Genomic DNA, 115,343 nt, shown 5'->3' with positions numbered 1-115,343 from the left:
GGTGTGTAGCAGGTGTGCCGCCTCAGTCAGGCTTCCGGCGGTCATTACCGCATGAAAAATTTCAATATGACGTAAGTTAACGGCGGCCATTAGCGCTCTCTCGCAATCCGGTAATCCATATCATTTTTGCATAGACTCGACATAAATCGATATTTTTTATTCTTTTTATGATGTGGCGTAATCATAAAAAAGCACTTATCTGGAGTTTGTTATGCCACATTCACTGTTCAGCACCGATACCGACCTCACCGCCGAAAATCTGCTGCGTTTGCCCGCAGAATTTGGCTGCCCGGTGTGGGTCTACGATGCGCAAATTATTCGTCGGCAGATTGCAGCGCTGAAACAGTTTGATGTGGTGCGCTTTGCACAGAAAGCCTGTTCCAATATTCATATTTTGCGCTTAATGCGTGAGCAGGGCGTAAAAGTGGATTCCGTCTCGTTAGGCGAAATAGAGCGTGCACTGGTGGCGGGTTACAATCCGCAAACGCACCCCGATGATATTGTTTTTACGGCAGATGTTATCGATCAGGCGACGCTTGAACGCGTCAGTGAATTGCAAATTCCGGTGAATGCGGGTTCTGTTGATATGCTCGACCAACTGGGTCAGGTTTCGCCAGAGCATCGGGTATGGCTGCGTGTTAATCCGGGGTTTGGTCACGGGCATAGCCAAAAAACCAATACCGGTGGCGAAAACAGCAAGCACGGTATCTGGTACACCGATCTGCCCGCCGCACTGGACGTGATACAACGTCATCATCTACAGCTGGTCGGCATTCACATGCACATTGGTTCTGGCGTTGATTATGCCCATCTGGAACAGGTATGTGGTGCTATGGTGCGTCAGGTCCTCGAATTCGGTCAGGATTTACAGGCTATTTCTGCGGGCGGTGGGCTTTCTATTCCTTATCAACAGGGTGAAGAGGCGGTTGATACCGAACATTATTATGGTCTGTGGAATGCCGCGCGTGAGCAAATCGCCCGCCATTTGGGCCATCCTGTGAAACTGGAAATTGAACCGGGTCGCTTTCTGGTAGCGCAGGCTGGCGTATTAATTACTCAAGTGCGGAGCGTCAAACAAATGGGTAGCCGCCACTTTGTGCTGGTTGATGCCGGGTTCAACGATCTGATGCGCCCGGCAATGTACGGTAGTTACCACCATATCAGTGCCCTGGCATCTGATGGTCGTTCTCTGGAACACGCACCAACGGTGGAAACCGTCGTCGCCGGACCGTTATGTGAATCGGGCGATGTCTTTACCCAGCAGGAAGGGGGAAATGTCGAAACCCGCGCCTTGCCGGAAGTGAAGGCAGGTGATTATCTGGTACTGCATGATACAGGGGCATATGGCGCATCAATGTCATCCAACTACAATAGCCGTCCGCTGTTACCAGAAGTTCTGTTTGATAATGGTCAGGCGCGGTTGATTCGCCGACGCCAGACCATTGAAGAATTACTGGCGCTGGAATTGCTTTAACTGCGGTTAGTCGCTGGTTGCATGATGACTTGCCTCCAGCGATGGCGTTGACACTGAATGGCGACGTACCAGCGTCGGACTAAAGACATTAGTGATTTCCGGGAGAGGGCGATTATCAGCCAGCGCCAAAGCCAGTTCGGCAGCCTGGGTCGCCATCGTCACGATTGGGTAACGCACGGTGGTCAGACGCGGGCGCACATAGCGTGACACCAGCACATCATCAAAGCCAATTAACGAAATCTCACCCGGTACTTCAATACCATTATCATTGAGAACGCCCATCGCACCCGCCGCCATTGAATCGTTATAACAGGCTACCGCAGTGAAATTCCTTCCGCGTCCCAAAAGCTCGGTCATTGCCTGTTCGCCGCCGCTTTCGTCCGGTTCGCCAAACGTCACCAGCCGATCATTGGCCGGAATACCACTTTCAGCGAGGGCATCGTAATAACCCTGCAGACGATCTTCGGCGTCAGAAATAGAGTGGTTAGAGCACAAATAACCAATGCGGGTATGACCTTGTTGAATTAGATGACGCGTTGCCAGCCAGGCACCGTAACGGTCGTCCAGAGCAATACAACGGTTTTCAAAGCCAGGCAGGATGCGATTGATCAGCACCATACCGGGCATTTGTTTCATTAATGAGGCTAAGTCGGCATCCGGGATCATTTTGGCATGGACGACCAGCGCAGCGCAGCGATGGCGGATCAGTTGCTCAATGGCCTGACGCTCTTTTTGCTCGTTGTGGTAACCGTTGCCAATCAATAAAAAATTACCAGTGTGATAAGCCACCTGTTCGACCGCTTTCACCATTGCACCGAAAAACGGATCGGAAACATCACCAACGACCAGACCGACCGTTTCAGTGGTCTGTTGCGCCAGCGCACGGGCGTTGGCGTTCGGGTGATAATTAAGAGACTCCATTGCACTATGCACAGCTAGCCGGGAGGCTTCGCTGGCTTTGGGTGAATTATTAATGACGCGGGAAACGGTGGCGACTGAAACGCCTGCCAGTCGGGCTACATCCTTTATGGTCGCCATGAAAATACCTTAGTGGGTAAACGCTTACATTCTGTCAGTGTTACGGAAAATACCTGTTGGTTCAAGTGGCGACGTGTTTTCATCGTGGGAATGTGAGCCAAACGCAAATAAGTAAGACAAAAAAAGAGATTGCAAACCTTTGGTTACACTTTGCGAAACGCTGTTGCGATTGACCGCTGGTTGCGTTTGGCTTCAGGTTGCTAAAGTAGTGGTCCCAGAGGTATTGATAGGTGAAGTCAACTTCGGGTTGAGCACATGAATTACACCAGCCTGCGCAGATGCGCAGGTTTTTTTTTGCCGGTCATCAATCTGTAACAGTAACCGACAATTTACACACCTCGTTGCATTTCCCTTCATTCCTTTGCGTTTTCTCGCTGGCGAAGAGTCGTCGTGCAGACCACAATCAAGATCCCAGAGGTATTGATTGGTGAGATTATTCGGTACGCTCTTCGTACCCTGTCTCTTGCACCAACCTGCGCGGATGCGCAGGTTTTTTTTCGCACCTAATTTACTGTCGCTCGCGTTCTTTATCTCGTGTAATCTCCCTCCATTCGCTTTTACTGAATCAGAGCAAAGGGAGTTGGAATGCTTTTTAGCTTTTTTCGAAATTTGTGCCGTGTTTTGTATCGCGTTCGCGTTACGGGTAACACCAAGGCACTGAAGGGCGAGCGCGTTCTAATTACGCCTAATCACGTCTCTTTTATTGATGGCATACTGCTGGCATTGTTTTTACCCGTACGTCCGGTATTTGCCGTTTACACCTCAATAAGCCAACAGTGGTATATGCGTTGGCTGAAATCATTTATCGACTTTGTTCCTCTCGACCCGACGCAACCTATGGCGATTAAACATCTGGTACGTCTGGTGGAACAGGGCCGACCAGTGGTGATTTTCCCTGAAGGACGCATCACCACCACTGGCTCGCTGATGAAAATCTACGATGGCGCGGGTTTTGTCGCGGCGAAGTCTGGTGCAACGGTTGTTCCTGTGCGTATTGAAGGGGCGGAACTTACGCACTTCAGCCGCCTGAAAGGTCTGGTTAAACGTCGCTTGTTTCCGCAAATTACTCTGCATATTTTGCCACCAACGCAGGTGGAGATGCCGGATGCGCCGCGTGCCCGTGACCGTCGCAAAATCGCTGGCGAAATGCTGCATCAAATAATGATGGAAGCGCGTATGGCGGTGCGCCCGCGTGAAACGCTGTACGAATCTTTACTGAGCGCAATGTACCGCTTCGGAGCCGGGAAGAAATGTGTCGAAGACGTCAACTTTACCCCAGACTCCTATCGCAAATTGCTTACTAAAACGCTGTTTGTTGGACGCATCCTTGAAAAATACAGTGTTGAAGGCGAACGCATCGGCTTAATGCTGCCCAATGCAGGCATCAGTGCGGCAGTGATTTTTGGGGCCATCGCCCGTCGTCGCATTCCTGCAATGATGAACTACACCGCTGGGGTAAAAGGGCTGACCAGCGCCATTACGGCAGCTGAAATCAAAACCATCTTCACTTCCCGTCAGTTTCTCGATAAAGGCAAACTCTGGCATCTGCCAGAGCAACTTACTCAGGTGCGCTGGGTCTATCTGGAAGATTTAAAAGCGGACGTCACCACTGCTGACAAAATATGGATCTTTGCCCATCTGTTGATGCCGCGTCTGGCCCAGGTAAAACAACAGCCAGAAGAAGAGGCGCTTATCCTCTTTACCTCCGGCTCTGAAGGCCATCCAAAAGGCGTGGTCCATAGCCATAAAAGCATTCTGGCGAACGTCGAGCAGATTAAAACGATTGCCGACTTTACTACCAACGATCGCTTTATGTCGGCGTTACCGCTGTTTCACTCCTTTGGTTTGACAGTAGGCCTGTTTACGCCACTGCTCACAGGCGCAGAAGTGTTTCTTTATCCAAGCCCGCTGCATTACCGCATTGTGCCGGAGCTGGTGTATGACCGCAGTTGCACCGTGTTGTTCGGCACCTCGACTTTCCTCGGTCATTACGCGCGTTTCGCCAACCCATATGACTTCTATCGTCTACGCTATGTGGTGGCAGGCGCAGAGAAATTGCAAGAAAGTACCAAACAGCTTTGGCAGGATAAATTTGGCCTGCGCATCCTTGAAGGCTACGGTGTGACCGAATGCGCGCCTGTCGTTTCTATCAACGTACCGATGGCGGCGAAACCCGGTACGGTAGGGCGTATTCTACCAGGAATGGATGCGCGCCTGTTGTTGGTTCCTGGTATCGAAGAGGGCGGACGCCTGCAACTGAAAGGGCCGAACATAATGAACGGCTATCTGCGGGTGGAGAAGCCAGGTGTACTTGAAGTGCCCACCGCCGAGAATGTTCGCGGCGAAATGGAGCGCGGTTGGTATGACACTGGTGATATTGTGCGTTTTGACGAGCAGGGTTTTGTGCAGATTCAGGGCCGCGCAAAACGCTTTGCCAAAATTGCAGGCGAAATGGTGTCGCTGGAAATGGTGGAACAACTGGCACTTGGTGTTTCGCCAGATAAAGTCCATGCCACTGCGATTAAGAGCGATGCCAGCAAAGGCGAGGCACTGGTGCTTTTCACCACAGATAACGAACTGACGCGCGATAAGTTACAACAGTATGCCCGCGAGCACGGCGTGCCGGAGCTTGCTGTACCGCGCGATATTCGCTATCTGAAACAGATGCCATTATTGGGTAGCGGCAAACCTGACTTTGTCACGTTGAAAAGCTGGGTAGACGAAGCGGAACAACACGATGAGTGAGTCAGTGCACACTAACACTTCGTTGTGGTCGAAGGGGATGAAAGCGGTTATCGTGGCGCAGTTTCTCTCTGCGTTTGGCGATAACGCGCTGCTGTTTGCCACTTTGGCGTTACTGAAAGCGCAGTTCTATCCGGAGTGGAGCCAGCCCATTCTGCAAATGGTGTTTGTAGGTGCTTACATTCTTTTTGCGCCGTTTGTCGGGCAGGTGGCGGATAGCTTCGCCAAAGGCCGGGTGATGATGTTTGCCAACGGCCTGAAGCTGCTGGGCGCAGCCAGTATCTGCTTTGGTATCAATCCGTTTCTCGGCTATACGCTGGTGGGTGTTGGTGCTGCAGCCTATTCACCGGCGAAATACGGTATTCTCGGCGAATTAACCACGGGTAGTAAGTTAGTGAAAGCTAACGGTTTAATGGAAGCGTCTACCATAGCGGCGATTTTGCTCGGTTCCGTAGCCGGTGGTGTACTGGCTGACTGGCATGTCCTGGTCGCCCTGGCCGCATGCGCACTGGCCTACGGTGGGGCGGTCGTTGCCAATATCTACATTCCAAAACTGGCGGCGGCGCGTCCGGGGCAGTCCTGGAATCTCATTAACATGACCCGCAGTTTCCTGAATGCCTGCACCTCGCTATGGCGCAATGGTGAAACGCGTTTTTCGCTGGTGGGTACCAGTTTATTCTGGGGAGCGGGCGTTACGCTGCGTTTCCTGTTGGTGCTGTGGGTACCGGTGGCGCTGGGTATTACCGATAACGCTACGCCGACCTATCTCAACGCGATGGTAGCGATTGGTATCGTGGTTGGCGCAGGTGCGGCAGCGAAGTTAGTTACGCTGGAAACCGTGTCACGCTGTATGCCAGCCGGGATTTTGATTGGCGTGGTGGTACTGATTTTCTCCCTGCAACACGAGCTGCTGCCAGCCTATGCCTTGTTGATGCTGATTGGCGTGCTGGGGGGCTTTTTTGTCGTTCCGCTCAATGCGTTGCTACAGGAACGGGGTAAAAAAAGCGTCGGGGCTGGGAATGCAATTGCAGTACAAAACCTTGGCGAAAACAGCGCCATGTTGTTGATGCTGGGCATTTACTCGCTGGCGGTAATGGTAGGCATCCCGGTCGTGCCCATTGGCATTGGCTTCGGTGCGCTATTTGCGCTGGCAATAACGGCGCTGTGGATCTGGCAGCGCCGTCATTAATATTTAACGCCGGTTTTAACCGGCGTTAATCTTATGGTGCCGGATAAGTATAAACCTGATGCACCGCTTCAATTTCAGCTAATACGTCTTCGCTTAACTCCAGATGCAAACTTTCGACGTTAGTTTTCAGCTGCTCCATCGTGGTTGCGCCCAGCAGAGTGCTGGCAACAAACGGTTGACGGCGTACAAAAGCGAGCGCCATCTGAGCAGGATCCAGGCCATGACGTCTGGCGATATCGACATACGCCGCGACGGCTTTTTGCGTTTGCTCACCGCTATAGCGAGTGAAGCGGCTAAAGAGCGTATTACGTGCGCCAGCAGGTTTTGCACCGTTGAGGTATTTCCCGGTCAGCGTGCCGAAACCCAGACACGAATAGGCCAGCAGCTCGACCCCTTCATACTGGCTGACTTCTGCCAGACCCACTTCAAAACTGCGGTTTAACAGACTGTAGGGGTTCTGAATGGTGACAATACGCGGCAGATCGTGTTTGTCCGCCAGATGCAGGTAACGCATTACGCCAAATGCAGTTTCATTCGATACGCCAATATAACGAATTTTCCCCGCGCGTTGGTACTCTGCCAGTGCGTCCAGCGTATCCAGCAGCGAAACCGCAGGGGCAGAATCTGTCCAGCTATAACCGAGTTTGCCGAAGCAGTTGGTTGGGCGCTGCGGCCAGTGCACCTGATAAAGATCGAGGTAATCAGTCTGCAGGCGCTTGAGGCTGTCATGCAGCGCTTCGCGGATATTCTTCCGATCCAGCGCCTGATCCGGGCGGATGCCCTTGTCATTATTGCGCGACGGTCCGCTCACTTTGGAAGCGATAATTAACTTTTCGCGGCTGCCATGTTTTGCCAGCCAGTTACCGACGTAGGTTTCGGTTAACCCTTGCGTTTCGGGGCGCGGCGGCACTGGGTACATTTCGGCAACGTCGATAAGGTTAATGCCCTGAGCGACGGCATAGTCGAGTTGTGCGTGGGCGTCGGCTTCGCTGTTCTGTTCACCAAACGTCATCGTGCCAAGCCCCAGCGTGCTGACTTCCAGCGAACTGTGGGGTATACGGTGATATTGCATAGCCGTTTCCTTTTTATAATCACGACATAAGGAATATAAAAATGGCAGAGGGAAGGGAAAAGGGAAAGAGAAAAATCTTAAGGCCAGCCGGATGCTGACCTTATTTGTTAACGTTCAATAATTTGCGAAACATCATCACGGTTAATTTGCATCGCGTTACCTTGCTGATCGTGATAACTCACCAGCCCGGTATCATCATCAATTTCAGGTTTTCCATCGGTCAAAATCATACGGCCATCTTTGGTCGCCATGACGTAATCACTGGAACACCCGGATACAGCAAACGCCAGTCCGACTGCAGAAATTATTACTGCCCATTTTTTCATCCGGTTATCCTCATTTGGCCCACTTATGATAATAGTCTTTTTATAAACCGACGTTATATATCTTGAAAGCAGGAAAATCTTAAACTGTGAGGGTAACAGGAGTGAGTACGCCCTCCCGCAGGAGAGCGTACGGAGTATCAGAGCGGATTCTTTTTGTTGCGAATCAGGTTGAGACTTTCAACCGCAATAGAGAAGAACATCGCGAAGTAGATGTAACCTTTCGGTACGTGGATGTCGAAACTTTCCAGAATCAGGGTAAAGCCCACCAGAATCAGGAAAGAGAGTGCCAGCATTTTTACCGAAGGGTGGCGTTCGACAAAATCACCAATCGAGCGCGCAGCGAACATCATCACGCCTACGGCAATCACCACGGCTGCCATCATAATAAACAGGTGATCTGACAGACCCACAGCGGTAATCACCGAGTCGAGGCTGAAGATGATATCCAGCAGCATAATCTGCACGATAGCGCCGAGGAATGATGAAACGCGTGTTTTCAGCCCTTCTTCTTCACCTTCGATGGATTCGTGGATTTCCTTGCTGGCTTTCCAGATAAGGAACAAGCCACCCAGAAGCAGAATCAAATCACGGGCGGAAATTTCCTGGCTGAATATTGTAAAAAGCGGATTTGTCAGGCGCGTAACCCAGGCGATTGATGCCAGCAGCGCCAGACGCATAACCATGGCTCCCGCCAACCCCAGACGCCGCGCATGAGCACGTTGTGCTGTGGGGAGCTTTGCCACCACCAGAGAAAGAAAAATAATATTGTCGATCCCAAGAACGATCTCCAGCAGCGTCAGCGTACCGAGCGCAAGCCAGGCGTTAGGATCGGTTATCCATGCAAATAACATCTAAAAAGCCCTGCCAAAAAAATGAAGCGGTAATTATATGCCCGGAAAGCGGCAGGTCAAAGCGATGGCTACTGGATCAGAAAATGACGGGCCAGCAGCGCACTGGTGAAATTCTTCTTCAAATAAAAGCCACGCGGCAGCGTCAAAATCCGTTCGCCCCGGGCACCAATGGCTTCGGTAAGCGCTTTCGCATTCGCTGCTTTCGGGCGTATCTGTAAATACTCCCCGTGACGAGCGGTGATCCGCTCAACCTGACCGAGAACAATCATATCCATTAATTCTTCCCAGTCTTCGCGCAGTTGCCGGTCTTCCTCTTCATTCGGGCTCCATAGCAATGGTGATCCTACGCGACGCTGCGCCAGCGGGATGCTACGTTCGCCTTCAACCGGTATCCACAGCACGCGTTTGAGCTTGTGGCGCACGTGGCTGGTTTCCCAGGTCACTCCACTATTGCCCGTTAATGGGGCAACACAAACGAATGTTGTTTCCAGCGGACGCCCAAGACTATCCACAGGAATAGTTTTAAGTTCCACACCCAGAGCAGCAAAATCTTGTTCTGGTTTACTCCCTGCACTGGCACCTAGCCAGATCTCCAGCAACACGCCGATCCAGCCCTTATCGCGTTTTAAATTCTCCGGCGTCACCAGCCCAGCAAGTGCCGCCAGTTCACCCAGTGTATAACCGGAAAGTTGCTGTGCTTGCGCTAACAACTGTGCTTCTGTTTCGGGAGGAGAAAGCAGTGGGCGAGGTTGGGACATGTCATGATACCTTGGTTAAAAAACAAACAGCTGTTCTTTGCCGAATATTCGCAGTGTAACTTTTTCCACATGCGTTATTCAATTCTATGATTTATATTGCTTTTTAGATTGTCGGTAATCGAGTTGCGCAACACTGCAACGGGTTTTCCAAATCTGGTCACTGAAAATAAACAGGATCTTACACCATGTTATCCACAGAAAGCTGGGATAACTGTGAAAAACCTCCACTACTGTTTCCATTTACAGCCTTGACGTGCGACGAAACTCCAGTTTTTAGTGGTTCAGTGCTTAACTTAGTGGCACATTCTGTGGATAAATACGGCGTTGGTTGATCTTTCGCCAACCTGTAAATGAGAGGTGTGACCTGGGTCACGAATTACTCCTTTTTATTACTTAAATTACATGTAATGCATTGACTAGTAATGATTATTTTAAAGTGTCGATATCAGGCTTATTCAGAATGCTCCGGGTTTTCCCGTAGTAATTCCGTAGTTCTTCACAACTCTATCCACAGAAAAGGTGAATAAAAACGGCTATCCACCCCTTCCTCTGTTTATAACTCTGCACATAACTGTGAGTTATTCAATTGTTATTAGTGTGTAATGCCCTGCAGAGAGTGGTTTACCGTCTTCATGGAGTATGAAACAATCATTCGTATATAAAGCTTTATTTTGAGGTAGTCCGGTGATTGATGACGATGGCTACCGCCCAAACGTAGGTATCGTGATTTGTAATCGCCAGGGGCAGGTAATGTGGGCCCGGCGATTTGGTCAGCACTCCTGGCAATTTCCGCAAGGCGGAATTAACCCAGGAGAATCCGCAGAACAGGCGATGTACCGTGAATTGTTTGAAGAAGTAGGATTAAGCCGCAAAGACGTTCGAATCCTTGCTTCAACGCGTAACTGGTTGCGCTACAAATTACCGAAACGTTTGGTGCGTTGGGACACGAAGCCGGTTTGTATCGGCCAAAAACAAAAATGGTTTCTCTTGCAGCTGGTGAGCGGCGATGCAGAAATCAATATGCAAACCAGCAGTACACCAGAGTTTGATGGCTGGAGATGGGTAAGTTACTGGTATCCGGTCAGACAGGTGGTGTCATTTAAACGTGATGTCTACCGTAGGGTAATGAAAGAGTTCGCGAGTGTGGTGATGGCGCTGCAGGATAATACGCCAAAACCACAAAACGCATCTGCTTATCGACGTAAAAGAGGTTAAGTCACGCCAATTATGCTCACTCGCCTGCGCGAAATAGTCGAAAAGGTAGCCAGCGCACCACGCCTGAATGAGGCGTTAAATATTCTGGTTACCGACATCTGTCTTGCGATGGATACCGAGGTCTGTTCGGTCTACCTGGCCGATCATGACCGACGTTGTTACTACCTGATGGCGACCCGGGGGCTGAAAAAACCACGCGGTCGCACTGTAACGCTTGCGTTTGATGAAGGGATCGTCGGCCTGGTTGGCAGGCTGGCGGAACCGATAAACCTTGCAGATGCGCAAAAGCACCCCAGCTTCAAATACATCCCCTCCGTAAAAGAAGAACGTTTCCGCGCGTTTTTAGGCGTACCAATTATTCAACGTCGCCAGTTGCTTGGTGTACTGGTGGTACAGCAACGAGAGTTGCGCCAGTATGACGAAAGTGAAGAATCCTTCCTGGTGACGCTTGCCACCCAGATGGCAGCGATTCTTTCTCAGTCGCAGTTGACTGCCTTGTTTGGGCAATATCGCCAGACGCGAATCCGTGCATTACCGGCAGCGCCTGGTGTGGCGATTGCCGAAGGCTGGCAGGATGCCACGTTACCTTTAATGGAACAGGTGTATCAGGCATCAACGCTGGATCCGGCTCTGGAACGCGAACGACTGACCGGGGCGCTGGAAGAAGCGGCTAACGAGTTTCGCCGCTACAGCAAACGCTTTGCCGCCGGTGCACAAAAAGAAACGGCGGCTATTTTCGATCTTTACTCGCACCTGCTTTCGGACACCCGGCTGCGTCGCGAATTGTTTGCCGAGGTTGATAAAGGCTCGGTGGCAGAGTGGGCGGTAAAAACGGTCATTGAAAAATTTGCCGAACAGTTTGCCGCGCTAAGCGATAACTATCTCAAAGAGCGGGCTGGCGATTTACGTGCGCTGGGTCAGCGATTGCTGTTTCATCTTGATGACGCTAATCAAGGGCCGAACGCCTGGCCGGAACGTTTCATTCTGGTGGCAGATGAACTGTCAGCGACAACGCTTGCTGAGCTGCCCCAGGATCGCTTAGTCGGTGTTGTCGTGCGAGATGGCGCAGCCAACTCCCATGCTGCGATCATGGTTCGTGCGCTGGGGATCCCTACCGTAATGGGCGCGGATATTCAGCCTTCGGTGCTGCATCGTCGGACGTTGATCGTCGATGGTTATCGCGGTGAATTGCTGGTCGATCCGGAGCCGGTACTGCTGCAAGAATATCAGCGGCTAATTAGTGAAGAGATTGAGCTTAGCCGTCTGGCGGAAGATGACGTCAATTTACCCGCCCAGTTAAAAAGCGGCGAGCGCATTAAAGTCATGCTCAATGCCGGTTTAAGCCCGGAACATGAACAAAAACTGGGCAGCCGTATTGATGGCATAGGACTTTATCGCACTGAAATCCCATTCATGTTGCAAAGTGGTTTTCCGTCGGAAGAAGAACAGGTGGCGCAGTATCAGGGGATGCTGCAAATGTTCAATGATAAACCCGTCACCTTGCGTACGCTGGATGTCGGAGCAGATAAGCAGCTGCCTTACATGCCGATCAGCGAAGAGAATCCATGCCTGGGTTGGCGTGGGATTCGCATTACGCTCGATCAGCCGGAGATCTTCTTGATTCAGGTGCGTGCGATGCTGCGTGCTAATGCCGCTACGGGCAACCTGAATATTCTGTTGCCGATGGTCACCAGCCTCGATGAAGTTGACGAAGCACGCCGCCTGATTGAACGTGCCGGACGTGAAGTCGAGGAGATGATCGGTTACGAAATTCCCAAACCACGTATCGGCATCATGCTTGAAGTGCCGTCAATGGTATTTATGCTGCCGCATCTGGCAAAGCGGGTCGATTTTATCTCTGTTGGCACCAACGATCTGACTCAATACATCCTGGCCGTTGATCGCAACAATACCCGGGTGGCGAACATTTATGACAGTCTTCATCCTGCAATGTTACGAGCTCTGGCGATGATCGCTCGGGAAGCGGAAATACATGGTATCGATCTCCGTTTGTGCGGTGAAATGGCGGGCGATCCCATGTGCGTGGCAATCCTCATTGGGCTTGGGTATCGCCATCTGTCTATGAATGGACGTTCTGTAGCGCGCGTAAAATACCTGCTGCGGCGCATTGATTATGCCGAAGCAGAAAATCTTGCGCAGCGTAGTCTGGAAGCGCAACTGGCGACCGAAGTTCGCCATCAGGTTGCAGCCTTTATGGAGCGTCGCGGCATGGGCGGGTTGATTCGCGGAGGGTTATAGCGCGGATCATATACATATCTTTTAACGGTATCCGGCAACCAGCCAGGTCCCCTTGTGCTATTATTCGCACCTTTGGAGCGCCTGAAACCTGCGGCGCGCATTTCAATCGCTGTTCTCTTTCAGCGAAATAACAAGAACTTGTGGTGACAGATGACCAGTAGCTATCTGCATTTTCCGGAGTTTGATCCGGTCATTTTCTCAATAGGACCCGTAGCGCTTCACTGGTACGGCCTGATGTATCTGGTGGGTTTCATTTTTGCAATGTGGCTGGCAACACGTCGGGCGAATCGTCCGGGCAGCGGCTGGACCAAAAATGAAGTTGAAAACTTACTCTATGCGGGCTTCCTCGGCGTCTTCCTCGGTGGACGTATTGGTTATGTTCTGTTCTACAACTTCCCGCAGTTTATGGCCGATCCGCTGTATCTTTTCCGTGTCTGGGACGGCGGCATGTCCTTCCACGGCGGCCTGATTGGCGTTATCGTGGTGATGATTATCTTCGCCCGCCGTACTAAACGTTCTTTCTTCCAGGTTTCTGATTTTATCGCACCACTCATTCCGTTTGGTCTTGGTGCCGGGCGTCTGGGCAACTTTATTAACGGTGAATTGTGGGGCCGCGTTGACCCGAACTTCCCGTTTGCCATGCTGTTCCCCGGCTCCCGTACAGAAGATATTTTGCTGCTGCAAACCAACCCGCAGTGGCAATCCATTTTCGACACTTACGGTGTGCTGCCGCGCCACCCATCACAGCTTTACGAGCTGCTGCTGGAAGGTGTGGTGCTGTTTATTATCCTCAACCTGTATATTCGTAAACCGCGCCCAATGGGAGCTGTCTCAGGTTTGTTCCTGATTGGCTACGGCGCGTTTCGCATCATTGTTGAGTTTTTCCGCCAGCCCGACGCGCAGTTTACCGGTGCCTGGGTGCAGTACATCAGCATGGGACAAATTCTTTCCATCCCGATGATTGTCGCGGGTGTGATCATGATGGTCTGGGCATATCGTCGCAGCCCACAGCAACACGTTTCCTGAGGAACCATGAAACAGTATTTAGAACTGATGCAAAAAGTGCTCGACGAAGGCACACAGAAAAACGACCGTACCGGAACCGGAACGCTTTCCATTTTTGGTCATCAGATGCGTTTTAACCTGCAGGATGGATTCCCGCTGGTGACAACCAAACGTTGCCACCTGCGTTCCATCATCCACGAACTGCTGTGGTTCCTGCAGGGCGATACTAACATTGCTTATCTACACGAAAACAATGTCACCATCTGGGACGAATGGGCCGATGAAAATGGCGACCTCGGTCCGGTGTATGGTAAACAGTGGCGTGCCTGGCCAACGCCAGATGGTCGTCATATTGACCAGATCACTACGGTACTGAACCAGCTGAAAAACGACCCGGATTCCCGCCGCATTATTGTTTCAGCGTGGAACGTTGGTGAACTGGATAAAATGGCGCTGGCACCGTGCCATGCATTCTTCCAGTTCTATGTGGCAGACGGCAAACTCTCTTGCCAGCTTTATCAGCGCTCCTGTGACGTCTTCCTCGGCCTGCCATTTAACATTGCCAGCTATGCGTTACTGGTACATATGATGGCGCAGCAGTGCGATCTGGAAGTGGGTGATTTTGTCTGGACCGGTGGCGACACGCACCTGTACAGCAATCATATGGATCAAACCCATTTGCAATTAAGCCGTGAACCGCGCCCGCTGCCGAAGCTGATTATCAAACGTAAACCTGAATCCATCTTCGACTACCGTTTCGAAGACTTTGAGATTGAAGGCTACGATCCGCATCCGGGCATTAAAGCGCCGGTGGCTATCTAATTACGAAACATCCTGCCAGAGCCGACGCCAGTGTGCGTCGGTTTTTTTTACCCTCCGTTAAATTCTTCGAGACGCCTTCCCGAAATTTTGCAACCTCCTGCAACGGCGTAAATAGTCCGGAAGATGCGCCGAAGAAATAGAAACTGGCCCTCGTCTTTTTTTCTCCTCGCTCCATACTGCCGGCATGAAAACACAACGTGGTTATACGCTGATTGAAACGCTGGTCGCGATGCTGATTCTGGTCATGCTAAGCGCAAGTGGACTCTATGGCTGGCAATACTGGCAGCAGTCGCAACGGCTATGGCAAACCGCCAGCCAGGCGCGGGACTATTTGCTCTATTTACGTGAAGATGCCAACTGGCATAACCGCGACCACAGTATCAGCGTTATCAGGGAGGGGGCGTTATGGTGCCTTGTGAGTTCCGCGGCTGGGGCCAATACCTGTCATGGCAGTTCACCATTGGTCTTTGTGCCACGCTGGCCCGAAGTCGAAATGAGCGACCTGACACCTTCGCTTGCTTTCTTTGGCCTGCGCAATACCGCATGGGCCGGGCATATTCGCTTTAAAAACTCAACGGGCGAGTGGTGGCTGGTGGTTTCGCCGTGGGGAAGACTCCGGCTTTGTCAGCAAGGAGAAACAGAAGGATGCCTGTAAAAGAGCTAGGTTTTTCTCTGCTGGAAGTGTTGATTGCTATGGCGATCAGTAGCGTATTGTTGCTGGGGGCTGCACGCTTTCTGCCCGCGTTACAGCATGAAAGTTTAACGAGCACCCGTAAGCTGGCGCTGGAAGATGAAATCTGGCTGCGGGTCTTTACTGTCGCGAAGCATCTCCAGAGGGCGGGTTATTGTCATGGCAACTGTACTGGCGAAGGGCTGGAAATTGTCGGACAGGGTGACTGTATCATTGTGCAGTGGGATGCGAACAGTAACGGTATCTGGGATCGCGATCCGGTAAAAGAGTCTGACCAGATTGCATTTCGTGTGAAGGAGCATGTGCTGGAAACGCTACGCGGTGCGACATCCTGTGAAGGTAAGGGCTGGGATAAAGTCACTAATCCGGATGCCATCATTATCGACACTTTTCAGGTTACCCGACAGGATGTCAGCGGTTTCTCGCCGGTGTTGACGGTTAATATGCATGCTGCCAGTAAGTCTGAACCGCAAACCGTGGTGGATGCCAGCTATAGCGTGACAGGATTCAACCTGTGAACCGCGAAAAGGGTGTTTCGTCACTGGCTCTGGTCCTTATGCTGCTGGTTTTGGGTAGCTTGCTATTGCAAGGAATGAGTCAGCAGGATCGCAGTTTTGCCTCTCGCGTGAGCATGGAAAGTCAGTCATTGCGCCGCCAGGCCATCGTTCAGTCGACGCTGGAGTGGGGAAAAATGCACGCCTGGCAGACGCAGCCCGCAGTTCAGTGCTTACTGTACGCAGCCACCGGTGCCCGGGTTTGTCTGCGTTTATTGGCAGATAATGAAGCCTTATTGATTGCCGGTTATGAAGGCGTTTCGTTGTGGCGAACAGGCGAAGTCATCGATGGAAACATTGTTTTTTCGCCACGCGGCTGGAGCGATTTTTGTCCGCTGAAAGAGAGGGCGTTATGTCAGCTTCCCTGAAGAATCAACAAGGCTTTAGCCTGCCAGAGGTAATGTTGGCGATGGTGTTGATGGTGATAATTGTCACTGCGTTATCGGGTTTCCAGCGAACATTAATGAACAGTCTTGCCAGTAGAAACCAGTACCAACAGCTCTGGCGGCATGGCTGGCAGCAAACGCAACTGCGCGCGAATTCGCCACCTGCCCACTGGCAGGTCAACCGAATGCAGACATCGCAGGCGGGATGTGTCAGCATCAGCGTTACGCTAGTTTCACCCGGGGGCAGAGAAGGCGAGATGACCCGCCTGCATTGCCCGAATCGTCAGTAGTCAGGAGTCGCTATGTTAAGGGTCTACCATTCCAATCGTCTGGACGTGCTGGAAGCGTTGATGGAGTTTATTGTCGAACGCGAACGGCTGGACGATCCTTTCGAACCAGAGATGATTCTGGTGCAAAGTACCGGTATGGCGCAGTGGCTGCAAATGACCCTGTCGCAAAAGTTTGGTATTGCGGCAAACATTGATTTTCCGCTGCCAGCGAGCTTTATCTGGGATATGTTCGTCCGGGTGTTACCGGAGATCCCCAAAGAGAGCGCCTTTAACAAACAGAGCATGAGCTGGAAACTGATGACTCTGCTGCCGCAATTGTTGGAGCGCGAAGACTTTACCCTGTTGCGGCATTATCTGACTGACGATAGCGACAAGCGAAAACTGTTCCAGCTTTCTTCAAAAGCGGCGGACCTGTTTGACCAGTATCTGGTCTATCGTCCGGACTGGCTGGCACAGTGGGAAATAGGACATTTGGTTGAAGGGCTGGGAGAAGCACAGGCCTGGCAAGCGCCGTTGTGGAAGGCGTTGGTGGAATATACCCATCAACTCGGGCAACCGCGCTGGCACCGCGCCAATCTCTATCAGCGCTTTATCGAAACGCTGGAGTCCGCGACGACCTGCCCGCCGGGGCTACCTTCGCGCGTCTTTATATGCGGTATTTCCGCGTTACCGCCTGTTTATCTCCAGGCGCTACAGGCGCTGGGTAAACATATTGAAATCCATCTCCTGTTTACCAACCCTTGCCGTTATTACTGGGGCGACATTAAAGATCCTGCTTATCTGGCGAAACTACTGACTCGTCAGCGCCGACACAGTTTTGAAGATCGCGAATTACCGCTATTTCGCGACAGCGAAAATGCCGGACAGCTCTTTAACAGCGATGGTGAACAGGATGTCGGCAACCCGCTGTTGGCCTCATGGGGCAAGTTGGGGCGCGACTACATTTATCTCCTTTCTGACCTGGAGGGCAGCCAGGAGCTGGACGCCTTTGTCGATGTGACGCCAGATAACCTGCTGCATAACATTCAGTCTGACATTCTGGAACTTGAAAACTGCGCTGTTGCGGGTGTGAATATCGAAGAGTTTTCCCGTAGCGATAACAAACGCCTGCTTGATCCACTGGATAACAGTATCACCTTCCACGTTTGCCATAGCCCGCAGCGCGAAGTTGAAGTTTTACACGATCGCCTGCTGGCAATGCTGGAGGAAGACCCGACACTGACTCCGCGCGACATCATCGTGATGGTGGCCGACATCGACAGCTACAGTCCGTTTATTCAGGCAGTGTTTGGTAGCGCACCTGCGGATCGTTACCTGCCATACGCCATTTCCGATCGTCGGGCGCGGCAGTCGCATCCGGTACTTGAAGCGTTTATCAGCCTGTTATCGTTGCCAGACAGCCGATTTGTGTCGGAAGACGTGCTGGCATTACTGGATGTGCCGGTGCTGGCGGCGCGGTTTGACATCACCGAAGAAGGGCTGCGTTATTTACGTCAGTGGGTCAACGAGTCCGGAATTCGTTGGGGGATAGATGACGATAACGTTCGCGAGCTGGAACTCCCCGCCACCGGTCAACACACCTGGCGGTTTGGCCTGACGCGCATGTTGCTGGGCTACGCGATGGAGAGCGCGCAGGGCGAGTGGCAATCGGTTCTGCCTTATGATGAATCGAGTGGCTTAATTGCAGAACTGGTGGGGCATCTGGCTTCACTGCTAATGCAGCTAAACATCTGGCGTCGCGGGCTGGCGCAGGAGCGTCCGCTGGAAGAGTGGTTGCCGGTTTGTCGCGATATGCTCAACGCCTTCTTCCTGCCGGATGCGGAAACCGAAGCGGCGATGACGCTGATCGAACAACAATGGCAGGCGATTATCGCCGAAGGTTTAGGTGCGCAGTATGGCGACGCGGTGCCGTTGTCACTATTGCGTGATGAACTGGCACAACGTCTGGATCAGGAACGTATCAGCCAACGTTTTCTCGCCGGGCCGGTTAACATTTGTACTCTGATGCCAATGCGTTCCATCCCATTCAGAGTGGTGTGCCTGCTGGGAATGAACGACGGCGTTTACCCACGCCAGCTTGCGCCATTGGGCTTTGACCTGATGAGTCAGAAACCGAAGCGTGGCGACCGTAGCCGTCGCGATGACGACCGCTATCTGTTCCTGGAAGCGTTAATTTCCGCGCAGCAAAAACTCTATATCAGCTATATCGGGCGTTCCATTCAGGATAACAGTGAACGTTTCCCGTCGGTACTGGTGCAGGAACTGATCGACTACATCGGGCAAAGCCATTATCTACCGGGCGATGAAGCGCTCAACTGTGATGAAAGCGAGGCAAGGGTAAAAGCGCATCTTACTTGCCTCCATACCCGAATGCCGTTTGATCCGCAAAACTACCAGCCAGGCGAACGACAAAGTTATGCTCGTGAATGGCTACCTGCGGCCAGCCAGGCTGGTAAAGCACATTCTGAATTTGTTCAGCCGCTGCCGTTTACCTTACCGGAAACCGTGCCGCTGGAAACGCTACAACGATTCTGGGCACATCCGGTGCGGGCATTTTTCCAGATGCGTTTGCAGGTGAACTTCCGTACCGAAGACAGCGAAATCCCCGACACCGAGCCATTTATTCTGGAAGGGCTTAGCCGTTATCAAATCAATCAGCAGTTATTGAATGCACTGGTTGAGCAGGATGATGCCGAACGCTTGTTCCGTCGCTTCCGGGCGGCAGGGGATTTACCGTATGGCGCTTTTGGTGAAATTTTCTGGGAAACACAGTGCCAGGAGATGCAGCAGCTTGCCGACAGAGTCATTGCCTGTCGCCAACCGGGGCAAAGTATGGAAATTGATCTCGCCTGCAACGGTGTGCAAATAACGGGTTGGTTGCCGCAGGTGCAGCCGGATGGCCTGTTACGCTGGCGTCCCTCTTTATTAAGTGTGGCGCAGGGAATGCAACTTTGGCTGGAACACCTTGTCTACTGTGCCAGCGGTGGTAATGGTGAAAGTCGCCTTTTTCTACGCAAAGACGGCGAGTGGCGTTTTCCGCCGCTTGCAGCCGAACAGGCTTTACATTACCTCTCAGAACTGATTGAGGGGTATCGTGAAGGGATGTCCACGCCGCTGCTGGTGTTACCTGAAAGTGGCGGCGCGTGGCTAAAAACCTGTTATGACGCGCAAAACGATGCCATGCTGGATGACGATTCCACGTTGCAGAAAGCCCGTACGAAATTCCTTCAGGCTTACGAAGGCAACATGATGGTGCGTGGAGAAGGTGATGATATCTGGTATCAACGGCTCTGGCGGCAATTAACACCAGAGACAATGGAAGCCATCGTTGAACAGTCGCAACGTTTCCTGTTACCGCTGTTTCGCTTTAATCAGTCATGAGTGCTGTATAAAAATTGCGCAATTCATCTGCTTACTTTATGATGCGCACCAGTCACGGACTGATGGTTATATAGACATAGGCTGACTCGTGCAGCACAAGATTAAATTCTGCCGGATAATTTTCGTTAACGTATTGAATCTGGTTAGAAAATAAAGTTGATAATGAGGTCCGTGAATGCCCCGCAGCACCTGGTTCAAAGCATTATTGTTGTTTGTTGCCCTTTGGGCACCCTTAAGTCAGGCAGAAACGGGATGGCAGCCGATTCAGGAAACCATCCGTAAAAGTGATAAAGATAACCGCCAGTATCAGGCTATACGTCTGGATAACGGTATGGTGGTTTTGCTGGTTTCTGACCCGCAGGCGGTTAAATCGCTCTCGGCGCTGGTGGTGCCCGTTGGGTCGCTGGAAGATCCCGAGGCGTACCAGGGGCTGGCACATTACCTTGAACATATGAGTCTGATGGGTTCGAAAAAGTACCCGCAGGCTGACAGTCTGGCTGAATACCTCAAAATGCACGGCGGCAGCCACAATGCCAGCACGGCACCGTATCGCACGGCTTTCTATCTGGAAGTTGAGAACGACGCCTTACCCGGTGCGGTAGACCGCCTGGCCGATGCTATTGCTGAACCCTTGCTCGACAAGAAATACGCCGAACGTGAGCGTAATGCGGTGAACGCTGAATTAACCATGGCGCGTACGCGTGATGGGATGCGCATGGCACAGGTCAGCGCAGAAACCATTAACCCGGCACACCCAGGTTCAAAGTTTTCTGGTGGTAACCTCGAAACTTTAAGCGATAAACCCGGCAATCCGGTACAGCAGGCGCTGAAAGATTTCCACGAGAAATATTACTCTGCCAATCTGATGAAGGCGGTTATTTACAGCAATAAACCGTTGTCGGAGTTGGCAAAAATGGCGGCGGACACTTTTGGTCGCGTGCCGAACAAAGAGAGCAAAAAACCGGAAATCACCGTGCCGGTAGTCACCGACGCGCAAAAGGGCATTATCATTCATTACGTCCCGGCGCTGCCGCGTAAAGTTCTGCGCGTTGAGTTTCGCATCGATAACAATTCAGCGAAGTTCCGTAGTAAAACGGATGAATTGATTACCTATCTGATTGGTAATCGCAGCCCAGGTACACTTTCTGACTGGCTGCAAAAGCAGGGATTAGTTGAGGGCATTAGCGCCAATTCCGATCCTATCGTCAACGGCAACAGCGGCGTATTAGCGATCTCTGCGTCTTTAACCGATAAAGGTCTGGCGAATCGCGATCAGGTTGTGGCGGCCATTTTTAGCTACCTCAATCTGTTACGCGAAAAAGGGATTGATAAACAATACTTCGATGAACTGGCGAATGTGCTGGATATCGACTTTCGTTATCCGTCAATCACCCGTGATATGGATTACGTTGAATGGCTGGCAGATACCATGATTCGCGTTCCTGTTGAGCATACGCTGGATGCAGTCAATATTGCCGATCGGTACGATGCTAAAGCAGTAAAAGAACGCCTGGCGATGATGACGCCGCAGAATGCGCGTATCTGGTATATCAGCCCGAAAGAGCCGCATAACAAAACGGCTTATTTTGTCGATGCTCCGTATCAGGTCGATAAAATCAGCCCACAAACTTTCGCTGACTGGCAGAAAAAAGCCGCCAATATTGCGCTCTCCTTACCGGAGCTTAACCCTTATATTCCTGACGATTTCTCGCTGATGAAGTCAGAGAAGAAATACGACCATCCAGAGTTGATTGTGGATGAGGCGAATCTGCGTGTGGTGTATACGCCGAGCCGTTATTTTGCCAGCGAGCCTAAAGCCGATGTCAGCCTGATTTTGCGTAACCCGAAAGCCATGGACAGCGCCCGCAATCAGGTGATGTTTGCGCTCAATGATTATCTTGCCGGACTGGCGCTTGATCAGTTAAGCAACCAGGCGTCGGTTGGTGGCATAAGTTTTTCCACCAATGCTAACAACGGCCTTATGGTTAATGCCAATGGTTACACCCAGCGCCTGCCGCAGCTGTTCCAGGCTCTGCTGGAGGGCTACTTTAGCTATACCGCTACGGAAGATCAGCTTGAGCAGGCGAAGTCCTGGTATAACCAGATGATGGATTCCGCAGAAAAGGGCAAAGCGTTCGAGCAGGCGATTATGCCCGCGCAGATGCTCTCGCAAGTGCCGTACTTCTCGCGAGATGAACGGCGCAAAATTTTGCCTTCAATCACTTTGAAAGAGGTGCTGGCCTATCGCGACGCCTTAAAATCAGGGGCTCGACCAGAGTTTATGGTTATTGGCAACATGACCGAAGCCCAGGCAACAACGCTGGCACGCGATGTGCAAAAACAGTTGGGCGCTGATGGTTCGGAGTGGTGTCGTAACAAAGATGTCGTGGTCGATAAAAAACAATCCGTCATCTTTGAAAAAGCCGGTAACAGCACCGACTCCGCACTGGCAGCGGTATTTGTACCGACTGGCTACGATGAATACACCAGCTCAGCCTATAGCTCTCTGCTGGGGCAGATCGTACAGCCGTGGTTCTACAATCAGTTGCGTACCGAAGAACAGTTGGGCTATGCCGTGTTTGCGTTTCCAATGAGCGTGGGACGTCAGTGGGGCATGGGCTTCCTGTTGCAAAGCAATGATAAACAGCCTTCATTCTTGTGGGAGCGTTACAAGGCGTTTTTCCCAACCGCAGAGGCAAAATTGCGGACGATGAAGCCAGAAGAGTTTGCGCAAATCCAGCAGGCGGTAATAACCCAGATGCTGCAGGCACCGCAAACGCTCGGCGAAGAAGCATCGAAGTTAAGTAAAGATTTCGATCGCGGCAATATGCGCTTCGATTCGCGTGATAAAATCGTGGCCCAGATAAAACTGCTGACGCCGCAAAAACTTGCTGATTTCTTCCATCAGGCGGTGGTCGAGCCGCAAGGCATGGCTATTCTGTCGCAGATTTCCGGCAGCCAGAACGGGAAAGCCGAATATGTGCATCCTGAAGGTTGGAAAGTGTGGGAGAACGTCAGCGCGTTGCAGCAAACAATGCCCCTGATGAGTGAAAAGAATGAGTGATGTCGCCGAGACACTAGATCCTTTGCGCTTGCCCTTACAGGGCGAGCGCCTGATTGAAGCCTCTGCCGGCACAGGCAAAACCTTTACGATTGCGGCGCTCTATTTGCGCCTGTTACTTGGACTAGGCGGTTCTGCCGCCTTTCCCCGCCCGCTGACCGTTGAAGAACTGCTGGTGGTGACCTTTACCGAGGCTGCCACGGCAGAATTGCGCGGTCGTATCCGTAGCAATATTCACGAGTTGCGTATCGCCTGTCTGCGTGAAACCACCGACAATCCACTGTACGAACGCCTGCTGGAAGAGATCGACGATAAAGCGCAAGCCGCGCAGTGGTTGTTGTTAGCCGAACGGCAGATGGATGAAGCGGCAGTCTTTACTATTCACGGTTTTTGCCAGCGCATGCTCAACTTGAATGCCTTTGAATCCGGCATGCTGTTTGAGCAGCAGCTGATTGAAGATGAGTCTCTGCTACGCTACCAGGCCTGCGCCGATTTCTGGCGTCGCCACTGCTACCCGCTGCCGCGTGAAATTGCCCAGGTGGTCTTTGAAACCTGGAAAGGGCCGCAGGCGTTGCTGCGCGATATTAATCGTTATCTGCAAGGCGAAGCACCGGTTATCAAAGCACCGCCGCCCGATGATGAAACGCTGGCTTCCCGCCACGCGCAAATTGTGGCGCGTATTGATACGGTAAAACAGCAGTGGCGCGACGCAGTGGGTGAACTGGATGCGCTGATCGAATCTTCTGGTATTGATCGACGCAAGTTTAACCGTAGCAATCAGGCTAAATGGATCGAGAAGATCAGTGCCTGGGCAGAAGAAGAGACCAACAGTTATCAGTTACCGGAGTCGCTGGAAAAATTCTCTCAGCGTTTCTTAGAAGATCGCACGAAAGCCGGGGGGGAAACCCCGCGACATCCACTGTTTGAGGCGATCGATCAACTGCTTGCAGAACCATTGTCGATCCGTGATCTGGTGATCACCCGCGCATTGGCTGAGATCCGCGAAACAGTAGCGCGTGAAAAACGCCGCCGTGGCGAATTGGGTTTTGATGACATGTTAAGTCGGCTCGATTCCGCGCTGCGTAGCGAAAGCGGCGAGGTGTTGGCAGCGGCGATCCGTACGCGATTCCCGGTGGCAATGATTGATGAATTTCAGGATACCGACCCCCAGCAGTACCGAATATTTCGCCGTATCTGGCACCATCAACCGGAAACTGCATTGTTGCTGATTGGCGACCCGAAACAGGCTATATATGCATTCCGTGGAGCGGATATCTTCACTTATATGAAGGCGCGTAATGAAGTTCACGCGCACTACACCTTAGACACCAACTGGCGCTCAGCACCTGGAATGGTGAACAGCGTGAATAAGCTTTTCAGCCAGACTGATGACGCGTTCATGTTTCGCGAAATACCATTTATTCCAGTGAAATCAGCCGGCAAAAATCAGGCGTTACGTTTTGTATTTAAAGGTGAAACGCAGCCTGCGATGAAAATGTGGCTGATGGAAGGCGAAAGCTGCGGCGTTGGCGATTATCAAAGTACCATGGCGCAGGTATGTGCTGCGCAAATCCGCGACTGGCTACAAGCCGGACAGCGGGGCGAAGCGTTGCTGATGAACGGCGACGACGCGCGTCCGGTGCGTGCTTCGGACATCAGTGTGCTGGTGCGCAGCCGCCAGGAGGCCGCTCAGGTGCGCGATGCCTTAACGCTGCTGGAAATCCCTTCCGTTTACCTTTCGAACCGCGACAGTGTTTTTGAAACTCTGGAAGCGCAGGAGATGCTTTGGCTGTTGCAGGCGGTGATGACACCAGAACGTGAGAACACCCTGCGCAGTGCGCTGGCAACGTCAATGATGGGGCTGAATGCGCTGGATATTGAAACGCTGAATAATGACGAACATGCGTGGGATGCGGTAGTCGAAGAGTTCGATGGTTATCGGCAAATCTGGCGCAAACGTGGCGTTATGCCGATGCTGCGGGCGCTGATGTCGGCGCGTAACATTGCAGAAAACTTGCTGGCAACAGCAGGCGGTGAGCGGCGTCTTACCGATATCTTGCATATCAGCGAATTGCTACAAGAAGCCGGAACGCAGCTGGAAAGTGAACATGCGCTGGTACGCTGGTTATCGCAACATATCCTCGAGCCAGACAGTAATGCCTCCAGCCAACAAATGCGTCTCGAAAGTGATAAACATCTGGTGCAGATTGTCACGATCCACAAATCGAAAGGGCTGGAATATCCATTGGTCTGGCTGCCGTTTATCACCAATTTCCGCGTCCAGGATCAGGCGTTTTATCACGATCGCCACTCGTTTGAGGCTGTTCTGGATCTTAATGCTGCGCCAGAAAGCGTCGACCTCGCGGAGGCCGAACGTCTGGCGGAAGATCTGCGTTTGCTTTACGTGGCGCTGACGCGTTCGGTTTGGCATTGCAGTCTCGGCGTTGCACCGCTGGTGCGCCGTCGTGGCGATAAAAAAGGTGACACCGACGTCCACCAAAGTGCGCTCGGGCGTTTGCTGCAAAAAGGGGAACCGCAAGATGCGGCAGGGCTTCGCACCTGTATTGAAGCGTTATGCGATGATGATATTGCCTGGCAAACGGCACAAACGGGTGATAACCAGCCCTGGCAGGTTAATGATGCTTTAACTGCAGAACTGAATGCGAGGACGCTACAACGATTGCCTGGCGATAACTGGCGCGTCACCAGCTATTCAGGTTTGCAGCAGCGTGGTCACGGTATCGCCCAGGATTTGATGCCACGATTGGATGTTGATGCCGCAGGCGTGGTCAGCACCGTAGAAGAACCGACGTTAACACCGCATCAGTTCCCGCGTGGTGCGTCACCAGGGACATTCTTGCACAGTTTGTTTGAAGACCTCGATTTTACCCAGCCGGTTGACCCGAACTGGGTACAGGAAAAACTGGAACTCGGCGGCTTTGAATCGCAGTGGGAACCAGTGTTGACCGAGTGGATCACGGCTGTCCTCCAGGCACCTCTCAATGAAACGGGTGTTAGCCTGAATCAGCTTTCCGACCGCGATAAACAGGTGGAGATGGAGTTTTACCTGCCGATTAGTGAACCGCTCATCGCCAGCCAGCTTGATGCACTAATTCGCCAGTTTGATCCGCTATCCGCTGGCTGCCCGCCGCTGGAGTTCATGCAGGTACGCGGCATGTTAAAAGGCTTTATCGACCTGGTGTTTCGCCACGAAGGGCGTTATTACCTGCTCGACTATAAATCTAACTGGTTGGGTGAAGACATTTCGGCATACACCCAGCAGGCGATGGCAGCGGCGATGCAGGCACATCGCTATGATCTGCAATATCAGCTTTATACCCTGGCGCTGCATCGTTATCTGCGCCATCGCATTGCTGATTACGACTATGAACGCCACTTTGGCGGCGTTATCTATCTGTTCCTGCGTGGCGTTGATAAAGAACATCCGCAACAAGGGATTTACACAACCCGACCCAACGCCGGGTTGATTGACCTGATGGATGAGATGTTTGCCGGTATGACCCTGGAGGAGGCGTAATGAAATTGCAAAAGCAATTACTGGAAGCTGTGGAGCACAAACAGCTACGCCCGCTGGATGTGCAATTTGCCCTGACCGTGGCGGGAGATGAACATCCTGCCGTCACCCTCGCGGCAGCCCTGTTAAGCCACGACGCCGGGGAAGGGCATGTCTGTTTACCGCTCTCACGACTGGAAAATAACGAGGAGTCACATCCGCTGTTAGCAACCTGCGTCAGCGAAATCGGTGAGTTACAAAATTGGGAAGAATGCTTGCTGGCTTCACAAGCGGTCAGCCGGGGAGATGAACCAACGCCGATGATCCTCTGTGGTGATCGTCTTTATTTGAATCGCATGTGGTGTAACGAGCGCACAGTGGCACGCTTTTTCAACGAAGTGAATCATGCCATTGAGGTTGATGAAGCTCTACTGGCGCAAACCCTGGACAAACTTTTTCCAGTAAGCGATGAAATTAACTGGCAAAAAGTGGCGGCGGCAGTGGCGCTGACGCGGCGGATCTCGGTGATTTCCGGCGGCCCTGGCACCGGTAAAACGACCACCGTAGCGAAGTTGCTGGCAGCGTTAATTCAAATGGCAGACGGCGAACGCTGCCGTATCCGTCTGGCTGCACCAACGGGTAAAGCTGCCGCGCGCTTAACCGAATCTCTCGGCAAGGCTTTGCGCCAGTTACCGCTGACCGATGAACAAAAGAAACGCATTCCGGAAGATGCCAGCACTTTGCACCGATTGCTGGGTGCGCAGCCGGGTAGCCAGCGTTTACGTCATCATGCCGGTAACCCGCTGCATCTTGATGTGCTGGTGGTAGATGAAGCGTCAATGATCGATCTCCCCATGATGTCGCGCCTGATCGATGCGTTGCCCGATCATGCCAGAGTGATCTTCCTCGGTGATCGCGATCAACTGGCCTCAGTTGAGGCTGGAGCTGTGCTGGGCGATATCTGCGCTTATGCCAATGCCGGCTTTACCGCCGAGCGTGCCGGGCAGCTAAGCCGCCTGACGGGAACTCACGTTCCGTCAGGAACTGGCACAGAAGCGGCATCTTTGCGCGACAGTCTCTGCCTGCTGCAAAAAAGCTATCGTTTCGGCAGCGATTCTGGCATTGGTCAGTTAGCTGCGGCGATCAACCGTGGTGATAAAACGGCAGTGAAAACCGTTTTTCAGCAGGATTTTACTGATATCGAAAAACGGCTTTTACAGAGCGGCGAAGACTATATTGCGATGCTTGAGGAGGCTCTTGCGGGTTACGGGCGTTATCTGGATCTGCTGCAAGCGCGTGCCGAGCCGGATTTAATCATTCAGGCGTTCAATGAATACCAGCTTTTGTGCGCCCTGCGGGAAGGGCCGTTTGGCGTGGCTGGATTGAATGAGCGAATTGAGCAGTTTATGCAACAGAAGCGCAAAATTCATCGTCATCCGCACTCACGCTGGTACGAAGGCCGGCCGGTAATGATTGCCCGCAATGACAGCGCGCTTGGGTTGTTTAATGGTGATATCGGCATTGCGCTGGATCGTGGGCAGGGGACGCGCGTCTGGTTTGCGATGCCGGATGGCAATATTAAGTCTGTGCAACCGAGCCGCCTGCCAGAACACGAAACCACGTGGGCGATGACGGTACATAAATCGCAGGGATCGGAGTTTGACCATGCGGCGTTGATTTTACCGAGCCAACGCACGCCAGTTGTAACGCGAGAGCTGGTTTACACTGCGGTGACCCGCGCGCGTCGCCGTCTGTCGTTGTATGCCGATGAGCGCATATTAAGTGCGGCAATCGCCACTCGTACTGAGCGGCGCAGTGGTCTGGCGGCGTTGTTTAGTTCGCGGGAATAAACGTGATTGCCTGATGCGACGCATGCGCGTCCTGTCATGCCTCCGGGCATTGCGCATATGCGCATCTGGCGATTTCCGTCGCTTACCCTAAATCCGCCATCAACACCTTTGATTTGATGTAGGTCGGATAAGGCGTTCACGCCGCATCCGACGATGAGCGTCAATACCTGATGCGATGCTAGCGTGTTTATCATGCCTCCAGGCATTGCGCATGTCGCATCTGGCGATTTCCACCACTTACCCCAAATCCGCCATCAACACTTTGGATTTACGCTGGTAGTTGTACAACTGCTTTTTGCTCTCGGGCAGTAAATCAATATCCACCGGGGTAAATCCACGTTCCTGGAACCAGTGAATACTGCGCGTGGTCAGTACAAACAATTTGCTTAATCCGCTTTGCTTCGCCTGAGCGGCAATGCGCTCCAGCAAAACCTCGCCCCTTGATGAGCTGCGGTAATCCGGGTGAACGGCCACACAGGCCATTTCCCCAATCTTCTCTTCCGGGAACGGATAGAGTGCTGCGCAGGCAATAGTCGTGTTATCGCGCTGAATAATAGTGAATTTGTCGATTTCCATCTCCAGTTGCTCGCGAGAACGGCGTACCAGAATACCTTGCTGCTCCAGTGGGCGAATCAACTCCAGAATGCCGCCAATATCGTTGATGGTTGCGCGACGAATTTGCTCGGCGCTTTCCATCACAATCTGCGTACCGATACCGTCACGTGAGAACAACTCTTGCAACAGCGCGCCATCTTCCTGGTAACTAATTAAATGACAGCGACGTACGCCGCTGCGGCAGGCTTTCACCGCACCACGCAAAAAGCGCACCGTACCGGAGTTGTAATCGCCTTTCTCTTCCTGAGCTTCTACCCGCGCTTGTGCTTCGTTAGGGAAAAGCTCGGAGACAATATCGCCGTCGTCATTAGTGACGCCCTGTGAAGAGCAAAAACCAATCATCTTTTCAGCTTTCAGTTTGATGGCCAGTTGAGTGGCGATCTCTTCCGAGGTCAGATTAAAGCTCTCGCCAGTGACTGAAACCGCGACCGGCCCCAGCAGCACTATCGCACCGCTGTCCAGTTGACGATGAATCGCATCTTCGTCAATCCGCCGGATACGCCCGCTATGGCAGTAATCCACACCGTCATCCACGCCCAGCGGCTGGGCAATAATAAAATTGCCACTGACGACGTTGATATGCGCGCCCTGCAGCGGCGTGTTATTGAGACTCATCGACAGGCGAGCAGTAATGTCCAGTTGCAATGTTCCCGCAGCCTGCTTCACCAGTTCTAGTGTTTTGGCGTCGGTCACGCGTATATTTTTGTGATATAGCGGTTCGTGGTGATGCGCTGCCAGATTCGCATCGATCTGCGGGCGCGCTCCATAGACCACGACCAGACGGATGCCGAGGCTGTGCAGCAACCCGATATCATTAACGATACTGGAGAAATTCTCATGCTCAATGGCTTCACCGCCGAGCATGATGACAAACGTTTTTCCCCGGTGGGTATTGATATAAGGAACCGAATGGCGGAATCCCTCGACCAACTCGGTTTTACGTTCCTTCACCACGGTACACCTCTTTGCATGATTATTCGTAATTATTGTATTTTTATTCTGTTTTTTCACTGGGTGCAAGTGCGAATTTTACGCATGAGCAACTTTTTTATCAGTAATGCCGTGAATATAAAAAGAATGTTTACCGTTTATTAGATGACAGATTATGCGTCTTTCGCTAAAGTTTCCGGTCAAATTAGTCGTTTATTTGTTACACAGCTTAGATTTTTTTGCTCGGGAGATGCATGTCGGGATCCAACACAGCAATCAGCCGTCGTCGTTTACTGCAAGGCGCGGGTGCCATGTGGCTATTGAGCGTAAGTCAGGTCAGTCTGGCTGCGGTCAGCCAGGTCGTGGCGGTGCGCGTCTGGCCTGCGTCCAGCTACACCCGTGTGACGGTAGAATCTAATCGTCAGCTGAAATATAAGCAGTTCGCGTTGAGTAACCCTGAACGCGTGGTGGTGGATATCGAAGATGTAAACCTGAACTCAGTGCTCAAGGGGATGGCGGCACAAATTCGTGCTGATGACCCGTTCATCAAGTCGGCGCGCGTCGGGCAGTTTGACCCGCAAACCGTGCGGATGGTTTTTGAGTTAAAGCAAAACGTAAAACCGCAGCTGTTTGCCCTTGCTCCGGTCGCCGGGTTTAAAGAGCGTCTGGTGATGGATCTCTATCCTGCCAATGCTCAGGACATGCAGGACCCGCTGCTGGCGCTGCTGGAGGATTACAATAAAGGCGATCTCGAAAAGCAGGTGCCGCCTGCGCAGAGTGGCCCGCAGCCAGGCAAAGCAGGGCGCGATCGTCCGATTGTCATTATGCTTGACCCTGGCCATGGCGGCGAAGACTCCGGTGCGGTGGGGAAATACAAAACGCGTGAAAAAGACGTGGTATTGCAAATTGCCCGCCGTTTGCGCTCTCTGATTGAGAAAGAGGGCAATATGAAAGTTTACATGACCCGTAATGAAGACATCTTCATTCCGTTGCAAGTGCGCGTAGCAAAAGCACAGAAACAGCGTGCTGACTTGTTTGTCTCTATTCATGCCGATGCCTTTACCAGTCGCCAGCCGAGCGGTTCCTCTGTGTTTGCGCTCTCTACCAAAGGTGCAACCAGTACCGCGGCAAAATATCTGGCGCAAACTCAGAACGCCTCGGACTTGATTGGTGGCGTGAGTAAGAGCGGCGACCGTTATGTCGACCACACTATGTTCGATATGGTGCAGTCGCTGACCATTGCCGACAGTCTGAAGTTTGGTAAAGCTGTGTTGAATAAGCTCGGTAAAATCAACAAGCTGCATAAAAATCAGGTTGAACAAGCCGGGTTTGCCGTGCTGAAAGCGCCTGATATACCCTCCATTTTGGTCGAAACGGCGTTTATCAGTAACGTTGAGGAAGAACGTAAACTGAAAACGGCAACCTTCCAGCAGGAAGTTGCGGAATCAATCCTCGCAGGGATAAAAGCGTATTTTGCCGATGGGGCGACGCTGGCGAGAAGGGGATAATGTTTTTATTTATTCAATGAATTTATATTTCGTTGAATAGATAATATTTACCTGAATATTAGACGTTGGTTTTGTGACTGATGTCGAATATTTGAATGTCGGCTTGAAAAATAAGCCGACCATCTCTTTAATTAAGCACAATTCCGTGTAATGTATATGCATTAGTTAATCATCTTGTAACTGTTAAATCAGGCAAGGCAATGTTTGAAGTAATTATTACTTCTGACGTGCCTTGCCTTTTTTTTTGGAGCTATGGAATGATCATCGAAAAAGTCATGAACAATAATTGTGTACAGGCATCGATGAATGGACAGGAGGTTATCATTTCTGGGCCTGGCGTCGGTTACAACAAAAAATATGGAATGTCGGTCCCTGAGCATCCGGCTAACCGGATTTTTTATGTCAGAAATGAACAAAAAAATAAACTCTACAAATTGATTGAACATGTGGATATTGAGTATGTTTTTGTTGCCGAAAAAATAGTGCAATATGCGGAGAACAATCTCGAAAAAAATCTCAATCCATCGCTACTATTGATTCTTGCTGATCATATTTCGAATGCAATATCCCGAGTCGCTTCAGGCATACAAATTAATAATGTTTTCCTTGATGAAATCAAAGCGTTGTACAAAGCAGAGTATGCGATAAGTCGCGATGCATTAACTATCATTAATGAGCAATTCAGCGTTCAACTTCCTGATGATGAGATTGGTTTTATAGCATTGCATATCTTAAATAATTATGAAAATTCAGTTGATTATGAATCAGTACGGATTATTGAGTTGTCGCAAATAATCACGGGGCTTATTGAAGTTGTTTATAACAGAAAGGTGGACAGAAGTTCATTTAATTATTCCAGGTTCATGATACACCTTAAATATTTTTCAAGTCGCGTATTATGCAATGAAAAAATAAAACAGAAAGATATTGGTGATCTCTATGAACAGTTTCTTGAGAAAGACATTCTGTTACAGCGCGCAATTCATGAAATTGAAAGGTATTTGTACGCCACTTTTAAATATGAATTGATTTTGGAAGAAAAACTATATCTCTCTATTCGCACCAAAGTATTAATGGACTAATTATATATAACATTTATATGAGATAACCCGCATGAAACAAAAGAAAGCCTGGAGTTTTTTTCAGAGCCTGGGAAAGGCATTTATGTATCCCATCGCTCTGCTAAGTGTATGTGGCATGATGTTAGGGCTAGGAAGTGGTTTAGCCAGCGATGATATGGCAAAATTAATTCCACTACTGGCTATTCCCGTAATTAAAACCATTCTTGATTTTATTGTTAGCCTTGGTTTGTTTGCCTTTGTCAATTTACCTGTATTGTTTGCGATAGCTATACCTCTGGGGTTATTAAAAGAGAAAGAGGATAAAGCCTATGGCGCTTTTTCTGGCTTAATTGGTTTCATGGCGATGCATCTGGGAACGAACTTTTATCTTAAACAACATGACTTATTGGTCGCTGCTGATCAAATGTCGACACATGGGCAAACCATTATTCTGGGAATCCAGTCCTACAATACCAGTGTGTTGGGTGGGATTATAGCAGGATTATTAGTCGCCAGTATGTATAAAAAGATCGTTAACTTACGTATTCCTGAATCATTAGGATTTTATAGTGGCCCACGCCTGGTGCCTATTATTACACTGATTGTGATGAGCGGATTTGGTCTGATCATCCCTTTTATCTGGCCGCCATTTTTCAATCTTTTCATGCTCATTGGCCACTGGATTTCAACTTCCGGTCCTGTTGGCTATTTTTTCTATGCAGTCGCCGAACGCGTGACGATACCTTTTGGTTTAAATCACCTGGTGACGTCAGTTTTCCGCTTTACCCCCATCGGCGGATCGGCAGTGATCGGCGGCGAAGAGTATTATGGCACCCTGAACATGTTTATGGCGTACGTCAAAGAGAATGCGGTCATTCCGCTGGATTTGGCGGGGAAAATGGAACAGGGCAAACTGATGATTCAGTATGGTCTGGCTGGTGCCGCGCTGGCGATGTATCGCACTGCTCATGCTCAAAACAGAAAAGCTATCAAAGCATTGCTTATTTCCGGGGTGCTTACAGTCATTATTGGCGGCGTCAGCGAACCGATTGAGTTTCTGTTCTTATTTGTCAGTCCACTGCTGTTTGTCTTCCATGCCTTTATGAATGGATTCGCCAACATGGTCTTGCCATATATGGGCGTGAAGATGGGATTTACTGGCGATCTGATTCAATTTATTAGCTTTGGCGTATTGCGTGGCACAAGAACAGGTTGGCCAATAGCGGTGTGTGTCGAAGTGGCCTATTTCTTTATTTATTACTTTGTGTTCCGTTGGACTATTCTCAAATTTAACCTGATGACGGTAGGCCGTGAAGAGTCCAGTCCTGTCACGCTGAACGCTCATGAGGATACGGCTATAGCGGATATCCCAACGCTTGATAAATCAGAGCTGCAAGCAGCGGAGCAGATGGTTAAGGCACTTGGTGGTAAAGAGAATATTAAATCCCTGGATAATTGCGTAACTCGTTTACGTTTAACAATCGCAGATATGGGATTGATTGACGAGGCAGCAATAAAAAGAGCTGGCGGAATTGCGGTTGTTAAACTTGATCAAAATACCCTACAAGTCATTATCGGTACTAAAGTCATCGCCTTGCGTCGGGATATGGATAACTACATGGGGATATGCTGATGGATGTTTTTAATACTCCTATTTCCCGCAAAGGAACATATTGTACCCAATGGGACTTTTGCGAGGACAGATTTGGTGTAAAAGATGTATTACCATTCTCTATTTCAGATATGGATCTTCCGATACCGGAAGCTATCATCAGGGCATTAAGAAAACGTCTGGAACACCCGATTTTAGGGTACAGCCGTTGGCAGCATGATGACTATCTGAATACGATAGTCAATTGGTATCATCAACAATATAAAACTGAAATCAAACCAGAATGGATCACCTATAGCCCAAGCGTGATGTACTCCATTGCTAAAGCAATAGAGTTATTGACATCGCATGGTGATAATATTCTCGTTTTTACACCTGTCTATAATGCATTTTTTGATATAATTAAACATAGCGAGAGAAATATTCTGACAGCCTCTTTGATTATAAAAAATGAGGGGGGCTACGCTATCAACTGGCAAGATTTTGATCTTAAGATTCAAAGCGCAAAGATGGTGTTATTATGTAATCCTCATAACCCGACAGGAACCGTCTGGTCGGAAGAAGATCTGCATAAAATCGCTGCAAGCTGTGCAAGACATAATGTCTGGTTATGTTCAGATGAAATTCACAGTGATTTTGTTTTTAATCGTAGCTTTACATCTGCGCTTAAAATAAAAAATGAAAAAGTAGTGGTGTTTAATTCGATATCGAAGACATTTAATGTTCCTGCGCTAACAGGATCGTATATGATTTCAACTGACGATAATTTTAATCATAAGTTCAGAACGATATCAAGATATCGCGATTTTGTAAACTCCCCATCCGTACTGAATATAATTGCAACTATTATTGCCTATAACGAATGTGAGGGATGGTTAACGTCATTAAAGGCACATATTGCCTCTAACATTCAATTCACCCAGCAGTATCTGAACGAAAATACTCCAGAATTGATCGTAAGGCCTGCTGATGGTTGCTATTTTTCGTGGATAGATTGCTCTGCTATTGGTTATCCCTTTGATGAATTCTACAGTCGATTAATTCATGAAGGCAAAGTGGGCATTATGGCGGGGAATGTCTATGGAACGGAGGGGGAGGGCTACCTTCGTCTGAACCTGGCCTGCGGTCGAGAAAAATTATATATGGGGCTTACGCGTCTTGCGAGTGTAATTAAAAATATTAATCAAGGAAAATAAAAATGAACAGCACGGATCTTATCCATCTCATTAAACATTTTATGCGTAACGAACATAAAGCAGTTGAAGAAGTTATTGATTCCCCCCTTTCGGAGGTCGCAAATTTAATTAAAGTATTACAGTCTTGTCAGGGGAAAGTTGTTTTTATTGGTGTCGGTAAGTCCGGTATTATTGCCCGAAAACTCGCCGCAACATTTGCCAGCACTGGAACTCCCTCGTTTTTTGTTCACGGTACTGAAGCCGTACACGGCGATCTTGGGATGGTGGCGAAAGATGATGTTGTTATTCTTATTTCAAACAGTGGTGAGACGACAGAAATCCTGGCAACACTACCTAGTCTGAAAAAAATGGGTAATTATTTGATCTCCTTTACCCGCAGTCATCGCTCATCGCTTGCGATAAGTTGTGATTTATCCGTTGAAATTCCCGTAAAAAGTGAGGCGGATAATTTAGGTTTAGCGCCGTCATGCTCATCAACAGTCGTTCTGGTTGTTGGTGATGCGGTGGCGCTTGCGCTCTCCGAATTGAAAAAGTTTACTCGTGCTGATTTCGGCTTATATCATCCAGGAGGTGCGCTCGGTATTAAAGCAAATTCATAATTTTAGAATATAAAACAGTAACCGGTCACGCCATCTTTTGGGGTGGCGTTCATTGATGTGAGTGTCAGCTATGAAAAACGTTCTGGTCACCGTTCCCAGCTTTTCAGCGCGTTGTGTTTCTGCCAGCAAGCTGCTAAGAGAAAATCATTTTAACCTTATTATCAAGAATAATGTGGAGCATCTGGTTAAATCAGAATCCACAGTATTACGAGAATCTATTTGCGCAGTCATTGCCGGAAAAGATTGTTATCAAGCGGATACGTTATCGCGACTACCAAGAGTGAAAATAATATCGAGATTCGGGACAGGGATTGATAATATTGATCTTTATACGGCTCGACAATCAGGTATTGTGGTCAATAATGCTGTTGGGATTAATTCAAATGCAGTCGCGGAATTTATCATTGGTCTTATTTTTGCGAGCATGAGAAATATCCCCGGTAGCTATCATGCGATGCAAAATGGTTATTGGGGCGAGTCGCATGGCTGCGAGTTACAAGGTAAACGTATTGGCCTGCTTGGCTACGGCAATATTGGCAAAACACTGGCGAAAAGGTTATCTGGTTTTGATGTTGAGCTTTTAGCTTTTGACAAACAACCCGATTTCCAGGCCGCAGGCAAAGATGGAGTTCAGTTCGTATCAATTGAAGATATCTTTATGCAGTCTCATGTCATCATCGTTCTTTTGCCATTTTCTCCGGAGCTGGAGAACTTCATTAGTCATAAATATTTGTCGATGATGCGCAATGGTGCTCTTATCATCAACGCCGCAAGGGGAAAGTTGCTGGATGAGGGTGCTTTACTTCAGGTAATTGAAGAACGAAATGTTTTTGCAGCGCTGGATGTGTTTAGCTCTGAACCGCTAGCGCAATTTAGCCCATTGCTACATGCCAGGAATATCATTACAACGCCGCATATTGCGGCCGCCACCGTTGAGTCATACCAGCAAACCGGGATATACGTTGCCAGGTCGATAATAGATTTCTTTGCAGGAAGGGAGATAAAAAACGTGCTGTGAGTTCAGCTAAGGAAGATTTCAGGTACAAAAAAACCGCAATTTGTGAAACACATTGCGGTTTATCAGCATCATAAGTATTGGTTGCGGGGGCCGGATTTGAACCGACGACCTTCGGGTTATGAGCCCGACGAGCTACCAGGCTGCTCCACCCCGCGTCCGTGGATGCGCACTATACTCCGCTCGCGTTTTCATGCAACCTTTTTTTTACCCAGATCACGGATTTGGTATGATTTTGAGCAAAAACAAATCACTAAAGCCTGTTTTTTGTGCAAAATTTGCGTCAGGGAGAGGCTGCTCATTTCATTAAACGCGGCGGTTTGTTATCTTCATTGCGCCTTATTTTTTAAACTGAAGAAGAGAACAATGAAAGGACGTTGGGTAAAGTACCTTCTTATGGGCACGGTTGTGGCAATGCTTGCCGCCTGCTCTTCCAAACCAACCGATCGCGGACAGCAATATAAAGACGGGAAATTTACCCAGCCTTTCTCTCTGGTAAACCAGCCAGATGCCGTTGGCGCGCCAATTAACGCCGGTGATTTTGCCGAGCAAATTAACCATATCCGTACTTCGTCACCGCGTCTGTATGGCAACCAGAGTAATGTTTATAATGCGGTGCAGGAGTGGCTACGCGCAGGCGGTGATACCCGCAATATGCGTCAGTTCGGCATTGACGCCTGGCAGATGGAAGGTGCCGACAACTATGGCAACGTGCAGTTTACGGGCTATTACACGCCTGTCATTCAGGCGCGCCATACCCGTCAGGGCGAGTTCCAGTATCCTATTTACCGTATGCCGCCAAAACGTGGTCGTCTGCCGTCTCGTGCGGAGATCTACGCGGGAGCATTGAGCGATAAATACATCCTCGCTTACAGCAACTCTCTGATGGATAACTTCATTATGGATGTGCAGGGTAGCGGGTATATCGATTTTGGTGATGGCAGTCCGCTTAACTTCTTCAGCTATGCCGGAAAGAATGGTCATGCCTATCGCAGTATTGGTAAGGTGCTGATTGACCGTGGCGAAGTGAAAAAAGAAGATATGTCGATGCAGGCGATTCGTCACTGGGGTGAAACACACAGTGAAGCCGAGGTTCGCGAGCTGCTGGAACAGAACCCGTCTTTCGTCTTCTTTAAACCGCAATCTTTTGCTCCGGTGAAAGGGGCAAGTGCGGTGCCGCTGGTTGGTCGCGCTTCAGTTGCGTCCGATCGTTCCATTATCCCACCTGGTACAACCTTACTGGCAGAAGTGCCGCTGCTGGATAATAACGGCAAATTTAACGGTCAGTACGAACTACGGCTGATGGTGGCGCTGGATGTCGGTGGTGCAATCAAAGGCCAACACTTCGATATTTATCAAGGTATCGGGCCGGAAGCCGGACACCGCGCAGGTTGGTACAACCACTATGGACGTGTTTGGGTGCTGAAAACCGCCCCGGGCGCAGGTAACGTCTTTAGCGGCTGATGTGTTATTCTGTATACCGTTTTGACGGATACGACAGGGTGAGGGATAACCTCGCCCTTTTTAATTCTGAGGTGCTATGTCTGTGGTAATTAGTGATGCATGGCGTCAGCGTTTTGGTGGCACTGCGCGTCTGTATGGTGAAAAAGCGTTGCAACTGTTTGCTGATGCGCATATTTGTGTGGTCGGTATCGGTGGCGTTGGTTCCTGGGCGGCGGAAGCGTTGGCGCGTACGGGGATTGGCGCAATCACGCTTATCGATATGGATGATGTGTGCGTCACTAATACCAATCGGCAAATTCACGCGCTGCGAGATAACGTCGGGCTGGCCAAAGCGGAAGTCATGGCCGAACGTATTCGCCAGATTAACCCGGAGTGCCGTGTAACGGTGGTGGATGACTTCGTGACGCCGGATAACGTAGCGCAATATATGAGTGCCGGTTATTCGTACGTGATTGATGCCATTGATAGTGTGCGACCCAAAGCGGCGCTGATTGCTTATTGTCGGCGCAACAAAATCCCTCTGGTCACGACTGGTGGTGCTGGTGGGCAGATTGATCCGACGCAGATTCAGGTTACCGATCTGGCGAAAACGATTCAGGACCCGCTGGCGGCGAAGTTGCGCGAGCGCCTGAAAAGCGATTTTGGCGTAGTGAAAAACAGCAAAGGTAAGCTCGGCGTGGATTGCGTGTTCTCTACCGAAGCGCTGGTGTACCCGCAGTCAGACGGTACGGTGTGCGCGATGAAAGCCACGGCAGAAGGGCCGAAGCGGATGGATTGTGCATCTGGATTTGGTGCGGCGACGATGGTGACCGCCACCTTTGGTTTTGTTGCGGTTTCTCATGCGTTGAGGAAGATGATGGCGAAAGCGGCGCGTCAGGGGTAAACAATCAGGTCGGATGCGACGTGAACGTCTTATCCGACCTGGTTTTGTGTTTAACCCTGCTTCGCCGCCGCGATAATCGCCTCACTTAACGCATTCAACCCCTGGCTGCGTGAGGCGCTAAGCTGCCCACGCAATCCCAGCTCATCAAACAATGCCAGCGGCGACTGTGCCTGCAATTCGGCGGCGGTTTTCCCCTCAACGGCAGTCAACAACACCGCCAGCAGGCCGCGCACAATGCGTCCTTCGCTGTCGCCAAAGAAATGCATCGTGCCGTTTTCAGCGACGGTATATCCCAGCCAGACGCGGTTTTCGCATCCGGCGATCTCTTTAGCCTGCGCTTTTAACTCGTCTGGCAAAGCTGGAAGCTGTTTCCCCAACATAATTAGCTGACGATATTTGTCTTCCCATTGAGTCAACGGCGCGAAAGTTTCGTGTAACGTCTTTACGGTAACGGTTGTGCCGAACGGATGTCCGGCGTATTGCGGGTTCGTCATTAATCCACCAATAATTCCAGCGCACGGTCAACGGCATTCACCAGCGCATCTACATCACTCTTTGTATTATATGGCGCAAAAGAGGCGCGCAGTGTGCCGGTTACGCCTAATTCTGCCAGTAGCGGCTGAGCGCAATGCTGCCCGGCCCGCAGGGCAATGCCGTACTCCGCCAGCAGCGTCACCATATCGCTGTGATGAACGCCAGCAAAATCAAAGGCTAGCAGGCTGGAATCCTGGCTGCGGAATGAACGAAAGCCTGGACGTTTTGCCAGCGCCTCTTCTGCAATCGTCGCCAGGCTGCGACTCCAGCTTTCGGCCTGGTTGATATCGTAATCTGCCAGCCATTCCAGCGCCGCGCTTAATCCTATGACACCAGCGACATTTGGCGTTCCAGCTTCCAGTTTCCACGGCGCAGATTGAGTCGTGAAGCCGTCAAAACTCACTTCGTGAACCATTTTGCCGCCGCCCAGCCAGGGCGACATCGCTTCCAGCAGTTCTGATTTGCCATACAGCACGCCGATACCTGTCGGGCCATACAGTTTGTGACCTGAAAAAGCATAGAAATCAATATCCAGTTGCTGAACATCCGCGGGGAAATGCACCGCCCCCTGAGCACCATCAACCATCACCACCATCCCGGCTGAATGAGCAAAGGTAATCGCTCGCGCCAGATCCGGGCAACCGCCAGTAACGTTCGACATCTGACCCAACGCCAGAATCCGACTGCGAGGTGTGATCAGTTCTGGCAACAAATCGACATCCGGCAGTCGCTGTGCATTCAGCGGCAATTTCACCACTTTGGCTCCAGTTTGTTGGGCGACCATCAGCCAGGGGACGAGGTTGGCGTGGTGCTCTGCCACACTGACAATAATTTCATCGCCCGGTTGCAGACGCGGACGCGCATAGCATTGTGCCACCATGTTGATGGATTCAGTGGTGCCGCGCGTCCAGACGATATTTTTGTCATCTGATGCATTCAGTAATTGCGCCACTTTCTCCCGCGCAGCTTCATAACGCGCGGTCAGGCGTTGGGCTTCGGCAAACTGGCTGCGATGGACGTTTCCGGCGCTCAGGCTGTAAAACTGTCGGGTGGCTTCAACCACGGCTTCAGGTTTAAGCGCGGTCGCGGCGCTGTCGAGATAGACGCCCGCATCCTGTAGCGCGGGAAACTGGGCGCGAAATTGCGCGGGATTAAAAACGTTCATGGTACTCCTCGGCTTGATGCACCGATCGTGACGCAAAATTCACTTTGATACAAGGAGAGTGCTAACCATCAGAATTATCTGGATATCCTGGCGAAGCCGCGTAAGTAACATATGCTAAATAGTGTTAGGCGTTAATTTTAGCCTGTTAATCAATACTATTAAGATTTATTAATCGCTTTAAGGAGAAGATGATGAAAAAGACTGCCGCAATTATTTCTGCCTGTATGCTGACTTTTGCCCTGAGCGCCTGTTCCGGTTCGAACTATGTGATGCACACCAATGACGGACGTACCATCGTCTCTGACGGCAAACCACAGACTGATAACGATACCGGTATGATTTCGTATAAAGACGCTAATGGCAACAAACAGCAGATCAACCGTACCGACGTGAAAGAGATGGTCGAACTGGATCAGTAATTCGCGATCGCAAGGTAAAAAAAAGCACCGCAATTAGGCGGTGCTACATTAATCACTATGGACAGACAGGGTAAATGTACAGGAAGTGAAAAAAGGTAGCTTTGCTACCATGGTCTGAATCGCAGACCAATTGCAAACACAACAACACAACATCACAACCGTAAGCCAAAAGTTCACCAGAACACGCATTCCGATAAAACTTTTCGTTCCGGCTCAGGAAGTGCCGCCACTATAGGTATTTGCTGGTAGAAGCTCAACGGACAATTTATAATGGCTCAGATTAAAAAAACTAATAGGTTACACAGTGTGATCTAATTGTTAAATTCATTTAACATCAAAGTTTAAAAGCCATGTCTAAACGATTACCACCGCTAAATGCCTTACGAGTTTTTGATGCCGCAGCACGCCATTTAAGTTTCACTCGCGCAGCAGAAGAGCTTTTTGTGACTCAGGCCGCAGTAAGTCATCAAATCAAGTCTCTTGAGGATTTTCTGGGGCTAAAACTGTTCCGCCGCCGTAATCGTTCACTCCTGCTGACCGAGGAAGGGCAAAGCTATTTCCTCGATATCAAAGAGATATTTTCGCAATTAACCGAAGCGACACGTAAACTTCAGGCCCGTAGCGCCAAGGGGGCGTTGACGGTCAGTTTACTCCCCAGTTTCGCCATTCATTGGTTGGTTCCACGACTTTCCAGCTTTAATTCAGCTTATCCGGGAATTGACGTTCGCATCCAGGCGGTTGATCGTCAGGAAGATAAGTTGGCGGATGATGTTGACGTGGCGATATTCTATGGTCGGGGCAACTGGCCGGGGCTACGGGTGGAAAAACTTTACGCCGAATATTTATTGCCGGTGTGTTCGCCGCTACTGCTGACAGGCGATAAACCCTTGAAGACCCCGGAAGACTTGGCTAAACATACGTTATTACATGATGCGTCTCGCCGTGACTGGCAGACATATACTCGCCAATTGGGGTTAAATCATATCAACGTTCAGCAAGGACCAATATTTAGTCATAGCGCCATGGTGCTGCAAGCGGCTATCCACGGGCAGGGAGTGGCGCTGGCGAATAACGTGATGGCGCAATCTGAAATTGAAGCCGGACGTCTTGTTTGCCCGTTTAATGATGTTCTGGTCAGTAAAAACGCTTTTTATCTGGTTTGTCATGACAGCCAGGCAGAACTGGGTAAAATAGCCGCCTTTCGCCAATGGATCCTGGCGAAAGCCGCTGCTGAACAAGAAAAATTCCGCTTTCGTTATGAACAATAATTTACGTAGGGTACGACCATGACCAGCCGTTTTATGCTGATTTTCGCCGCCATTAGCGGCTTCATTTTTGTGGCGCTGGGCGCTTTTGGCGCGCATGTGTTAAGTAAAACCATGGGAGCCGTTGAGATGGGCTGGATCCAGACTGGCCTAGAATACCAGGCGTTCCATACGCTGGCGATCTTAGGTCTGGCGGTGGCAATGCAGCGTCGCATCAGTATCTGGTTTTACTGGAGTAGCGTTTTCCTTGCGTTAGGCACGGTGCTGTTCAGCGGCAGCCTTTATTGCCTGGCGCTGTCCCATCTGCGTTTGTGGGCATTTGTCACACCGGTTGGCGGCGTGAGCTTCCTCGCGGGCTGGGCGTTAATGTTAGTTGGTGCTATCCGTTTAAAGCGCAAGGGCGTAAGTCATGAATAAGGTTGTATTGCTGTGCCGTCCGGGCTTTGAAAAAGAGTGCGCCGCAGAAATTACCGATAAAGCCGGCCAGCGGGAAATTTTCGGTTTTGCCCGCGTGAAAGAGAATGCGGGTTATGTCATTTATGAATGTTATCAACCTGATGATGGCGATAAGTTAATCCGTGAGCTGCCGTTCAGTTCATTAATTTTTGCCCGCCAGTGGTTTGTGGTGGGGGAACTCCTGCAGCATTTGCCGCCAGAAGATCGTATTACCCCCATTGTCGGCATGTTACAGGGCGTAGTAGAGAAGGGCGGTGAACTGCGTGTTGAAGTTGCCGATACCAACGAAAGCAAAGAGTTGCTGAAATTCTGCCGTAAATTTACCGTGCCGCTACGCGCTGCCTTGCGCGATGCCGGGGTGCTGGCGAACTATGAAACGCCGAAGCGTCCGGTTGTGCATGTATTCTTTATTGCACCAGGTTGCTGCTATACCGGTTACTCATACAGCAACAATAATTCGCCGTTCTATATGGGCATTCCGCGCCTGAAATTTCCGGCAGATGCGCCGAGTCGTTCCACGCTCAAACTGGAAGAGGCATTTCATGTGTTTATTCCTGCGGATGAGTGGGATGAACGCCTGGCGAACGGGATGTGGGCGGTGGATTTAGGTGCTTGCCCAGGCGGCTGGACCTACCAACTGGTGAAGCGCAACATGTGGGTATATTCCGTTGATAACGGCCCGATGGCACAAAGCCTGATGGATACCGGGCAGGTGACGTGGCTGCGGGAAGACGGTTTCAAATTCCGTCCGACACGCAGCAATATCTCCTGGATGGTATGCGATATGGTTGAAAAACCGGCGAAAGTTGCGGCATTGATGGCGCAGTGGCTGGTTAATGGCTGGTGCCGTGAAACCATTTTCAACCTCAAACTGCCGATGAAAAAACGCTACGAAGAAGTGTCACATAATCTGGCGTATATTCAGGCACAGCTTGATGAACATGGCATAAATGCTCAGATTCAGGCGCGACAGTTGTATCACGATCGTGAAGAAGTGACGGTGCATGTCCGCCGTATCTGGGCTGCGGTGGGAGGCCGTCGCGACGAGCGATAACTAACAAGGCCGGGGCGTCGTCTCCGGCCTGCTCCCATTTCTGTCAGGCTGTCACCAAAGAAGCCGCAACCTGGCGCTCATCAGAAATAATGTGCGTGACCTCATCCAGATGCCCGATGCGGGCTTCCCCTGAACGATTAAATTTACTTTTATCAATCAATAACAACGATTGCGCGGCACGTTTTAATAGCATCGATTTGTAATCAGCGTTGATGGCATTGGAGTCCCACAGTGCACCGCTGCTATCGATCCCTTCACAAGAAAAAATAAACAGATCGATTTCCAGCGATTTAAGTTGGGAAATCAGCGAGGGATTGACGTAACAGCCATATTTGCGCTCAAGTGTGCCGCCGGAACTGATCAGTTGAATGCGTTCACGTTTACCGAGTTCATGGCAAATCGGATGGCTATTGGTGAAGACCTGGATGTTGATGTCAGGCAACTGGCGTGCCAGATACCAGCAGGTTGAACTGGCGTCTAAGGCTATCACCATCCCTTCTTCAATCCACGCGAGCGCCTCGCGCGCGATATCTGCTTTATGCGCATAATGGCTTTTCAGCCGGATGTGAAAGGGATCGCCACTGTCTTGATTTTGACGGTGGATATATTTAGCGCGCCCATGATTGCGCAGAATTTTACCCTGCGTCTGTAATTCATTGAGATCGCGACGAATGGTTTCTTTACTGACCTTTAGCTGTTCAGAGAGAGCTTCCGTGGTCAGGCTGGTATGGTTCAGCAGCAGGTCGACTATCGCTTGCTGGCGTGCCGCTTTCATATTTTTCACCCCATCATTCGATAACCGCCCGCGTCATGCGGGCGTACCGGTATGAGATTACGGTGTTACCCCTTTTTTTAAAAGAATATTCCCGTACTTCGCTCGTTCGCCTGTGATAACGATCGCAAAGGCTTTTTGCGCCCGCTCATAAAACGCAAAACGATTGATGCGGATGATGTCAGGACAGGGGGCTTGTAGTGAAAGCGCATTTCGATAACGTCGTTCTACTTCAGGATCGAGAGTGTCACCCTCTACCGCTGCCATCATCACCAGCGGCGGTGCATAACTGTCCAGTTCAAATAACGGGATTATCGCCTGGAGCAAGTCGCTCACCAACAGGCCATCAGCGCGGATCACCTGCGGTCCCATCGAATGGGCGGGAAAGTGAGCATCGGAAAAAATAATTTCATCTCCATGTCCCATCTCTGCCAGCACTTTCAATAGTTCGGGAGAAATTAACGGCGAAATTGTTTTCAGCATTTCACACTTCCTCTATAAATTCAGGTTCAGTTTGCGGGTAGAAATAACGGTACTGATAATGAATCTGCGCGCGAGCTTCTTCCGGGCTGTTAAATTCCCCTACGCCATACCAACCGAACAGCGCAGCTCCTGCGACGGTCGTTTCGGCGTCGTCGAGAACTTTTACCGGAATATCAAGCATATTGGCTTTAATCTGATTCCACAATGTGTTGCGACTTCCTCCACCTACTAACAATAATTCAGAGGCTTTAAAGTGCCCGATTTTTTCCAGCATCTGTAGATTGCGCTGTAATTGCGCGGTTAACCCTTCCAGCGCCGCGCGATAGAAATGTCCGCGCGTGGTATTGAGCGTCACTCCTTGCCAGCCAGCGTTCTGACACGACAATAAATCACACTGCATTTTCACACCATCCGTACCCGGGGGGATCAGACGAGCTTCATCAATCAACATTTGCCAGGGCGTTTCAGTAGTCCAGAACAGTTTTCTCACCCATTCCAGCACGCCGGATGCCAGCCATTGCATACCGGGGTTATACAATCCTGCCTGGCTATCCAGTTCGCAGGTCGAACCGCCGTACTGACTTAGCAGTGAAGTATCAACCTGCGTACTGCGGACCATTAAAATTTCCCATGTACCGGAAGAGAGCACGGGTTCATTTTGTTCGGCACCAGCGCCAAAAAGGGCGAACTGGGTATCGTGACCTGCAGAAATCACCGGTATGCCAACGGGTAAGCCGAGCATTGCTGCGGCGCTGTTCTGTAACGTACCAATCTGTTCACCCGCTTCCACCAGACGAGGGAAGAGTCGGCGTGGAATACCGGTGGCGTGTAAAATTTGCGGACTGAAATCGCGTTGCTGGATATCCAGCATCTGGCTGGTTCCGGCCATCGTGATATCAGTAGTGAATTCGCCGGTTAAACGGTGGTTAATCAGCGACGAAATAAAGAGCCAGGCGTGCGCGCGTTCCAGCAGTTGTGGATGATTTTCTTTCAACCACACCAATTTATATAACGTATTGAAACTAAAGGCTCCGACGCCAGAAATAGCCTGCAACTGCTGTGCGGAGATCAACCGTTCAATATTGTCCATTACCGCTGCTGTTCGCGGACATTTCCAGCTAATGATCGGATAGAGCAGATTGCCTTGCTTATCTACCAGAGCGCCATCCACACCAAAGGTGGTGACGGCGATACCGCGGATGTGGCATTCAGTCAGTTCACTATTGATTTGCCGACAGCAATCAGCAAAGCGTTGCAAAATGGCGTCTAAAGACCACTGGTGCCAGGTGTTGTTTTCCATCGCGATATCGCTGGCATTAGGCGTTGAGGCGCGGGCAACAATTTTTCCCTGCCGATTAACCGCGATGGCCCTGACATTGGTTGCGCCACAGTCGAGTACCAGGATAACTTCTTGTTTCATAATCGCTCCTGCAATATAGCCGGATAACATTGTTTATCCGGCTAACCACTCTTGCTTGTTCAGGCCCGGTAGCCGGAGCGACCGGGCATCACATCAGGGAGTAATGTATTAACGCTTGTACAACGGACCGTAGTTCTGGCAAGCGCGGTAATCCTGGCCTTCAATATCCATGCCGTGCGCAGCCCAGGCAGAAGGACGATACACTTTGGTCTCTTCAACGTTGTGCATACATACCGGGATACGCAGCATGGAGGCGAGAGTGATAAAGTCTGCGCCAACGTGGCCGATGGTCAGAACCCCATGGTTAGCGCCCCAGTTCGCCATTACCGAGTACACATCCGTAAACGGCCCTTTACCGGTGAGGCGCGGTGCAAACCAGGTGGTTGGCCAGGTTGAGTTGGTGCGTTTGTTGAGGATGTCATGCACATCCTTCGGTAACTCAACGCTCCAGCCTTCCGCGATTTGCAGTACCGGTCCCAGGCCTTTGATGATGTTGACACGGGTCATGGTGAACGGGACACCGCCTTCAGTAAGGAAGCGGGAAGAGTAACCACCGCCACGGAAATATTCGTGGATAGCCGGGCACCATTCGGTCGCGGCGAGGCAAGCGTCAGCCTCTTGCTGAGAGATTTCCCAGTGCGGCTTCATCGTCGGTTTACCTTCGCTGTCGCGTTGTTTACAGGAACCGTCCAGCGCAGCAGAACCGGAGTTGATCAAGTGGATAATGCCGTGTTCTGCCAGTCCGTCCAGTTTATGCCCCGTTACACGCTCAATTGCTTCTGGTGACCAGTAGGTACGCACATCGGCAAATACCTGAGCGGTGCCGGTGAGCTGGTGACCCATTAGCATTGCCACGCCGTTAAGACTGTCGTTTTCGGTCGCCACGACAAAGGGTTCGCGTACGCCATTCCAGTCAAATGAACTGTTGAGGATCGCTTCGGCGGTGTCGCCATTGGGATATTGATCGGTCCAGTGACGTTGCCCCTGGAAGCCCGCAGCGATGGCGTTGTAACCAAGAGATTCTTCCACGCGACCAATATCGGCCAGTTTGCTGTTGCCTTGCATCATGTCGCGGATACACATCGCCATCAGTAAACTTTCGCGTAGAACTGCGCGGCTTTGCTCGGCATTGCGTTGATACTGTTTGTTATTTTCATCTTCGCCATAGCGGAAGTTTTTATCAGCCCAGGCCAGCGCCATTTCCAGTTCTGCTTCGTCGTAAATCTTCTGATCAATACGGCGACGCAGTTCGGTCATATCCACCGCCTGGACTTTCATTCCCAGCCAGGATTCAAAGAAGTTGTGGTCAACGATGGAACCGGCGATCCCCATCGAAACGCCGCCCAGCGACAGATAGCTTTTACCTTTCATACTGGCGACTGCCAAACCGGCGCGGGCAAAGCGCAGCAGTTTTTCTTCAACGTCGGCAGGAATCGATGTGTCATCGGCATCCTGAACGTCATGACCGTAAATGGAGAATGCCGGGATTCCTTTCTGACTGTGAGCTGCCAGAGCTGCGGCGAGGTAAACAGCGCCTGGGCGTTCAGTGCCGTTAAAGCCCCAAATGGCTTTCGGGCGGGTTGGATCCATGTCGATGGTTTCACTGCCATAGCACCAGCAAGGCGTTACCGTAATGGTGAGGCCTACATTCTGACTGCTGAATTTTTCTTCGCAAGCAGCGGCTTCAGCCATACCCGCGATACAGGTATCGGAAATGACACACTCGACGGCAGCTCCGCAGGCATGGCGCAGTTTCTCGGTCAGCAGTGCGGCCGTAGCTTTCGCCATATTCATTGTTTGTTCTTCAAGCGACTCACGAACACCCATGCGACGACCGTCAATAACCGGGCGGATACCAATTTTCGGTAACGTATTAATTTTCATCAGGATTCCTCATCTCGCTTTATTGGCGCTCTGCTAAGGCGGAGAAAGGAAACCACCGAAGCAGTAGTATTGGTCATTATTTGCTAACTCGAGTTAGCTTAGGTTTGTAGGCTTTTTATGCACAACTTTTTTGTTGTTGAAATGTGAGGGGCTTCACGAGAAGTGGTTAAAATACGATCTCTGTCAAATTATTATCTAGCGGGATAAAAATAAATTTTACGTATAATCAAATGGTTATTAGATTTTAATGGTTATGCATCACAGTTTTAACTCAAATGATTTGGCTAATTTGTATACCTAAAATAGCTTTAAAAGGCGATCGCTAACTCGAGTTAGCAAAATGCGAAGAATAGATTGATACGATGAATATTTATTCAAAGGTTATTCGTATCACAGTGGAGATGGCTTTAGTAGCGACGTTTATGCCGTACTTCACATTTTCAGTTTCTGATTATTGAGGAAAGCTGCAATGTCCGAAACATTTTTGCAAATGAAGCATATCACCAAACGCTTTCCTGGAGTGTTGGCGCTTAATGACGTGCAATTTACCCTACGCCGGGGCGAGGTTCATGCATTATTAGGTGAAAATGGTGCAGGAAAATCTACATTAATGAAAATTTTGTCGGGGGTTTATCAACCTGATGAAGGCGAAATAATTTTTGAAGATAAATTAGTCTCATTTTCTGATCCGTTAAGTGCGCAAAACGTAGGTATTACTATTATTCACCAGGAATTTAATTTATTTCCCGAGCTTACAGTAGAAGAAAATATTTTTATCGGCAGGGAGTTTTGTAAAAAAAATCGCTGGCGTCTGGATGAGAAACAGCAACGCAAGGCGACGATTGAAATTTTGCAAAAATTAAATTTGGCGATCAAACCAGATACTCTGGTTGCCGACCTTACGGTAGCTCAACAACAGATGGTAGAAATTGCCAAGGCCATTTCGGTTAACGCCAGGATTCTCATTATGGATGAACCTACTGCGGCGTTAACAGAAACTGAAATTGAAAGCTTATTTCGCGTCACCCGGTTATTGAAAGAACAGGGGACCGGCATTGTGTATATATCCCACCGTCTGGAAGAGTTGGCGCTAATTGCCGACCGCGCGACTGTAATGCGTGATGGTCAGTACATCAGCACAGTAGATTATGAGTGCGTAAAAATCAGCGATCTGATTGCCATGATGGTTGGTCGCGATTTAGGGAATATCTATCCCCGCCGCGAGGCCATACAGCAGCGGATGCCGGTTCTGGAGGTCAACGGACTGACGCGCAAAGGCGTACTGAACGATATTAATTTTACGCTTTATCGTGGCGAGATCCTCGGCTTTGCCGGACTGATGGGGGCAGGTCGTACTGAACTTGCGCGTGCGATTTTTGGTGCGGACTCCATTGACAGCGGAACGCTAAAGTTAAATGGTAAGGAAACCGTTATTAAAGATATTTCGGATGCTATTCAGCAGGGAATTAGTTACCTGACGGAAGACCGAAAAAAAGAAGGGTTGGCACTGAATTTATCTGTTGAACGAAATATTATGTTAGGAAATTACCCTGAGTATTCCGATCGTTTTGGGAATGTCGATTCGCGTCGTTGCCAACAAACCAGTGAGGAACAGGTAAAAGCGTTAAGGATTAAAACGCCAAATCTTGAACAGGCTGCATTAAATCTAAGTGGAGGAAATCAGCAGAAAATTATAATTGCACGTTGGGTGTGTAAAGATACTGATATTTTAATCTTCGATGAACCCACTCGCGGCATTGATGTTGGCGCCAAACTGGAAATCTATGAGTTAATGAATCGCCTGGTGGCAAAAGGGAAATCAATCATCATGATCTCCTCTGAATTGCCGGAGGTGTTAGGAATGTGCGACCGTATTTTAGTGATGCGCAGTGGTCGAATTACTGGCGAACTTAGCGCAAATGAAGCGACACAAGAAAAAATCATGCAATACGCGACGTTAGAGGATTAAATTATGACTATCTCTGTAACCTCTCCAGACAGCAATAATAAGAAAATAAAGATAAATAAAGAACTTTTGATGCGCCTTGCGCCTCTTTTTAGCTTAATTATATTAGTGCTGTTTTTTAGTTTCAGCTCTCCCTTTTTCTTTAATACCGAAAATATCATGACGATTGCTCTGCAAACGTCGGTTATCGGCATTATGGCCATTGGGGTAACTTTCGTCATTATTACCGCGGGCATCGATCTTTCATTGGGTTCCGTGGTGGCTTTTTCTGGTGTCGCCGTGGGGATTTGCGCCACACTGGGCCTGCCGCTGCCAGTGTGTATTATTGCCGGTGTTTTAGCCGGTGGAATGTGCGGCTATGTGAATGGTTTGTTGGTCACTAAAATGACTATTCCACCGTTTATCGCTACCTTGGGCCTGATGATGTCCGTCAGAGGTATCAATATGGTGATGACCGACGGGCGCGCCATCTATTTTGCCGATTACCCGATGTTCAAAACGCTCGCTCAGGGACGCTTGTTTGATGTGCTGCCTTATCCTGTTTTCTACCTGGTCATTGTGGCGCTTGTCGGCGCTTACATCCTGAAGAAAACGGTTATTGGTCGCTATGTCTATGCCGTAGGCAGTAATGAAGTTGCTGCTCATCTTTCTGGTATTAAAGTTCAGCGCGTGAAAATTTTCGTCTATGCCTTCTGTGGTTTATTAACCGGGATTGCGGGTGTCATTCTCGCTTCTCGTCTCAACTCCGGACAACCGACGGTGGGTGTGGGTTATGAGCTGGAAGCTATTGCTGCGGTAGTGATCGGCGGAACCAGCTTAATGGGCGGTATTGGCACTATTGGCGGCACAATCATTGGCGCTTTCATTATGAGTGTACTGAAAAATGGCCTCAATTTAATGGGGGTCTCTCAGTTCTGGCAAATGGTCGCGATGGGCGTAGTTGTGGTCGCTGCCGTTTACCTCGATACATTACGCAAAAAGATTCGTTGACTTAGGCTCCCTGTTTTATCGGGAAACAACTGCCCTGACGTTAAGGGTGATTCACTCAGAACGGAGTACAACAATGAAAACCAGGCATTTTATCTATGCGTTATCTCTGCTGGCTTGCGTAAGTTCCAGCGCACTGGCGAAGGATTTAAATCTTCCGGTTGTTAGTAAAGGTTTCCAACATGAATTCTGGCAAACCGTAAAAATGGGGACTGAAGCTGCGGCTAAAGAGTTGGGGGATAAAACCAGCTATGTTGGCCCGGCTGATGAAACGCAAATAGCCGAGCAAATTCAGTTAGTCGAAAATGCGATGGCGCAGAAACCGAATGGCTTGCTTCTGGCAGCCCTCGACGCGAATGCGCTCGCCCCACTGGTAGAAACGGCAAATTCACGCGGTATCAAAGTGGTGACCTTTGATTCAGGCATCAATTCAGACATTCCGGTGAGTTTTGTCGCCACCAATAACCGTAAAGCAGGTGCTCAGGCAGCTGATGCCTTAGCTGCGCAGGTAAATAATAAAGGGAAAGTTGGGATTATCGCGCACGTTGCAGGAACATCTTCCGCTATTGAACGCTCGGAAGGCTTCATGGAGCGTATGAAAGAAAAATATCCTGACATTAAAGTCTTACCCGTTCAGTACAGCGATGGTGACCCGCAAAAAGCGATGGATAAAACTATCGATATGATTCAGGCCAATCCCGATCTTGCTGGGATCTATGGCACCAATGAAGGTTCAACGCTCGGGGTGGCGAATGCCATTGATAGCCAGAATCTGAAAGGTAAGGTGAAGGTCATTGGTTTTGATAGTACGGAAGCGATTATTAACTTCCTGAAGAACGGGGTCATTCAGGGCTTTGTTGTTCAGGATGCATACCAGATTGGCTATCAAGGGATCAAAACGTTGAACGCGGCCCTTTCGGGGCAAGCCGTTGAAAAAGAGATCGATATTCCCGTGAAATTTGTTAATGCCGAGAATATTAACACGCCAGAAATCGACAAACTCCTGCACCCATTCGGTAAGAAATAAAAAAATTGGGGATGAATTCTCATCCCCGTTATCTCCAGCGTCAGGGAGGCTTTATGCACAACGGTTATTTTCTCGGTGTCGATGTCGGATCGGCCAGTGTCAGGGCAGGCGTTTACAGTGCCAGTGGCCACAGGCTGGCATTCGCTACTGCGCCCGTCTCCCAGTTTCGCCCTAGCGGCGAGCGTGTCGAACAGTCTTCGGCAGAGATCTGGCAACAAGTTTGTAAAACGGTGAAAGAGGCGACAGTTTTGGCAGGCATCCCCATTTCCGCAATTCGCTCACTGGGTTTTGACGCTACCTGCTCGCTGGTTGTTCTTGATGAACAAGGCCAGGGTTTAGCGGTTTCGTCCGGTGGATCTGCGAATCACGACATTATTATGTGGATGGATCATCGTGCAACTGTCGAGACGGCGCAGATTAACGCAACGAAGGATCCCGCATTGCGCTACGTTGGCGGCGAAGTGAGCGTCGAGATGGAGTTACCAAAGTTACGTTGGTTGAAGACGCATCTACCGCAAACCTGGCAGGCCGCTCATCGCTTTTTCGATCTGGCGGATTTTCTGGTCTGGAAAGCAACAGGGCGAGACGTCGCGGGATTGTGCACGCTAACGTGTAAATGGAATTATCTGGCTCATGAACAACGCTTTAGCCATAGCTTACTGGAATCGGTAGACCTGACCGACATGCTCGAAAGAATTCCCGCCGAAATTCTTCCGCCTGGTGCTGCCGTGGGAACTTTAACTGCCACAGCTGCTGAAGAATTAGGATTAACGACCAATGTTATCGTGGCCAGTGGTTTGATTGATGCCCATGCCGGTGGCATGGCGCTGGCTGGCGCGCAGCCATCAGGAACGCTGGCATTGATAAGCGGAACGTCGAATTGCCACATGTTGTGCAGTGAAAAAGAAATATTCACCCCTGGCGTCTGGGGGCCATACTGGTCGGCCATGTTGCCAAATTACTGGCTAACTGAAGGCGGGCAAAGCGCCGCAGGGGCGCTGGTGGAGTGGACGCTTCAGGAGTCCGGGGCAAGCGCAAATCTTTTTAACAAGGCGCAGCAACGCGGGTGTCATCCGATTCAACTGATTAATGAATGGGTAGCCGCCCTGGAAGCTAACGAGTCAGAACCCACACGAAATTTACATGTGCTTGCCGATCATCACGGCAACCGTTCGCCACGAGCGCGGCCCGATGCCAGAGGCAGTGTTTATGGCTTAACACTGGAGCGTGGTGAAAATCAGCTCGCGCGGCTTTATCTTGCGACTTTACAGGCAATAGCCTTTGGCACCAGACATATTATTGAAACTCTGCGGGAAAATGGGCATACCATTACCCGATTAACATTATGTGGTGGTGCAACGCACAACCCTTTATGGCTACGCGAATATGCAGACGTGACAGGTTGCGATATCCACCTGATGCAAGAAGAAGATGCCGTTACGTTGGGCGCAGCAATTAGCGGCGCTGTTGCCAGCGGAGCATGGGGGGATTTTACATCTGCGTGTAAAGCAATGGTTGAAGCCGGAGAGGTTATTCAGGTAAATCCACAACGCCGTGAATTTTTAGAGCGTAAATACCGGGTTTACCTGACGCTTTGGGAGCAACAACAGGCGGTTAACCAACTGATGCAATAAGACAAAAGTTGAAAATACTTTTATGATTGTGATTTGACGTCTGGATGTTAACTGGGAAATACCTATGGCTAAAACAGTAGAGCAGATAGCCAGCGACCTGAATTTATCGGTTACGACCGTGCGACTGGTGCTAAATGGAAAAGCGGAACAATATCGAATCAGCGTCAAAACCCAAACGCGTATCAATGAATATGTTGAACGCTATGGTTATATCATTAATCATTCCGCTCGCAGCCTTAAGCTTAACAAAACTGATACATTAGGGTTGATTGTTCCCAACATATCCAACGTCTTTTTTGCTACGCTGGCAGAAAAACTCGAACAACGCTGTCGACGTTCCGGATATCAACTTACAATCAGTTGCACTTATGATGATGTTGACTATGAAAATAAATTGACGAAAGCATTTATCGCACGAAATGTAGATGGTCTTTTTATTGTTCCTTCGACGTTGGAAAATCAGCAGCATCATTTACGCAAAATTCGTAAGCCAATGGTTTTACTCGATCGTGATTTTAAATATACCGATAACGCATTGGTAGAGAGTAATAATATTTCTGGCGGAGAAAAGCTGACGCAAAATATTCTTGAGGCCGGGCAGGCTCCAGTATGGTTTTTGCTGGGAGATGCCGGTTTGCCGAGTATCAGCGATCGTCTGACAGGTTATTTGAATGCGTTGGCAAAAAAAGGGATTACCCATCGCGATTGGGTGCGGGAAGGTCCGGTAAATACTCCGGAAGGCGGCTATGTCATTATGGAAAAACTCATTGAAGAGCAGGGATGTCCGCAGGCATTTATCGCCTCGTCTTTACCTGTGCTTGAAGGCGCTGTCCGCGCGATTCGCGACCGTCTTGGCGCTGTACCGCCAGAAATCAATATTGGCACTTTCGATGAACATCCTATGCTGGGATTTCTCGCCAACAATGTCTGGTCAATGCAGCAGGATGAAAATGCCTGGGCAGAAAAAGCGTTCGAAATGATGTTAAGCGCGATCGAAGAAAGACCAGTCAAAAAAACAGTTAAAGTAGAAATGAAATTAATTAAGCGCATAAGAAAAAAATAATAATCGCCAAAAGATATCAGGCTACTGAACAATGATATTCAGTGGCCTCCCCTTACTAAAAATAACCCCGTCTTCATTTGCGGTGCTGTTTTACGCAACAAGGCGAGCTGAAACTGTATCTGGAGAATAGAAATGGAAAGAACACGTTTATCCCGTGAAATAATTGAAACCTGTCTGGAAATGACGCGCCTTGGGTTAAATCAGGGGACAGCGGGGAATGTCAGCACACGTTTTGAAAACGGCATGTTGATTACTCCCAGCGGTATTCCTTATGAAAGAATGACGGAGAATATGATTGTCTATGTTGATGGCAACGGTAAACATGAGGAAGGAAAGCTTCCCTCAAGCGAATGGCGTTTCCATATGGCGGCCTATCAAAGCAGACCGGATGCCAACGCGGTTGTTCACAATCATGCCGTTCATTGCACGGCAGTTTCCATTCTTAACCGACCGATCCCCGCTATTCACTACATGATTGCGGCGGCTGGTGGTAATTCTATTCCTTGCGCGCCTTATGCGACCTTCGGAACTCGCGAACTTTCTGAACATGTTGCGCTGGCTCTCAAAAACCGTAAGGCAACTTTGTTACAACATCATGGGCTTATCGCTTGTGAGGTGAATCTGGAGAAAGCGTTATGGCTGGCGCATGAGGTTGAAGTGCTGGCGCAACTTTACCTGACGACCCTGGCGATTACGGACCCGGTGCCAGTGCTGAGCGATGAAGAGATTGCCGTAGTGCTGGAGAAATTCAAAACCTACGGGTTACGGATTGAAGAGTAATTTCGTAAAGCAAAAAGGAGCAGGATGATGGCTAACAGAATGATTCTGAACGAAACGGCATGGTTTGGTCGGGGAGCTGTTGGGGCCTTAACTGAGGAGGTGAAACGCCGTGGTTATCAGAAGGCACTGATCGTCACCGATAAAACGCTGGTGCAATGCGGCGTGGTGGCGAAAGTGACCGATAAGATGGATGCTGCAGGGCTGGCATGGGAGATTTACGATGGTGTAGTGCCCAACCCGACAATTACTGTCGTCAAAGAAGGGCTTGGTGTATTCCAGAGTAGCGGTGCGGATTACCTGATCGCTATTGGTGGTGGTTCTCCACAGGACACGTGTAAAGCGATTGGCATCATCAGCAACAACCCGGAATTCGCCGATGTGCGCAGTCTGGAAGGGCTTTCCCCGACCAATAAACCCAGTGTACCGATTCTGGCAATCCCCACCACAGCAGGCACTGCGGCAGAAGTGACCATTAACTATGTGATCACTGACGAAGAAAAACGACGCAAGTTCGTTTGTGTTGATCCGCATGATATCCCGCAGGTGGCATTTATTGACGCTGACATGATGGATGGTATGCCGCCTGCGCTGAAAGCCGCGACGGGTGTCGATGCGCTCACTCATGCTATTGAGGGGTATATTACTCGTGGTGCGTGGGCGCTAACCGATGCGCTGCACATTAAAGCGATTGAAATCATTGCTGGGGCGCTGCGAGGATCGGTTGCTGGTGATAAGGATGCCGGAGAAGAAATGGCGCTCGGGCAGTATGTTGCGGGTATGGGATTCTCGAATGTTGGGTTAGGGTTGGTGCATGGTATGGCGCATCCACTGGGCGCGTTTTACAACACGCCACACGGTGTTGCGAACGCCATCCTGTTACCGCATGTCATGCGCTATAACGCTGACTTTACCGGTGAGAAGTACCGCGATATCGCGCGCGTTATGGGCGTGAAAGTGGAAGGTATGAGCCTGGAAGAGGCGCGTAATGCTGCTGTTGAAGCGGTGTTTGCTCTCAACCGTGATGTCGGTATTCCGCCACATTTACGTGATGTTGGTGTACGCAAGGAAGACATTCCGGCACTGGCGCAGGCGGCACTGGATGATGTTTGTACCGGTGGCAACCCGCGTGAAGCAACGCTTGAGGATATTGTAGCGCTTTACCATACCGCCTGGTAATTGCGCTGATGTGACGATGCCGGATGCGACGTTTGCACCGTATCCGGCACGCCGTTACCGTACCAACCGCAATTGCTGTAAATTGCCGTCGATATGCAAATCAGTCTGTAAGCGGGCAATATCGCGGCACAGAAATGCCATCTCTTTATGCATTTCTAATTTCTTGCGCCACTTTTCGGCAACCGCATCCAGATTCTCATAGATCCCTTCCAGACTCTGAAACTCGACCAGCAACTGCGTGGCGCTTTTGGGGCCAATCCCCGCAACGCCTGGCACCTTTGAACTGCTGATCCCCGCCAGCCCCCAGTAATCGGGTAACTGCTGCGGTTGAACGCCAAATTCTTTATCAATAAATGGTGCATCCAGCCAACGTTTCTGGAAGTAATCACGAATACGTAATGTCGGTGAAAGTAACTGGCAGTAGCCTTTATCTGTCGAAACAATTGTTGCCTGATGCCCGGCCTGAGTTACTTTGACCGCCAGCGTGGCGGCTAAGTCATCGGCTTCGTTGCCGCTGGCTGACCAGCACGGGACGCCTCGTTGCTCAAAGGCGGCGCGTAATGCAGGCATTTCGTTGTGCAACTCTTCCGGCATTGGTGGTCGACCCGCTTTGTAATCTGGTAAACGCTGATGACGCCAGCCGCTACTGCGGTTTTCATCATCAAAAACGGCGACCGCGTGGGTTGGCTGGCTGTGCATAATGAGCTGATCGAGCGCGTGCTGGCAGGTTTCGACACAAGGCGACCCCTGAACGGCATGAATGCGACGGATAAGATTCAGTGCATCGACAATAAGCAAATGAACAGCCACGATAACCCCCTTAAAGATCAGGTGATAAGGGTAACATTCACTACTGGAAGAGGCTACAGCTGGATGAGAAAACGGGAAGAGGCCTCGCAAATCGAGGCCTCTGGAGAGCGATTAATCGCAGGCAACAATCTTCATCGCCAGACCACCACGAGAGGTTTCGCGGTACTTGGCATTCATATCTTTACCTGTTTCGTACATGGTCTCGATAACTTTATCGAGGCAGACACGTGGTTCGCTGGTACGGCGTAGCGCCATACGTGCAGCGTTCACCGCTTTTACTGCCGCAATGGCGTTACGCTCAATGCACGGTACCTGAACTTGTCCAGCAACCGGGTCACACGTCAGACCGAGGTTGTGTTCCATGGCGATTTCCGCCGCGATGCACACCTGCGCCGGGCTTGCGCCTAACAGTTCTGCCAGACCAGCTGCCGCCATAGAGCACGCCACGCCAACTTCACCCTGGCAACCCACTTCGGCACCAGAAATCGAGGCGTTCATCTTATAAAGAGAACCAATCGCGCTTGCTACCAGCAGGTAACGAGCCAGTGAGTTAGCGTTCACTTCGCGGATAAACTTGTCGTAGTACGCCAGCACTGCCGGGATAATCCCGCACGCACCGTTAGTCGGCGCAGTCACCACGCGACCGCCCGCAGCGTTCTCTTCGTTCACTGCCAGCGCAAACATGTTGATCCAGTCAACAACTGCCATCGGATCAGTGGTGGTTTTATCCTGGCTAACCAGCATCCGGCGTAGTGCCGCAGCGCGGCGTGGAACGCGCAGTTTGCCTGGCAACACGCCTTCGGTGGCAATACCGCGCTCAATACCGCCACGCATTACTTCCCAGACGTTCGCCAGGTGCTGTTCCAGTTCTTCTTTGCTGTGCAGCGCCAGCTCGTTTTTCATCATCAGACCAGAGAGTGACAGCCCGGTCTCCTGACAATGTTTTTGAAGATCGGCAGCGGAACTGTACGGATAAGGAACTTCAACCGGTGCGCTATCCTGCTGGCCAAAATGTTCTTCATCAACGATAAAGCCACCGCCGATAGAGTAGTAAGTCTGGCTGTAAACGACTTTATCGCCCGCCAGCGCGGTAATGCGCATGCCGTTTTCATGCAGAGAAAGGTTATCGGCATGGAAGTTCATGCACTGATCAACCGGGAACTCCACTTCGTGCTGACCGTTTGCCAACATCAGGCGACCATGAGTATTCACATCCTGAATAAAACCAGGGATGGAATCGATATCCACGGTATCCGGCAGGTTACCCGCCAGACCCATAATTATGGCGATATCTGTGTGGTGGCCTTTACCGGTCAGAGAGAGCGAGCCGTACACGTCAACCACCACGCGGGTCACGTCTTTAAGCAGGTTACGGGCAATCAGATCGTCGGTAAATTGCTTACCCGCTTTCATTGGTCCAACGGTATGAGAACTGGAAGGGCCAATGCCGATTTTGAAAATATCGAATACGCTAATCATAGGAAATACATCGCGTTAAAACGGAGGAAGCGCCGCCCGAAAGCGGCGCGAAAGGACTTAGCTGAACAGAGAGTAGAAGATTGCGGAGATTGCAATCAGACCCATCACGACAACGAATACGTTGCTGATGTGACCGCTGTATTTACGCATTGCCGGTACTTTCTGAATTGCGTACATCGGCATCAGGAACAGGATCATCGCGATGATTGGGCCGCCCAGGGTTTCAATCATACCCAGGATGCTCGGGTTCAGGGTGGCAACAATCCAGGTCGTTACCAGCATGAACAGCGCAGTGATACGGTTCAGCTTGTTGATTTCGATAGACTTACCTTTACCACGCAGAGATTTAATCACCATACCGTTGAAGCCTTCACGTGCGCCCAGGTAGTGGCCGAGGAAGGATTTGGTGATAGCGATAATCGCGATAATCGGAGCCATCCACGCGATGATCGGCGCGTTAAAGTGGTTAGCCAGGTAAGACAGAATCGAGATGTTCTGCTCTTTAGCCGCAGCCAGGTCTGCCGGAGTCAGGCTCAGTACGCAGCTGAAGACGAAGAACATTACGGTCAGCACCATCATGATGTGTGCGAATGCCAGGATCTTCGAGCATTTCTGTTCTGCCATATCGCCGTACTCTTCACGCTTCGCAACGGCGAAAGAAGAGATGATCGGAGAGTGGTTGAACGAGAACACCATGACCGGAATCGCCAGCCACAGGGTCATCCACAGACCGTTGCCGGTTGCCGATGCAGTGTCCAGAGACAGCGTTTCCAGTGCTGCGCCGTTCCACTGCGGGATCAGGTACAGAGCCAGCAGCATCAGTACACCAACAAACGGGAATACCAGAATACTCATCGCCTTCACGATCATCTGCTCACCGAAGCGAACAATGGTCATCATACCCACGATCAGGATCAGAGACAGAATCGCACGCGGCGGCGGCGTCATACCCAGCTGGTGAGACATGAAGCTTTCAACCGTGTTGGTGATTGCCACACTGTAAACCAGCAGGATCGGGTAGATAGCAAAGAAGTACAGCAGAGTAATCAGTTTACCAGCGCCAATACCAAAGTGTTCTTCTACCACCTCGGTGATGTCTTCGCCTGGGTTTTTACCAGACAGCACGAAGCGGGTCAGGCCACGGTGCGCGAAAAACGTCATTGGGAACGCAAGGATAGCCATGATGATCAGCGGGATCATACCGCCAACACCGGCGTTGATTGGCAGGAACAGCACGCCCGCGCCGATTGCCGTGCCGTAAAGGCCCAGCATCCACATGGTGTCTGTCTTGCGCCATGCACTACGTGAGTCTTTCGACACAATCGTGCTGGTTTGAGTCGTTTCCATCAATTTCTCCTGGAGGAATGCAAATAATTCAGCTTTTAGCCAGTTCAGCCCGGGAAGGTGCCTGACCGTAAAAATGAAATCTGTCTATCGGCGATGGCTTAATCATTTTCCGCCGTAATAATTTGAGGGCGGAAAGATACACACAAGTTATGTATCTATCAGTGATCTTGATCTCAAATACAATAATCTACTTGGAAGATAGATAATCTCAACGCTTTACTCTGTAAATCAAAAGTAAAAGAGAATTTAAGGGCAATATTTGCCCATTAAACGACATCTGACCTCTTCCGGGGCGCGCAATATATGTAGGTTGAGCTGAAAAAATCAATACTTTTAGTGAATAATGGGGATAATTTATTTTTCATAGCGATAAAATGTGGTTTGTGAAAACAGGGAAACGTTTGCGTTGCAATATAAATTGTATGACATATTAACTGTGATGATGTTTATCGCGTGAGGACGGTAAGAAACATTTATATAACAAATGAAATGAATTGATGGGTAAGTAACCAAAAACGAGAAAACCCGGCAACTAATGTCACCGGGGAAGGGGAGATTACGTGCAGATTTCGTAGCAAGGGATGTACGCTGAGCCTGGCAACTTCATACGATGCTGGGCAACAAAACCCTGTAGCAGGTCGTCCATACGACGCATAATCTCTTTATCGCCGTTGATTTTGTAAGGACCAAACTCTTCAATGGCGCGAATACCGACTTCTTTTACGTTACCCGCCACAATACCGGAGAAGGCACGACGCAGATCAGCGGCCAAAACTTCTACTGGCTGATCCGGGTACAGTTTCAGATTAGCCATGTTCTCGTGAGACGGCTCAAACGGCATTTGCAGATCGGGCGCAATGCGCATTGACCAGTTAAAGCTGTAGGCATCGCCCGTATCGCGACGGTTTTCTTTCACCAGCGGCATCGATTTTTTCATCTGACGAGCGACTTCAGCGGCGTCATCAATGATGATGCGATAATGGCGTCGTGCGTTTTCTCCCAGCGTATGCACGACAAACTCGTCCAGTACGCGGAAATAGTCGGCGCTCTCTTTTGGCCCGGTGAGGATCAATGGTAAAACCTGATCTTTGTTGGCCGGATTCATTAAAATTCCCAGCAAATACAGCAACTCTTCTGCCGTACCCACACCGCCAGGGAAGATAATGATGCCGTGAGCGATACGAACAAACGCTTCCAGACGTTTTTCGATATCCGGCATGATGATCAATTCGTTGACCAGCGGGTTAGGCGGTTCAGCGGCGATAATCGACGGCTCAGTCATGCCAATAAAACGACTGTCTTTGTAACGCTGCTGAGCGTGACCCACTGCTGCACCTTTCATCGGCGCTTCCATCGCTCCCGGACCACAGCCGGTGCAGATATTCAGCTCACGAAGGCCCAGCTGGTTCCCTACGCGACGGGCATACAAATACTCGTTTTCGTTAATTGAGTGCCCGCCCCAGCAGACCACCATATTTGGCGCTTCACCGACATGCAGTGCGCGAGCGTTACGCAAGATGGAAAAGACCAGGTTAGTGATGTGGACGGAGTTGTCGAGATTCAGGTTGGGAAAACGAACGGTGTTATGGATTTGCCCGTAAACGAAGAGAATGTCACGCAGAACCGCGAACAAGTTGGCCTGCAAAGCGCGGATAATACGCCCATCGACAAAAGCTTCTTCCGGGGGATTAATCAGTTCCAGCTTTACGCCGCGTTCACGGCGCAGGACGTTAATATCGAAATTTTCAAAACGAGACAGCAATTCTTTGCTGTTATCGGTCAAACTACCGGAGTTCAGTACGGCAAGTGAACAGTTGCGAAACAGTTGATAGAGGTCGCTGCTGGCGGTGCGTTTAAGCATATCCACTTCCAGCTGCGACAACATATCCATGGAGCCAAGCGGGCTAATATGTGTAATCAAGAAAAACTCCTTATGGGACGAATATCGTCATTCCCTTTGATTACAATAGCCCTGCCTGATGACCTTTCACAACCTTCTGCGTGAATCCAGCACGCAAAATTGAGAAAAAATTTATTGCCGAACCAGTCTTGTGGTCGATGGGACAAAATCGCTGTTACTGCGCCACGGGTTAATGTCCAGACCGCCACGACGGGTATAACGTGCGTAAACGCTCAATTTCTCTGGCTGGCAGAAGCGTAACAGGTCATTAAAGATGCGTTCCACGCACTGTTCATGGAACTCGTTGTGATGACGGAAAGAGACCAGGTAACGCAGCAGTTTTTCCCTGTCAATTTGGCGTCCGCGATACTGAATTTGGATCGAACCCCAATCTGGTTGATGGGTGATCAGGCAGTTTGATTTCAGCAGGTGGCTGACAAGCGTCTCTTCCACCACTTTTTCACCGCTGGCGGCATTCTCAAGATAGTCAGTAGTGAATTCATAGTTATCAATAGCGATATCCTGGTCATCAATGCAGGTGCCATTGAAATGACCTATCGGTTGGCCTTCCAGTTCATCAAGACGATATAACGCCACGCTAACCTTACCCTGGGCGCAAGTGCTTAAGTCGCGCTCCAGCGTCTGGCGCACCTCATCCCAGTTATTAAAACGCGTCTGGTTAAAACTGTTGAGATAAAGCTTAAAACTCTTCGACTCAATCAGATTTACGCTGGTGTAATCAAGTTCAACATGACCGACAGCGACCTGCGGCAAACCTTTCGCATTCAGCCAGGAAAGTTCATACAGCGTCCAGATATCCGTACCGTGAAAAGGCAGGTTATCCGCTTTCAGACCCAGCGGGTCGCGATTCAGGCTGCGTGGAACGCCTTGCAGTAGGCTGGCGTCATAGGTATCCCGGTAATCGGTTGATTTTCCAAGAGTCAGGCCCGCAAGTGCCTGATGGTTTGCATAAGAAGACATGTTTCACCGTCATAAACCAGATAAACTAAACGACAAGTGTATCTGGTTTAAGTGAAGAGAGAAATTAGTGGACGATTTGACCGCACAAGCCCTGAAAGATTTTACTGCACGCTACTGCGATGCGTGGCATGAAGAGCATAAAAGCTGGCCGTTAAGTGAGGAACTGTACGGCGTTCCTTCACCGTGCATTATTTCAACTACTGAAGATGCCGTATACTGGCAACCCCAGCCGTTTACCGGGGAACAAAATGTAAACGCGGTTGAACGCGCTTTTGATATTGTGATACAACCCACAATTCATACCTTTTATACGACTCAGTTTGCCGGGGATATGCACGCGCAGTTTGGCGATATCAAACTGACATTGCTGCAAACCTGGAGTGAAGACGACTTCCGTCGGGTGCAGGAAAATCTGATTGGTCATCTGGTGACTCAGAAAAGGCTAAAACTGCCGCCCACGCTATTTATCGCGACGCTGGAAGAAGAGTTAGAGGTCATCTCGGTGTGTAATCTCTCCGGTGAAGTGTGCAAAGAGACGCTGGGAACACGCAAACGGACGCATTTAGCCTCAAATCTTGCGGAATTCCTTAATCAACTTAAGCCTCTTCTGTAATCCAAATACCCCATCTTGTTGTGAGAGATCTCTTACAGACTCTGTAGGAGATCGCCAGGAAATAAGCGAATACTTAAAAAGATAAGAATCGTTATTTTCATTTAAAATCAATATATTGCTTGTTAATTCTTAACTTTCATATGAAATTTTCCTTAAGGCATTGTCTGTAAGCGCCTTGTAAGACTTCGCGAAAAAGACGATTCTATCTTCGTCGACAGGGAGTCAGACAACGAAGTGAACATCAGGATGATGACACTTCTGAAGGACACACCAGGAGGGTGTTTCAGGGAAAGGCTTCTGGATGAAGCGAAGAGGATGACGCAGGACGCGTTAAAGGACACCTCCAGGATGGAGAATGAGAACCGGTCAGGATGATTCGGTGGGTCAGGAAGGCCAGGGACACTTCAGGATGAAGTATCACATCGGGGTGGTGTGAGCAGGAAGCAATAGTTCAGGATGAACGATTGGCCGCAAGGCCAGAGGAAAAGTTGTCAAGGATGAGCAGGGAGCAACAAAAGTAGCTGGAATGCTGCGAAACGAACCGGGAGCACTGTGAATACAGTGCTCCCTTTTTTTATTCCTGCTATCCTTCGCGGCAGTTTTTCTTATTGAGGTTGCTTTATGACCACTCATGACCGCGTTCGTCTCCAGTTGCAGGCGCTTGAAGCATTACTGCGTGAACATCAGCACTGGCGAAACGATGAACCCCAGCCGCATCAATTTAACAGTACCCAACCGTTCTTTATGGACACCATGGAACCACTGGAGTGGTTGCAGTGGGTGCTGATCCCGCGAATGCACGATTTGTTAGATAATAACCAGCCATTACCGGGCGCTTTTGCTGTTGCACCCTATTATGAAATGGCGCTGGCGACGGACCATCCGCAACGCGCGCTTATTCTGGCTGAGCTGGAAAAACTGGATGCTCTTTTTGCGGATGATGCGAGCTGATGCTGGAAATAATCTACCAGGATGAATGGCTGGTTGCGGTAAATAAACCCTCCGGCTGGCTGGTTCACCGCAGCTGGCTGGATCGCGACGAGAAAGTGGTGGTTATGCAAACCGTGCGTGACCAGATTGGTCAGCATGTATTTACCGCGCATCGACTGGATCGACCGACGTCCGGCGTATTGCTGATGGGACTATCCAGCGAGGCCGGACGGCTGCTGGCACAACAGTTTGAACAGCACCAAATCCAGAAACGTTACCATGCGATTGTGCGCGGCTGGCTGATGGAAGAGGCTGTGCTGGATTATCCGCTGGTGGAAGAACTGGACAAAATCGCTGATAAATTCGCCCGCGAAGATAAAGGTCCACAGCCAGCGGTGACACATTATCGCGGTCTGGCGACCGTAGAAATGCCTGTAGCGACCGGACGTTACCCGACTACGCGCTACGGTCTGGTGGAACTGGAGCCGAAAACAGGACGCAAGCATCAGCTCCGTCGCCATCTTGCCCACTTGCGCCATCCGATTATTGGCGACAGCAAACATGGTGATTTACGTCAGAATCGTAGCGGTGCTGAACATTTTGGCCTTCAGCGGTTAATGCTGCATGCCAGTCAGTTGTCATTGACACATCCATTTACTGGCGAGCCGCTGACTATTCACGCGGGCCTGGACGACACCTGGATGCAGGCGTTATCACAATTTGGCTGGCGTGGTCTGCTTCCTGAAAATGAAAGGGTTGAGTTCAGCGCGCCATCGGGTCAGGATGGAGAGATAAGTTCCTAATCCAGGGAGAAAACGGTATGGCGGAAATTGGTATTTTTGTGGGCACCATGTACGGAAATTCACTGTTAGTGGCGGAAGAAGCGGAAGCAATTCTGACCGCGCAGGGCCACAAAGCAACGGTATTTGAAGATCCTGAATTAAGTGACTGGCTGCCCTATCAGGATAAGTTCGTTCTGGTGGTTACGTCCACGACCGGGCAGGGCGACCTTCCTGATAGCATTGTGCCACTTTTTCAGGGAATCAAAGATAGCCTGGGCTTCCAGCCTAATCTGCGTTATGGCGTAATTGCGCTCGGCGACAGTAGCTATGTGAATTTCTGCAACGGCGGCAAACAGTTCGATGCCTTGTTGCAGGAACAGAGTGCGCAGCGGATAGGGGAAATGCTGCTGATTGACGCCAGTGATAACCCGGAACCGGAAACGGAATCAAATCCGTGGGTCGAACAGTGGGGCACGCTGTTGTCCTGATACGTTCAGCGAGCGGTAAATGCCGTTTTAGCGGTGCTGAATCGAATCTTTTCAGGCAAATGCCAGTAAAAACTGCTTCATAGCGCGGATTTTTACTGGCGTTTGCCTGGAGTCAAGCGATCCATTTCATACTCTTCTTTATTTCTTCGTTTTAACCCTTCCTTTCTTGTTCTTGTTTTCATTTCCGTGACGTTGATTCCACCGTCCAGGGCTAATGCCAAAATCGGGCCTCATTGAACGCATTAATGTTGTGTTGTTGCACGGTGAGCCGCTATGGCGCGCTTTTTATACTGTTATTGCCAGATATAAACACGCGCCGTATTCGGCGAACGACCTATAAAAACGGCAAAAAACACCCTACGTCACCTCTGATTTCCTGGCGATGTCGCAGTCCAGAGTGAGCGTGGCTAACGCGAATTTTCAGGAGTGCAACAATGAGTTCTTTAAGTCAGGCTGCGAGCAGTGTGGAAAAACGCACGAATGCTCGTTACTGGATAGTGGTGATGTTGTTTATCGTCACATCCTTCAACTACGGCGACCGCGCTACGCTTTCTATTGCCGGTTCGGAAATGGCCAAAGATATCGGCCTTGATCCCGTGGGAATGGGCTATGTGTTCTCTGCCTTTTCATGGGCTTATGTTATCGGGCAGATCCCTGGTGGCTGGTTGCTGGATCGTTTTGGTTCAAAGCGCGTCTACTTTTGGTCGATCTTTATCTGGTCGATGTTTACCTTGCTGCAAGGCTTCGTCGATATCTTTAGTGGATTCGGCATTATCGTTGCCCTGTTTACGCTGCGCTTCCTGGTCGGGCTTGCTGAAGCGCCATCTTTCCCCGGTAACAGTCGCATTGTAGCGGCCTGGTTTCCGGCGCAGGAAAGGGGAACGGCGGTGTCTATTTTTAACTCCGCCCAATACTTCGCAACGGTGATCTTCGCGCCGATTATGGGCTGGCTGACTCATGAAGTGGGTTGGTCACATGTCTTCTTCTTCATGGGCGGTCTGGGCATTGTCATCAGTTTTATCTGGTTGAAAGTCATCCATGAGCCAAATCAACATCCGGGCGTAAATCAGAAAGAGCTGGAGTACATCGCCGCGGGTGGTGCGCTGATCAATATGGATCAGCAAAATACCAAAGTTAAAGTGTCGTTCAGCGTGAAGTGGGGGCAGATCAAACAGCTGCTCGGGTCACGGATGATGATCGGCGTTTATATCGGTCAGTACTGTATCAACGCCCTGACTTACTTCTTCATTACCTGGTTTCCGGTTTATCTGGTGCAGGCACGCGGGATGTCGATTCTGAAAGCGGGCTTTGTGGCTTCCGTACCGGCGGTTTGCGGTTTTATCGGCGGCGTGTTGGGGGGGATTATTTCAGACTGGCTGATGCGCCGCACAGGTTCGCTGAACATTGCGCGTAAAACACCGATCGTGATGGGCATGTTGCTATCAATGGTGATGGTGTTCTGTAACTACGTCAACGTTGAGTGGATGATCATCGGCTTTATGGCGCTGGCCTTCTTCGGTAAGGGCATTGGGGCGCTGGGTTGGGCAGTAATGGCAGATACCGCGCCAAAAGAGATCAGCGGTCTTTCCGGTGGCCTGTTCAATATGTTTGGTAACATTTCCGGTATCGTCACGCCAATCGCAATTGGTTATATCGTTGGCACGACTGGCTCCTTTAATGGGGCGCTGATTTATGTTGGTGTTCATGCCCTAATCGCGGTACTGAGCTACCTGGTGCTGGTGGGCGATATCAAGCGTATCGAGTTGAAACCTGTTGCGGGGCAATAAGATGGCGACACAATCCAGTCCTGTTATTACTGATATGAAAGTCATTCCGGTGGCCGGGCATGACAGCATGTTGCTTAATATTGGTGGTGCACATAACGCATATTTCACCCGCAATATTGTGGTACTCACCGATAACGCCGGGCATACCGGTATTGGTGAAGCGCCCGGCGGAGAGGTGATTTATCAGACACTGGTCGATGCTATTCCGATGGTGCTGGGCCAGGAGATCGCACGACTGAATAAAGTGGTTCAGCAGGTGCATAAAGGTAATCAGGCAGCCGATTTTGATACCTTCGGCAAAGGTGCCTGGACTTTTGAATTGCGCGTTAATGCCGTGGCGGCGCTGGAAGCCGCCTTGCTTGACCTGCTAGGTAAGGCGCTGAATGTTCCGGTCTGCGAACTGTTAGGGCCAGGCAAGCAACGCGATGCTATTACCGTCCTCGGTTATCTGTTTTATATCGGTGATCGGACCAAAACCGATCTTCCTTATCTGGAAAATACGCCGGGCAACCATGAGTGGTATCAATTGCGGCATCAGAAAGCGATGAACAGCGAAGCCGTTGTGCGTCTGGCGGAAGCTTCACAGGATCGCTATGGCTTTAAAGATTTCAAACTTAAGGGCGGAGTGTTACCTGGCGAGCAAGAAATCGACACTGTTCGTGCATTGAAGAAACGCTTCCCGGATGCGCGAATTACCGTTGATCCCAACGGTGCATGGCTGCTTGATGAAGCCATTTCTCTGTGCAAAGGGCTGAATGATGTTCTCACCTATGCCGAAGACCCGTGCGGCGCTGAGCAGGGTTTCTCCGGACGTGAAGTGATGGCGGAGTTTCGACGGGCGACCGGCTTGCCCGTCGCGACTAACATGATCGCCACCAACTGGCGCGAAATGGGCCATGCGGTGATGCTCAATGCGGTAGATATTCCACTTGCCGATCCGCATTTCTGGACGCTTTCCGGTGCAGTCCGCGTGGCGCAACTTTGCGACGACTGGGGGCTGACCTGGGGCTGCCATTCCAATAACCACTTTGATATCTCTCTGGCGATGTTTACCCATGTGGGTGCGGCGGCACCGGGTAATCCTACCGCTATCGATACCCACTGGATTTGGCAGGAGGGAGATTGTCGCCTGACCAAAAATCCGCTGGAGATTAAAAACGGAAAAATTGCCGTTCCTGATGCGCCCGGTCTGGGCGTGGAACTGGACTGGGAGCAGGTACAAAAGGCGCATGAGGCCTATAAACGTCTGCCTGGCGGTGCGCGTAACGACGCGGGCCCGATGCAGTACCTGATCCCCGGCTGGACCGTTGACCGTAAACGTCCCGTTTTCGGCCGTCATTGATTTTGAAAAAGGACATAAAGATGAGTTCTCAATTTACGACGCCTGTTGTTACTGAAATGCAGGTCATCCCGGTGGCGGGCCATGACAGTATGCTGATGAATCTGAGTGGTGCACACGCACCGTTCTTCACGCGTAATATTGTGATTATCAAAGATAATTCTGGTCACACTGGCGTAGGGGAAATTCCCGGCGGCGAGAAAATCCGTAAAACGCTGGAAGATGCGATTCCGCTGGTGATGGGTAAAACGCTGGGTGAATACAAAAACGTTCTGACGCTGGTGCGTAATACTTTTGCCGATCGTGATGCCGGCGGGCGCGGTTTGCAGACATTTGATTTGCGGACCACTATTCATGTGGTTACCGGGATAGAAGCGGCAATGCTGGATCTGCTGGGGCAGCATCTGGGGGTTAACGTGGCATCGCTGCTGGGCGATGGTCAACAGCGTAGCGAAGTCGAAATGCTCGGTTATCTGTTCTTCGTCGGTAATCGCAAAGCCACACCGCTGCCGTATCAAAGCCAGCCGGATGACTCATGCGACTGGTATCGCCTGCGTCACGAAGAAGCGATGACGCCGGATGCGGTGGTGCGCCTGGCGGAAGCGGCATATGAAAAATATGGCTTCAACGATTTCAAACTGAAGGGCGGTGTACTGGCCGGAGAAGAAGAAGCCGAATCTATTGTGGCACTGGCGCAACGCTTCCCGCAGGCGCGTATTACCCTCGATCCTAACGGTGCCTGGTCGCTGAACGAAGCGATTAAAATCGGTAAATACCTGAAAGGTTCGCTGGCTTATGCAGAAGATCCGTGTGGTGCGGAGCAAGGTTTCTCCGGGCGTGAAGTGATGGCAGAGTTCCGTCGCGCGACTGGCCTGCCGACCGCAACCAATATGATCGCCACCGACTGGCGGCAGATGGGCCATACGCTCTCGTTACAATCCGTTGATATCCCGCTGGCGGATCCGCATTTCTGGACGATGCAAGGTTCGGTACGTGTGGCGCAAATGTGCCATGAATTTGGCCTTACCTGGGGTTCACACTCTAACAACCACTTCGATATTTCCCTGGCGATGTTTACCCATGTAGCCGCTGCTGCACCGGGTAAAATCACCGCGATTGATACACACTGGATCTGGCAGGAAGGCAATCAGCGCTTGACCAAAGAACCGTTTGAGATCAAAGGCGGGCTGGTACAGGTGCCGGAAAAACCGGGGCTGGGTGTAGAAATCGATATGGATCAGGTGATGAAAGCGCACGAGCTGTATCAGAAACATGGGCTTGGTGCGCGTGACGATGCGATGGGAATGCAGTACCTGATTCCTGGCTGGACGTTTGATAACAAGCGTCCGTGCATGGTGCGTTAAGACAGAAAACCAAAACCGGCTCTGTCTGGAGCCGGTTTTTACTGGATAACATATTTATTACCCGAGAATTTTGCTGGCTTCGCGCGCTACATTATCCATCTCGTCCAGCAGTTCCAGAAGCTCTGGCTCCAAATCTTCTTCTTTAGTACCGCTGCGTAGCTGTTGTTCAATCAGTTGGCAGAGATTCTTCATACGCGGCACACCGCTATAGCCGCAACTGCCATGCAGTTTATGAATCAAATCAACCAGGCCTTCCGGGTTTTCTCCAACCAGCTGTTCCTCAACTTTGTTGCGAACTTCAGGCAGGAAATCGAGTAACATTTGCAGCATATCGCGCGCTAAATCGGTTTTTCCTGCTGCCTGGCGTAGTGCCAGTTGCCAGTCGAGGGTCGCATTCGGGTTCACCACAATTTCATTGACTTCGGGGGTCACGACGCGAGAGGAAATACCGCTGCCAGGCTTGTAGCGCAACAGCAAATTATGCAATCGTTCTTCTTCAATCGGTTTCGCCAGATAATCGCTCATCCCTGCGCCAAGCAGCTTCTCTTTTTGCCCGGCCATTGCATGCGCCGTTACCGCGATAACCGGCGTTTGTTGCTGATGGGGGAGCTGGTGGATGAGTTCGCAGGCCCGAATACCGTCCATGTCCGGCATTTGAATATCCATTAAGATCAAATCGAACGGCATCTGTTTCGCCCGTTCAACCGCCTGATGCCCGCTATCGCAAAGTTCCACATGTTGCACCATATCTTCCAGCAATGCGCCGATAAGTTTCAGGTTAGCGGGGTTGTCATCAACCGCCATGACTGTCATTGCCAGCTTACTTTCATCGGTTACAGGCAAAAGCGTGTTTTGTTTGTGATGACAAAATTCCGTCAGGGCAGGGAACAGGCGCGTAGGTGTTAATGGTTTCAGCAGACACGCGCCGATACCATCTTGCTTAAGTTTTTCAGCATTAACTTGTGCATGGCAAGGAAGTGCCAGCATCAGAAAATCGGTCATCGATACCGCTTTCGCTAATCGCTCATGTTGCATTGTTAGCGGCTCGCGGAAGGTCACCGCAATGCCTAATAACATCATGTCGTAATGCGCGGGAGGCAGCGCGGAGAACGTTGGGCTATAAACCACTTCCAGCGGCGTTTCACTTAAAATATCCAGCGTGCATTGCGCTGCTGCGGAGTTTGGTTCGACATAGGCCAGGCGCTTGCCGGCGAGGCACTGGGTGGATGGCCCTTCGATAATAATGTTCGGATTCAGATCGAGATTAATGTGGAACCAGAAAGTTGAACCGCGATTCGGCTGGCTATGGAACGAAATATCGCCGCCCATTTCATTAACCAGTTTTTGTGTAATCACCAGCCCCAGCCCGGTGCCACCATGACGGCGGGAAATACTGGCATCAGCCTGTCGGAAGGCCTGGAATAAGCGCGATTGATCGCGTTCAGGAATACCAATGCCGGTATCCCGAATCTGCACTTCAATCTGCACTTTGGTATTACTCAGCGCACGTTTTTCTACCAGAATATCAATGTTGCCATTCTCGGTGAATTTAATTGCATTCCCTACCAGGTTAGTGATGATTTGCTGTAATCGCAGTGGGTCGCCAATTACGTTATCGGGCACGTCGCTCTTAATATTGAGCGTCAGTTCCAGCCCTTTATCGTGAGAAGAATGTGCCAGCAGGGTAACGACTTCATCCAGCGTGCTGCGTAGTGGGAATGGAATACTTTCCAGAATCAGCTTACCTGCTTCCAGTTTCGAGAAGTCGAGAACATCATTAATAATTGCCAGCAAATTATTTGCCGAACGTTCAATCGTATTCAGGTGATCGCGCTGCGTTGGCGTTAATTCTGTTTTCAGCGTCAGGCGGGTAAAGCCAATAACACCATTCAGTGGTGTACGCAGCTCGTGTGACATATTTGCCAGAAACTCGGATTTAATACGCGCCGCTTCCTGGGCGCGCTTTTTCGCCAGATCCAACTCAACGTTCTGAATTTCCATCTGCTCCAGCGTTTCACGTAGATCGGACGTCGCCTGGTCGATATTGTGCTGCATCTCTTCGTGATAAGCTGCCAGCGACATTGCCATCGAGTTGATACCGTTTTTCAGCATATCCAGCTCGCCGAGCATAAATCCTTCCACCCGGCTGTCGAGTTGCCCGCGACGGATGCGGTCGACGGTATTCACCATGTTGCGAATCGGACCGGTTACATCGCGCATTAAGCGCCAGCCAAAAATAAGCGCAATACCGATACAAAACAGCATCATCACGCTGGAAATAAAGATCTCTTTATATTGCTGCAAGCGAACCGATTTAAGATCCAGCTCAAGCGCAATATATCCCAACATATTTTGACTATTTTTGGCATCGCTACTGGGCGATTCGTCGGGGGAGTAACTCTCAGAAATAATCGGCGTGCGGAGGATCATAATATCGCCGTCACGAGTGACAGTGAGCTGGCGAGGAAACGGCACGTTGCTGCCGAGCTGCATTGATGAGGGATCAAGATGAAAATTGGAGGTGACAAAGAGTCGGTTATTTTCATCATAAACCGAAATCGCGCGAACAATATCGGAATGGCGACGATGCAGTACGCTTATTAACTGACCGATAGATTCGCGATTTTGCAGACTCATGCCATATTCAGTAGAAACTGCAAGCGGCTCAATAATGCTGGCACCGGCATCTTCCAGTTGACGCTGCAAGTCGTTATAGCGATGCACGACGAAAAAGATACTCAGCAATAAACCAATAAGGACGGTCGGTGCCAGGATCAGAATCATCATGCGTGCGCGCAGGCTGTAGTTGGTCATGGAGTTCCGTTATGGGACAATTAAGGTCACACTGTTAAATTGAGAAAGTCTCGCCAATGGCGCAATTCTACTCTGCAAAACGACGCACGACGACGCGTCAGATCATAACTGTTTCAGTCAACGACCTCGACTCTTTTGGTCAGGGCGTGGCACGACATAACGGCAAAGCGTTATTTATTCCTGGATTATTGCCACAGGAAAACGCGGAAGTTACTGTTACTGAAGATAAAAAACAGTACGCCCGCGCTAAAGTCGTGCGCCGGTTAAGCGATAGCCCGGAACGCGAAACGCCACGCTGCCCTCATTTTGGCGTATGCGGTGGCTGTCAGCAACAACACGCCAGCGAGGATTTACAGCAGCGAAGCAAAAGTGCGGCACTCGCCCGATTAATGAAACACGAAGTCTCTGAAGTGATCGCCGATGTTCCCTGGGGCTATCGCCGTCGCGCGCGTTTAAGTTTGAACTACTTACCGAAAACACAGCAACTTCAGATGGGGTTTCGCAAAGCGGGTTCCAGTGACATTGTCGACGTTAAACAATGCCCCATTTTAGTGCCCCAACTTGAAGCATTGCTGCCCAAAGTCAGGGCATGCCTGGGCAGCTTACAAGCTATGCGCCATCTTGGTCATGTTGAACTGGTACAGGCAACCAGCGGCACGCTGATGATTTTGCGCCATACCGCACCGCTAAGTTCGGCAGATCGCGAAAAACTGGAACGCTTTTCGCATTCTGAAGGCCTGGATCTGTATCTCGCCCCCGATAGTGAGATACTCGAAACCGTCTCTGGTGAGATGCCCTGGTATGACTCAAACGGGTTGCGCTTAACTTTTAGCCCGCGCGATTTTATTCAGGTCAATGCGGGTGTGAACCAAAAAATGGTAGCGCGTGCGTTGGAATGGCTGGATGTACAACCTGAAGATCGCGTACTGGATCTGTTCTGCGGTATGGGCAACTTTACACTGCCATTGGCGACACAAGCTGCCAGTGTGGTGGGTGTAGAAGGCGTTCCGGCGCTGGTTGAAAAAGGCCAGCAGAATGCGCGTCTTAATGGCTTACACAATGTGACGTTTTATCACGAAAATCTTGAAGAAGATGTCACAAAGCAGCCGTGGGCGAAAAACGGCTTCGATAAAGTGTTGCTGGACCCGGCGCGAGCAGGTGCCGCAGGTGTTATGCAGCAAATTATAAAACTGGAACCTATTCGTATAGTTTATGTATCCTGTAATCCTGCAACGCTGGCTCGGGATAGCGAAGCGTTATTAAAAGCAGGATATACCATTGCGCGACTGGCGATGCTGGATATGTTCCCACACACGGGACATCTGGAATCGATGGTACTTTTCTCGCGCGTTAAATAGTTACGATTTGCCGATTTCGGCAGGTCTGGTCCCTAAAGGAGAGGACGATGGTTGCGGTAAGAAGTGCACATATCAATAAGGCTGGTGAATTTGATCCGGAAAAATGGATCGCAAGTCTGGGTATTACCAGCCAGAAGTCGTGTGAGTGCTTAGCCGAAACCTGGGCGTATTGTCTGCAACAGACGCAGGGGCATCCGGATGCCAGTCTGTTATTGTGGCGTGGTGTTGAGATGGTGGAGATCCTCTCGACATTAAGTATGGACATTGACACGCTGCGGGCGGCGCTGCTGTTCCCTCTGGCGGATGCCAACGTAGTTAGCGAAGATGTGCTGCGTGAGAGCGTCGGTAAGTCGGTCGTTAACCTTATTCACGGCGTGCGTGATATGGCGGCGATCCGCCAGCTGAAAGCGACGCATACTGATTCTGTTTCCTCCGAACAGGTCGATAACGTTCGCCGGATGTTATTGGCGATGGTCGATGATTTCCGCTGCGTGGTCATCAAACTGGCAGAGCGTATTGCTCATCTGCGCGAAGTAAAAGACGCGCCGGAAGATGAGCGCGTACTGGCGGCAAAAGAGTGCACCAATATCTACGCGCCGTTGGCGAACCGTCTTGGGATTGGGCAACTGAAATGGGAGCTGGAAGATTACTGCTTCCGTTATCTCCACCCGACCGAATACAAACGCATCGCAAAACTGCTGCATGAACGCCGTCTCGATCGCGAACACTATATCGAAGAGTTTGTCGGCCATCTGCGCGCTGAGATGAAAGCTGAAGGCGTTAAAGCTGAAGTGTATGGCCGTCCGAAACACATCTACAGTATCTGGCGCAAAATGCAGAAAAAGAACCTCGCCTTCGATGAGCTGTTTGATGTGCGTGCGGTACGTATTGTCGCCGAGCGTTTACAGGATTGTTATGCCGCACTGGGGATAGTGCACACTCACTATCGCCACCTGCCGGATGAGTTTGATGATTACGTTGCTAACCCGAAACCAAACGGTTATCAGTCTATTCATACCGTGGTTCTGGGGCCGGGTGGCAAAACCGTTGAGATCCAAATCCGCACCAAACAGATGCATGAAGATGCAGAGTTGGGTGTTGCTGCGCACTGGAAATATAAAGAGGGCGCGGCTGCTGGCGGCGCACGTTCGGGACATGAAGACCGAATTGCCTGGCTGCGTAAACTGATTGCGTGGCAGGAAGAGATGGCTGATTCCGGCGAAATGCTCGACGAAGTACGCAGCCAGGTCTTTGACGACCGGGTGTATGTCTTTACGCCGAAAGGTGATGTCGTTGATTTGCCTGCGGGATCAACGCCGCTGGACTTCGCTTACCACATCCACAGTGATGTCGGACACCGCTGCATCGGGGCAAAAATAGGCGGGCGCATTGTGCCGTTCACCTACCAGTTGCAGATGGGCGACCAGATTGAAATTATCACCCAGAAACAGCCGAACCCCAGCCGTGACTGGTTAAACCCAAACCTCGGTTACGTCACAACCAGCCGTGGGCGTTCGAAAATTCACGCCTGGTTCCGTAAACAGGATCGTGACAAAAATATTCTGGCAGGGCGGCAAATCCTTGACGACGAGCTGGAACATCTGGGGATCAGCCTGAAAGAAGCAGAAAAACATCTGCTGCCGCGTTACAACTTCAATGATGTCGACGAGTTGTTAGCAGCGATTGGTGGCGGGGATATCCGTCTCAATCAGATGGTGAACTTCCTGCAATCGCAATTTAATAAGCCGAGTGCCGAAGAGCAGGATGCCGCCGCGCTGAAGCAACTTCAGCAAAAAAGCTATACGCCGCAAAACCGCAGTAAAGATAACGGTCGGGTGGTGGTTGAAGGTGTCGGCAACCTGATGCACCACATCGCGCGCTGCTGTCAGCCTATTCCTGGTGATGAAATAGTTGGTTTCATTACTCAGGGACGCGGTATTTCAGTACACCGCGCCGATTGCGAACAACTGGCGGAACTGCGCTCCCATGCGCCAGAACGCATTGTTGACGCGGTATGGGGTGAGAGCTACTCCGCCGGATATTCGCTGGTGGTCCGCGTGGTGGCTAATGATCGTAGTGGGTTGTTACGTGATATCACGACCATTCTCGCCAACGAGAAAGTGAACGTGCTTGGCGTTGCCAGCCGTAGCGACACCAAACAGCAACTGGCAACCATCGACATGACTATTGAGATTTACAACCTGCAGGTGTTGGGGCGTGTGCTGGGTAAACTCAATCAGGTGCCGGATGTTATCGACGCGCGTCGGTTGCACGGGAGTTAGGCCGAAATTAGCTCGTATCTACAATGTGGATTGATATATACTGTATCTACATATGATAGCGGTTTGAGGAAAGGGTTATGATCCACAGTAGCGTAAAGCGTTGGGGAAATTCACCGGCGGTGCGGATCCCGGCTACGTTAATGCAGGCGCTCAATCTGAATATTGATGATGAAGTGAAGATTGACCTGGTGGATGGCAAATTAATTATTGAGCCAGTGCGTAAAGAGCCCGTATTTACGCTTGCTGAACTGGTCAACGACATTACGCCGGAAAACCTCCACGAGAATATCGACTGGGGGGAGCCGAAAGATAAGGAAGTCTGGTAATGGTAAGCCGATACGTACCCGATACGGGCGATCTGATTTGGGTTGATTTTGACCCGACAAAAGGTAGCGAGCAAGCCGGACATCGTCCGGCTGTTGTCCTGAGTCCGTTCATGTACAACAACAAAACAGGTATGTGTCTGTGTGTTCCTTGTACAACGCAATCAAAAGGATATCCGTTCGAAGTTGTTTTATCCGGTCAGGAACGTGATGGTGTAGCGTTAGCTGATCAGGTAAAAAGTATCGCCTGGCGGGCAAGAGGAGCAACGAAGAAAGGAACGGTTGCCCCAGAGGAATTACAACTCATTAAAGCCAAAATTAACGTACTGATTGGGTAGTGTTACTAACTCACTTCTATTCTGGTCACAGGTTTCCACCAGACAGACCCGCAATTTTCAGGACAATTCAATGAATCAAATCGACCGTTTGCTCACTATTATGCAGCGCCTGCGCGACCCGGAAAACGGCTGCCCGTGGGATAAAGAGCAGACATTTGCCACCATTGCACCTTACACCCTTGAAGAAACCTACGAGGTGCTGGACGCCATTGCCCGTGAAGATTTTGACGATCTGCGCGGTGAACTCGGCGATCTGCTGTTCCAGGTGGTGTTTTACGCACAAATGGCCCAGGAAGAAGGGCGCTTTGACTTTAATGATATTTGCGCTGCGATTAGCGATAAATTAGAGCGTCGCCATCCGCATGTTTTTGCTGACAGTTCTGCCGAAAACAGTAGTGAAGTGCTTGCCCGTTGGGAGCAAATCAAAACCGAAGAGCGCGCGCAGAAAGCGCAGCATTCGGCGCTGGACGATATTCCTCGTAGTTTACCGGCTTTAATGCGTGCGCAAAAAATCCAGAAACGTTGCGCCAACGTTGGCTTCGATTGGACGACGCTTGGTCCGGTAGTCGATAAAGTCTACGAAGAGATCGACGAGGTGATGTACGAGGCGCGGCAGGCTGTTGTCGACCAGGCTAAACTGGAGGAGGAAATGGGTGACCTGCTGTTTGCCACGGTCAATCTGGCTCGTCATTTAGGGACAAAAGCGGAAATCGCATTGCAAAAAGCGAACGAAAAATTCGAGCGTCGTTTTCGCGAAGTGGAGCGTATTGTTGCCGCGCGTGGACTGGAAATGACAGGTGTTGACCTCGAAACAATGGAAGAAGTCTGGCAACAGGTAAAACGGCAGGAAATTGATCTCTAAGGGAATTACGCGGTCAAGCGCGATTTGTGTCATTTTTTAAATGACAAGCGCTTGATTTGCGTCAAAAACATTTACCCCAAAGGGGCTATTTTCTCACTCCTGATTTCAATGGTGCGCTGGCGAAGAGGAGGGATAATGAAAGTTTGTGGCACAGGTCATGTTCGGGTATACTGCTTTCCCGTCCTGGTTATTCCATCGTCTTTTCAACCTAACTTCTCAGGTTCAGCATGACAACGAACTATATTTTTGTGACCGGCGGGGTCGTATCCTCTCTGGGTAAAGGCATTGCCGCAGCCTCCCTCGCAGCCATTCTTGAAGCCCGTGGCCTCAATGTGACCATCATGAAACTGGATCCGTACATCAACGTCGATCCAGGTACTATGAGCCCAATCCAACACGGGGAAGTGTTCGTTACTGAAGACGGCGCTGAAACCGACCTGGACCTGGGGCACTACGAGCGTTTCATTCGTACCAAAATGAGCCGCCGCAACAACTTCACCACGGGTCGTATCTACTCTGACGTTCTGCGCAAAGAACGCCGCGGCGACTACCTCGGCGCAACCGTACAGGTTATTCCGCACATCACTAACGCTATCAAAGAGCGCGTGCTGGAAGGCGGCGAAGGTCATGACGTGGTACTGGTAGAAATCGGCGGTACTGTAGGTGATATCGAATCCCTGCCGTTCCTTGAAGCGATTCGCCAGATGGCTGTTGAAATTGGCCGTGAGCACACCCTGTTTATGCACCTGACGCTGGTGCCGTACATGGCAGCGTCTGGTGAAGTCAAAACCAAACCGACTCAGCACTCTGTAAAAGAACTGCTCTCCATCGGTATCCAGCCTGACATCCTGATTTGTCGTTCAGATCGCGCTGTTCCGGCGAACGAACGTGCGAAGATTGCATTGTTCTGTAATGTTCCGGAAAAAGCGGTTATTTCTCTGAAAGACGTCGATTCCATCTATAAAATTCCGGGCCTGTTGAAATCGCAGGGGCTGGACGATTATATTTGTAAACGATTCAGCTTAAACTGCCCGGAAGCGAATCTGTCCGAATGGGAACAGGTTATCTTCGAAGAAGCGAATCCGGTAAGTGAAGTCACCATTGGTATGGTCGGCAAGTACATTGAACTGCCGGACGCCTACAAATCCGTGATCGAAGCACTGAAACACGGTGGGCTGAAGAATCGTGTCAGCGTCAACATCAAACTGATCGATTCACAAGATGTTGAAACGCGCGGCGTTGAAATCCTTAAAGGTCTGGACGCAATCCTCGTACCTGGCGGTTTCGGCTATCGTGGCGTAGAAGGCATGATTACGACCGCGCGTTTTGCGCGTGAGAACAATATTCCTTATCTGGGCATTTGCCTGGGTATGCAGGTGGCGTTAATTGATTACGCTCGCCATGTTGCCAACATGGAGAACGCCAACTCTACGGAATTTGTGCCAGACTGTAAGTACCCGGTTGTGGCGCTGATTACCGAGTGGCGCGATGAAAACGGCAACGTTGAAGTTCGTAGTGAGAAGAGCGATCTCGGCGGTACCATGCGTCTCGGCGCACAGCAGTGCCAGTTGGTTGACGATAGCCTGGTTCGCCAGCTGTACAATGCGCCGACAATTGTTGAGCGTCATCGTCACCGTTACGAAGTCAACAACATGCTGTTGAAACAGATTGAAGATGCAGGTCTGCGCGTTGCGGGCCGTTCCGGGGATGATCAGTTGGTCGAGATCATCGAAGTTCCGAATCATCCGTGGTTCGTGGCTTGTCAGTTCCATCCGGAGTTTACTTCTACTCCACGTGATGGCCACCCGCTGTTTGCAGGCTTTGTGAAAGCCGCCAGTGAGTTCCAGAAACGTCAGGCGAAGTAAGTAAAAAAGTTAGAACGGCAACGCGTACCCAGGGTACGCGTTGTTTGTCTGGAGTTTCAGTTTAACTAGTGACTTGAGGAAAACCTAATGTCCAAAATCGTAAAAATCATCGGTCGTGAAATCATCGACTCCCGTGGTAACCCGACTGTTGAAGCCGAAGTACATCTGGAGGGTGGTTTCGTCGGTATGGCAGCTGCTCCGTCAGGTGCTTCTACTGGTTCCCGTGAAGCTCTGGAACTGCGCGATGGCGACAAATCCCGTTTCCTGGGCAAAGGCGTAACTAAAGCTGTTGCTGCAGTTAACGGCCCGATCGCTCAGGCGCTGATTGGCAAAGATGCCAAAGATCAGGCTGGCATTGACAAGATCATGATCGACCTGGACGGCACCGAAAACAAATCCAAATTCGGCGCGAACGCAATCCTGGCTGTATCTCTGGCTAACGCCAAAGCTGCTGCTGCCGCTAAAGGCATGCCGCTGTACGAGCACATCGCTGAACTGAACGGTACTCCGGGCAAATACTCCATGCCGGTTCCGATGATGAACATCATCAACGGTGGTGAGCACGCTGACAACAACGTTGATATCCAGGAATTCATGATTCAGCCGGTTGGCGCGAAAACTGTGAAAGAAGCCATCCGCATGGGTTCTGAAGTTTTCCATCACCTTGCAAAAGTTCTGAAAGCGAAAGGCATGAACACTGCTGTTGGTGACGAAGGTGGCTACGCGCCGAACCTGGGTTCCAACGCTGAAGCTCTGGCTGTTATCGCTGAAGCTGTTAAAGCTGCTGGTTATGAACTGGGCAAAGACATCACTCTGGCGATGGACTGCGCAGCTTCTGAATTCTACAAAGACGGTAAATACGTTCTGGCTGGCGAAGGCAACAAAGCGTTCACCTCTGAAGAATTCACTCACTTCCTGGAAGAACTGACCAAACAGTATCCGATCGTTTCTATCGAAGACGGTCTGGACGAATCTGACTGGGACGGTTTCGCATACCAGACCAAAGTTCTGGGCGACAAAATCCAGCTGGTTGGTGACGACCTGTTCGTAACCAACACCAAGATCCTGAAAGAAGGTATCGAAAAAGGCATCGCTAACTCCATCCTGATCAAATTCAACCAGATCGGTTCTCTGACCGAAACTCTGGCTGCTATTAAGATGGCGAAAGACGCTGGCTACACTGCAGTAATCTCTCACCGTTCTGGCGAAACTGAAGACGCTACCATCGCTGACCTGGCTGTTGGTACTGCTGCAGGCCAGATCAAAACGGGTTCTATGAGCCGTTCTGACCGTGTTGCTAAATACAACCAGCTGATTCGTATCGAAGAAGCTCTGGGCGAAAAAGCACCGTACAACGGTCGTAAAGAGATCAAAGGCCAGGCATAAGTCTGACTTTATCTGATTTAAAAATGCCAGCCTTCGGGCTGGCATTTTTTATGGCTGAGTTACCAGCGGCCAGACGCGCCGCCACCGCCAGAAGAACCGCCACCTCCGCTAAATCCGCCGCCACTTGAGCCGCCACCGGAAGAGGATGAAGAAGAACCTTTTCTTGAAGCTCTTTCTTTACCGAGCGTCTTGTATTTGGCTCGTAGCTTTTTATTAACGATAAGCCAAAAGATAACCAGTGGTACGATCGCAAAAGGCGTTAACATACCGCAGGCAACGATTAAATTCGTCCATGGTCCTGGCTCGGCAACATAGAGGAATACCATCCCGTAAATTGCGGCAGTGAGAGTTATCCAGGGTAGATTCGACGGATCGGTAAAAACAATAAAATATGAAAGCACTGCCAGCAATATAATTACAGCAAGCGAAAATGGGATAGGGGGATTGATACTGTAATAATTCCCCCTGCCTTCCGGTAATTCACCATTCATCAGAAGTGCGCCGATATTTTCGCTTGCCAGTGTTAACCCCCCCATCAGGTCATCACTTTTGAAAGCAGGGATTAATATATCACGGATAATCTTTGCCGCTTGCAGGTCGGTAACCACCCCTTCCAGCCCATAGCCGACTTCTATACGAACGGCATGATCTTCCCAGGCAACCAGAAGTAAAATGCCATCGTTTCGCTGCTTATCTCCCAGTTTCCAGCTATCAAAAACGCGTGTTGCATATTGTTCAATGGTATCGTCTCCGGTGGATGGCACTATTAATACGGCGACCTGTGCCCGTGTTTTTTGTGTAATATCCTGCAGCTGTTGTGTCAGTGATTGTTGTTCAGACGTGCTTAAGGTACCAGTAATATCGGTCACCTGTTGGCGCAGCTCCGGCACAGCAATTTGCTGGGCAAGCACAGGAAGGCACCATAAAGTGAGTAGAAAAAGGATTATACGCATAACGATCACCAACGGTCGGATGAACCGCCACCGCCAGAAGAACCGCCGCCACCGCGGAAAGAGTTTTTCGACGAAGAACGAGAATGAGCATTACGATTCCCCGTTTTCTTGTTGCTTTTATGCCCTGATCCCAGTTTAAGATTGCCAGTAAATTTGGCCACAATGATCAGCAGAACGATGCCAGCAATGGTTATTGGGCCGATAAAATGATCAATTAGCCCAATAATTGTTGAGATGAACGCAATATCTTTATTACTGGCAAATACCAGGCACCATCCCACAACAATTATCAGCAGCACGACAAACAATGAATTTCGTCCTGATTCACGAACCTGCGGAGCCTTCTTTTGTTTTTTCACTTTAGCGTTTTTATTTTGGGGGGCCAGTATCATAGGAAATGCGCGGCATATATTAAAAACTACCGCGAGACGCTGCCAGCAGATTGCTGCGAAAAATAAACTAAAACAAACGACCGATACCCGTCGAATGATGACATCGTTCTGAAAGCAGAAAAACCAGACCATAGGGGTAATCATCGATATCATCCATATGCCAGGCCCTGGATGGGTGGTAAATCGCCAGAGGACAACGATGGCAACGATCATCAGCAGTGTCCAGGCAAGACATGGCAGCGAGCGTTGCGGATTAGCAAACAGATGATTGGCTAAAGCATCCAAAGGGCTAAGATTCGCTTTTATATAGGTAAACTGTGCGATGCCTTCAATTCCCTGCGTTAACCCGGAGAAGAGATTATTTTTTTTGAATTCCGGTTGCATATGGTAATGAACAATTTGCGCAGCTTGTTCCGGTGGCAGCATCTCTTCCAGTCCATGCCCAATCTTCATTGACGCCAGCCCTTCCGGCCAAACGACGAGAATTAAGATACCTTCGCCGTACCGCTTCTCTCCAACAGGTTTCCAGTGATATAACCCGTAGCTTTGCGAGGCTGCAAGTTTAATGTCTTTACCCCCAGTGGTCGGCGTTACCAACACGGCAACCTGAAAGTGGTTTTGCTGCTCGAGAGTCTGTAATTGTTGAGTTAAAGCAGTTTGTTCTTCTGTCGTTAATGTCCCGGTTAAGTCAGTTACTGAAGGCAATTGTTCAGCGAATGCCTGGAAACCACATAGCATCAGAAGTAAGAGAAAAATACGCATTTCAATTCCTTTTGTTACCAGCGCCCGGAGGCGCCACCGCCGCCAGATGAACCGCCGCCGCCGCTGAAATTATCATTGTCAAAAGAGGATGAAGAGGAAGATGACGACGATGATGAAGAACGCCAGGAGGCCGAGTTACTTCTTTCGTAATGTGACGGTCGGTTGGCACTGCGCATCGAATCCCGAACCTTTTTGCCGAAGGGGGTAAAAGCGATGGCGACAGCCAGGAACGGTGTGGCGAAGCAGAGTAATGTTGCGAGTACTCCCCAGCTTCCGCTGAAACCTGCTATAGGTAAAACAAAGGCCAGTACAATAGCTGTGAAGCAAATTAGTCCCAGCGTTTTGAAATATCCTCTGGCGGAAATAAAGGTCAGTACTATTGCCCAGACTAACAAAGCCCACCAACCGCTAAAGGGCAAAGGGTGATCGGTCGGTGTTATCGTTGCTAAATTATTCCCCGTCAGACGATTATCAATATCGCTTATTCCCTTTTGCAAGCCGCCAGCCAGGTCGCCATTTTTAAATGCCGGAATAATACTGTTGCGAATAATTTTCCCGGACTGCGCATCCGTAATAACGCCTTCCAGTCCGTAACCGATTTCAATACGCACGGCCTGATCCTGCCAGGCGACTAACAGTAGAACGCCATCATCGCGGTCTTTATCACCTGGTTTCCAGCTATCGAATACCCGCGTAGCGTACTGCTCGATGGTTTCATCGCCCGTTGTTTCAACCACTAACACGACCAGTTGTGCGTGGCTTTTTTGCGTCAGCTCTTTAATCTGATTGGTCAAAGTATTTACTTCATCGTTCGTCAATTTGCCAGTTAAGTCATTCACATACCTGGGTGATTCAGGTACTGGAATTTGTATGGCAAACACAGATGAACAAAAGAAAGCCATAAGGAAGATAAAATTTCGCACAGGACTTCCTCGCTTAATGAGCATTAGCATTCTGGCTAAAATCTATTGTTGGGGTTTTACTCACAGCGGCGACATCATCCGGCAAATAATTTTTCTTTGGTGTGTAATCCATGACCTTTGCGGTTAACACTGCGGGGAATTTGCGGATAGTGACATTATATTGTTCGATGGCTTTAATATATCTTCCTCGCGCAACGGCAATTCGATTTTCACTTCCTTCGAGCTGTACCATCAAATTTTGATAGAGTTCCTGGGCCTTTAGCTCAGGGTAACGTTCACTAATTATCGTTAACTGACCGAGAGTGCGAGACACCTGCGCCTGAGCTTGTTGCCAGGTTTGTAATTTTTGTTCATCTCCCGGAGTTTGCTGAAGATCGCTACTGGCGCGATTAGCCTGACTACGTGCCAATGTTACGGCTTCCAGTACCTCTTGTTCATGGCTGGAATAACCTTTAATACTGGCGACAAGATTAGGAATAAGATCGGCGCGACGTTGATATTGATTTAATACCTCAGACCAGGAAGCGTTAACCTGCTCATCATAGGTTTGAATATCGTTATATCCACAGCCTGATAAATTGAAAATAAATATAATTACGATGAATATTCTGAGCATGGTTAAATTCCTTTTAATTAATTCCTTAAAACATAATACACCACTTCATTTTATTCTTTATGATCTAATCCACTTTTTGCCTTAAACCTGCCTGTAACAGAATGTTAATAAGACATGATTGTTGTGGCAGGATCTGCAATAATTAACAATTATCCACTTCACAGAGAATGCTATGCAGTACCCGATTAACGAGATGTTCCAGACCCTGCAAGGTGAGGGTTACTTTACCGGCGTCCCCGCCATTTTTATTCGTTTACAGGGATGCCCGGTCGGCTGTGCCTGGTGCGACACCAAACACACCTGGGAAAAGCTTGAGGATCGGGAAGTCTCCCTTTTCAGCATTCTGGCGAAGACCAAAGAGAGTGATAAGTGGGGGGCGGCGAGCAGTGAAGATTTGCTGGCTGTCATTGGTCGTCAGGGATACACCGCGCGGCATGTGGTGATTACGGGTGGTGAGCCTTGCATTCATGATTTGCTGCCACTGACTGACCTGCTCGAAAAGAACGGTTTTAGCTGCCAGATCGAAACCAGCGGTACTCATGAAGTACGCTGCACGCCGAATACCTGGGTTACCGTATCGCCAAAGCTGAACATGCGCGGCGGCTATGAAGTGTTGTCACAGGCACTGGAGCGAGCCAACGAAATCAAGCATCCAGTGGGACGCGTACGTGATATTGAAGCACTGGATGAACTACTGGCAACGCTGACCGATGATAAACCACGAGTCATTGCACTGCAGCCGATTAGCCAAAAGGATGATGCCACACGTTTGTGCATTGAAACCTGCATTGCGCGCAACTGGCGTTTATCGATGCAAACACATAAATATTTAAATATTGCCTGATTAAACATTTATAAGCGTTATAAATGGGTGGAACCTGTAAAGACTTCCACTCATTTATATTCTTTGTCGCCTCTGAAAAAACTCCATTTTGCCCATTCTGGACTAATCATTATCATTCTCTACAAATTCTGTGGCGTTAATTTTTCGTTGGAGTGAAAATTATTGCGGTAAAGTTTGGTAGATTTTAGTGGGTATAGAGTTATTTTAAATATTTACTTTTTAATCAATGGATTAAGTGTTCTTTAACATAATGGATGTGTTGTTTGTGTGATCCTGTAAAGTTGGTAGATTGTGACTGGCTTAAAAAATCATTAATTAATAATAGGTTATGTTTAGAGAGTTCCCCACGTCAGCGGGGATAAACCGTTCAAGCGGTGCGGAAGGGGAAGCACAACAACGAGTTCCCCGCGCCAGCGGGGATAACCATTCAGGTATGTTCAGGCCGGGCATTTTCCCGCCCGGCCTTCCTCACTTACGCATTCGACCAGCTCTGGATCGAATCTTCATTCCCCAACTCACCATGCATCACTTCATACGATTTTTTCAGGATCACATCAGTGTGTTTGGTTAGGTCTTTGAAAATGCCTTTATTCATCGCGTCGTAGCGTTTGGCATTGCTCTCAATCGGCATAAAGATATCTTTCACGCGAACCATTTTGTCGACAGCCGTTGCGTAATCCGGGTATAGCCCCAGACCTACCGCTGTATTAATCGCGGCCCCCAGACTTGCGCAACCATTAATGGCGTTACGGCGTGCCGGAAGGTTGAACACGTCGGCAAAAATCTGCATAAACAGATCGCTGTTCGAACCACCGCCAGTAATGATCACATGTTTCGCAAAGTGATTCATTTCATGACACATATTGTCGTAATTGTTCTTCAGCGTCAGCGCCACGCTTTCCAGTATCGAACGATAAATCCATGCGTAATCCATGCTGGAATCAAAGCCGATCATAATTCCGCGTTTGTACGGTTCCCACGGATTGGTCAGCCAGTCCAGCACCGTCATCAGACCATTACAGCCAGGCGGCACACAAGAAGCTTTTTTGTTGAGCAAATCTTCCGGTGAAAGATCCTGTGCTTTGGCATCCTGAATTAACGACTCGCCTAATATGTCGCGTAGCCAGCTCACCGTCCACATGCCTTTGCGAATACCGTAACCTTCATACAGCAAGGTTTCCGGAATAGAAGACATAATCGGCCAGTACGCTACCGGATCTTTCGGCAGTGCTTTGCCGTTCATCATCAGCGCGATGTAGGTACCAAGAGAAATTACCGCAGTTTCATCATCCAGTAACCCGGCTCCCAGTGCTTCTACCGGTTTATCACTGGTGGTACAAACAACCGGCAGCCCAGCCGGGAAATGTGTCGCCAGCGCGGCTTGTGGTGTGATATGCCCAAGAACAGTGCCCGGCATTTGCACATCAAAAAGCATCTGTCGGGGAATATTAAACTTCTCCATTACCGCGGTATCTTCGCTCCATGCCCAGGTCTTATAATCCACCGGCCACTGACCAAAATAGTTGGCGATATTGTCTTTAAACTCGCCGGTTAAACGGTGTGTCAGATAACCTGAAAAAGAGGTGACATATGCCACATCAGGATTGGTGTGCTCGTAGGGACGTGTTACGCGTGCATCCTGCCAGCTAATCAACGGCGCAGCTGGCGTGCCATCGGCTTTCAATAACGCACGGCAGCAACGGATAGATCCCAGACCAATGCCGACAATATCTTCTTTATTCCCGGCAAACTGGCTCATCAAATCGTGACCAGCAAAACATAATGATGCCCATAAATCATCGTCAGGATGTTCTGCGGTATCGGCATCTGGAGTGTGCATCGGTTGTAATAAGCCTTTGCCTTCGCAAACCACGTTACCTTCCAGATCGTACATCACCACTTTTGTGCTCTGACTTCCGCCATCAATCCCTATGATGTATTTTTTCGACATGATTTTTCTCCTGTAATTTTCCTGGCTTACTTGCTGCTAGCCATTGCGGGGGTGCTATCAGCAGTACGAATTTTTTGGAACAGCAAAAAGGTAAAGACGATCACCATGCCAAGCGCCGCCATGCCCATCAGCCACATATTGCGGTAGGCTTCTGCCGCGGGCAGGGTGTCTTGCCAGTAGCCGATAATTGGGTAAACGAAGACATCCGGCAGGAATCCAATCACCGAACAAATACCTACCGTGGTGCCCATAATGTAAGACGGTGTTCTCGCTTCGCCGGGGCAGGCCCAGTACAGCCCGCGGGAGGCGTAGCAGGTGAATCCCAGTAGTAAAATCAGGCCAATCCCCATCGCGACCGATTGCGGGTTAGAGTTTGTGACGAGCAGGGCAGTCAACGCCAACAAACCGATTACGGAAAGTATTTGAATCACGCGGGTAGGGGATTTCACTTTGCTGTAGGTGGTGATAATGCCACCAAGTGGACCACACAGCGCGCGAAAGATTTTGTTGATCACAATCCCCATGTAGCTTGCTGCCACCAGCGACATGCCGTACATTTCGGTCAGATAGTTGGTGGAGTAACTCAGAATGGCGTAGATGGTGAAGACGCCAAAAATCACCATGCTGCAGTACCATGTGGTGCTGATACGCAAAACGGCAAGGATGTCGCTAAGCTGGAATGACTGTTTTTCTTCGGTGTTGGTATTGCACAGGTTGTTGTTATCGCTAACAAAAAACCAGCACAGAATCCCCAACAAGATGTAAACCACACTATAGATGATAATGACCGTTTTCAGGCTGGCGCTGTCATCCGGTGCAAAGCGAGAAAAGACCCACATGGTAAACACCGCCAGCGACATTACACCGACGCCGCGCAACCCTTCCATCCAGCCCATAATTTTCCCTTGCTCGCTATGATCGCCAAGCAACGATGCGGCTTTAATCGACACCGACCACAGCATTAAAATCGTCGTTATCGCAAAGGCGACCTGAATACAGAGCATTACCCACAGCGGTGGATACGTTGCCATTAACAGACCCAGCAATCCGGTAATGATCATCGCGGAAGTAATCATTTTGCGATGCGAAAATTTATCGGCAATAACGCCGCTGGGGGCATAAAGAATAATAGCCGCAATACCAAAGGTACTCATTATTAAACCTATCTCGGTATTGCTGAATCCCATAAATTTCGCCATGGGAATTTGATAAATATAACGTAAATAAGCCAGGTCGAAACTAACGCCGCCGCTAAAACTAATTATCGCGAGGGTTATCCAACGGCGATATAAGCTGTGTTGCATATCGTATTCCCATTTGTAATAGACAAAAAAAAGAGAAAAGTAAGCCGCCCTTTCAGGTGGATTACTTTTCTCAGGTCTCTAGTAATTGCAATAAGAAATAACATGGAAAGCAGTGGTGTTGTGTGAGAGTAGTCACGCTTCTGCTTTTTAAAATTATTTGATAATACGAATATCACACTGTGATTACGATCACATTAGCACTTATTCCCTTATGCTAAAAATTATCTCCAGTTACCAGAGATAATGAGAAAGGTAACTTCCCTCTCGCGGGGGAAGTTACCTTTCTTTTTTTTTGCCTTACGGAAATTGGAGCTAACTATGTCAATCGAATCTCTCAATGCGTTCTCAATGGATTTTTTCTCCCTGAAAGGTAAAACCGCAATTGTTACTGGTGGGAATAGCGGTTTAGGCCAGGCATTTGCCATGGCGCTGGCAAAAGCAGGCGCAAATATCTTTATTCCAAGTTTCGTTAAAGATAATGGCGAAACAAAGGAAATGATTGAAAAACAGGGTGTTGAGGTGGACTTCATGCAGGTGGATATCACCGCAGAAGGCGCGCCGCAGAAGATAATTACCGCCTGTTGTGAACGTTTCGGCACCGTCGATATTCTGGTTAACAATGCCGGTATATGTAAGCTGAATAAGGTGCTGGATTTCGGTCGTGCCGACTGGGACCCGATGATTGACGTGAACCTGACCGCCGCATTCGAGTTAAGCTATGAAGCGGCAAAAATTATGATCCCGCAGAAAAGCGGTAAAATCATTAATATCTGTTCATTATTCTCTTACTTAGGTGGACAATGGTCACCTGCATATTCTGCCACTAAACATGCTCTTGCCGGATTCACCAAAGCTTATTGTGATGAACTAGGTCAATATAATATTCAGGTAAATGGTATTGCCCCTGGCTATTATGCAACAGATATCACCCTGGCGACACGCAGTAATCCAGAAACCAATCAGCGCGTTCTTGATCATATTCCAGCAAACCGTTGGGGCGATACTCAGGATTTAATGGGCGCAGCCATATTTCTCGCAAGTCCGGCATCGAATTATGTCAACGGGCATTTATTAGTGGTTGATGGCGGTTATTTAGTGCGCTAATCCATAACGGTGGTTTCTGATTTCTTTTATTAATGACTATTCCATTTTTATTATCAGGAAGGAATTACTATGTCTTTATCTCGCGCAGCGATTGTCGACCAGCTAAAGGAAATTGTTGGTGTAGATCGCGTAATTACCGATGAAACGGTATTGAAGAAAAACAGTATTGATCGTTTTCGTAAATTTCCGGATATTCATGGTATTTATACTTTGCCTATTCCGGCAGCGGTCGTAAAACTCGGTTCCACAGAGCAAGTGTCCCGTGTGCTGAATTTTATGAATGCACACAAAATTAACGGTGTGCCGCGTACCGGGGCTTCCGCTACCGAAGGTGGGCTGGAAACCGTTGTGGAAAACTCGGTGGTGCTCGACGGCTCTGCCATGAATCAAATCATTAATATTGATATTGAGAATATGCAGGCCACGGCGCAATGCGGTGTTCCGCTGGAAGTGCTGGAAAACGCGTTGCGTGAAAAAGGTTACACCACGGGGCACTCTCCGCAGTCAAAACCGTTGGCGCAGATGGGGGGACTGGTGGCGACCCGTAGTATCGGGCAGTTCTCCACACTCTACGGCGCAATCGAGGATATGGTCGTTGGCCTGGAAGCAGTACTGGCTGATGGCACCGTGACACGCATTAAAAACGTGCCACGACGCGCGGCGGGTCCGGACATTCGTCACATCATCATCGGCAACGAAGGCGCATTGTGCTATATCACTGAAGTCACTGTGAAAATCTTTAAATTCACCCCGGAAAACAACCTCTTCTACGGCTATATCCTGGAAGACATGAAAACCGGCTTCAACATCCTGCGTGAAATCATGGTGGAAGGATATCGTCCGTCGATCGCTCGTTTGTATGACGCTGAAGATGGCACCCAACACTTCACCCATTTTGCCGACGGAAAATGCGTGCTGATCTTTATGGCTGAAGGTAACCCTCGCATTGCGAAGGCGACGGGCGAAGGGATTGCTGAAATCGTGGCACGTTACCCGCAATGCCAGCGCGTGGACAGCAAGCTGATCGAAACCTGGTTTAACAACCTGAACTGGGGACCGGATAAAGTGGCTGCCGAACGTGTGCAGATCCTCAAAACCGGCAACATGGGCTTTACCACCGAAGTGTCCGGCTGCTGGAGTTGCATACACGAAATCTACGAAAGCGTTATTAACCGTATTCGTACCGAGTTCGCGCACGCCGACGACATCACCATGCTGGGCGGTCACTCCTCTCATAGCTATCAGAACGGCACCAACATGTACTTCGTCTACGACTACAACGTCGTTGACTGTAAGCCGGAAGAGGAAATCGACAAATACCACAATCCGCTCAACAAAATCATCTGCGAAGAAACCATTCGCCTCGGCGGTTCGATGGTACACCATCACGGTATCGGTAAACATCGTGTTCACTGGAGCAAACTGGAACACGGCAGCGCGTGGACATTGCTGGAAGGGCTGAAAAAACAGTTCGATCCTAACGGTATTATGAATACGGGTACTATCTATCCGATTGAAAAATAATGTGTCAGGCAGCGTTTCGCGATGACGGGGCGTTGTCTTTTCGGCTTCTCAACCGGGAAGCCGTTCTTATTACCGGACAATGAAGGGGTAAAGATGAACACTTCACCGGTGCGAATGGATGATTTACCGCTTAACCGTTTTCACTGTCGAATTGCTGCGCTGACTTTCGGCGCACACCTGACCGACGGTTATGTTCTCGGCGTCATTGGTTACGCCATAATTCAGCTTACTCCAGCCATGCAACTGACGCCGTTTATGGCGGGAATGATTGGTGGCTCGGCGCTACTTGGCCTGTTTATCGGCAGCCTGGTTTTGGGGTGGATCTCCGACCATATCGGGCGGCAAAAAATCTTCACCTTCAGCTTTATGCTGATTACGCTCGCCTCGTTCCTGCAATTTTTTGCCACCACGCCAGAGCATCTTATTGGACTACGCATTTTGATCGGCATTGGTCTGGGAGGCGACTATTCAGTAGGTCACACCTTGCTGGCTGAATTTTCCCCGCGCCGCCATCGCGGTATTTTGCTAGGCGCTTTCAGCGTGGTGTGGACCGTAGGCTATGTGTTGGCAAGTCTTGCCGGACATCACTTTATTAGCGAAAGCCCCGAAGCCTGGCGATGGCTGCTGGCATCGGCGGCATTTCCTGCCCTGTTGATTACGTTGTTACGTTGGGGAACGCCAGAATCGCCACGCTGGCTACTGCGCCAGGGGCGTTTTGCAGAAGCTCACGCTATCGTGCATCGCTATTTTGGTCCCCATGTTTTACTGGGCGATGAAGTGGCAACGGCGACCCATAAACACATCAAAACCTTGTTCTCTTCGCGCTACTGGCGGCGCACGGCGTTTAACAGCGTCTTCTTTGTCTGCCTCGTAATCCCATGGTTTGTGATTTATACCTGGCTGCCAACTATCGCCCAGACTATTGGACTGGAAGATGCGCTGACTGCCAGCCTGATGCTTAATGCGTTGTTAATTGTGGGCGCGCTGCTGGGATTATTTCTGACGCACCTGCTGGCACATCGCAAATTTTTACTTGGCAGTTTTTTGTTGCTGGCGGCAACGCTGGTAGTGATGGCCTGTTTGCCTTCTGGCTGTTCATTAACGCTGCTGCTTTTTGTTCTCTTCAGTACCACCATTTCGGCAGTCAGTAATCTGGTGGGCATTTTGCCTGCGGAAAGTTTTCCTACTGACATTCGCTCGCTGGGTGTCGGTTTTGCCACTGCCATGAGTCGGTTGGGGGCGGCGGTAAGTACTGGCCTGCTGCCGTGGGTGCTGGCGCAGTGGGGAATGCAAGTCACCTTATTGCTCCTGGCGGCAGTGTTGTTGGTTGGTTTTGTTGTGACCTGGCTATGGGCGCCAGAAACCAAAGCACTCCCGCTGGTGGCGGCGGGAAATGTAGGAGGTGTGAATGAACATTCTGTTAGCGTTTAAAGCCGAACCGGATGCCGGAATGCTGGCGGAAAAAGAGTGGCAGGCGGCGGCTCAGGGTAATAGCGGACCGGATGTTTCGCTGCTGCGAAGTTTACTCGGTGCTGATGAACAGGCCGCTGCCGCGCTTCTGTTAGCGCAGAGAAAAAACGGTACGCCGATGTCTTTAACCGCGTTGAGCATGGGGGATGAACGGGCGTTGCACTGGCTGCGCTATCTCATGGCTCTTGGGTTTGAGGAAGCTGTATTGCTGGAGACGGCGGCAGATCTGCGCTTTGCGCCGGAATTTGTCGCTCGCCATATTGCCGAATGGCAGCGCCAGAATCCGCTGGATCTGATCATTACTGGCTGCCAGAGCAGCGAAGGGCAGAACGGGCAAACGCCATTTTTGCTGGCGGAAATGCTGACCTGGCCCTGTTTTACCCAGGTGGAGCGTTTTACTCTCGACGCACCGTTTATCTCGCTCGAACAGCGTACTGAACATGGATTACGCTGTTGTCGGGTTCGCTTGCCTGCGGTGATTGCCGTGCGCCAGTGTGGCGAGGTGGCCTTGCCAGTACCGGGAATGCGCCAGCGAATGGCTGCGGGGAAAGCTGAAATTATCCGCAAAACTGTTACTGCTGAATCGTCTGCGATGCAGTGCCGGCAACTGGAAAGGCCAGAGCAACGACGCGGTGCAACGCTTCTTGATGGGCAAACGGTAGCAGAAAAAGCGCAAAAGCTATGGCAGGACTATTTACGCCAAAGGATGCAGCCATGAATATCGCCATTGTGACAATAAATCAGGAACATGCCGCAATAGCGGGCTGGCTGGCGGAGCAGGATTTCAGCGGCAGCACATTAACGCACTGGCAAATCGAGCCGCAGCCGATGGTCGCGGAACAGGTGCTGGATGCGCTGGTAGAACAGTGGCAGCGAACGCCTGCGGACGTTGTTCTCTTTCCGCCGGGAACGTTTGGCGATGAACTGGCTACCCGCCTGTCCTGGCGTTTACATGGTGCCAGTATATGCCAGGTGACTTCATTAAATATTCCAACCGGAAGCGTACGCAAATCCCACTGGGGAAATGCGCTAACGGCGACGCTGCAAACAGAAAAACGCCCGCTATGCCTCTCCCTGGCGCGTCAGGCGGGAGCAGATAAAAACGCCTCGTTGCCCCCGGGTATGCAGCAACTGAACATTGTCCCAGGTGCGCTTCCCGGCTGGCTGGTTAGCATAGTGAACCTGAAAAATGTTACCCGTGACCCATTAGCTGAGGCCAGACGGGTGCTGGTGGTGGGGCAGGGCGGAGAGGCAGATAACCAGGAAATCGCTATGCTGGCAGAAAAGCTGGGAGCCGAAGTGGGCTACAGTCGGGCGCGAGTAATGAACGGTGGCGTTGATGCCGAAAAAGTGATTGGTATTTCCGGACATCTGCTGGCACCTGAGGTGTGTATTGTTGTTGGCGCTTCCGGCGCAGCAGCGTTAATGGCGGGCGTCCGCAATAGCAAGTTTGTGGTGGCGATTAATCATGACGCCAGCGCGGCGGTATTTTCACAGGCAGATGTTGGCGTGGTTGATGACTGGAAAGCGGTGCTGGAGGCACTGGTGACAACCATTCACGCAGATTGCCAATAACGTGCTGCCGGATGATCCTGCCTACGGTTCTGGGCTGGGGACTTGTAAGCCTGATAAGACGCGTCAAGCGTCGTATCAGGCGCTGAATGTCGGATGTGGCGTGCAGCCTACAAATCACACAAATTCAATTCGTTACGATTATCTCGTCAAAGCAATTTTTTCGCTAACGTCCAGACCCCGGTATTCGTGGTAGAAAGCGCCACTACACCGGCGTTAATCGCATTACGCGCATCTTCTTCATCGCACACCAGCCCGCCAGCAATCAGCGGCTGGTGGATTTTCTCCGTTACCCAGCCCAGTACTTTAGGCATACAGCCTGGCAGAATTTCAATACAATCCGGGTTCGATTGCGCAACCTGTTTATCAATGTTGTGAAATGAAATCGAATCAACAATAAACAAGCGATGAATACAGAAAAAGCCTTCCGCTCTCGCCGCTTTTAGCATTGACGCTTTGGTACTGATAATGCCGTCCGCCTCGGTCACCAGTTTCAGAAACTGAATTACTACTTCTTTATTTGACGCGCCTTCCAGCAAATCGACATGAATAAAAGCATATTTTCCGGCGTTCTTAATCTTTTTGACGATATGACTGATGGTGCAAATATTGCCGTATAACACGGAAATAAACCGGCATTCAGAATCGATTGCCAACTGCAGGCTGGCATTATCTTTAACGGCAGCAATCACCGGATTCTGGCGGAGCAGGTGTAAGAGGGGCATAAATTATCCTTATTATTTATCCAAAGCGGTAGGTGATGCCGAATCCGGAAGGCGGATAGCGCCACTGTTGTAGCGTTTTTTCATCGCACAGCAAACGGCAGGTGCCGCACTCCAGACAATTACGATAATCAACGTGCAAATCACCTTCCGGTGTGAGCGAAAAAAGACCAGCCGGACAAGCGTTAATCAACCGTTCTGCCGTCTGGCGCTCAACGGAGTCAGCCGGAACAATATGTGGCGCATCAGCAGCGCGCCAGAGATTACGGGCTACAGACATCGAATACTCCTGACAACATCGCCCGCCAGATGCCACAGGCCATGACGACGTAAATGACGCCAGAGCAACTGGCGCAGCGGCGGAACAGGTTTATCACCTTGATCCCATAAATCACGGGAAATATCCTGCATTAACACAGGCCACTTACGGTACCAGCCCGGGCGTTGCAAAAGCGCCGGAACATGCTGATAGCGCTGTAGAACATCCCACAGCAGGCTGCGCTCTACGTTGTAATGATAAAGCGGAAACAGATTTTGCGGCTCGCGGTGCTGGCAGGCGCTTATCAGCGTTTGTGCCGCCGCCTGCGCGCCAGTTAGCGCCATATCCATGCCGCGCACGGAAATTCCGGTATTGACGCAACTGCGCAACGTATTGCCCACCAGCAGCCAGCCGTTACCGGCGTATTGCACCGGCATACTGTGCAGGCCACCTTCCGGCACCAGATGCGCGCCATACTCCAGCGATTCCGCGCTTTTGATAAGCTGGCGCACTGCCGGATGCGTTTTAAAGCGGGCCAGCAGCTCGCTTGCCGGAACACGACTTTGCGTAAGTGAAGAGAGCGGGCAAACAATCCCTAACGAGAGCGTTTGTTGATTAGTATAAAGAAATGCGCCGCCGGGTAAGTCATCACAGATTCCGCCGCTGAACAGCAACGCTGCGCCTTCGTTATTCTCCAGATGAAAACGTTCTTCAATAGCGGATGTTTCCAGTGAAAGAACTTCTTTGATCCCCAACGCCATCGCTTCGCCAGCAGGACGAGTCACTAACCCGTGACGCTCAGCCAGGACGCTGTTGGCACCTTCTGCCAGCACCACATAACGGGCGCGGAGAATATCGTCACCACAAATAACGCCGCAAACTCTGCCGTTTTCTTCATACAGCGCATCTACCGTCGCACCAGGGATGCATTCGACACTTTCTTTTTCGGCTTCGGCAACCAGCCACGGATCGAACCGTGCACGTAATACGCTCCAGGATTCACCGCCGGGCTGTAAGCTGGAAAACGTCGTTGCGCCATCCGGCGTTAGCAGAGAAAGACTTTCGTGAGTGATGCGTCGTTCAAGAGGCGCGGTCAGGTGAAACTGAGGGAGGAGTTCCGCGAGCGCATGGGTGTATAAACGCCCGCCGGAAAGGTTTTTACTGCCGGGAATTTCAGCGCGTTCCAGTAACAGAACGGATAAACCTGCCCGCGCGCAGCGTAAAGCACAAGCGGTGCCTGCTATACCCGCACCAATAATAATAATGTCGCAGTCGTCTTCCATGTCATGCCCCAGATATCCAGAGCGCAACACCCTAACATAGCGTTACTTAAGGGAAATTGACCGCCGACACACTCTTATCATTCGCCGCGATAGATGCAACCTGCGGTGCAGGTTTCTTTCACCATAACCGCACTTAACAGCGGAACAACCGGTTTAACCTGATCCCAAATCCATTTTGCTAAAACCTCGCTGGTCGGGTTTTCCAGGCCAGGAATATCATTGAGATAATAGTGATCGAGGCGATCATAGGTTGGTTTAAATGCCGCTTTCAGTTCAGCGAAATCGATAATCCAGCCCGTATGCGGATCGACTTCCCCGGTAATTTCCAGTCGCACCATAAAGGAATGCCCATGCAGGCGACCACATTTATGTCCTTCCGGGACGTGTGGTAAGCGGTGAGCGGCTTCGAAGGTGAAATCTTTAAATAACGTGGTGGACATCATAATTTCTCTACATGACGATAAAACCGCCGTAGAGTACCGGAAAGGCTGTTTTTTCGCATTATCTAAAACGACTTTGTTGCGCAAAATCGCTGATTTATCTTAATGATTGGCTAAATTCATTTGTTTTTCATTGGGTTGGTTAATCTGTTTTGTTGTTAAAGACTATTGCTAAAACAGGTTAGTCGATTTGGTTATTAGTTATCGCTATCCCGTCTTTAATCCACACCGTTCACCCCGTTAACCTTACCTTCTCTTCTGTTTTATGGGCGCTGACAGGGCGCAGAAACAGCTTTGCTTACTGGAACATAACGACGCATGACGACACAGGTCCCACCTTCCGCGTTGCTTCCGTTGAACCCGGAGCAACTGGCACGCCTTCAGGCGGCCACGACCGATTTAACTCCCACCCAGCTTGCCTGGGTTTCTGGCTATTTCTGGGGCGTGCTCAACCAACAGCCTGCTGCGCTTACAGCGACGCCAGCGCCCGCCCCCGCCGCAGAAATGCCGGGTATAACTATTATCTCCGCTTCGCAAACCGGCAATGCGCGCCGGGTTGCTGAAACATTACGCGATGATTTATTAGCGGCAAAACTGAACGTTAAGCTGGTGAACGCGGGCGACTATAAATTCAAACAAATCGCCAGCGAAAAACTGCTCATCGTGGTGACGTCAACGCAAGGTGAAGGGGAACCGCCGGAGGAGGCCGTCGCGCTGCATAAGTTCCTGTTCTCCAAAAAAGCGCCGAAGCTGGAAAACACCGCGTTTGCCGTGTTTAGTCTCGGCGATAGCTCTTATGAATTTTTCTGCCAGTCCGGGAAAGATTTCGATAGCAAGCTGGCGGAACTGGGCGGTGAACGCCTGCTCGACCGTGTCGATGCCGACGTTGAATACCAGGCCGCTGCCAGCGAGTGGCGCGCCCGCGTAGTAGATGCTCTTAAATCGCGTTCGCCTGTCGCGGCACCTTCGCAATCCGTCGCTACTGGCGCGGTAAATGAAATCCACACCAGCCCGTACAGCAAAGACGCGCCGCTGGTGGCGAGCCTCTCTGTTAACCAGAAAATTACTGGGCGTAACTCTGAAAAAGACGTTCGCCATATCGAAATTGACCTGGGCGACTCTGGCCTGCGTTACCAGCCTGGCGATGCGCTGGGCGTCTGGTATCAGAACGATCCGGCGCTGGTGAAAGAACTTGTCGAATTGCTGTGGCTGAAAGGCGATGAACCTGTCACCGTCGAGGGCAAAACGTTGCCTCTGAACGAGGCCCTCCAGTGGCACTTCGAACTGACCGTCAACACCGCCAACATCGTTGAGAACTACGCCACGCTTACCCGCAGCGAAACGCTGCTGCCGCTGGTGGGCGATAAAGCGAAGTTGCAGCATTACGCCGCGACCACGCCTATTGTCGATATGGTGCGTTTTTCCCCGGCACGGCTTGATGCTGAAACGTTGATCACCCTGCTACGCCCGCTGACGCCGCGCCTGTACTCCATCGCCTCCTCGCAGGCGGAAGTCGAGAACGAAGTACACGTCACCGTTGGCGTGGTGCGTTATGACGTGGAAGGCCGCGCCCGTGCTGGCGGTGCCTCCAGCTTCCTCGCGGACCGTGTGGAAGAAGAGGGCGAAGTCCGCGTATTTATCGAACATAACGACAACTTCCGCCTGCCCGCTAACCCGGAAACGCCGGTGATTATGATTGGCCCAGGCACCGGCATCGCGCCATTCCGCGCCTTTATGCAGCAACGCGCCGCTGACGAAGCGCCGGGCAAAAACTGGCTGTTCTTCGGCAACCCACACTTTACCGAAGATTTCCTCTACCAGGTGGAGTGGCAGCGCTATGTCAAAGAGGGCGTGCTGACACGTATCGATCTTGCCTGGTCGCGCGATCAAAAAGAAAAAATTTACGTACAAGACAAACTGCGCGAACAGGGCGCAGAGCTGTGGCGCTGGATCAATGACGGTGCCCACATTTATGTCTGCGGCGACGCTAATCGCATGGCGAAAGACGTTGAACAGGCACTTCTGGAAGTGATTGCCGAATTTGGTGGCATGGACACCGAAGCGGCGGATGAATTTTTAAGTGAGCTGCGCGTAGAGCGCCGTTATCAGCGAGATGTCTACTAATGAACGAAAAACATCCAGGGCCTTTAGTGGTCGAAGGAAAACTGACAGACGCCGAGCGCATGAAGCTTGAGAGCAACTACCTGCGCGGGACCATTGCGGAAGATTTAAACGACGGTCTGACCGGCGGCTTTAAGGGCGACAACTTCCTGCTGATCCGTTTCCACGGTATGTATCAGCAGGATGACCGCGATATCCGCGCGGAACGTGCTGAACAGAAGCTGGAACCGCGTCATGCGATGCTGCTGCGCTGCCGTCTTCCGGGGGGCGTGATCACCACTAAACAGTGGCAGGCAATTGATAAGTTCGCCGGTGAAAACACCATTTATGGCAGCATTCGCCTGACCAACCGCCAGACGTTCCAGTTCCACGGCATTCTGAAAAAGAATGTCAAACCGGTGCACCAGATGCTGCACTCGGTCGGTCTTGATGCGCTGGCGACCGCCAACGACATGAACCGTAATGTACTCTGCACCTCGAACCCATATGAATCGCAGCTGCACGCGGAAGCCTATGAATGGGCAAAGAAGATCTCTGAACATTTGCTGCCGCGTACTCGCGCCTACGCGGAGATCTGGCTCGATCAGGAGAAAGTCGCCACCACCGATGAAGAACCGATCCTCGGTCAGACCTACCTGCCGCGTAAATTCAAAACCACGGTAGTGATCCCGCCGCAGAACGATATCGATCTGCACGCTAACGACATGAACTTCGTGGCGATCGCGGAAAACGGCAAGCTGGTGGGCTTCAACCTGCTGGTGGGCGGTGGGCTTTCTATCGAACACGGCAACAAGAAAACCTACGCCCGCACGGCGAGCGAGTTTGGCTATCTGCCACTGGAGCATACGCTGGCGGTGGCGGAAGCGGTCGTTACCACTCAGCGTGACTGGGGTAATCGTACTGACCGTAAAAACGCCAAAACCAAATACACGCTGGAGCGCGTGGGTGTTGAGACGTTTAAAGCAGAAGTGGAACGTCGCGCGGGGATCAAATTTGAGCCGATCCGTCCTTATGAATTTACCGGACGCGGCGATCGTATCGGCTGGGTAAAAGGGATCGACGACAAATGGCACCTGACGCTGTTTATCGAAAATGGTCGAATTCTTGATTATCCGGGGCGTCCGCTGAAAACTGGCCTGCTGGAGATCGCGAAGATCCACAAAGGTGATTTCCGCATTACGGCGAACCAGAATCTGATCATCGCCGGTGTACCGGAAAGCGAGAAAGCGAAGATTGAGAAGATCGCCAAAGAGAGCGGATTGATGAATGCCGTCACGCCGCAGCGCGAAAACTCAATGGCCTGCGTGTCATTCCCGACTTGCCCGTTGGCGATGGCGGAAGCGGAGCGTTTCCTGCCGTCGTTTATCGATAACATCGATAATTTAATGGCGAAACATGGTGTCAGCGATGAGCATATCGTGATGCGTGTAACAGGCTGCCCGAACGGTTGTGGTCGCGCGATGCTGGCGGAAGTGGGCCTGGTGGGTAAAGCGCCTGGGCGCTACAACCTGCATCTTGGTGGCAACCGCATTGGGACACGTATCCCACGGATGCATAAAGAAAACATCACCGAGCCGGAAATCCTGGCGACGCTTGATGAACTGATAGGGCGCTGGGCGAAAGAACGTGAAGCGGGTGAAGGCTTCGGCGACTTTACGGTGCGTGCGGGCATCATTCGCCCGGTGCTCGATCCGGCGCGTGATTTGTGGGATTAACCATCAGTCCAGTCTTGTAGGCCTGATAAGACGCGTAAGCGTCGCATCAGGCAAGGCAAACAGTGAGGAATCTATGTCCAAACTCGATCTAAATGCCCTGAACGAACTGCCGAAGGTAGATCGCATTCTGGCGCTGGCGGAAACTAACGCCGAACTGGAAAAACTGGACGCTGAAGGCCGCGTTGCCTGGGCGCTGGATAATCTGCCCGGTGAATATGTACTTTCTTCCAGCTTCGGTATCCAGGCGGCGGTTAGCCTGCATCTGGTGAATCAGATTCGCCCGGATATTCCGGTGATCCTCACCGATACTGGTTATCTGTTTCCGGAAACCTACCGCTTTATTGACGAGTTAACGGACAAACTCAAGCTCAACCTGAAAGTGTACCGCGCTACCGAAAGCGCCGCCTGGCAGGAAGCACGCTACGGCAAACTGTGGGAGCAGGGCGTTGAAGGCATTGAAAAGTACAACGATATCAACAAAGTCGAACCGATGAACCGGGCGCTGAAAGAACTGAACGCACAAACGTGGTTTGCTGGCCTGCGCCGTGAACAATCCGGCAGCCGCGCTAATTTACCGGTGCTGGCAATTCAGCGTGGCGTATTTAAAGTGCTTCCGATTATCGACTGGGATAACCGAACTATTTATCAGTACCTGCAAAAACATGGCCTGAAATACCATCCATTATGGGACGAAGGATATTTATCGGTCGGTGATACCCATACAACCCGTAAATGGGAACCTGGTATGGCGGAAGAAGAAACGCGTTTCTTTGGCTTAAAAAGGGAATGTGGGCTGCACGAAGGGTAAATATTGCCGGATAAAATAAACGCCTCTGTCAGGAATGATGGGGGCGTTTTTATTTTGCGAGCAGCATTCCGGCATTTAAACGTGAATATAGCAGGGGAAATCAACAGTTATAGAATGGCGTCGGGTGCTTGAGGCTGTCTGGCGTTAAGCATTCGCGAGGTTCCAGATGGACAAAAGCCCCAGGCGATATTTCTATCAACCTGAGGCTCGCGTTCGAACGTAGCAATTCGGATGTTAGTCTCTTCTTTGCAGGGAGGCAAGACATGCTGACAAAATATGCCCTTGTGGCAATCATCGTACTGTGTTGTACAGCACTGGGATTCACGCTGATGGTAGGCGACTCGTTGTGTGAGTTGAGTATCAGAGAACGTGGTATGGAGTTTAAGGCAGTTCTCGCTTACGAACCGAAGAAGTAGCCACCACGCGGGGGTAAAACCCCGCGTATTGAATTGTGATGGTTTGGTCTCCTGCACCCTTTTTTTCATTTATATTGTTTTTGTGAATATTATGCCTGTGTTTATTATTTATATATATCACAGATGAAAATCATTGAATTATTCATAATGTAAATACTTTATTGAACGATATATATCACAGATAATTTTTAATATATGCGTAAATATCCTTTAAGTTTTACTGAAGGATAAAAACATTGTGACTTTCTTTGATTTCTGGGGAAAAACCCGACGTGGCGAGAAAGAGGGTGGCGACGATTATCACCTTCTTTGCTGGCATTCGCTGGATGTAGCCGCGATAGGCTATTTAATGGTCAAAAACAACTGTTTCGGGCTGGCTGACTATTTTCGTCAATTAGGTTTCGCTGACACGGATCAGGCAGCACAATTTTTCGCCTGGTTGTTGTGCTGGCACGATACTGGAAAATTTGCCCGCTCATTTCAGCAACTTTACCTGCACCCACAACTCAAGGTTCCGGAAGGCGCAAGAAAGAATTACGAAAAGATCTCTCATTCAACGCTGGGTTACTGGTTGTGGCATCATTATTTAATTGAATGTGAAGAGTTGCTTCCTTCATCTTCACTCTCTTTGCGCAAACTTAAACGGGTGATGGAGATGTGGATGCCCGTGACGACCGGGCATCATGGTCGGCCTCCTGACCGTATCGATGAACTGGACAACTTTCTGCCTGAAGACAAAGCTGCCGCACGAGATTTTCTCCTTAAAATCAAGGTACTGTTTCCGCTCATCGAGATCCCTACATTCTGGGATGATGACGAGGGCGTTGAACTTATAAAACATCTTTCCTGGTATATCTCTGCAACCGTCGTACTCGCAGACTGGACGGGATCGTCAACGCGGTTTTTTCCACGCGTCGCACACGTAATGGATATTAAAGATTACTGGCAGAAGGCTTTAGTTCAGGCTCAAAACGCATTAACCGTCTTTCCCCCAAAAGCAGAAACCGCGCCTTTCACTGGAATTAATACGCTGTTTCCTTTTATTGAGCATCCGACACCGTTACAGCAAAAGGTGCTGGATCTGGATATCAGCCAGCCAGGACCACAGTTGTTTATTCTGGAAGATGTGACTGGCGCAGGTAAAACAGAAGCGGCGCTTATCCTGGCGCACAGGTTGATGTCTGCGGGTAACGCTCAGGGGCTGTTTTTTGGTTTGCCGAGTGTTCCCCGCGCCAGCGGGGATAAACCGTCGACAATGGATAAGTTGACTTCAGGTCTGGGGAGTTCCCCGCGCTAGCGGGAATAAACCGTGTAGTACGCCTGATGACAAACCAAGCATCGGGAGTTCCCCCGCGTCAGCGGGGAACTCCCAGCTCCCATTTTCAAACGCCTCATGACGCCTTCGCCAGTTCCTTCACTAGCGGTAGCATTATCCGCATAACGTCACGGCAGCGACGTTCTATTCTTCCAGGAAGCGCCTTATCAATATGCTGTTGATTATCAAGCCTTACATCATGCCAGCTATTTCCCGCCGGGAAGGCCGGTGTTTTTGCGCGTTGCTGATAACCATCCTTATTTCCAAGATTCCAGTTGGTCGCCTCCACCGAAAGTACCGCAATACCGGCTTTGTCGAAAACTTCTGCATCGTTACAACACCCGGTGCCTTTCGGATAGTTTTTATTCAAACCTGGATTTGTTGTCGCTGCAATCCCATGATTACGCGCAATTGCCAGCGCTCGATCACGGGTTAATTTCCTGACAGCTTCTGGTGTATTTACGCCACTATTAAAATACAATTTATCGCCAACAATTAAGTTATCGAGATTAATCACCAGCAGCGTATTTTTCTTTTCAGTATCGCTCATGCGCTTGAGTAAATTCTCAGCGCCTAATTTCCCTTCTTCTTCTCCACTGGTTGCCACAAAACGAATACCATACTCGGTAGGCGTATTTTTCAGACGTTCAGCCAGTTCCAGCATGACACCTAAACCTGCGGCGTTATCATCCATTCCTTGTAACGTCAGCCCGCCGAGATTGGCATCGGCGTCGGCATCGCTCAGTGGAGCGTACGTATCAAGATGCGCCATAATAATGATCTGCTGCGGCGCTTTGCCTTCATGAGCGGCAATCACCGTACTTCCCGTCACGTTGTGCCAGTTTTTGCGGTTATCGCGGGCGGTGTAAATATATCGGCTATTAAATGTCCGAATATCACTGCGATAACCCATTTGCTGAAACTGTTGACGAATATAATCGGCAGATAACATTTCTGCAGGAGTTCCGGTCATGCGTCCCGGAAAGAAAGTAGCAATATGTCGTGCCTGTGTATTAGCAAAATCACCAGGTTTAGGTGACGAGGCGTGTACGGGGAGAATAAAGCATACGCCGAGCGCCAGGGCAGCGGTACGGTGGCGCAATGCGGAAAACATAGTGAGTCCTTAAATACCATGCAAATTTTTTTACCGCCATAGTATGAAACTGCCGCTGCGCTAAAACAATTTCAAATCTTCCTAAACGCCCGAAATCCGGTGCCTTAAGCACTTTTTGATATTAGCTTTGCCAAATCGTTATTCCGTTAAGGAACTACTCATTCTAATTGGTAATTTCATTCGTTCTCTTACGCTCCCTATAGTCGAAACATCTGATGGCAAGAAAATAGCGGTATTGCAAAGGAACGGTTATGGATCAAAAACGACTTACTCACCTGCGGCAACTGGAGGCGGAAAGCATCCACATTATTCGTGAGGTGGCGGCAGAATTCTCAAATCCGGTGATGCTCTACTCCATCGGTAAAGATTCCAGCGTCATGCTGCATCTGGCGCGCAAGGCGTTTTATCCGGGTACGCTGCCTTTCCCTCTGCTGCATGTTGATACTGGCTGGAAATTCCGCGAGATGTATGAGTTTCGCGATCGTACGGCTAAAGCCTATGGCTGCGAGTTGCTGGTGCATAAAAACCCGGAAGGCGTGGCGATGGGGATTAATCCATTCGTACACGGCAGCGCAAAACATACCGATATTATGAAAACCGAAGGTTTGAAGCAGGCGTTGAACAAGTACGGTTTTGATGCCGCCTTCGGTGGCGCACGTCGTGACGAAGAGAAATCCCGCGCTAAGGAGCGAATCTACTCTTTCCGTGACCGCTTCCATCGCTGGGACCCGAAAAATCAGCGCCCGGAGCTGTGGCACAACTACAACGGGCAAATTAACAAAGGCGAAAGTATCCGCGTTTTCCCGCTCTCTAACTGGACCGAGCAGGATATCTGGCAATACATCTGGCTGGAAAATATCGACATTGTCCCGCTGTATCTCGCTGCTGAACGTCCGGTTCTGGAACGCGACGGTATGTTGATGATGATTGATGACAACCGTATCGACCTGCAACCGGGCGAAGTGATTAAAAAACGGATGGTGCGTTTCCGTACGCTGGGCTGCTGGCCGCTGACCGGCGCGGTGGAGTCAAATGCGCAAACACTGCCGGAAATCATCGAAGAGATGCTGGTTTCCACCACCAGTGAACGTCAGGGGCGCGTGATTGACCGCGACCAGGCAGGTTCTATGGAGCTGAAAAAACGTCAGGGGTATTTTTAAGATGAACACTGCACTTGCACAACAAATTGCCAATGAAGGCGGCGTTGAAGCCTGGATGATTGCGCAACAACATAAAAGCCTGCTGCGTTTTCTGACCTGTGGTAGCGTCGATGACGGCAAAAGTACCCTGATTGGTCGCCTGCTGCACGATACCCGCCAAATCTACGAAGATCAGCTCTCATCGCTGCATAACGACAGTAAACGTCACGGCACCCAGGGCGAAAAACTGGATCTGGCCCTGCTGGTGGACGGCCTGCAAGCTGAGCGTGAACAGGGCATCACCATTGATGTGGCTTACCGCTATTTCTCCACCGAGAAGCGTAAATTTATAATCGCCGATACCCCTGGGCACGAGCAGTACACCCGCAATATGGCGACTGGCGCATCGACATGCGAACTGGCGATCTTACTGATCGATGCCCGTAAAGGCGTGCTCGATCAAACGCGTCGTCACAGTTTTATCTCCACGCTGTTGGGGATCAAACATCTGATCGTGGCGATCAACAAAATGGATCTGGTGGATTACAGCGAAGAGACGTTCACCCGCATTCGTGAAGATTATCTGACCTTTGCCGAGCAGTTGCCGGGTAATCTGGATATTCGCTTTGTGCCGCTCTCCGCGCTGGAAGGCGACAACGTGGCTTCGCAAAGTGAAAGCATGCCGTGGTACAGCGGTCCGACACTACTCGAAGTACTGGAAACCGTGGAGATACAGCGAGTGGTGGATGCCCAGCCAATGCGCTTTCCGGTGCAGTACGTTAACCGCCCGAATCTTGATTTTCGCGGCTACGCCGGAACGCTGGCATCCGGTCGCGTGGAAGTCGGGCAACGAGTCAAAGTGTTGCCTTCGGGAGTGGAGTCAAACATTGCGCGGATCGTGACTTTTGATGGCGATCGCGAAGAAGCCTTTGCCGGAGAAGCGATCACCCTGGTGCTAACGGATGAGATCGACATCAGCCGTGGTGATCTGCTGCTGGCGGCAGACGAAGCGCTACCGGCAGTGCAGAGCGCGTCGGTGGATGTGGTGTGGATGGCGGAACAGCCGCTTTCCCCTGGACAAAGCTACGACATCAAAATTGCCGGTAAGAAGACGCGTGCCCGTGTTGATGGCATTCGTTATCAGGTTGATATTAATAACCTTACTCAACGCGAAGTTGAAAATCTGCCGCTCAACGGCATTGGTTTGGTGGATCTCACTTTTGACGAGCCGCTGGTGTTAGATCGTTATCAGCAAAACCCAGTTACTGGTGGGCTGATTTTTATCGATCGCCTGAGCAATGTGACCGTGGGTGCCGGTATGGTGCACGAGCCAGTTAGCCAGGCAACTGCTGCGGCATCTGAATTCAGTGCATTCGAACTGGAATTGAATGCCCTGGTCCGTCGTCATTTCCCGCACTGGGGCGCTCGCGATTTACGGGGAGATAAATAATGGCGCTGCATGACGAAAACGTCGTCTGGCATAGCCATCCGGTCACAGTGCAACAACGCGAGCAACACCACGGTCATCGTGGTGTTGTGTTGTGGTTTACCGGCCTCTCCGGGTCCGGTAAATCCACGGTCGCCGGGGCGCTGGAGGAGGCGTTACATAACCTTGGTGTCAGTACGTATTTGCTGGATGGCGACAACGTCCGCCACGGCTTATGCAGCGATCTCGGTTTTAGCGATGCCGATCGTAAAGAGAATATCCGTCGCGTCGGTGAAGTGGCGAATTTAATGGTTGAAGCTGGACTGGTGGTGCTGACCGCTTTTATCTCGCCACACCGCGCCGAACGCCAGATGGTTCGCGAACGCGTAGGAGAAGGGCGTTTTATCGAAGTGTTTGTCGATACGCCGCTGGCGATTTGCGAGGCCCGCGATCCAAAAGGCTTATATAAGAAAGCACGTGCCGGTGAACTGCGTAACTTTACGGGAATAGATTCCGTTTACGAAGCACCTGAATCGGCAGAAATTCATCTCAATGGTGAACAATTAGTAACAAATTTGGTACAGCAATTATTAGATCTGTTGAGACAGAACGATATTATCAGATCCTGAGACACCACCGGGTTTCCATGCCCGGTCCGTCAAAGTTACAGGATCAAATATGCGTAATAGCCATAACATTACACTAACAAATAACGACAGCCTTACTGAGGATGAAGAAACCACATGGTCACTGCCAGGTGCTGTGGTTGGTTTTGTCTCCTGGTTATTTGCGCTGGCGATGCCGATGTTGATTTATGGCTCTAACACGCTGTTCTTCTTTATCTACACCTGGCCTTTCTTTCTGGCACTGATGCCTGTCGCGGTAGTAGTGGGGATTGCGCTGCATTCATTGATGGACGGAAAGCTACGCTACAGTATTGTTTTCACCCTGGTGACAGTCGGCATTATGTTTGGCGCACTGTTTATGTGGCTACTGGGCTAATTTGTACTTTCCCGTCTCCTCTGTTCATAATTCAAACCGTAACGAATAATGAGATTATGTTCTGCACGCCCTGGGTATACGTAACAATGGACAAATGTGGTACATTTGCCCGCGTTGTCGCGGTATCCCCAACAGAGGATGTAGAGTCGTCTTCGGATGCATGGGATGATGATGCCGTTTTTCAGGGGGCAGGATGGGTAAACTAACGCTGCTGTTGCTGGCTATTCTGGTCTGGCTACAGTATTCGCTGTGGTTCGGTAAGAACGGTATACATGACTATACCCGCGTCAATGATGATGTGGCGGCACAGCAAGCTACAAACGCGAAACTTAAAGCGCGAAACGATCAACTTTTTGCCGAAATTGACGATCTCAATGGCGGCCAGGAGGCGCTCGAAGAGCGTGCGCGTAATGAACTCAGCATGACCAGGCCGGGCGAAACTTTTTATCGTCTGGTGCCTGACGCGTCGAAACGCGCACAGTCTGCGGGGCAAAACACTCGATAAATCAGCCCGGGAATTAACATGGCAACCACTCATTTGGATGTTTGCGCCGTGGTTCCGGCGGCCGGATTTGGCCGTCGAATGCAAACGGAATGTCCTAAGCAATATCTCTCAATCGGTAATCAAACCATTCTTGAACACTCGGTGCATGCGCTGCTGGCGCATCCCCGGGTGAAGCATGTCGTCATTGCCATAAGTCCTGGCGATAGCCGTTTTGCACAACTTCCTCTGGCGAATCATCCGCAAATCACCGTTGTAGATGGCGGTGATGAGCGTGCCGATTCGGTGCTGGCAGGTCTGAAAGCCGCTGGCGATGCTCAGTGGGTATTGGTGCATGACGCCGCTCGTCCTTGTCTGCATCAGGATGACCTCGCGCGATTGTTGGCGTTGAGCGAAACCAGCCGCACGGGGGGGATCCTCGCCGCACCGGTGCGCGATACCATGAAACGTGCCGAACCGGGCAAAAATGCCATTGCTCATACCGTTGATCGCAACGGCTTATGGCACGCGCTGACGCCGCAATTTTTCCCTCGTGAGCTGTTACATGACTGCCTGACGCGCGCTCTAAATGAAGGCGCTACCATTACCGACGAAGCCTCGGCGCTGGAATATTGCGGATTTCATCCGCAGTTGGTCGAAGGCCGCGCGGATAACATTAAAGTCACGCGTCCGGAAGATTTGGCACTGGCCGAGTTTTACCTCACCCGAACCATCCATCAGGAGAATACATAATGCGAATTGGACACGGTTTTGACGTACACGCCTTTGGTGGTGAAGGCCCAATTATCATTGGTGGCGTACGCATTCCTTACGAAAAAGGGTTGCTGGCGCATTCTGATGGCGACGTGGCGTTACATGCACTGACCGATGCATTGCTTGGTGCAGCGGCGTTGGGGGATATCGGCAAGCTGTTCCCGGATACCGATCCATCATTTAAAGGGGCCGACAGCCGCGAATTGCTGCGCGAAGCCTGGCGTCGTATTCAGGCGAAGGGGTATACCCTCGGTAACGTCGATGTCACTATCATCGCTCAGGCACCGAAGATGTTGCCGCATATTCCACAAATGCGCGTGTTTATTGCCGAAGATCTCGGCTGCCATATGGATGATGTTAACGTGAAAGCCACTACTACGGAAAAATTAGGATTTACCGGGCGTGGGGAAGGGATTGCCTGTGAAGCGGTGGCGCTACTCATTAAGGCAACAAAATGATTGAGTTTGATAATCTCACTTACCTCCACGGTAAACCGCAAGGTACCGGGCTGCTGAAAGCCAATCCGGAAGACTTTGTGGTGGTGGAAGATTTGGGCTTTGAGCCTGATGGTGAAGGTGAGCATATTCTGGTTAGAATCCTCAAAAACGGCTGTAATACCCGTTTTGTGGCGGATGCACTGGCGAAATTCCTGAAAATTCATGCCCGTGAAGTCAGCTTCGCTGGGCAAAAAGACAAACATGCTGTTACGGAACAGTGGTTATGCGCTCGCGTGCCAGGCAAAGAGATGCCCGATCTCAGTGTTTTTCAACTGGAAGGTTGTCAGGTGCTGGAGTATGCGCGGCACAAGCGTAAGCTGCGTTTAGGGGCGCTGAAAGGTAACGCTTTTACCCTGGTAATCCGCGAAGTGAGCAATCGTGATGACGTTGAACAACGTCTGATCGATATTTGCGTAAAAGGTGTACCGAACTACTTTGGTGCCCAACGTTTTGGTATTAGCGGCAGCAACTTGCAGGGTGCGCTGCGCTGGGCGCAAACCAATACTCCGGTGCGTGATCGCAATAAACGGAGTTTTTGGTTGTCGGCAGCCCGCAGTGCGTTGTTTAATCAGATTGTTGCTGAGCGCCTCAAAAAAGCAGACGTTAATCAAGTTGTTGACGGCGATGCGCTACAATTAGCCGGACGTGGCAGCTGGTTTGTTGCCTCCAATGAAGAACTGGCGGAATTACAGCGTCGCGTCAACGATAAAGAGCTGATGATTACTGCTGCATTGCCGGGCAGTGGCGAATGGGGAACTCAGCGTGAAGCGCTGGCATTCGAACAAGCAGCTGTCGCCGAAGAAACTGAATTGCAAGCCTTACTGGTGCGCGAAAAAGTTGAAGCCGCGCGCAGAGCGATGCTGCTGTATCCGCAACAATTAAGCTGGAACTGGTGGGATGACGTCACCGTAGAAATCCGTTTCTGGCTTCCGGCAGGCAGTTTTGCGACCAGCGTTGTCAGGGAACTTATCAACACAACAGGTGATTATGCGCATATTGCTGAGTAATGATGACGGGGTACATGCACCCGGTATACAAACGCTGGCGAAAGCCTTGCGTGAGTTTGCTGACGTTCAGGTGGTCGCCCCCGATCGTAACCGCAGCGGCGCTTCAAATTCTCTGACACTGGAATCCTCCTTGCGCACGTTTACCTTTGAAAATGGTGATATTGCTGTGCAAATGGGAACCCCGACCGATTGCGTCTATCTTGGCGTGAATGCTCTGATGCGTCCGCGCCCGGACATTGTTGTGTCGGGGATTAACGCCGGGCCGAATCTGGGGGATGATGTTATCTATTCCGGTACGGTAGCCGCCGCGATGGAGGGCCGTCATTTAGGCTTTCCGGCGCTTGCTGTCTCGCTTGACGGGCATAAACATTACGACACTGCCGCGGCGGTAACCTGTTCCATTTTGCGAGCTCTGTGTAAAGAGCCGTTGCGCACCGGGCGTATTCTCAATATTAACGTACCGGATTTACCGTTGGATCAAATCAAAGGTATTCGCGTGACGCGCTGCGGTACCCGACATCCGGCAGATCAGGTGATCCCGCAGCAAGATCCGCGCGGCAATACGCTGTACTGGATTGGCCCGCCGGGTGGTAAGTGCGATGCCGGTCCGGGGACCGATTTTGCTGCGGTCGATGAGGGCTATGTCTCTATCACGCCGCTGCATGTGGATTTAACTGCGCATAGCGCGCAAGATGTGGTTTCAGACTGGTTAAACAGCGTGGGAGTTGGCACGCAATGGTAAGCAGACGCGTACAAGCACTTCTGGATCAATTACGTGCGCAAGGTATTCAGGATGAGCAGGTGCTGAATGCACTTGCCGCCGTGCCGCGTGAAAAATTCGTTGATGAAGCGTTTGAACAAAAAGCCTGGGACAATATCGCCTTGCCGATAGGTCAGGGGCAGACAATTTCGCAGCCGTATATGGTGGCGCGAATGACCGAATTACTCGAGCTGACGCCGCAGTCGCGGGTGCTGGAAATTGGCACCGGTTCGGGATATCAAACGGCAATTCTGGCGCATCTTGTTCAGCATGTTTGCTCGGTTGAACGTATTAAAGGCTTGCAGTGGCAGGCGCGTCGCCGCCTGAAAAACCTTGATTTACATAATGTTTCAACCCGTCATGGCGATGGATGGGAAGGTTGGCAGGCACGTGCGCCGTTTGACGCTATCATTGTTACGGCGGCACCGCCGGAAATTCCAACTGCGCTAATGACGCAGCTGGACGAAGGCGGGATTCTCGTCTTACCCGTAGGGGAGGAGCACCAGTATTTGAAACGGGTGCGTCGTCGGGGAGGCGAATTTATTATCGATACCGTGGAGGCCGTGCGCTTTGTCCCTTTAGTGAAGGGTGAGCTGGCTTAAAACGTGAGGAAATACCTGGATTTTTCCTGGTTATTTTGCCGCAGGTCAGCGTATCGTGAACATCTTTTCCAGTGTTCAGTATGGTGCCTTGCACGGTAATTATGTCACTGGTTATTAACCAATTTTTCTTGGGGGATAAATGAGCGCGGGAAGCCCAAAATTCACCGTTCGCCGCATTGCGGCTTTGTCACTGGTTTCGCTATGGCTGGCAGGCTGTTCTGACACTTCAAATCCACCGGCACCGGTCAGCTCCGTTAATGGCAATGCGTCTGCAAACACCAATTCTGGTATGTTGATTACGCCGCCGCCGAAAATGGGGACGACGTCTACAACGCAGCAACCGCAAATTCAGCCGGTACAGCAGCCACAAATTCAATCTGCACAACAACCGCAAATCCAGCCTGTGCAGCCAGTAGCTCAGCAGCCGGTACAGATGGAAAACGGACGCATCGTCTACAACCGTCAGTATGGGAACATTCCGAAAGGCAGTTATAGCGGCAGTACATACACCGTGAAAAAAGGCGACACACTTTTCTATATCGCCTGGATTACTGGCAATGATTTCCGTGACCTTGCTCAGCGCAACAATATTCAGGCACCATACGCGCTGAATGTAGGTCAGACCTTACAGGTGGGTAATGCTTCCGGTACGCCAATCACTGGTGAAAATGCCATTACCCAGGCCGATGCAGCAGAGCAAGGAGTTGTGATCAAGCCTGCACAAAATTCCACCGTTGCTGTTGCGTCGCAACCGACAATTACGTATTCTGAGTCTTCGGGTGAACAGAGTGCTAACAAAATGTTGCCGAACAACAAGCCAACTGGGACCACGGTCACAGCGCCTGTAACGGTACCAACAGCAAGCACAACCGAGCCGACTGTCAGCAGTACATCAACCAGTGCGCCTATCTCCACCTGGCGCTGGCCGACTGAGGGCAAAGTGATCGAAACCTTTGGTGCTTCTGAGGGGGGCAACAAGGGGATTGATATCGCAGGCAGCAAAGGACAGGCAATTATCGCGACCGCAGATGGCCGCGTTGTTTATGCCGGTAACGCGCTGCGCGGCTACGGTAATCTGATTATCATCAAACATAATGATGATTACCTGAGTGCCTACGCCCATAACGACACAATGCTGGTCCGGGAACAACAAGAAGTGAAGGCGGGGCAAAAAATAGCGACTATGGGTAGCACCGGAACCAGTTCAACACGCTTGCATTTTGAAATTCGTTACAAGGGGAAATCCGTAAACCCGCTGCGCTATTTGCCGCAGCGATAAATCGGCGGAACCAGGCTTTTGCTTGAATGTTCCGTCAAGGGATCACGGGTAGGAGCCACCTTATGAGTCAGAATACGCTGAAAGTTCATGATTTAAATGAAGATGCGGAATTTGATGAGAACGGAGTTGAGGTTTTTGACGAAAAGGCCTTAGTAGAAGAGGAACCCAGTGATAACGATTTGGCCGAAGAGGAACTGTGATCCTACCCACGTAATATGGACACAGGCCTAAGCGAGGTTCTTGTTTTCAAATTGTTCCGGACTGAGGCCGCCAC

100 protein-coding genes, 1 tRNA gene and 3 pseudogenes (1 of these 104 running past the window's edge) are annotated in these 115,343 nt (G+C 50.4%); 72 read left to right on the top strand and 32 right to left on the bottom strand.

All coding sequences use genetic code 11. The annotated features are described in order from the left end of the window. A protein-coding gene (gene lysR / locus ATB02_RS14590; RefSeq protein ID WP_039020555.1) for a DNA-binding transcriptional regulator LysR crosses the window boundary here: on the bottom strand, positions 1 to 90 show its beginning. Its footprint begins 846 nt before the window's first position; only the first 90 of its 936 coding nucleotides appear in the window; the start codon lies at positions 88 to 90; its stop codon lies off the left edge, out of view. 121 nt (positions 91 to 211) lie between these two features. On the opposite strand from lysR, the gene lysA reads away from it, so the two are divergent. Continuing rightward, a complete protein-coding gene (gene lysA, locus ATB02_RS14585) occupies positions 212 to 1,474 on the top strand; it encodes a diaminopimelate decarboxylase (protein WP_105271809.1) in 1,263 nt (420 codons plus the stop codon). 6 nt (positions 1,475 to 1,480) lie between these two features. Here lysA and galR read toward each other — a convergent pair whose 3' ends face one another. Continuing rightward, positions 1,481 to 2,512 carry an HTH-type transcriptional regulator GalR gene (gene galR, locus ATB02_RS14580; RefSeq protein WP_000201034.1) on the bottom strand — a complete coding sequence of 344 codons (1,032 nt, stop codon included), beginning with the start codon at positions 2,510 to 2,512 and terminating at the stop codon, positions 1,481 to 1,483. Positions 2,513 to 3,097: 585 nt separating this feature from the next. Here galR and aas point away from each other — a divergent pair. Together aas and lplT are read left to right on the top strand one after the other, a co-directional pair. After that, entirely contained in the window at positions 3,098 to 5,257 is a 2,160-nt protein-coding gene (aas, locus tag ATB02_RS14575; RefSeq protein ID WP_105271808.1) for a bifunctional acyl-ACP--phospholipid O-acyltransferase/long-chain-fatty-acid--ACP ligase, read from the top strand. Further along, on the top strand, positions 5,250 to 6,443 hold the full coding sequence (lplT, locus tag ATB02_RS14570) for a lysophospholipid transporter LplT (protein WP_000004610.1): 1,194 nt from the start codon (positions 5,250 to 5,252) through the stop codon (positions 6,441 to 6,443). The genes aas and lplT overlap by 8 nt, the downstream gene beginning before the upstream one ends. 31 nt (positions 6,444 to 6,474) lie before the next feature. Here the strand turns inward: lplT and ATB02_RS14565 are convergent, their stop codons facing one another. From ATB02_RS14565 to mutH, 4 genes are all read right to left on the bottom strand, one after another. After that, positions 6,475 to 7,515 carry an NADP(H)-dependent aldo-keto reductase gene (locus ATB02_RS14565; protein ID WP_001199299.1) on the bottom strand — a complete coding sequence of 347 codons (1,041 nt, stop codon included), beginning with the start codon at positions 7,513 to 7,515 and terminating at the stop codon, positions 6,475 to 6,477. A 107-nt stretch (positions 7,516 to 7,622) separates the two neighbouring features. Then, complete coding sequence (gene ygdR, locus ATB02_RS14560; RefSeq protein WP_000758655.1) at positions 7,623 to 7,841, bottom strand: lipoprotein YgdR; 219 nt, start codon at positions 7,839 to 7,841, stop codon at positions 7,623 to 7,625. A gap of 137 nt (positions 7,842 to 7,978) precedes the next feature. Further along, a complete protein-coding gene (locus tag ATB02_RS14555; protein ID WP_000895624.1) occupies positions 7,979 to 8,692 on the bottom strand; it encodes a TerC family protein in 714 nt (237 codons plus the stop codon). A gap of 68 nt (positions 8,693 to 8,760) precedes the next feature. Next, a complete protein-coding gene (gene mutH, locus ATB02_RS14550) occupies positions 8,761 to 9,450 on the bottom strand; it encodes a DNA mismatch repair endonuclease MutH (protein ID WP_000082180.1) in 690 nt (229 codons plus the stop codon). A 185-nt stretch (positions 9,451 to 9,635) separates the two neighbouring features. Here mutH and ygdT point away from each other — a divergent pair, with 185 nt between their 5' ends. From ygdT to recD, 13 genes are all read left to right on the top strand, one after another. Continuing rightward, positions 9,636 to 9,782, top strand: a complete 147-nt coding sequence (ygdT, locus tag ATB02_RS26935) for a protein YgdT (RefSeq protein WP_269218580.1) — start codon at positions 9,636 to 9,638, stop codon at positions 9,780 to 9,782. Between the two features lie 352 nt (positions 9,783 to 10,134). Then, positions 10,135 to 10,665 (top strand): RNA pyrophosphohydrolase, encoded by a 531-nt coding sequence (gene rppH / locus ATB02_RS14545; RefSeq protein WP_000564486.1) that lies wholly within the window; start codon positions 10,135 to 10,137, stop codon positions 10,663 to 10,665. A 12-nt stretch (positions 10,666 to 10,677) separates the two neighbouring features. Then, positions 10,678 to 12,924 (top strand): phosphoenolpyruvate--protein phosphotransferase, encoded by a 2,247-nt coding sequence (gene ptsP, locus ATB02_RS14540; RefSeq protein ID WP_000957918.1) that lies wholly within the window; start codon positions 10,678 to 10,680, stop codon positions 12,922 to 12,924. A 150-nt stretch (positions 12,925 to 13,074) separates the two neighbouring features. Next, complete coding sequence (gene lgt / locus ATB02_RS14535) at positions 13,075 to 13,950, top strand: prolipoprotein diacylglyceryl transferase (RefSeq protein WP_000204658.1); 876 nt, start codon at positions 13,075 to 13,077, stop codon at positions 13,948 to 13,950. 6 nt (positions 13,951 to 13,956) lie between these two features. Continuing rightward, complete coding sequence (gene thyA / locus ATB02_RS14530; protein WP_000816232.1) at positions 13,957 to 14,751, top strand: thymidylate synthase; 795 nt, start codon at positions 13,957 to 13,959, stop codon at positions 14,749 to 14,751. A 184-nt stretch (positions 14,752 to 14,935) separates the two neighbouring features. Continuing rightward, positions 14,936 to 15,406: a prepilin peptidase-dependent protein gene (locus tag ATB02_RS14525; protein ID WP_000857045.1), complete on the top strand. Its 471-nt coding sequence runs from the start codon at positions 14,936 to 14,938 to the stop codon at positions 15,404 to 15,406. Further along, a complete protein-coding gene (locus ATB02_RS14520; protein WP_105271807.1) occupies positions 15,397 to 15,960 on the top strand; it encodes a prepilin peptidase-dependent protein in 564 nt (187 codons plus the stop codon). Before ATB02_RS14525 ends, ATB02_RS14520 begins: the two co-directional genes overlap by 10 nt. Further along, positions 15,957 to 16,364 (top strand): DUF2509 family protein, encoded by a 408-nt coding sequence (locus ATB02_RS14515; protein WP_001078401.1) that lies wholly within the window; start codon positions 15,957 to 15,959, stop codon positions 16,362 to 16,364. Before ATB02_RS14520 ends, ATB02_RS14515 begins: the two co-directional genes overlap by 4 nt. Continuing rightward, a complete protein-coding gene (locus ATB02_RS14510; RefSeq protein ID WP_105271806.1) occupies positions 16,349 to 16,672 on the top strand; it encodes a prepilin-type N-terminal cleavage/methylation domain-containing protein in 324 nt (107 codons plus the stop codon). Before ATB02_RS14515 ends, ATB02_RS14510 begins: the two co-directional genes overlap by 16 nt. Before the next feature lie 12 nt (positions 16,673 to 16,684). After that, positions 16,685 to 20,053 (top strand): exodeoxyribonuclease V subunit gamma, encoded by a 3,369-nt coding sequence (gene recC, locus ATB02_RS14505; RefSeq protein ID WP_105271805.1) that lies wholly within the window; start codon positions 16,685 to 16,687, stop codon positions 20,051 to 20,053. Between the two features lie 175 nt (positions 20,054 to 20,228). Then, positions 20,229 to 23,117, top strand: a complete 2,889-nt coding sequence (gene ptrA / locus ATB02_RS14500) for a pitrilysin (protein ID WP_105271804.1) — start codon at positions 20,229 to 20,231, stop codon at positions 23,115 to 23,117. Further along, positions 23,110 to 26,652: an exodeoxyribonuclease V subunit beta gene (gene recB, locus ATB02_RS14495; RefSeq protein WP_105271803.1), complete on the top strand. Its 3,543-nt coding sequence runs from the start codon at positions 23,110 to 23,112 to the stop codon at positions 26,650 to 26,652. Before ptrA ends, recB begins: the two co-directional genes overlap by 8 nt. After that, positions 26,652 to 28,478 (top strand): exodeoxyribonuclease V subunit alpha, encoded by a 1,827-nt coding sequence (gene recD / locus ATB02_RS14490; protein ID WP_000775992.1) that lies wholly within the window; start codon positions 26,652 to 26,654, stop codon positions 28,476 to 28,478. Before recB ends, recD begins: the two co-directional genes overlap by 1 nt. 237 nt (positions 28,479 to 28,715) lie before the next feature. Here recD and argA read toward each other — a convergent pair whose 3' ends face one another. Further along, the gene (gene argA / locus ATB02_RS14485; RefSeq protein WP_000237940.1) at positions 28,716 to 30,047 is read right to left on the bottom strand and encodes an amino-acid N-acetyltransferase; all 1,332 of its coding nucleotides are present in this window, start codon (positions 30,045 to 30,047) and stop codon (positions 28,716 to 28,718) included. Positions 30,048 to 30,277: 230 nt separating this feature from the next. On the opposite strand from argA, the gene amiC reads away from it, so the two are divergent. From amiC to ATB02_RS14450, 6 genes are all read left to right on the top strand, one after another. Continuing rightward, complete coding sequence (amiC, locus tag ATB02_RS14475) at positions 30,278 to 31,531, top strand: N-acetylmuramoyl-L-alanine amidase AmiC (protein ID WP_000016907.1); 1,254 nt, start codon at positions 30,278 to 30,280, stop codon at positions 31,529 to 31,531. Between the two features lie 257 nt (positions 31,532 to 31,788). Then, positions 31,789 to 32,613 (top strand): PRD domain-containing protein, encoded by an 825-nt coding sequence (locus ATB02_RS14470; RefSeq protein ID WP_001318021.1) that lies wholly within the window; start codon positions 31,789 to 31,791, stop codon positions 32,611 to 32,613. A 31-nt stretch (positions 32,614 to 32,644) separates the two neighbouring features. Beyond that, positions 32,645 to 34,225, top strand: a complete 1,581-nt coding sequence (locus ATB02_RS14465; protein ID WP_000810571.1) for a PTS transporter subunit EIIC — start codon at positions 32,645 to 32,647, stop codon at positions 34,223 to 34,225. Beyond that, entirely contained in the window at positions 34,225 to 35,400 is a 1,176-nt protein-coding gene (locus ATB02_RS14460) for a MalY/PatB family protein (RefSeq protein ID WP_105271801.1), read from the top strand. Before ATB02_RS14465 ends, ATB02_RS14460 begins: the two co-directional genes overlap by 1 nt. Positions 35,401 to 35,402: 2 nt before the next feature. Continuing rightward, entirely contained in the window at positions 35,403 to 35,999 is a 597-nt protein-coding gene (locus tag ATB02_RS14455; protein WP_001089172.1) for a KpsF/GutQ family sugar-phosphate isomerase, read from the top strand. Positions 36,000 to 36,069: 70 nt separating this feature from the next. Next, positions 36,070 to 37,017, top strand: coding sequence for a phosphoglycerate dehydrogenase (locus ATB02_RS14450; protein ID WP_105271800.1), 948 nt, complete (start codon positions 36,070 to 36,072; stop codon positions 37,015 to 37,017). A gap of 78 nt (positions 37,018 to 37,095) precedes the next feature. On the opposite strand, the gene ATB02_RS14445 is transcribed toward ATB02_RS14450, so the two are convergent. Beyond that, positions 37,096 to 37,172 (bottom strand) — tRNA-Met (locus ATB02_RS14445). A 208-nt stretch (positions 37,173 to 37,380) separates the two neighbouring features. Here ATB02_RS14445 and mltA point away from each other — a divergent pair. Both mltA and tcdA read left to right on the top strand, forming a co-directional pair. Continuing rightward, positions 37,381 to 38,478 carry a murein transglycosylase A gene (gene mltA, locus ATB02_RS14435; protein WP_000678652.1) on the top strand — a complete coding sequence of 366 codons (1,098 nt, stop codon included), beginning with the start codon at positions 37,381 to 37,383 and terminating at the stop codon, positions 38,476 to 38,478. A 76-nt stretch (positions 38,479 to 38,554) separates the two neighbouring features. Continuing rightward, a complete protein-coding gene (gene tcdA / locus ATB02_RS14430; RefSeq protein WP_105271799.1) occupies positions 38,555 to 39,361 on the top strand; it encodes a tRNA cyclic N6-threonylcarbamoyladenosine(37) synthase TcdA in 807 nt (268 codons plus the stop codon). Between the two features lie 50 nt (positions 39,362 to 39,411). Here the strand turns inward: tcdA and csdE are convergent, their stop codons facing one another. Together csdE and csdA are read right to left on the bottom strand one after the other, a co-directional pair. Continuing rightward, positions 39,412 to 39,855 (bottom strand): cysteine desulfurase sulfur acceptor subunit CsdE, encoded by a 444-nt coding sequence (gene csdE, locus ATB02_RS14425; protein ID WP_105271798.1) that lies wholly within the window; start codon positions 39,853 to 39,855, stop codon positions 39,412 to 39,414. After that, positions 39,855 to 41,060, bottom strand: coding sequence for a cysteine desulfurase CsdA (gene csdA / locus ATB02_RS14420; protein ID WP_105271797.1), 1,206 nt, complete (start codon positions 41,058 to 41,060; stop codon positions 39,855 to 39,857). The genes csdE and csdA overlap by 1 nt, the downstream gene beginning before the upstream one ends. Positions 41,061 to 41,251: 191 nt before the next feature. Between csdA and ATB02_RS14415 the strand changes: the two genes are divergently transcribed. From ATB02_RS14415 to rlmM, 4 genes are all read left to right on the top strand, one after another. Next, the gene (locus ATB02_RS14415; RefSeq protein WP_000750398.1) at positions 41,252 to 41,479 is read left to right on the top strand and encodes a YgdI/YgdR family lipoprotein; all 228 of its coding nucleotides are present in this window, start codon (positions 41,252 to 41,254) and stop codon (positions 41,477 to 41,479) included. A gap of 350 nt (positions 41,480 to 41,829) precedes the next feature. Further along, the gene (gcvA, locus tag ATB02_RS14410) at positions 41,830 to 42,747 is read left to right on the top strand and encodes a glycine cleavage system transcriptional regulator GcvA (protein WP_000044394.1); all 918 of its coding nucleotides are present in this window, start codon (positions 41,830 to 41,832) and stop codon (positions 42,745 to 42,747) included. An 18-nt stretch (positions 42,748 to 42,765) separates the two neighbouring features. After that, entirely contained in the window at positions 42,766 to 43,161 is a 396-nt protein-coding gene (locus ATB02_RS14405; protein WP_000203905.1) for a DUF423 domain-containing protein, read from the top strand. Next, positions 43,154 to 44,254 (top strand): 23S rRNA (cytidine(2498)-2'-O)-methyltransferase RlmM, encoded by a 1,101-nt coding sequence (gene rlmM / locus ATB02_RS14400; protein ID WP_001045520.1) that lies wholly within the window; start codon positions 43,154 to 43,156, stop codon positions 44,252 to 44,254. Before ATB02_RS14405 ends, rlmM begins: the two co-directional genes overlap by 8 nt. 43 nt (positions 44,255 to 44,297) lie before the next feature. Here rlmM and fucR read toward each other — a convergent pair whose 3' ends face one another. From fucR to fucI, 4 genes are all read right to left on the bottom strand, one after another. Then, the gene (gene fucR / locus ATB02_RS14395; protein WP_001308912.1) at positions 44,298 to 45,029 is read right to left on the bottom strand and encodes an L-fucose operon activator; all 732 of its coding nucleotides are present in this window, start codon (positions 45,027 to 45,029) and stop codon (positions 44,298 to 44,300) included. Between the two features lie 57 nt (positions 45,030 to 45,086). Further along, positions 45,087 to 45,509 (bottom strand): L-fucose mutarotase, encoded by a 423-nt coding sequence (gene fucU, locus ATB02_RS14390; protein ID WP_000920840.1) that lies wholly within the window; start codon positions 45,507 to 45,509, stop codon positions 45,087 to 45,089. Between the two features lies 1 nt (position 45,510). Beyond that, positions 45,511 to 46,929 carry an L-fuculokinase gene (fucK, locus tag ATB02_RS14385; protein ID WP_105271796.1) on the bottom strand — a complete coding sequence of 473 codons (1,419 nt, stop codon included), beginning with the start codon at positions 46,927 to 46,929 and terminating at the stop codon, positions 45,511 to 45,513. Between the two features lie 108 nt (positions 46,930 to 47,037). Further along, positions 47,038 to 48,813, bottom strand: a complete 1,776-nt coding sequence (fucI, locus tag ATB02_RS14380) for an L-fucose isomerase (protein ID WP_038355742.1) — start codon at positions 48,811 to 48,813, stop codon at positions 47,038 to 47,040. A gap of 469 nt (positions 48,814 to 49,282) precedes the next feature. On the opposite strand from fucI, the gene ATB02_RS14375 reads away from it, so the two are divergent. The 7 genes from ATB02_RS14375 to fucO all read left to right on the top strand — a co-directional run bounded on the left by ATB02_RS14375 (position 49,283) and on the right by fucO (position 57,446). Beyond that, positions 49,283 to 50,782, top strand: a complete 1,500-nt coding sequence (locus ATB02_RS14375) for a sugar ABC transporter ATP-binding protein (protein WP_105271795.1) — start codon at positions 49,283 to 49,285, stop codon at positions 50,780 to 50,782. Positions 50,783 to 50,785: 3 nt separating this feature from the next. Beyond that, positions 50,786 to 51,769 carry an ABC transporter permease gene (locus ATB02_RS14370; protein WP_000156205.1) on the top strand — a complete coding sequence of 328 codons (984 nt, stop codon included), beginning with the start codon at positions 50,786 to 50,788 and terminating at the stop codon, positions 51,767 to 51,769. Between the two features lie 73 nt (positions 51,770 to 51,842). Next, positions 51,843 to 52,793 carry an ABC transporter substrate-binding protein gene (locus tag ATB02_RS14365; protein WP_105271794.1) on the top strand — a complete coding sequence of 317 codons (951 nt, stop codon included), beginning with the start codon at positions 51,843 to 51,845 and terminating at the stop codon, positions 52,791 to 52,793. Between the two features lie 53 nt (positions 52,794 to 52,846). After that, the gene (locus ATB02_RS14360; RefSeq protein ID WP_105271793.1) at positions 52,847 to 54,427 is read left to right on the top strand and encodes an FGGY-family carbohydrate kinase; all 1,581 of its coding nucleotides are present in this window, start codon (positions 52,847 to 52,849) and stop codon (positions 54,425 to 54,427) included. A 64-nt stretch (positions 54,428 to 54,491) separates the two neighbouring features. After that, positions 54,492 to 55,490 carry a LacI family DNA-binding transcriptional regulator gene (locus ATB02_RS14355; protein WP_001140842.1) on the top strand — a complete coding sequence of 333 codons (999 nt, stop codon included), beginning with the start codon at positions 54,492 to 54,494 and terminating at the stop codon, positions 55,488 to 55,490. A 132-nt stretch (positions 55,491 to 55,622) separates the two neighbouring features. Next, on the top strand, positions 55,623 to 56,270 hold the full coding sequence (gene fucA / locus ATB02_RS14350) for an L-fuculose-phosphate aldolase (RefSeq protein ID WP_105271792.1): 648 nt from the start codon (positions 55,623 to 55,625) through the stop codon (positions 56,268 to 56,270). A 27-nt stretch (positions 56,271 to 56,297) separates the two neighbouring features. Next, positions 56,298 to 57,446, top strand: coding sequence for a lactaldehyde reductase (gene fucO, locus ATB02_RS14345; protein ID WP_105271791.1), 1,149 nt, complete (start codon positions 56,298 to 56,300; stop codon positions 57,444 to 57,446). Positions 57,447 to 57,500: 54 nt separating this feature from the next. Here the strand turns inward: fucO and xni are convergent, their stop codons facing one another. The 5 genes from xni to queF all read right to left on the bottom strand — a co-directional run bounded on the left by xni (position 57,501) and on the right by queF (position 63,963). Next, positions 57,501 to 58,256: a flap endonuclease Xni gene (gene xni / locus ATB02_RS14340; RefSeq protein WP_001352986.1), complete on the bottom strand. Its 756-nt coding sequence runs from the start codon at positions 58,254 to 58,256 to the stop codon at positions 57,501 to 57,503. Positions 58,257 to 58,367: 111 nt separating this feature from the next. Then, positions 58,368 to 59,735 carry an L-serine ammonia-lyase II gene (gene sdaB / locus ATB02_RS14335; RefSeq protein ID WP_000626401.1) on the bottom strand — a complete coding sequence of 456 codons (1,368 nt, stop codon included), beginning with the start codon at positions 59,733 to 59,735 and terminating at the stop codon, positions 58,368 to 58,370. A gap of 57 nt (positions 59,736 to 59,792) precedes the next feature. Continuing rightward, positions 59,793 to 61,082, bottom strand: a complete 1,290-nt coding sequence (gene sdaC, locus ATB02_RS14330; RefSeq protein ID WP_032303700.1) for an HAAAP family serine/threonine permease SdaC — start codon at positions 61,080 to 61,082, stop codon at positions 59,793 to 59,795. 556 nt (positions 61,083 to 61,638) lie between these two features. After that, the gene (ppnN, locus tag ATB02_RS14325) at positions 61,639 to 63,003 is read right to left on the bottom strand and encodes a nucleotide 5'-monophosphate nucleosidase PpnN (protein WP_000627995.1); all 1,365 of its coding nucleotides are present in this window, start codon (positions 63,001 to 63,003) and stop codon (positions 61,639 to 61,641) included. A 111-nt stretch (positions 63,004 to 63,114) separates the two neighbouring features. Next, complete coding sequence (gene queF / locus ATB02_RS14320; protein WP_105271790.1) at positions 63,115 to 63,963, bottom strand: NADPH-dependent 7-cyano-7-deazaguanine reductase QueF; 849 nt, start codon at positions 63,961 to 63,963, stop codon at positions 63,115 to 63,117. A 67-nt stretch (positions 63,964 to 64,030) separates the two neighbouring features. On the opposite strand from queF, the gene syd reads away from it, so the two are divergent. From syd to ATB02_RS14300, 4 genes are all read left to right on the top strand, one after another. Continuing rightward, entirely contained in the window at positions 64,031 to 64,576 is a 546-nt protein-coding gene (gene syd, locus ATB02_RS14315) for a SecY-interacting protein (RefSeq protein ID WP_000342431.1), read from the top strand. Between the two features lie 621 nt (positions 64,577 to 65,197). Next, a complete protein-coding gene (locus ATB02_RS14310) occupies positions 65,198 to 65,527 on the top strand; it encodes a YqcC family protein (RefSeq protein WP_000206991.1) in 330 nt (109 codons plus the stop codon). After that, entirely contained in the window at positions 65,527 to 66,309 is a 783-nt protein-coding gene (gene truC, locus ATB02_RS14305) for a tRNA pseudouridine(65) synthase TruC (protein ID WP_000889771.1), read from the top strand. The genes ATB02_RS14310 and truC overlap by 1 nt, the downstream gene beginning before the upstream one ends. A 17-nt stretch (positions 66,310 to 66,326) precedes the next feature. Beyond that, positions 66,327 to 66,776: a flavodoxin gene (locus tag ATB02_RS14300; protein ID WP_000807744.1), complete on the top strand. Its 450-nt coding sequence runs from the start codon at positions 66,327 to 66,329 to the stop codon at positions 66,774 to 66,776. A gap of 92 nt (positions 66,777 to 66,868) precedes the next feature. Here ATB02_RS14300 and ATB02_RS26930 read toward each other — a convergent pair whose 3' ends face one another. After that, entirely contained in the window at positions 66,869 to 66,997 is a 129-nt protein-coding gene (locus ATB02_RS26930; protein ID WP_274540902.1) for a hypothetical protein, read from the bottom strand. A 213-nt stretch (positions 66,998 to 67,210) separates the two neighbouring features. Here ATB02_RS26930 and gudP point away from each other — a divergent pair, with 213 nt between their 5' ends. The 3 genes from gudP to gudD are packed head-to-tail and all read left to right on the top strand — an operon-like array spanning position 67,211 to position 71,266. After that, on the top strand, positions 67,211 to 68,563 hold the full coding sequence (gene gudP, locus ATB02_RS14295; RefSeq protein ID WP_000097090.1) for a galactarate/glucarate/glycerate transporter GudP: 1,353 nt from the start codon (positions 67,211 to 67,213) through the stop codon (positions 68,561 to 68,563). Between the two features lies 1 nt (position 68,564). Then, entirely contained in the window at positions 68,565 to 69,905 is a 1,341-nt protein-coding gene (locus ATB02_RS14290) for an enolase C-terminal domain-like protein (protein WP_105271789.1), read from the top strand. A 20-nt stretch (positions 69,906 to 69,925) separates the two neighbouring features. After that, positions 69,926 to 71,266 carry a glucarate dehydratase gene (gene gudD, locus ATB02_RS14285; RefSeq protein WP_105271788.1) on the top strand — a complete coding sequence of 447 codons (1,341 nt, stop codon included), beginning with the start codon at positions 69,926 to 69,928 and terminating at the stop codon, positions 71,264 to 71,266. Between the two features lie 57 nt (positions 71,267 to 71,323). Here the strand turns inward: gudD and barA are convergent, their stop codons facing one another. Continuing rightward, positions 71,324 to 74,080 carry a two-component sensor histidine kinase BarA gene (gene barA / locus ATB02_RS14280; RefSeq protein ID WP_000186438.1) on the bottom strand — a complete coding sequence of 919 codons (2,757 nt, stop codon included), beginning with the start codon at positions 74,078 to 74,080 and terminating at the stop codon, positions 71,324 to 71,326. 56 nt (positions 74,081 to 74,136) lie between these two features. On the opposite strand from barA, the gene rlmD reads away from it, so the two are divergent. From rlmD to eno, 7 genes are all read left to right on the top strand, one after another. Then, positions 74,137 to 75,438 (top strand): 23S rRNA (uracil(1939)-C(5))-methyltransferase RlmD, encoded by a 1,302-nt coding sequence (rlmD, locus tag ATB02_RS14275; protein ID WP_000046780.1) that lies wholly within the window; start codon positions 74,137 to 74,139, stop codon positions 75,436 to 75,438. A 47-nt stretch (positions 75,439 to 75,485) separates the two neighbouring features. Then, positions 75,486 to 77,720: a GTP diphosphokinase gene (gene relA, locus ATB02_RS14270; protein WP_000226815.1), complete on the top strand. Its 2,235-nt coding sequence runs from the start codon at positions 75,486 to 75,488 to the stop codon at positions 77,718 to 77,720. Positions 77,721 to 77,797: 77 nt separating this feature from the next. Then, positions 77,798 to 78,046, top strand: a complete 249-nt coding sequence (mazE, locus tag ATB02_RS14265) for a type II toxin-antitoxin system antitoxin MazE (protein ID WP_000581937.1) — start codon at positions 77,798 to 77,800, stop codon at positions 78,044 to 78,046. Continuing rightward, entirely contained in the window at positions 78,046 to 78,381 is a 336-nt protein-coding gene (gene mazF / locus ATB02_RS14260; protein WP_000254750.1) for an endoribonuclease MazF, read from the top strand. The genes mazE and mazF overlap by 1 nt, the downstream gene beginning before the upstream one ends. Positions 78,382 to 78,451: 70 nt before the next feature. Beyond that, positions 78,452 to 79,243: a nucleoside triphosphate pyrophosphohydrolase gene (gene mazG, locus ATB02_RS14255; protein WP_001071648.1), complete on the top strand. Its 792-nt coding sequence runs from the start codon at positions 78,452 to 78,454 to the stop codon at positions 79,241 to 79,243. A 227-nt stretch (positions 79,244 to 79,470) separates the two neighbouring features. Then, a complete protein-coding gene (gene pyrG / locus ATB02_RS14250; protein WP_000210878.1) occupies positions 79,471 to 81,108 on the top strand; it encodes a glutamine hydrolyzing CTP synthase in 1,638 nt (545 codons plus the stop codon). An 87-nt stretch (positions 81,109 to 81,195) separates the two neighbouring features. Further along, positions 81,196 to 82,494, top strand: coding sequence for a phosphopyruvate hydratase (gene eno, locus ATB02_RS14245; protein WP_000036723.1), 1,299 nt, complete (start codon positions 81,196 to 81,198; stop codon positions 82,492 to 82,494). 59 nt (positions 82,495 to 82,553) lie between these two features. On the opposite strand, the gene ATB02_RS14240 is transcribed toward eno, so the two are convergent. The 4 genes and pseudogenes from ATB02_RS14240 to ATB02_RS14225 form a co-directional block, all read right to left on the bottom strand. Further along, positions 82,554 to 83,456, bottom strand: coding sequence for a TPM domain-containing protein (locus ATB02_RS14240; protein ID WP_123059850.1), 903 nt, complete (start codon positions 83,454 to 83,456; stop codon positions 82,554 to 82,556). After that, complete coding sequence (locus tag ATB02_RS14235; protein WP_105271786.1) at positions 83,453 to 84,601, bottom strand: TPM domain-containing protein; 1,149 nt, start codon at positions 84,599 to 84,601, stop codon at positions 83,453 to 83,455. Before ATB02_RS14235 ends, ATB02_RS14240 begins: the two co-directional genes overlap by 4 nt. 251 nt (positions 84,602 to 84,852) lie before the next feature. Beyond that, positions 84,853 to 85,524 (bottom strand): annotated as a pseudogene (locus tag ATB02_RS14230) (TPM domain-containing protein); the annotation flags it as partial. Positions 85,525 to 85,537: 13 nt separating this feature from the next. Continuing rightward, complete coding sequence (locus tag ATB02_RS14225) at positions 85,538 to 86,140, bottom strand: LemA family protein (protein ID WP_105271784.1); 603 nt, start codon at positions 86,138 to 86,140, stop codon at positions 85,538 to 85,540. A gap of 172 nt (positions 86,141 to 86,312) precedes the next feature. On the opposite strand from ATB02_RS14225, the gene queE reads away from it, so the two are divergent. Then, positions 86,313 to 86,984 (top strand): 7-carboxy-7-deazaguanine synthase QueE, encoded by a 672-nt coding sequence (queE, locus tag ATB02_RS14220; protein ID WP_001199973.1) that lies wholly within the window; start codon positions 86,313 to 86,315, stop codon positions 86,982 to 86,984. Between the two features lie 472 nt (positions 86,985 to 87,456). Here queE and ATB02_RS14215 read toward each other — a convergent pair whose 3' ends face one another. After that, positions 87,457 to 88,935, bottom strand: coding sequence for an FGGY-family carbohydrate kinase (locus ATB02_RS14215; protein WP_105271783.1), 1,479 nt, complete (start codon positions 88,933 to 88,935; stop codon positions 87,457 to 87,459). A gap of 26 nt (positions 88,936 to 88,961) precedes the next feature. After that, a complete protein-coding gene (locus ATB02_RS14210) occupies positions 88,962 to 90,239 on the bottom strand; it encodes an MFS transporter (protein ID WP_105271782.1) in 1,278 nt (425 codons plus the stop codon). Positions 90,240 to 90,557: 318 nt separating this feature from the next. Here ATB02_RS14210 and ATB02_RS14205 point away from each other — a divergent pair, with 318 nt between their 5' ends. From ATB02_RS14205 to ATB02_RS14185, 5 genes are all read left to right on the top strand, one after another. Then, positions 90,558 to 91,343 carry an SDR family oxidoreductase gene (locus ATB02_RS14205; RefSeq protein ID WP_000021331.1) on the top strand — a complete coding sequence of 262 codons (786 nt, stop codon included), beginning with the start codon at positions 90,558 to 90,560 and terminating at the stop codon, positions 91,341 to 91,343. 69 nt (positions 91,344 to 91,412) lie between these two features. Then, positions 91,413 to 92,867 (top strand): FAD-binding oxidoreductase, encoded by a 1,455-nt coding sequence (locus tag ATB02_RS14200; protein WP_105271781.1) that lies wholly within the window; start codon positions 91,413 to 91,415, stop codon positions 92,865 to 92,867. 21 nt (positions 92,868 to 92,888) lie between these two features. Beyond that, complete coding sequence (locus ATB02_RS14195) at positions 92,889 to 94,298, top strand: MFS transporter (protein ID WP_198600583.1); 1,410 nt, start codon at positions 92,889 to 92,891, stop codon at positions 94,296 to 94,298. Beyond that, positions 94,276 to 95,055, top strand: coding sequence for an electron transfer flavoprotein subunit beta/FixA family protein (locus ATB02_RS14190; RefSeq protein WP_105271779.1), 780 nt, complete (start codon positions 94,276 to 94,278; stop codon positions 95,053 to 95,055). The genes ATB02_RS14195 and ATB02_RS14190 overlap by 23 nt, the downstream gene beginning before the upstream one ends. Then, a complete protein-coding gene (locus ATB02_RS14185; RefSeq protein ID WP_105271778.1) occupies positions 95,052 to 95,912 on the top strand; it encodes an electron transfer flavoprotein subunit alpha/FixB family protein in 861 nt (286 codons plus the stop codon). The genes ATB02_RS14190 and ATB02_RS14185 overlap by 4 nt, the downstream gene beginning before the upstream one ends. A 146-nt stretch (positions 95,913 to 96,058) precedes the next feature. Here the strand turns inward: ATB02_RS14185 and ATB02_RS14180 are convergent, their stop codons facing one another. From ATB02_RS14180 to queD, 4 genes are all read right to left on the bottom strand, one after another. Further along, a complete protein-coding gene (locus tag ATB02_RS14180; protein ID WP_001130280.1) occupies positions 96,059 to 96,634 on the bottom strand; it encodes a glycerol-3-phosphate responsive antiterminator in 576 nt (191 codons plus the stop codon). A 16-nt stretch (positions 96,635 to 96,650) separates the two neighbouring features. Beyond that, a complete protein-coding gene (locus ATB02_RS14175; RefSeq protein ID WP_032185005.1) occupies positions 96,651 to 96,911 on the bottom strand; it encodes a ferredoxin family protein in 261 nt (86 codons plus the stop codon). Then, on the bottom strand, positions 96,902 to 98,173 hold the full coding sequence (locus ATB02_RS14170) for an FAD-dependent oxidoreductase (RefSeq protein ID WP_105271777.1): 1,272 nt from the start codon (positions 98,171 to 98,173) through the stop codon (positions 96,902 to 96,904). Before ATB02_RS14170 ends, ATB02_RS14175 begins: the two co-directional genes overlap by 10 nt. 77 nt (positions 98,174 to 98,250) lie before the next feature. Beyond that, positions 98,251 to 98,616, bottom strand: coding sequence for a 6-carboxytetrahydropterin synthase QueD (queD, locus tag ATB02_RS14165; protein ID WP_001329795.1), 366 nt, complete (start codon positions 98,614 to 98,616; stop codon positions 98,251 to 98,253). Between the two features lie 315 nt (positions 98,617 to 98,931). Between queD and cysJ the strand changes: the two genes are divergently transcribed. The 5 genes and pseudogenes from cysJ to ATB02_RS14135 form a co-directional block, all read left to right on the top strand. After that, positions 98,932 to 100,737 (top strand): NADPH-dependent assimilatory sulfite reductase flavoprotein subunit, encoded by a 1,806-nt coding sequence (gene cysJ, locus ATB02_RS14160; RefSeq protein WP_105271776.1) that lies wholly within the window; start codon positions 98,932 to 98,934, stop codon positions 100,735 to 100,737. Further along, the gene (gene cysI / locus ATB02_RS14155) at positions 100,737 to 102,449 is read left to right on the top strand and encodes an assimilatory sulfite reductase (NADPH) hemoprotein subunit (protein ID WP_001003081.1); all 1,713 of its coding nucleotides are present in this window, start codon (positions 100,737 to 100,739) and stop codon (positions 102,447 to 102,449) included. Before cysJ ends, cysI begins: the two co-directional genes overlap by 1 nt. A 73-nt stretch (positions 102,450 to 102,522) precedes the next feature. Then, entirely contained in the window at positions 102,523 to 103,257 is a 735-nt protein-coding gene (gene cysH / locus ATB02_RS14150; protein WP_000039850.1) for a phosphoadenosine phosphosulfate reductase, read from the top strand. 263 nt (positions 103,258 to 103,520) lie between these two features. Then, a complete protein-coding gene (locus ATB02_RS14140) occupies positions 103,521 to 103,673 on the top strand; it encodes a Hok/Gef family protein (protein WP_105271775.1) in 153 nt (50 codons plus the stop codon). 195 nt (positions 103,674 to 103,868) lie between these two features. Further along, positions 103,869 to 104,910: pseudogene (locus ATB02_RS14135) on the top strand (CRISPR-associated endonuclease Cas3''); the annotation flags it as partial. Positions 104,911 to 105,064: 154 nt separating this feature from the next. Here the strand turns inward: ATB02_RS14135 and iap are convergent. After that, positions 105,065 to 106,102 carry an alkaline phosphatase isozyme conversion aminopeptidase gene (gene iap / locus ATB02_RS14130; RefSeq protein WP_000490407.1) on the bottom strand — a complete coding sequence of 346 codons (1,038 nt, stop codon included), beginning with the start codon at positions 106,100 to 106,102 and terminating at the stop codon, positions 105,065 to 105,067. A gap of 251 nt (positions 106,103 to 106,353) precedes the next feature. Between iap and cysD the strand changes: the two genes are divergently transcribed. From cysD to ATB02_RS26460, 12 genes and pseudogenes are all read left to right on the top strand, one after another. Then, positions 106,354 to 107,262 (top strand): sulfate adenylyltransferase subunit CysD, encoded by a 909-nt coding sequence (gene cysD / locus ATB02_RS14125; protein ID WP_000372392.1) that lies wholly within the window; start codon positions 106,354 to 106,356, stop codon positions 107,260 to 107,262. Between the two features lies 1 nt (position 107,263). After that, positions 107,264 to 108,691 (top strand): sulfate adenylyltransferase subunit CysN, encoded by a 1,428-nt coding sequence (gene cysN / locus ATB02_RS14120; RefSeq protein WP_105271774.1) that lies wholly within the window; start codon positions 107,264 to 107,266, stop codon positions 108,689 to 108,691. Continuing rightward, positions 108,691 to 109,296 (top strand): adenylyl-sulfate kinase, encoded by a 606-nt coding sequence (gene cysC / locus ATB02_RS14115; RefSeq protein WP_039021008.1) that lies wholly within the window; start codon positions 108,691 to 108,693, stop codon positions 109,294 to 109,296. Before cysN ends, cysC begins: the two co-directional genes overlap by 1 nt. Before the next feature lie 49 nt (positions 109,297 to 109,345). Further along, positions 109,346 to 109,669 carry a DUF3561 family protein gene (locus tag ATB02_RS14110; protein ID WP_001246111.1) on the top strand — a complete coding sequence of 108 codons (324 nt, stop codon included), beginning with the start codon at positions 109,346 to 109,348 and terminating at the stop codon, positions 109,667 to 109,669. Positions 109,670 to 109,862: 193 nt separating this feature from the next. Next, complete coding sequence (ftsB, locus tag ATB02_RS14105) at positions 109,863 to 110,174, top strand: cell division protein FtsB (protein WP_000517477.1); 312 nt, start codon at positions 109,863 to 109,865, stop codon at positions 110,172 to 110,174. 18 nt (positions 110,175 to 110,192) lie between these two features. Beyond that, a complete protein-coding gene (ispD, locus tag ATB02_RS14100; protein ID WP_000246131.1) occupies positions 110,193 to 110,903 on the top strand; it encodes a 2-C-methyl-D-erythritol 4-phosphate cytidylyltransferase in 711 nt (236 codons plus the stop codon). Beyond that, on the top strand, positions 110,903 to 111,382 hold the full coding sequence (ispF, locus tag ATB02_RS14095; RefSeq protein ID WP_001219246.1) for a 2-C-methyl-D-erythritol 2,4-cyclodiphosphate synthase: 480 nt from the start codon (positions 110,903 to 110,905) through the stop codon (positions 111,380 to 111,382). Before ispD ends, ispF begins: the two co-directional genes overlap by 1 nt. Next, entirely contained in the window at positions 111,379 to 112,428 is a 1,050-nt protein-coding gene (gene truD, locus ATB02_RS14090) for a tRNA pseudouridine(13) synthase TruD (RefSeq protein WP_105271773.1), read from the top strand. Before ispF ends, truD begins: the two co-directional genes overlap by 4 nt. Further along, a complete protein-coding gene (surE, locus tag ATB02_RS14085; RefSeq protein WP_001295182.1) occupies positions 112,409 to 113,170 on the top strand; it encodes a 5'/3'-nucleotidase SurE in 762 nt (253 codons plus the stop codon). The genes truD and surE overlap by 20 nt, the downstream gene beginning before the upstream one ends. Further along, on the top strand, positions 113,164 to 113,790 hold the full coding sequence (gene pcm, locus ATB02_RS14080; RefSeq protein ID WP_105271772.1) for a protein-L-isoaspartate O-methyltransferase: 627 nt from the start codon (positions 113,164 to 113,166) through the stop codon (positions 113,788 to 113,790). Before surE ends, pcm begins: the two co-directional genes overlap by 7 nt. Positions 113,791 to 113,974: 184 nt before the next feature. Next, on the top strand, positions 113,975 to 115,069 hold the full coding sequence (nlpD, locus tag ATB02_RS14075; protein ID WP_342343157.1) for a murein hydrolase activator NlpD: 1,095 nt from the start codon (positions 113,975 to 113,977) through the stop codon (positions 115,067 to 115,069). Between the two features lie 62 nt (positions 115,070 to 115,131). Continuing rightward, positions 115,132 to 115,266, top strand: a pseudogene (locus ATB02_RS26460) (RNA polymerase sigma factor RpoS); the annotation flags it as partial. Positions 115,267 to 115,343: the final 77 nt, after the last annotated feature.

It is taken from the genome of Escherichia sp. MOD1-EC5189 (assembly GCF_002966045.1).
GTDB lineage: Bacteria > Pseudomonadota > Gammaproteobacteria > Enterobacterales > Enterobacteriaceae > Escherichia > Escherichia coli_F.
This window is presented reverse-complemented; position numbering and strand designations above follow the sequence as displayed.

What these genes read in the sequence shown, in the direction of transcription:
- lysA (WP_105271809.1), top strand. Translation starts at nt 212, where the DNA reads ATGCCACATTCACTGTTCAGCACCGATACCGACCTCACCGCCGAAAAT.
- galR (WP_000201034.1), bottom strand. Translation starts at nt 2,512, where the DNA reads ATGGCGACCATAAAGGATGTAGCCCGACTGGCAGGCGTTTCAGTCGCC.
- aas (WP_105271808.1), top strand. Translation starts at nt 3,098, where the DNA reads ATGCTTTTTAGCTTTTTTCGAAATTTGTGCCGTGTTTTGTATCGCGTT.
- lplT (WP_000004610.1), top strand. Translation starts at nt 5,250, where the DNA reads ATGAGTGAGTCAGTGCACACTAACACTTCGTTGTGGTCGAAGGGGATG.
- ATB02_RS14565 (WP_001199299.1), bottom strand. Translation starts at nt 7,515, where the DNA reads ATGCAATATCACCGTATACCCCACAGTTCGCTGGAAGTCAGCACGCTG.
- ygdR (WP_000758655.1), bottom strand. Translation starts at nt 7,841, where the DNA reads ATGAAAAAATGGGCAGTAATAATTTCTGCAGTCGGACTGGCGTTTGCT.
- ATB02_RS14555 (WP_000895624.1), bottom strand. Translation starts at nt 8,692, where the DNA reads ATGTTATTTGCATGGATAACCGATCCTAACGCCTGGCTTGCGCTCGGT.
- mutH (WP_000082180.1), bottom strand. Translation starts at nt 9,450, where the DNA reads ATGTCCCAACCTCGCCCACTGCTTTCTCCTCCCGAAACAGAAGCACAG.
- ygdT (WP_269218580.1), top strand. Translation starts at nt 9,636, where the DNA reads ATGTTATCCACAGAAAGCTGGGATAACTGTGAAAAACCTCCACTACTG.
- ptsP (WP_000957918.1), top strand. Translation starts at nt 10,678, where the DNA reads ATGCTCACTCGCCTGCGCGAAATAGTCGAAAAGGTAGCCAGCGCACCA.
- lgt (WP_000204658.1), top strand. Translation starts at nt 13,075, where the DNA reads ATGACCAGTAGCTATCTGCATTTTCCGGAGTTTGATCCGGTCATTTTC.
- thyA (WP_000816232.1), top strand. Translation starts at nt 13,957, where the DNA reads ATGAAACAGTATTTAGAACTGATGCAAAAAGTGCTCGACGAAGGCACA.
- ATB02_RS14525 (WP_000857045.1), top strand. Translation starts at nt 14,936, where the DNA reads ATGAAAACACAACGTGGTTATACGCTGATTGAAACGCTGGTCGCGATG.
- ATB02_RS14520 (WP_105271807.1), top strand. Translation starts at nt 15,397, where the DNA reads ATGCCTGTAAAAGAGCTAGGTTTTTCTCTGCTGGAAGTGTTGATTGCT.
- ATB02_RS14510 (WP_105271806.1), top strand. Translation starts at nt 16,349, where the DNA reads ATGTCAGCTTCCCTGAAGAATCAACAAGGCTTTAGCCTGCCAGAGGTA.
- recC (WP_105271805.1), top strand. Translation starts at nt 16,685, where the DNA reads ATGTTAAGGGTCTACCATTCCAATCGTCTGGACGTGCTGGAAGCGTTG.
- ptrA (WP_105271804.1), top strand. Translation starts at nt 20,229, where the DNA reads ATGCCCCGCAGCACCTGGTTCAAAGCATTATTGTTGTTTGTTGCCCTT.
- recB (WP_105271803.1), top strand. Translation starts at nt 23,110, where the DNA reads ATGAGTGATGTCGCCGAGACACTAGATCCTTTGCGCTTGCCCTTACAG.
- recD (WP_000775992.1), top strand. Translation starts at nt 26,652, where the DNA reads ATGAAATTGCAAAAGCAATTACTGGAAGCTGTGGAGCACAAACAGCTA.
- amiC (WP_000016907.1), top strand. Translation starts at nt 30,278, where the DNA reads ATGTCGGGATCCAACACAGCAATCAGCCGTCGTCGTTTACTGCAAGGC.
- ATB02_RS14470 (WP_001318021.1), top strand. Translation starts at nt 31,789, where the DNA reads ATGATCATCGAAAAAGTCATGAACAATAATTGTGTACAGGCATCGATG.
- ATB02_RS14465 (WP_000810571.1), top strand. Translation starts at nt 32,645, where the DNA reads ATGAAACAAAAGAAAGCCTGGAGTTTTTTTCAGAGCCTGGGAAAGGCA.
- ATB02_RS14460 (WP_105271801.1), top strand. Translation starts at nt 34,225, where the DNA reads ATGGATGTTTTTAATACTCCTATTTCCCGCAAAGGAACATATTGTACC.
- ATB02_RS14455 (WP_001089172.1), top strand. Translation starts at nt 35,403, where the DNA reads ATGAACAGCACGGATCTTATCCATCTCATTAAACATTTTATGCGTAAC.
- ATB02_RS14450 (WP_105271800.1), top strand. Translation starts at nt 36,070, where the DNA reads ATGAAAAACGTTCTGGTCACCGTTCCCAGCTTTTCAGCGCGTTGTGTT.
- mltA (WP_000678652.1), top strand. Translation starts at nt 37,381, where the DNA reads ATGAAAGGACGTTGGGTAAAGTACCTTCTTATGGGCACGGTTGTGGCA.
- tcdA (WP_105271799.1), top strand. Translation starts at nt 38,555, where the DNA reads ATGTCTGTGGTAATTAGTGATGCATGGCGTCAGCGTTTTGGTGGCACT.
- csdE (WP_105271798.1), bottom strand. Translation starts at nt 39,855, where the DNA reads ATGACGAACCCGCAATACGCCGGACATCCGTTCGGCACAACCGTTACC.
- csdA (WP_105271797.1), bottom strand. Translation starts at nt 41,060, where the DNA reads ATGAACGTTTTTAATCCCGCGCAATTTCGCGCCCAGTTTCCCGCGCTA.
- ATB02_RS14415 (WP_000750398.1), top strand. Translation starts at nt 41,252, where the DNA reads ATGAAAAAGACTGCCGCAATTATTTCTGCCTGTATGCTGACTTTTGCC.
- gcvA (WP_000044394.1), top strand. Translation starts at nt 41,830, where the DNA reads ATGTCTAAACGATTACCACCGCTAAATGCCTTACGAGTTTTTGATGCC.
- ATB02_RS14405 (WP_000203905.1), top strand. Translation starts at nt 42,766, where the DNA reads ATGACCAGCCGTTTTATGCTGATTTTCGCCGCCATTAGCGGCTTCATT.
- rlmM (WP_001045520.1), top strand. Translation starts at nt 43,154, where the DNA reads ATGAATAAGGTTGTATTGCTGTGCCGTCCGGGCTTTGAAAAAGAGTGC.
- fucR (WP_001308912.1), bottom strand. Translation starts at nt 45,029, where the DNA reads ATGAAAGCGGCACGCCAGCAAGCGATAGTCGACCTGCTGCTGAACCAT.
- fucU (WP_000920840.1), bottom strand. Translation starts at nt 45,509, where the DNA reads ATGCTGAAAACAATTTCGCCGTTAATTTCTCCCGAACTATTGAAAGTG.
- fucK (WP_105271796.1), bottom strand. Translation starts at nt 46,929, where the DNA reads ATGAAACAAGAAGTTATCCTGGTACTCGACTGTGGCGCAACCAATGTC.
- fucI (WP_038355742.1), bottom strand. Translation starts at nt 48,813, where the DNA reads ATGAAAATTAATACGTTACCGAAAATTGGTATCCGCCCGGTTATTGAC.
- ATB02_RS14375 (WP_105271795.1), top strand. Translation starts at nt 49,283, where the DNA reads ATGTCCGAAACATTTTTGCAAATGAAGCATATCACCAAACGCTTTCCT.
- ATB02_RS14370 (WP_000156205.1), top strand. Translation starts at nt 50,786, where the DNA reads ATGACTATCTCTGTAACCTCTCCAGACAGCAATAATAAGAAAATAAAG.
- ATB02_RS14365 (WP_105271794.1), top strand. Translation starts at nt 51,843, where the DNA reads ATGAAAACCAGGCATTTTATCTATGCGTTATCTCTGCTGGCTTGCGTA.
- ATB02_RS14360 (WP_105271793.1), top strand. Translation starts at nt 52,847, where the DNA reads ATGCACAACGGTTATTTTCTCGGTGTCGATGTCGGATCGGCCAGTGTC.
- ATB02_RS14355 (WP_001140842.1), top strand. Translation starts at nt 54,492, where the DNA reads ATGGCTAAAACAGTAGAGCAGATAGCCAGCGACCTGAATTTATCGGTT.
- fucA (WP_105271792.1), top strand. Translation starts at nt 55,623, where the DNA reads ATGGAAAGAACACGTTTATCCCGTGAAATAATTGAAACCTGTCTGGAA.
- fucO (WP_105271791.1), top strand. Translation starts at nt 56,298, where the DNA reads ATGGCTAACAGAATGATTCTGAACGAAACGGCATGGTTTGGTCGGGGA.
- sdaB (WP_000626401.1), bottom strand. Translation starts at nt 59,735, where the DNA reads ATGATTAGCGTATTCGATATTTTCAAAATCGGCATTGGCCCTTCCAGT.
- sdaC (WP_032303700.1), bottom strand. Translation starts at nt 61,082, where the DNA reads ATGGAAACGACTCAAACCAGCACGATTGTGTCGAAAGACTCACGTAGT.
- queF (WP_105271790.1), bottom strand. Translation starts at nt 63,963, where the DNA reads ATGTCTTCTTATGCAAACCATCAGGCACTTGCGGGCCTGACTCTTGGA.
- ATB02_RS14310 (WP_000206991.1), top strand. Translation starts at nt 65,198, where the DNA reads ATGACCACTCATGACCGCGTTCGTCTCCAGTTGCAGGCGCTTGAAGCA.
- truC (WP_000889771.1), top strand. Translation starts at nt 65,527, where the DNA reads ATGCTGGAAATAATCTACCAGGATGAATGGCTGGTTGCGGTAAATAAA.
- ATB02_RS14300 (WP_000807744.1), top strand. Translation starts at nt 66,327, where the DNA reads ATGGCGGAAATTGGTATTTTTGTGGGCACCATGTACGGAAATTCACTG.
- gudP (WP_000097090.1), top strand. Translation starts at nt 67,211, where the DNA reads ATGAGTTCTTTAAGTCAGGCTGCGAGCAGTGTGGAAAAACGCACGAAT.
- ATB02_RS14290 (WP_105271789.1), top strand. Translation starts at nt 68,565, where the DNA reads ATGGCGACACAATCCAGTCCTGTTATTACTGATATGAAAGTCATTCCG.
- gudD (WP_105271788.1), top strand. Translation starts at nt 69,926, where the DNA reads ATGAGTTCTCAATTTACGACGCCTGTTGTTACTGAAATGCAGGTCATC.
- barA (WP_000186438.1), bottom strand. Translation starts at nt 74,080, where the DNA reads ATGACCAACTACAGCCTGCGCGCACGCATGATGATTCTGATCCTGGCA.
- rlmD (WP_000046780.1), top strand. Translation starts at nt 74,137, where the DNA reads ATGGCGCAATTCTACTCTGCAAAACGACGCACGACGACGCGTCAGATC.
- relA (WP_000226815.1), top strand. Translation starts at nt 75,486, where the DNA reads ATGGTTGCGGTAAGAAGTGCACATATCAATAAGGCTGGTGAATTTGAT.
- mazE (WP_000581937.1), top strand. Translation starts at nt 77,798, where the DNA reads ATGATCCACAGTAGCGTAAAGCGTTGGGGAAATTCACCGGCGGTGCGG.
- mazF (WP_000254750.1), top strand. Translation starts at nt 78,046, where the DNA reads ATGGTAAGCCGATACGTACCCGATACGGGCGATCTGATTTGGGTTGAT.
- mazG (WP_001071648.1), top strand. Translation starts at nt 78,452, where the DNA reads ATGAATCAAATCGACCGTTTGCTCACTATTATGCAGCGCCTGCGCGAC.
- pyrG (WP_000210878.1), top strand. Translation starts at nt 79,471, where the DNA reads ATGACAACGAACTATATTTTTGTGACCGGCGGGGTCGTATCCTCTCTG.
- eno (WP_000036723.1), top strand. Translation starts at nt 81,196, where the DNA reads ATGTCCAAAATCGTAAAAATCATCGGTCGTGAAATCATCGACTCCCGT.
- ATB02_RS14235 (WP_105271786.1), bottom strand. Translation starts at nt 84,601, where the DNA reads ATGCGTATTTTTCTCTTACTTCTGATGCTATGTGGTTTCCAGGCATTC.
- ATB02_RS14225 (WP_105271784.1), bottom strand. Translation starts at nt 86,140, where the DNA reads ATGCTCAGAATATTCATCGTAATTATATTTATTTTCAATTTATCAGGC.
- queE (WP_001199973.1), top strand. Translation starts at nt 86,313, where the DNA reads ATGCAGTACCCGATTAACGAGATGTTCCAGACCCTGCAAGGTGAGGGT.
- ATB02_RS14215 (WP_105271783.1), bottom strand. Translation starts at nt 88,935, where the DNA reads ATGTCGAAAAAATACATCATAGGGATTGATGGCGGAAGTCAGAGCACA.
- ATB02_RS14210 (WP_105271782.1), bottom strand. Translation starts at nt 90,239, where the DNA reads ATGCAACACAGCTTATATCGCCGTTGGATAACCCTCGCGATAATTAGT.
- ATB02_RS14205 (WP_000021331.1), top strand. Translation starts at nt 90,558, where the DNA reads ATGTCAATCGAATCTCTCAATGCGTTCTCAATGGATTTTTTCTCCCTG.
- ATB02_RS14200 (WP_105271781.1), top strand. Translation starts at nt 91,413, where the DNA reads ATGTCTTTATCTCGCGCAGCGATTGTCGACCAGCTAAAGGAAATTGTT.
- ATB02_RS14195 (WP_198600583.1), top strand. Translation starts at nt 92,889, where the DNA reads ATGACGGGGCGTTGTCTTTTCGGCTTCTCAACCGGGAAGCCGTTCTTA.
- ATB02_RS14190 (WP_105271779.1), top strand. Translation starts at nt 94,276, where the DNA reads ATGAACATTCTGTTAGCGTTTAAAGCCGAACCGGATGCCGGAATGCTG.
- ATB02_RS14185 (WP_105271778.1), top strand. Translation starts at nt 95,052, where the DNA reads ATGAATATCGCCATTGTGACAATAAATCAGGAACATGCCGCAATAGCG.
- ATB02_RS14180 (WP_001130280.1), bottom strand. Translation starts at nt 96,634, where the DNA reads ATGCCCCTCTTACACCTGCTCCGCCAGAATCCGGTGATTGCTGCCGTT.
- ATB02_RS14175 (WP_032185005.1), bottom strand. Translation starts at nt 96,911, where the DNA reads ATGTCTGTAGCCCGTAATCTCTGGCGCGCTGCTGATGCGCCACATATT.
- ATB02_RS14170 (WP_105271777.1), bottom strand. Translation starts at nt 98,173, where the DNA reads ATGGAAGACGACTGCGACATTATTATTATTGGTGCGGGTATAGCAGGC.
- queD (WP_001329795.1), bottom strand. Translation starts at nt 98,616, where the DNA reads ATGATGTCCACCACGTTATTTAAAGATTTCACCTTCGAAGCCGCTCAC.
- cysJ (WP_105271776.1), top strand. Translation starts at nt 98,932, where the DNA reads ATGACGACACAGGTCCCACCTTCCGCGTTGCTTCCGTTGAACCCGGAG.
- cysI (WP_001003081.1), top strand. Translation starts at nt 100,737, where the DNA reads ATGAACGAAAAACATCCAGGGCCTTTAGTGGTCGAAGGAAAACTGACA.
- cysH (WP_000039850.1), top strand. Translation starts at nt 102,523, where the DNA reads ATGTCCAAACTCGATCTAAATGCCCTGAACGAACTGCCGAAGGTAGAT.
- ATB02_RS14140 (WP_105271775.1), top strand. Translation starts at nt 103,521, where the DNA reads ATGCTGACAAAATATGCCCTTGTGGCAATCATCGTACTGTGTTGTACA.
- iap (WP_000490407.1), bottom strand. Translation starts at nt 106,102, where the DNA reads ATGTTTTCCGCATTGCGCCACCGTACCGCTGCCCTGGCGCTCGGCGTA.
- cysD (WP_000372392.1), top strand. Translation starts at nt 106,354, where the DNA reads ATGGATCAAAAACGACTTACTCACCTGCGGCAACTGGAGGCGGAAAGC.
- cysN (WP_105271774.1), top strand. Translation starts at nt 107,264, where the DNA reads ATGAACACTGCACTTGCACAACAAATTGCCAATGAAGGCGGCGTTGAA.
- cysC (WP_039021008.1), top strand. Translation starts at nt 108,691, where the DNA reads ATGGCGCTGCATGACGAAAACGTCGTCTGGCATAGCCATCCGGTCACA.
- ATB02_RS14110 (WP_001246111.1), top strand. Translation starts at nt 109,346, where the DNA reads ATGCGTAATAGCCATAACATTACACTAACAAATAACGACAGCCTTACT.
- ftsB (WP_000517477.1), top strand. Translation starts at nt 109,863, where the DNA reads ATGGGTAAACTAACGCTGCTGTTGCTGGCTATTCTGGTCTGGCTACAG.
- ispD (WP_000246131.1), top strand. Translation starts at nt 110,193, where the DNA reads ATGGCAACCACTCATTTGGATGTTTGCGCCGTGGTTCCGGCGGCCGGA.
- ispF (WP_001219246.1), top strand. Translation starts at nt 110,903, where the DNA reads ATGCGAATTGGACACGGTTTTGACGTACACGCCTTTGGTGGTGAAGGC.
- truD (WP_105271773.1), top strand. Translation starts at nt 111,379, where the DNA reads ATGATTGAGTTTGATAATCTCACTTACCTCCACGGTAAACCGCAAGGT.
- surE (WP_001295182.1), top strand. Translation starts at nt 112,409, where the DNA reads ATGCGCATATTGCTGAGTAATGATGACGGGGTACATGCACCCGGTATA.
- pcm (WP_105271772.1), top strand. Translation starts at nt 113,164, where the DNA reads ATGGTAAGCAGACGCGTACAAGCACTTCTGGATCAATTACGTGCGCAA.